This window comes from Bradyrhizobium sp. Gha, assembly GCF_900113735.1.
Lineage (GTDB): Bacteria > Pseudomonadota > Alphaproteobacteria > Rhizobiales > Xanthobacteraceae > Bradyrhizobium.
On sequence record NZ_FOQM01000007.1, the window covers coordinates 111,952 to 224,264 of the forward strand.

Annotated in this window: 110 protein-coding genes, 1 tRNA gene and 2 pseudogenes (2 of these 113 only partly in view); 49 read left to right on the forward strand and 64 right to left on the reverse strand. The window is 62.7% G+C overall.

Annotated features, from left to right (window positions below; all coding sequences use genetic code 11):
• Positions 1-143: the 3' portion of a hypothetical protein gene (locus BM222_RS12345; RefSeq protein ID WP_092228524.1), read on the forward strand. The gene continues 70 nt to the left of window position 1, outside the view; only the last 143 of its 213 coding nucleotides appear in the window; its start codon lies off the left edge, out of view; it ends in the stop codon at positions 141-143.
• A gap of 42 nt (positions 144-185) precedes the next feature.
• Here BM222_RS12345 and BM222_RS39960 read toward each other — a convergent pair whose 3' ends face one another.
• Together BM222_RS39960 and BM222_RS12355 are read right to left on the reverse strand one after the other, a co-directional pair.
• On the reverse strand, positions 186-1,310 hold the full coding sequence (locus tag BM222_RS39960) for a hypothetical protein (protein WP_143105943.1): 1,125 nt from the start codon (positions 1,308-1,310) through the stop codon (positions 186-188).
• 487 nt (positions 1,311-1,797) lie between these two features.
• Positions 1,798-2,400 carry a hypothetical protein gene (locus tag BM222_RS12355; protein WP_092228526.1) on the reverse strand — a complete coding sequence of 201 codons (603 nt, stop codon included), beginning with the start codon at positions 2,398-2,400 and terminating at the stop codon, positions 1,798-1,800.
• Between the two features lie 351 nt (positions 2,401-2,751).
• Between BM222_RS12355 and BM222_RS12360 the strand changes: the two genes are divergently transcribed.
• A complete protein-coding gene (locus BM222_RS12360; protein ID WP_092228527.1) occupies positions 2,752-3,807 on the forward strand; it encodes a protein NO VEIN domain-containing protein in 1,056 nt (351 codons plus the stop codon).
• Between the two features lie 244 nt (positions 3,808-4,051).
• Here the strand turns inward: BM222_RS12360 and BM222_RS12370 are convergent, their stop codons facing one another.
• Positions 4,052-4,384, reverse strand: a complete 333-nt coding sequence (locus BM222_RS12370) for a P27 family phage terminase small subunit (RefSeq protein ID WP_092228529.1) — start codon at positions 4,382-4,384, stop codon at positions 4,052-4,054.
• A 174-nt stretch (positions 4,385-4,558) separates the two neighbouring features.
• Between BM222_RS12370 and BM222_RS12375 the strand changes: the two genes are divergently transcribed.
• The gene (locus tag BM222_RS12375) at positions 4,559-4,975 is read left to right on the forward strand and encodes a P-loop NTPase family protein (RefSeq protein ID WP_092228530.1); all 417 of its coding nucleotides are present in this window, start codon (positions 4,559-4,561) and stop codon (positions 4,973-4,975) included.
• Positions 4,976-6,216: 1,241 nt separating this feature from the next.
• Here BM222_RS12375 and BM222_RS12380 read toward each other — a convergent pair.
• The 7 genes from BM222_RS12380 to BM222_RS12415 form a co-directional block, all read right to left on the reverse strand.
• Positions 6,217-7,446, reverse strand: coding sequence for an AAA family ATPase (locus tag BM222_RS12380; protein WP_092228531.1), 1,230 nt, complete (start codon positions 7,444-7,446; stop codon positions 6,217-6,219).
• Positions 7,443-8,075: a hypothetical protein gene (locus BM222_RS12385; protein WP_092228532.1), complete on the reverse strand. Its 633-nt coding sequence runs from the start codon at positions 8,073-8,075 to the stop codon at positions 7,443-7,445. Before BM222_RS12385 ends, BM222_RS12380 begins: the two co-directional genes overlap by 4 nt.
• Positions 8,075-8,395, reverse strand: a complete 321-nt coding sequence (locus BM222_RS12390) for a hypothetical protein (RefSeq protein ID WP_092228533.1) — start codon at positions 8,393-8,395, stop codon at positions 8,075-8,077. The genes BM222_RS12385 and BM222_RS12390 overlap by 1 nt, the downstream gene beginning before the upstream one ends.
• Positions 8,396-8,455: 60 nt before the next feature.
• Positions 8,456-8,977, reverse strand: coding sequence for an HK97 family phage prohead protease (locus BM222_RS12395; RefSeq protein ID WP_092228534.1), 522 nt, complete (start codon positions 8,975-8,977; stop codon positions 8,456-8,458).
• 173 nt (positions 8,978-9,150) lie between these two features.
• The gene (locus BM222_RS12405; protein ID WP_143105944.1) at positions 9,151-9,708 is read right to left on the reverse strand and encodes a hypothetical protein; all 558 of its coding nucleotides are present in this window, start codon (positions 9,706-9,708) and stop codon (positions 9,151-9,153) included.
• 23 nt (positions 9,709-9,731) lie between these two features.
• Positions 9,732-10,286 (reverse strand): hypothetical protein, encoded by a 555-nt coding sequence (locus BM222_RS12410; protein ID WP_143105945.1) that lies wholly within the window; start codon positions 10,284-10,286, stop codon positions 9,732-9,734.
• A 326-nt stretch (positions 10,287-10,612) separates the two neighbouring features.
• Positions 10,613-11,143 (reverse strand): hypothetical protein, encoded by a 531-nt coding sequence (locus BM222_RS12415; protein ID WP_092228538.1) that lies wholly within the window; start codon positions 11,141-11,143, stop codon positions 10,613-10,615.
• 728 nt (positions 11,144-11,871) lie between these two features.
• Between BM222_RS12415 and BM222_RS12425 the strand changes: the two genes are divergently transcribed.
• The gene (locus BM222_RS12425) at positions 11,872-12,225 is read left to right on the forward strand and encodes a hypothetical protein (protein WP_244547099.1); all 354 of its coding nucleotides are present in this window, start codon (positions 11,872-11,874) and stop codon (positions 12,223-12,225) included.
• Between the two features lie 481 nt (positions 12,226-12,706).
• On the opposite strand, the gene BM222_RS12435 is transcribed toward BM222_RS12425, so the two are convergent.
• From BM222_RS12435 to BM222_RS12480, 10 genes are all read right to left on the reverse strand, one after another.
• Positions 12,707-13,534 (reverse strand): enoyl-CoA hydratase, encoded by an 828-nt coding sequence (locus BM222_RS12435; protein WP_092228540.1) that lies wholly within the window; start codon positions 13,532-13,534, stop codon positions 12,707-12,709.
• 85 nt (positions 13,535-13,619) lie between these two features.
• The gene (locus BM222_RS12440) at positions 13,620-15,443 is read right to left on the reverse strand and encodes an AMP-binding protein (protein WP_092228541.1); all 1,824 of its coding nucleotides are present in this window, start codon (positions 15,441-15,443) and stop codon (positions 13,620-13,622) included.
• 95 nt (positions 15,444-15,538) lie between these two features.
• The gene (locus BM222_RS12445) at positions 15,539-16,708 is read right to left on the reverse strand and encodes an iron-containing alcohol dehydrogenase (protein ID WP_092228644.1); all 1,170 of its coding nucleotides are present in this window, start codon (positions 16,706-16,708) and stop codon (positions 15,539-15,541) included.
• A 58-nt stretch (positions 16,709-16,766) separates the two neighbouring features.
• Positions 16,767-17,972, reverse strand: a complete 1,206-nt coding sequence (locus BM222_RS12450) for an ABC transporter substrate-binding protein (protein ID WP_244547100.1) — start codon at positions 17,970-17,972, stop codon at positions 16,767-16,769.
• Positions 17,973-18,079: 107 nt separating this feature from the next.
• Positions 18,080-19,087 (reverse strand): NAD(P)H-dependent flavin oxidoreductase, encoded by a 1,008-nt coding sequence (locus BM222_RS12455; RefSeq protein WP_092228543.1) that lies wholly within the window; start codon positions 19,085-19,087, stop codon positions 18,080-18,082.
• Positions 19,088-19,108: 21 nt separating this feature from the next.
• Positions 19,109-20,296, reverse strand: a complete 1,188-nt coding sequence (locus BM222_RS12460; protein WP_092228544.1) for an acetyl-CoA C-acyltransferase — start codon at positions 20,294-20,296, stop codon at positions 19,109-19,111.
• A gap of 15 nt (positions 20,297-20,311) precedes the next feature.
• Positions 20,312-21,442 (reverse strand): acyl-CoA dehydrogenase family protein, encoded by a 1,131-nt coding sequence (locus BM222_RS12465; RefSeq protein WP_092228545.1) that lies wholly within the window; start codon positions 21,440-21,442, stop codon positions 20,312-20,314.
• A gap of 23 nt (positions 21,443-21,465) precedes the next feature.
• A complete protein-coding gene (locus BM222_RS12470) occupies positions 21,466-22,647 on the reverse strand; it encodes an acyl-CoA dehydrogenase family protein (RefSeq protein WP_092228546.1) in 1,182 nt (393 codons plus the stop codon).
• A gap of 12 nt (positions 22,648-22,659) precedes the next feature.
• On the reverse strand, positions 22,660-23,397 hold the full coding sequence (locus BM222_RS12475) for an SDR family oxidoreductase (protein WP_092228547.1): 738 nt from the start codon (positions 23,395-23,397) through the stop codon (positions 22,660-22,662).
• A 162-nt stretch (positions 23,398-23,559) separates the two neighbouring features.
• Positions 23,560-24,198: a 2-hydroxychromene-2-carboxylate isomerase gene (locus tag BM222_RS12480; protein WP_092228548.1), complete on the reverse strand. Its 639-nt coding sequence runs from the start codon at positions 24,196-24,198 to the stop codon at positions 23,560-23,562.
• Between the two features lie 205 nt (positions 24,199-24,403).
• Between BM222_RS12480 and BM222_RS12485 the strand changes: the two genes are divergently transcribed.
• Entirely contained in the window at positions 24,404-24,895 is a 492-nt protein-coding gene (locus BM222_RS12485) for a winged helix-turn-helix transcriptional regulator (RefSeq protein ID WP_092228549.1), read from the forward strand.
• Positions 24,896-25,171: 276 nt separating this feature from the next.
• Complete coding sequence (locus tag BM222_RS12490; protein ID WP_244547101.1) at positions 25,172-25,927, forward strand: dienelactone hydrolase family protein; 756 nt, start codon at positions 25,172-25,174, stop codon at positions 25,925-25,927.
• 10 nt (positions 25,928-25,937) lie between these two features.
• Here the strand turns inward: BM222_RS12490 and BM222_RS12495 are convergent, their stop codons facing one another.
• The 3 genes from BM222_RS12495 to BM222_RS41010 form a co-directional block, all read right to left on the reverse strand.
• The gene (locus BM222_RS12495) at positions 25,938-26,657 is read right to left on the reverse strand and encodes a class I SAM-dependent methyltransferase (protein WP_092228550.1); all 720 of its coding nucleotides are present in this window, start codon (positions 26,655-26,657) and stop codon (positions 25,938-25,940) included.
• Positions 26,658-26,817: 160 nt separating this feature from the next.
• Positions 26,818-28,512 (reverse strand): methyl-accepting chemotaxis protein, encoded by a 1,695-nt coding sequence (locus BM222_RS12500; protein WP_092228646.1) that lies wholly within the window; start codon positions 28,510-28,512, stop codon positions 26,818-26,820.
• Between the two features lie 201 nt (positions 28,513-28,713).
• On the reverse strand, positions 28,714-28,881 hold the full coding sequence (locus BM222_RS41010; RefSeq protein ID WP_177243170.1) for a hypothetical protein: 168 nt from the start codon (positions 28,879-28,881) through the stop codon (positions 28,714-28,716).
• A gap of 107 nt (positions 28,882-28,988) precedes the next feature.
• Here BM222_RS41010 and BM222_RS12505 point away from each other — a divergent pair, with 107 nt between their 5' ends.
• Both BM222_RS12505 and BM222_RS12510 read left to right on the forward strand, forming a co-directional pair.
• Positions 28,989-29,366 carry a hypothetical protein gene (locus tag BM222_RS12505; protein ID WP_092228551.1) on the forward strand — a complete coding sequence of 126 codons (378 nt, stop codon included), beginning with the start codon at positions 28,989-28,991 and terminating at the stop codon, positions 29,364-29,366.
• 349 nt (positions 29,367-29,715) lie between these two features.
• Positions 29,716-29,970, forward strand: a complete 255-nt coding sequence (locus BM222_RS12510; RefSeq protein ID WP_092228552.1) for a hypothetical protein — start codon at positions 29,716-29,718, stop codon at positions 29,968-29,970.
• On the opposite strand, the gene BM222_RS12515 is transcribed toward BM222_RS12510, so the two are convergent.
• The 4 genes from BM222_RS12515 to BM222_RS12530 form a co-directional block, all read right to left on the reverse strand.
• Positions 29,960-30,217 (reverse strand): DUF6719 family protein, encoded by a 258-nt coding sequence (locus BM222_RS12515; RefSeq protein WP_092228553.1) that lies wholly within the window; start codon positions 30,215-30,217, stop codon positions 29,960-29,962. The two genes, BM222_RS12510 and BM222_RS12515, sit on opposite strands and share 11 nt — an antisense overlap.
• 241 nt (positions 30,218-30,458) lie before the next feature.
• Complete coding sequence (locus tag BM222_RS12520; RefSeq protein ID WP_177243171.1) at positions 30,459-31,166, reverse strand: outer membrane protein; 708 nt, start codon at positions 31,164-31,166, stop codon at positions 30,459-30,461.
• A gap of 285 nt (positions 31,167-31,451) precedes the next feature.
• The gene (locus tag BM222_RS12525; RefSeq protein ID WP_244547102.1) at positions 31,452-31,871 is read right to left on the reverse strand and encodes a hypothetical protein; all 420 of its coding nucleotides are present in this window, start codon (positions 31,869-31,871) and stop codon (positions 31,452-31,454) included.
• 209 nt (positions 31,872-32,080) lie between these two features.
• The gene (locus tag BM222_RS12530; RefSeq protein ID WP_092228554.1) at positions 32,081-32,455 is read right to left on the reverse strand and encodes a His-rich protein BRANT; all 375 of its coding nucleotides are present in this window, start codon (positions 32,453-32,455) and stop codon (positions 32,081-32,083) included.
• 249 nt (positions 32,456-32,704) lie between these two features.
• Here BM222_RS12530 and BM222_RS12535 point away from each other — a divergent pair, with 249 nt between their 5' ends.
• Positions 32,705-33,247 carry a tetratricopeptide repeat protein gene (locus BM222_RS12535; protein WP_092228555.1) on the forward strand — a complete coding sequence of 181 codons (543 nt, stop codon included), beginning with the start codon at positions 32,705-32,707 and terminating at the stop codon, positions 33,245-33,247.
• 116 nt (positions 33,248-33,363) lie between these two features.
• Here the strand turns inward: BM222_RS12535 and BM222_RS12540 are convergent, their stop codons facing one another.
• Positions 33,364-34,917, reverse strand: coding sequence for a S10 family peptidase (locus BM222_RS12540; protein ID WP_092228556.1), 1,554 nt, complete (start codon positions 34,915-34,917; stop codon positions 33,364-33,366).
• A 255-nt stretch (positions 34,918-35,172) separates the two neighbouring features.
• Here BM222_RS12540 and BM222_RS12545 point away from each other — a divergent pair, with 255 nt between their 5' ends.
• The 3 genes from BM222_RS12545 (at position 35,173) to BM222_RS12555 (ending at position 37,206) form a co-directional block, all read left to right on the forward strand.
• Positions 35,173-35,952, forward strand: coding sequence for an NAD kinase (locus tag BM222_RS12545; RefSeq protein WP_092228557.1), 780 nt, complete (start codon positions 35,173-35,175; stop codon positions 35,950-35,952).
• A gap of 99 nt (positions 35,953-36,051) precedes the next feature.
• Positions 36,052-36,597, forward strand: a complete 546-nt coding sequence (locus tag BM222_RS12550; protein WP_008133731.1) for a response regulator — start codon at positions 36,052-36,054, stop codon at positions 36,595-36,597.
• A 30-nt stretch (positions 36,598-36,627) separates the two neighbouring features.
• The gene (locus tag BM222_RS12555; RefSeq protein ID WP_092228558.1) at positions 36,628-37,206 is read left to right on the forward strand and encodes an Hpt domain-containing protein; all 579 of its coding nucleotides are present in this window, start codon (positions 36,628-36,630) and stop codon (positions 37,204-37,206) included.
• A gap of 123 nt (positions 37,207-37,329) precedes the next feature.
• Here the strand turns inward: BM222_RS12555 and BM222_RS12560 are convergent, their stop codons facing one another.
• The 4 genes from BM222_RS12560 to folE form a co-directional block, all read right to left on the reverse strand.
• On the reverse strand, positions 37,330-38,505 hold the full coding sequence (locus BM222_RS12560) for a DUF2336 domain-containing protein (RefSeq protein WP_092228559.1): 1,176 nt from the start codon (positions 38,503-38,505) through the stop codon (positions 37,330-37,332).
• Positions 38,506-38,661: 156 nt separating this feature from the next.
• A complete protein-coding gene (locus BM222_RS12565; protein ID WP_177243172.1) occupies positions 38,662-39,678 on the reverse strand; it encodes a transglycosylase SLT domain-containing protein in 1,017 nt (338 codons plus the stop codon).
• A 139-nt stretch (positions 39,679-39,817) separates the two neighbouring features.
• Positions 39,818-40,240: a phosphoribosyl-AMP cyclohydrolase gene (hisI, locus tag BM222_RS12570; RefSeq protein ID WP_092228561.1), complete on the reverse strand. Its 423-nt coding sequence runs from the start codon at positions 40,238-40,240 to the stop codon at positions 39,818-39,820.
• Between the two features lie 27 nt (positions 40,241-40,267).
• Entirely contained in the window at positions 40,268-40,960 is a 693-nt protein-coding gene (gene folE, locus BM222_RS12575; RefSeq protein ID WP_092228562.1) for a GTP cyclohydrolase I FolE, read from the reverse strand.
• A 246-nt stretch (positions 40,961-41,206) separates the two neighbouring features.
• On the opposite strand from folE, the gene BM222_RS12580 reads away from it, so the two are divergent.
• Positions 41,207-41,662 carry an iron-sulfur cluster assembly scaffold protein gene (locus BM222_RS12580; protein ID WP_092228563.1) on the forward strand — a complete coding sequence of 152 codons (456 nt, stop codon included), beginning with the start codon at positions 41,207-41,209 and terminating at the stop codon, positions 41,660-41,662.
• A gap of 16 nt (positions 41,663-41,678) precedes the next feature.
• Here the strand turns inward: BM222_RS12580 and BM222_RS12585 are convergent, their stop codons facing one another.
• Positions 41,679-42,569: a COG3904 family protein gene (locus BM222_RS12585; RefSeq protein ID WP_244547103.1), complete on the reverse strand. Its 891-nt coding sequence runs from the start codon at positions 42,567-42,569 to the stop codon at positions 41,679-41,681.
• A 241-nt stretch (positions 42,570-42,810) separates the two neighbouring features.
• Here BM222_RS12585 and yidD point away from each other — a divergent pair, with 241 nt between their 5' ends.
• Together yidD and BM222_RS12595 are read left to right on the forward strand one after the other, a co-directional pair.
• Positions 42,811-43,149: a membrane protein insertion efficiency factor YidD gene (gene yidD / locus BM222_RS12590; protein WP_092228564.1), complete on the forward strand. Its 339-nt coding sequence runs from the start codon at positions 42,811-42,813 to the stop codon at positions 43,147-43,149.
• 91 nt (positions 43,150-43,240) lie between these two features.
• Positions 43,241-43,453, forward strand: coding sequence for a hypothetical protein (locus BM222_RS12595; RefSeq protein ID WP_092228565.1), 213 nt, complete (start codon positions 43,241-43,243; stop codon positions 43,451-43,453).
• Here the strand turns inward: BM222_RS12595 and BM222_RS12600 are convergent, their stop codons facing one another.
• Together BM222_RS12600 and BM222_RS12605 are read right to left on the reverse strand one after the other, a co-directional pair.
• Entirely contained in the window at positions 43,454-44,668 is a 1,215-nt protein-coding gene (locus tag BM222_RS12600) for a hypothetical protein (RefSeq protein ID WP_092228566.1), read from the reverse strand.
• 2 nt (positions 44,669-44,670) lie between these two features.
• Complete coding sequence (locus BM222_RS12605; protein WP_092228567.1) at positions 44,671-46,035, reverse strand: APC family permease; 1,365 nt, start codon at positions 46,033-46,035, stop codon at positions 44,671-44,673.
• Positions 46,036-46,398: 363 nt separating this feature from the next.
• Between BM222_RS12605 and BM222_RS12610 the strand changes: the two genes are divergently transcribed.
• Positions 46,399-47,706, forward strand: coding sequence for an alpha/beta hydrolase (locus BM222_RS12610; protein WP_244547105.1), 1,308 nt, complete (start codon positions 46,399-46,401; stop codon positions 47,704-47,706).
• A 68-nt stretch (positions 47,707-47,774) separates the two neighbouring features.
• Here the strand turns inward: BM222_RS12610 and BM222_RS12615 are convergent, their stop codons facing one another.
• Both BM222_RS12615 and BM222_RS12620 read right to left on the reverse strand, forming a co-directional pair.
• Positions 47,775-48,179 carry a hypothetical protein gene (locus BM222_RS12615; protein WP_092228568.1) on the reverse strand — a complete coding sequence of 135 codons (405 nt, stop codon included), beginning with the start codon at positions 48,177-48,179 and terminating at the stop codon, positions 47,775-47,777.
• A gap of 90 nt (positions 48,180-48,269) precedes the next feature.
• Positions 48,270-49,442 (reverse strand): MFS transporter, encoded by a 1,173-nt coding sequence (locus tag BM222_RS12620; RefSeq protein WP_092228569.1) that lies wholly within the window; start codon positions 49,440-49,442, stop codon positions 48,270-48,272.
• Between the two features lie 186 nt (positions 49,443-49,628).
• Between BM222_RS12620 and thrS the strand changes: the two genes are divergently transcribed.
• The 3 genes from thrS to BM222_RS12635 all read left to right on the forward strand — a co-directional run bounded on the left by thrS (position 49,629) and on the right by BM222_RS12635 (position 53,660).
• Positions 49,629-51,671, forward strand: coding sequence for a threonine--tRNA ligase (thrS, locus tag BM222_RS12625; RefSeq protein ID WP_177243174.1), 2,043 nt, complete (start codon positions 49,629-49,631; stop codon positions 51,669-51,671).
• A gap of 93 nt (positions 51,672-51,764) precedes the next feature.
• A complete protein-coding gene (locus BM222_RS12630) occupies positions 51,765-52,328 on the forward strand; it encodes a nitroreductase family protein (RefSeq protein WP_177243175.1) in 564 nt (187 codons plus the stop codon).
• A 63-nt stretch (positions 52,329-52,391) separates the two neighbouring features.
• Positions 52,392-53,660, forward strand: a complete 1,269-nt coding sequence (locus BM222_RS12635) for a serine hydrolase domain-containing protein (RefSeq protein WP_092228571.1) — start codon at positions 52,392-52,394, stop codon at positions 53,658-53,660.
• On the opposite strand, the gene BM222_RS12640 is transcribed toward BM222_RS12635, so the two are convergent.
• The 3 genes from BM222_RS12640 to BM222_RS12650 all read right to left on the reverse strand — a co-directional run bounded on the left by BM222_RS12640 (position 53,646) and on the right by BM222_RS12650 (position 58,062).
• Positions 53,646-56,108 (reverse strand): putative bifunctional diguanylate cyclase/phosphodiesterase, encoded by a 2,463-nt coding sequence (locus tag BM222_RS12640; RefSeq protein WP_177243176.1) that lies wholly within the window; start codon positions 56,106-56,108, stop codon positions 53,646-53,648. The genes BM222_RS12635 and BM222_RS12640 overlap by 15 nt on opposite strands.
• A 284-nt stretch (positions 56,109-56,392) precedes the next feature.
• Positions 56,393-56,587, reverse strand: a complete 195-nt coding sequence (locus BM222_RS12645) for a hypothetical protein (protein WP_092228573.1) — start codon at positions 56,585-56,587, stop codon at positions 56,393-56,395.
• A gap of 404 nt (positions 56,588-56,991) precedes the next feature.
• A complete protein-coding gene (locus BM222_RS12650) occupies positions 56,992-58,062 on the reverse strand; it encodes an RgsD C-terminal domain-containing protein (RefSeq protein WP_092228574.1) in 1,071 nt (356 codons plus the stop codon).
• A 234-nt stretch (positions 58,063-58,296) separates the two neighbouring features.
• On the opposite strand from BM222_RS12650, the gene BM222_RS12655 reads away from it, so the two are divergent.
• Positions 58,297-59,328 carry a patatin-like phospholipase family protein gene (locus tag BM222_RS12655; RefSeq protein ID WP_092228575.1) on the forward strand — a complete coding sequence of 344 codons (1,032 nt, stop codon included), beginning with the start codon at positions 58,297-58,299 and terminating at the stop codon, positions 59,326-59,328.
• Positions 59,329-59,335: 7 nt separating this feature from the next.
• Here BM222_RS12655 and BM222_RS12660 read toward each other — a convergent pair whose 3' ends face one another.
• Both BM222_RS12660 and BM222_RS12665 read right to left on the reverse strand, forming a co-directional pair.
• Entirely contained in the window at positions 59,336-59,764 is a 429-nt protein-coding gene (locus tag BM222_RS12660) for a CBS domain-containing protein (protein WP_092228576.1), read from the reverse strand.
• Between the two features lie 189 nt (positions 59,765-59,953).
• Complete coding sequence (locus BM222_RS12665) at positions 59,954-60,763, reverse strand: rhomboid family intramembrane serine protease (RefSeq protein WP_244547106.1); 810 nt, start codon at positions 60,761-60,763, stop codon at positions 59,954-59,956.
• A gap of 451 nt (positions 60,764-61,214) precedes the next feature.
• On the opposite strand from BM222_RS12665, the gene BM222_RS12670 reads away from it, so the two are divergent.
• The gene (locus BM222_RS12670) at positions 61,215-61,769 is read left to right on the forward strand and encodes a PAS domain-containing protein (RefSeq protein WP_092228577.1); all 555 of its coding nucleotides are present in this window, start codon (positions 61,215-61,217) and stop codon (positions 61,767-61,769) included.
• 221 nt (positions 61,770-61,990) lie between these two features.
• Positions 61,991-62,782, forward strand: a complete 792-nt coding sequence (locus BM222_RS12675) for a Crp/Fnr family transcriptional regulator (protein WP_092228578.1) — start codon at positions 61,991-61,993, stop codon at positions 62,780-62,782.
• A 271-nt stretch (positions 62,783-63,053) separates the two neighbouring features.
• Here the strand turns inward: BM222_RS12675 and BM222_RS12685 are convergent, their stop codons facing one another.
• Together BM222_RS12685 and BM222_RS12690 are read right to left on the reverse strand one after the other, a co-directional pair.
• Positions 63,054-63,539 (reverse strand): phasin, encoded by a 486-nt coding sequence (locus BM222_RS12685; protein WP_092228580.1) that lies wholly within the window; start codon positions 63,537-63,539, stop codon positions 63,054-63,056.
• A 355-nt stretch (positions 63,540-63,894) separates the two neighbouring features.
• Entirely contained in the window at positions 63,895-64,284 is a 390-nt protein-coding gene (locus BM222_RS12690) for a COG4315 family predicted lipoprotein (RefSeq protein ID WP_092228581.1), read from the reverse strand.
• Positions 64,285-64,427: 143 nt separating this feature from the next.
• On the opposite strand from BM222_RS12690, the gene BM222_RS12695 reads away from it, so the two are divergent.
• Positions 64,428-64,943: a GNAT family N-acetyltransferase gene (locus BM222_RS12695; RefSeq protein ID WP_092228582.1), complete on the forward strand. Its 516-nt coding sequence runs from the start codon at positions 64,428-64,430 to the stop codon at positions 64,941-64,943.
• On the opposite strand, the gene BM222_RS12700 is transcribed toward BM222_RS12695, so the two are convergent.
• Both BM222_RS12700 and BM222_RS12705 read right to left on the reverse strand, forming a co-directional pair.
• A complete protein-coding gene (locus BM222_RS12700) occupies positions 64,918-66,657 on the reverse strand; it encodes a serine hydrolase (protein WP_092228583.1) in 1,740 nt (579 codons plus the stop codon). The two genes, BM222_RS12695 and BM222_RS12700, sit on opposite strands and share 26 nt — an antisense overlap.
• A gap of 100 nt (positions 66,658-66,757) precedes the next feature.
• The gene (locus tag BM222_RS12705; RefSeq protein WP_092228584.1) at positions 66,758-68,782 is read right to left on the reverse strand and encodes a DEAD/DEAH box helicase; all 2,025 of its coding nucleotides are present in this window, start codon (positions 68,780-68,782) and stop codon (positions 66,758-66,760) included.
• Between the two features lie 100 nt (positions 68,783-68,882).
• Between BM222_RS12705 and BM222_RS12710 the strand changes: the two genes are divergently transcribed.
• Together BM222_RS12710 and BM222_RS12715 are read left to right on the forward strand one after the other, a co-directional pair.
• Entirely contained in the window at positions 68,883-69,608 is a 726-nt protein-coding gene (locus BM222_RS12710) for a hypothetical protein (protein WP_244547107.1), read from the forward strand.
• Between the two features lie 71 nt (positions 69,609-69,679).
• On the forward strand, positions 69,680-70,033 hold the full coding sequence (locus BM222_RS12715; RefSeq protein WP_092228586.1) for a cupin domain-containing protein: 354 nt from the start codon (positions 69,680-69,682) through the stop codon (positions 70,031-70,033).
• An 11-nt stretch (positions 70,034-70,044) separates the two neighbouring features.
• On the opposite strand, the gene BM222_RS12720 is transcribed toward BM222_RS12715, so the two are convergent.
• From BM222_RS12720 to BM222_RS12730, 3 genes are all read right to left on the reverse strand, one after another.
• Entirely contained in the window at positions 70,045-70,557 is a 513-nt protein-coding gene (locus tag BM222_RS12720) for a hypothetical protein (protein ID WP_092228587.1), read from the reverse strand.
• Positions 70,558-70,665: 108 nt separating this feature from the next.
• Positions 70,666-71,088, reverse strand: coding sequence for a VOC family protein (locus tag BM222_RS12725; protein WP_092228588.1), 423 nt, complete (start codon positions 71,086-71,088; stop codon positions 70,666-70,668).
• Between the two features lie 76 nt (positions 71,089-71,164).
• The gene (locus BM222_RS12730) at positions 71,165-72,316 is read right to left on the reverse strand and encodes a zinc-binding dehydrogenase (RefSeq protein ID WP_092228589.1); all 1,152 of its coding nucleotides are present in this window, start codon (positions 72,314-72,316) and stop codon (positions 71,165-71,167) included.
• A 153-nt stretch (positions 72,317-72,469) separates the two neighbouring features.
• Between BM222_RS12730 and BM222_RS12735 the strand changes: the two are divergent.
• The 3 genes and pseudogenes from BM222_RS12735 to BM222_RS12745 all read left to right on the forward strand — a co-directional run.
• Positions 72,470-73,687: pseudogene (locus BM222_RS12735) on the forward strand (MFS transporter); the annotation flags it as partial.
• A gap of 148 nt (positions 73,688-73,835) precedes the next feature.
• The gene (locus BM222_RS12740; protein WP_027536189.1) at positions 73,836-74,447 is read left to right on the forward strand and encodes a PilZ domain-containing protein; all 612 of its coding nucleotides are present in this window, start codon (positions 73,836-73,838) and stop codon (positions 74,445-74,447) included.
• Between the two features lie 330 nt (positions 74,448-74,777).
• Complete coding sequence (locus tag BM222_RS12745) at positions 74,778-75,404, forward strand: transglutaminase-like cysteine peptidase (RefSeq protein WP_177243177.1); 627 nt, start codon at positions 74,778-74,780, stop codon at positions 75,402-75,404.
• Positions 75,405-75,522: 118 nt separating this feature from the next.
• Here the strand turns inward: BM222_RS12745 and BM222_RS12750 are convergent, their stop codons facing one another.
• Positions 75,523-76,230: a GntR family transcriptional regulator gene (locus BM222_RS12750; RefSeq protein WP_092228592.1), complete on the reverse strand. Its 708-nt coding sequence runs from the start codon at positions 76,228-76,230 to the stop codon at positions 75,523-75,525.
• 268 nt (positions 76,231-76,498) lie between these two features.
• Between BM222_RS12750 and BM222_RS12755 the strand changes: the two genes are divergently transcribed.
• The 6 genes from BM222_RS12755 (at position 76,499) to BM222_RS12780 (ending at position 82,201) form a co-directional block, all read left to right on the forward strand.
• Positions 76,499-77,485: an ABC transporter ATP-binding protein gene (locus BM222_RS12755; RefSeq protein WP_092228593.1), complete on the forward strand. Its 987-nt coding sequence runs from the start codon at positions 76,499-76,501 to the stop codon at positions 77,483-77,485.
• 43 nt (positions 77,486-77,528) lie between these two features.
• Complete coding sequence (locus BM222_RS12760; protein WP_092228594.1) at positions 77,529-78,818, forward strand: ABC transporter substrate-binding protein; 1,290 nt, start codon at positions 77,529-77,531, stop codon at positions 78,816-78,818.
• Entirely contained in the window at positions 78,818-79,777 is a 960-nt protein-coding gene (locus BM222_RS12765; RefSeq protein WP_092228595.1) for an ABC transporter permease, read from the forward strand. The genes BM222_RS12760 and BM222_RS12765 overlap by 1 nt, the downstream gene beginning before the upstream one ends.
• A gap of 3 nt (positions 79,778-79,780) precedes the next feature.
• The gene (locus BM222_RS12770; protein ID WP_092228596.1) at positions 79,781-80,659 is read left to right on the forward strand and encodes an ABC transporter permease; all 879 of its coding nucleotides are present in this window, start codon (positions 79,781-79,783) and stop codon (positions 80,657-80,659) included.
• A 5-nt stretch (positions 80,660-80,664) separates the two neighbouring features.
• Positions 80,665-81,396 (forward strand): aspartate/glutamate racemase family protein, encoded by a 732-nt coding sequence (locus BM222_RS12775; RefSeq protein WP_092228597.1) that lies wholly within the window; start codon positions 80,665-80,667, stop codon positions 81,394-81,396.
• 310 nt (positions 81,397-81,706) lie between these two features.
• Positions 81,707-82,201 carry a hypothetical protein gene (locus BM222_RS12780; RefSeq protein WP_092228598.1) on the forward strand — a complete coding sequence of 165 codons (495 nt, stop codon included), beginning with the start codon at positions 81,707-81,709 and terminating at the stop codon, positions 82,199-82,201.
• A gap of 198 nt (positions 82,202-82,399) precedes the next feature.
• Here the strand turns inward: BM222_RS12780 and BM222_RS12785 are convergent, their stop codons facing one another.
• The 4 genes from BM222_RS12785 to BM222_RS12795 form a co-directional block, all read right to left on the reverse strand.
• Positions 82,400-82,762 carry a hypothetical protein gene (locus BM222_RS12785; protein ID WP_092228599.1) on the reverse strand — a complete coding sequence of 121 codons (363 nt, stop codon included), beginning with the start codon at positions 82,760-82,762 and terminating at the stop codon, positions 82,400-82,402.
• A gap of 86 nt (positions 82,763-82,848) precedes the next feature.
• The gene (locus BM222_RS41015) at positions 82,849-82,986 is read right to left on the reverse strand and encodes a hypothetical protein (RefSeq protein WP_177243165.1); all 138 of its coding nucleotides are present in this window, start codon (positions 82,984-82,986) and stop codon (positions 82,849-82,851) included.
• Between the two features lie 4 nt (positions 82,987-82,990).
• Positions 82,991-83,521 carry a gamma carbonic anhydrase family protein gene (locus BM222_RS12790; RefSeq protein ID WP_092228600.1) on the reverse strand — a complete coding sequence of 177 codons (531 nt, stop codon included), beginning with the start codon at positions 83,519-83,521 and terminating at the stop codon, positions 82,991-82,993.
• An 85-nt stretch (positions 83,522-83,606) separates the two neighbouring features.
• On the reverse strand, positions 83,607-83,936 hold the full coding sequence (locus BM222_RS12795) for a DUF6949 family protein (RefSeq protein ID WP_092228601.1): 330 nt from the start codon (positions 83,934-83,936) through the stop codon (positions 83,607-83,609).
• A gap of 220 nt (positions 83,937-84,156) precedes the next feature.
• On the opposite strand from BM222_RS12795, the gene BM222_RS12800 reads away from it, so the two are divergent.
• Entirely contained in the window at positions 84,157-84,876 is a 720-nt protein-coding gene (locus BM222_RS12800) for a hypothetical protein (protein ID WP_092228602.1), read from the forward strand.
• Positions 84,877-84,995: 119 nt separating this feature from the next.
• Here the strand turns inward: BM222_RS12800 and BM222_RS12805 are convergent, their stop codons facing one another.
• From BM222_RS12805 to cysE, 3 genes are all read right to left on the reverse strand, one after another.
• Positions 84,996-86,018, reverse strand: a complete 1,023-nt coding sequence (locus tag BM222_RS12805) for an FAD-dependent monooxygenase (protein WP_244547109.1) — start codon at positions 86,016-86,018, stop codon at positions 84,996-84,998.
• Between the two features lie 295 nt (positions 86,019-86,313).
• Complete coding sequence (locus BM222_RS12810; RefSeq protein WP_007602550.1) at positions 86,314-86,532, reverse strand: DUF3126 family protein; 219 nt, start codon at positions 86,530-86,532, stop codon at positions 86,314-86,316.
• Positions 86,533-86,656: 124 nt separating this feature from the next.
• Entirely contained in the window at positions 86,657-87,481 is an 825-nt protein-coding gene (cysE, locus tag BM222_RS12815) for a serine O-acetyltransferase (protein ID WP_092228603.1), read from the reverse strand.
• Positions 87,482-87,757: 276 nt separating this feature from the next.
• Here cysE and BM222_RS12820 point away from each other — a divergent pair, with 276 nt between their 5' ends.
• A complete protein-coding gene (locus tag BM222_RS12820) occupies positions 87,758-89,131 on the forward strand; it encodes a hypothetical protein (protein ID WP_177243178.1) in 1,374 nt (457 codons plus the stop codon).
• On the opposite strand, the gene BM222_RS12825 is transcribed toward BM222_RS12820, so the two are convergent.
• Positions 89,117-89,872 (reverse strand): alpha/beta fold hydrolase, encoded by a 756-nt coding sequence (locus BM222_RS12825; protein ID WP_177243179.1) that lies wholly within the window; start codon positions 89,870-89,872, stop codon positions 89,117-89,119. The genes BM222_RS12820 and BM222_RS12825 overlap by 15 nt on opposite strands.
• Positions 89,873-89,907: 35 nt before the next feature.
• The gene (locus BM222_RS12830; RefSeq protein WP_092228605.1) at positions 89,908-91,044 is read right to left on the reverse strand and encodes a hypothetical protein; all 1,137 of its coding nucleotides are present in this window, start codon (positions 91,042-91,044) and stop codon (positions 89,908-89,910) included.
• A 318-nt stretch (positions 91,045-91,362) separates the two neighbouring features.
• On the opposite strand from BM222_RS12830, the gene BM222_RS12835 reads away from it, so the two are divergent.
• Together BM222_RS12835 and BM222_RS12840 are read left to right on the forward strand one after the other, a co-directional pair.
• Positions 91,363-91,608 carry a zinc-finger domain-containing protein gene (locus BM222_RS12835; protein WP_008562814.1) on the forward strand — a complete coding sequence of 82 codons (246 nt, stop codon included), beginning with the start codon at positions 91,363-91,365 and terminating at the stop codon, positions 91,606-91,608.
• Positions 91,609-91,627: 19 nt separating this feature from the next.
• Positions 91,628-92,830 (forward strand): FAD-dependent monooxygenase, encoded by a 1,203-nt coding sequence (locus BM222_RS12840; RefSeq protein WP_092228606.1) that lies wholly within the window; start codon positions 91,628-91,630, stop codon positions 92,828-92,830.
• Here the strand turns inward: BM222_RS12840 and BM222_RS12845 are convergent.
• On the reverse strand, positions 92,827-93,237 hold the full coding sequence (locus BM222_RS12845) for a twin-arginine translocation pathway signal (RefSeq protein ID WP_092228607.1): 411 nt from the start codon (positions 93,235-93,237) through the stop codon (positions 92,827-92,829). The two genes, BM222_RS12840 and BM222_RS12845, sit on opposite strands and share 4 nt — an antisense overlap.
• A 169-nt stretch (positions 93,238-93,406) precedes the next feature.
• On the opposite strand from BM222_RS12845, the gene BM222_RS12850 reads away from it, so the two are divergent.
• Positions 93,407-93,495: transfer RNA gene (locus tag BM222_RS12850), tRNA-Leu, on the forward strand.
• An 8-nt stretch (positions 93,496-93,503) separates the two neighbouring features.
• On the opposite strand, the gene BM222_RS12855 is transcribed toward BM222_RS12850, so the two are convergent.
• Positions 93,504-94,814 carry a hypothetical protein gene (locus BM222_RS12855; protein WP_244547110.1) on the reverse strand — a complete coding sequence of 437 codons (1,311 nt, stop codon included), beginning with the start codon at positions 94,812-94,814 and terminating at the stop codon, positions 93,504-93,506.
• 353 nt (positions 94,815-95,167) lie between these two features.
• Between BM222_RS12855 and BM222_RS12860 the strand changes: the two genes are divergently transcribed.
• Positions 95,168-96,658: a hypothetical protein gene (locus BM222_RS12860; protein WP_092228609.1), complete on the forward strand. Its 1,491-nt coding sequence runs from the start codon at positions 95,168-95,170 to the stop codon at positions 96,656-96,658.
• A gap of 145 nt (positions 96,659-96,803) precedes the next feature.
• A complete protein-coding gene (locus tag BM222_RS12865; RefSeq protein WP_092228610.1) occupies positions 96,804-98,054 on the forward strand; it encodes a multidrug effflux MFS transporter in 1,251 nt (416 codons plus the stop codon).
• Positions 98,055-98,260: 206 nt separating this feature from the next.
• Here BM222_RS12865 and BM222_RS12870 read toward each other — a convergent pair whose 3' ends face one another.
• Together BM222_RS12870 and BM222_RS12875 are read right to left on the reverse strand one after the other, a co-directional pair.
• Positions 98,261-99,847: a glycosyltransferase family 39 protein gene (locus BM222_RS12870; protein WP_177243183.1), complete on the reverse strand. Its 1,587-nt coding sequence runs from the start codon at positions 99,845-99,847 to the stop codon at positions 98,261-98,263.
• A gap of 271 nt (positions 99,848-100,118) precedes the next feature.
• Entirely contained in the window at positions 100,119-101,729 is a 1,611-nt protein-coding gene (locus BM222_RS12875) for an ABC transporter substrate-binding protein (RefSeq protein WP_092228612.1), read from the reverse strand.
• A gap of 267 nt (positions 101,730-101,996) precedes the next feature.
• Here BM222_RS12875 and BM222_RS12880 point away from each other — a divergent pair, with 267 nt between their 5' ends.
• From BM222_RS12880 to BM222_RS12915, 8 genes are all read left to right on the forward strand, one after another.
• Positions 101,997-103,127 (forward strand): M20/M25/M40 family metallo-hydrolase, encoded by a 1,131-nt coding sequence (locus tag BM222_RS12880; protein ID WP_092228613.1) that lies wholly within the window; start codon positions 101,997-101,999, stop codon positions 103,125-103,127.
• Positions 103,128-103,256: 129 nt separating this feature from the next.
• Entirely contained in the window at positions 103,257-104,198 is a 942-nt protein-coding gene (locus tag BM222_RS12885) for an ABC transporter permease (protein WP_177243180.1), read from the forward strand.
• A 19-nt stretch (positions 104,199-104,217) separates the two neighbouring features.
• Positions 104,218-105,105 carry an ABC transporter permease gene (locus BM222_RS12890; RefSeq protein WP_092228614.1) on the forward strand — a complete coding sequence of 296 codons (888 nt, stop codon included), beginning with the start codon at positions 104,218-104,220 and terminating at the stop codon, positions 105,103-105,105.
• Positions 105,106-105,211: 106 nt separating this feature from the next.
• A complete protein-coding gene (locus tag BM222_RS12895; protein ID WP_092228615.1) occupies positions 105,212-106,864 on the forward strand; it encodes an ABC transporter ATP-binding protein in 1,653 nt (550 codons plus the stop codon).
• Positions 106,865-107,072: 208 nt separating this feature from the next.
• Positions 107,073-108,578, forward strand: coding sequence for a M81 family metallopeptidase (locus BM222_RS12900; protein WP_092228616.1), 1,506 nt, complete (start codon positions 107,073-107,075; stop codon positions 108,576-108,578).
• A 13-nt stretch (positions 108,579-108,591) separates the two neighbouring features.
• Complete coding sequence (locus BM222_RS12905; RefSeq protein WP_092228617.1) at positions 108,592-109,755, forward strand: M20 aminoacylase family protein; 1,164 nt, start codon at positions 108,592-108,594, stop codon at positions 109,753-109,755.
• Between the two features lie 2 nt (positions 109,756-109,757).
• Complete coding sequence (locus BM222_RS12910) at positions 109,758-111,191, forward strand: amidase (protein ID WP_092228618.1); 1,434 nt, start codon at positions 109,758-109,760, stop codon at positions 111,189-111,191.
• Positions 111,192-111,318: 127 nt separating this feature from the next.
• On the forward strand, positions 111,319-112,176 hold the full coding sequence (locus tag BM222_RS12915; RefSeq protein ID WP_349509853.1) for an enoyl-CoA hydratase-related protein: 858 nt from the start codon (positions 111,319-111,321) through the stop codon (positions 112,174-112,176).
• Here the strand turns inward: BM222_RS12915 and BM222_RS12920 are convergent.
• Positions 112,106-112,313, reverse strand: a pseudogene (locus BM222_RS12920) (NADPH:quinone oxidoreductase family protein) (its annotated part continues 698 nt past the right edge of the window); the annotation flags it as partial. The gene BM222_RS12915 and the pseudogene BM222_RS12920 overlap by 71 nt on opposite strands.

A 112,313-nucleotide genomic window follows, 5' to 3' on the forward strand; every position in this document is an offset into this window, starting at 1 on the left:
CGTGCGGCGGCGAACTTCGCGAAGCTGTCAAAGCGCTCATCGTCGCCAACGAATTCCTTGAGCGGCGGCTAGAAGAGCTTGCTTCGCCCGGCTACGCGCGCGTTCGCGTGCTGCCGCGTGATCGAAAAGATTGGTACGATTGAATGCTTGTACGCGTCGGCGGGTTAGTGTGGGCACCGCGTCCATCATTCCACAGAATGGGATGTGCAGGAGCCGCTAGGGGTTGGACAATCAACCCACTTCGGTGGCCACTCTCGTTGAACTTGAAGTCTGCCACCGCTGTCCACCAGTACGCGACAATGAGCCACGTAAGGCAACGTATCAAGCCCTGTCGCCCGCAGCTTCAGTTGCGTGCTCTCTCCGACGTCAAACAGCGGGTGAGGTTCGGGAATAGCAAGCGTCGCGAACGAGTCTGAACAGTCGTAGGACGCCTTGTCGCGCGCTTCTCCGTATTCAACCAACGGTATGAAAACGTGATCGCCGGGCGCCAATGTGACGTTGGCCCTCAAAATGATTGGGAACTTAAGCCCGGAGGCGACCTCTGAGGATTCCAGAATGACCTTACAATTCGTAAGCCCTTTTGGGCCAATATTTTCTAGCTTCAGATTCAGCTGTCGGCGCAATTGATGAAGACCATTTGCTTCGAAACCCAAATAGCCGTCGCTAGCTCCGAACGTTATCATGAGTGACGAGATTGCCCTTGGACCGGCCGATCCAAGAGGCGGCCAATACCGTTCGATCGCCGCACGGCTGGTCATCAATTCTAAGTAGGTTTCATCACTGCCAGAACGGACCGATGATTCCGTTTCTGGCGAGCCCCTTAGTAGGCTGAACCAATCCATTCGATGCTTGAACCAAAATTCACCGGGAATTGGTTCGTGAACACCGTGAGCAGCCTTCTTACCCCAGATCGGAATCTCGCCATCAGCAGCTGCTTGCAGTAACTCATCGTACTCACGGCTTCCGCTCACGTTGGACGAACTGGCAGCAGCAACGAAACTTTCCCCCCACCTGCGAAAGCAGATATAGCCGACCGCTTCGCCGAGACCAACATCGCGCACGACGGTTGGACCTGCCTTCGCTGCAGCTTCAAGCGAGCTGACCCTGTCTCTCTCTCGACGCCAAACGCTATAAGAAGCCGCCCAGATGCAGACGAAAGCGGTTATCGCGAGAAGCACCTTGCCCGTCGTATTCTCTATCCAAAGCGCTGCGATTGCAGCCGGCACGCTGAGCGGTCCGCTCATCCGGGAGAACCATTCGGACCAGATTGCGCGAAAGAACTCTAGGAGGTTGGAAATTGACTTTGACATCTAATATCCCGAGACAGATTTTTGCGAGCCGACAACAACCTCTACCCCGCAAGAGACTTAGCGTAGTAATCAAACAGCTGCGTGCATCCGAGTTTGTTTTCAATATGGATATTGTCGCGTGTCACGCTCCGGACACCTGGCTCCGGCTCGACCGTGCCATATGCAGCGTCGAGTTCGTCAACGACGTGATTCTTATCGGCGTCTGACATACCGTAAGCTGTGCCATAAATTTGCACGGCCCTTTTTTGCGGCCTTCTATGCGATCGAAAAAGCAACTTCATGTTTTGCTTATGGTAGGCAAATCCGAGAAACACTACGCCTTCAGCGTCATTAATGGCTCGATCTATTCTATCTAGCGTAACGGTCTCTTCCACCTGCTCCGTGTATGTCTTGATGCCTTTGCCAAGCGTAAAATAATCTAGCCGCCCGTACGTCTGGCCACCAAAAGGTACACGGCCTAAAGGGCCGACAGACCCATAGGGGTGAATTATTTCTGCTTGCTGAACGATCGGCTAGCTTCTTGGCTCCCAATGCCATATAGAAGTTGCAGCGCGTAGGTCATAAAGTGCTCGACGCACCGATCGTAGTTGAAAACGATAAAAGACACGTCTTCAAACACCCTCGCGACATCTGACACCTTTCTGTCGGGGCCAAGGACCTGCATGAACTTCACGAGCCAAGTCGAATGAAGTCTTTCGAGGTTCAGACTTTTGTTGCCCGATTGATCGACAAAGATATGGCTGTGTCGTTCCGCAAACAGAATGGATCGCACAATCGCCGCCTTGCCTACCGCGATTACTGCAGGGCTCATTTCGTGAATATTCAAGAAGTCATCTATCGAACTCGATAGCAGCACTCCTCTCTGTATCAAACGGAACGCCGAAAGATAATCTAGGTCTCTGCGATCCGCGCGCTCGAAAAAGCTTAACGCAAGATCATCATCAGATGTCCCAGCCTTGACCAGCTGCCCATGGTCAATCGCCACTTTTGTCCGCAGTGAGATATCCTGAGCTAGACCGCGCCCCACGGGAAGATTAATTTCGTGCCCAGCGCCAGCGCCAACAATAAAAAGGGTCTTGCGGTTGAACATAACTAACGCCCCAATCTCAAATCGCACTAATCTAGGACCGGAATTGGTGTAGCGCCAGACTGAGAAGCGAAGCTGTCCCCCACCATTTTGAGAAAAGGCGGCCGGCCAAACCGGCTTCGTCGGCGCCGCGTGCGTCGATGGTGACGTTGACCGGAGCATTTCACAGAGCAGTTAGGCACAACCGTCAAGCCTCCGGGAAATTTACCAACTCTGGCCCCGTCTCACCGACGATTGACCTGGAGATGTTAAGCTCTCTGGGTAATCTTAAACGGCGCAAGGTCGACAATCGACGTTGGCAGACAGACCGCGCCCACGCGCGTCATCACGGCGATTTTGTAGGAAGAGATATCGATGGCTCAAGACGGTCCCGCACGATCCCTAAACAAGCTGACAAGCCCAACGGCAGTGAAAGCAGCCATCGCCGAGTGCGATCAGTTGGGACGCGATTCTTTTCTTCGTTTGTACGGCTTCAAGCCAGCGCGAGAATATGCCCTTCATTTCTCGGATGGCGTTTATGATTCAAAGGCAATAGCTGCGGTCGCCTTCGGATATCAGTTTGGAACTGAGCCGCTTGCCTGGGATGAATGTAGTGGCGGAAAGGTCAAGGGGAATGCGGCTTGGGCTTTAGATCGATTAGGCTTTCGCGTCACCGGCGTTAAGCACGTAGGGTGGTGGATCGAAGAAGCGGAGGCCGCAGTTGACGCCTATCTTGAGATGCTTGCGATGCACCAAGCCGGGTTGCCCTTCAAGAAGAAAGACTATCACAGCAAATTGCACTCGCAGGCACCTGCTCGCACCGCCAAGGCTTACGAATGGAAACTACAAAACGTAAGCGCAGTGCTTCAAGCGATGGGCAGGGAATGGTTGCCCGGATACGCTCCGGCGCCGGGCTTCCAAACTCTTCTGCGGTACGTCTTGGAAGATCGCATTGGTCGAGACTTCGACAGTTCGGAAGCAGCGGCGATTCGTGCCGTGCCTCCAAGCAAGCCCCGGCTCATCAAAATCGACTGGGCGCTAAGAGATGCCGAAAATCGCGAACTCGGCAAGGGGGGCGAACGCTACGTGTTCGAGCAACAACGCCAGGCGCTGAAGGATGGCAGACGACCTGATTTGGCCGCGAAGGTGAAATGGGAGGCCAGTGAAGCGGATGGGCAGGGGTACGACATCTCCTCGTTCGATCTTGACGGAAAACCTATCCACATCGAAGTCAAGACGACAGCGCGTGGCGAGGCGACGCCTTTCTTCGTGTCGAGCAATGAAGTTCGGGTGTCATCTCGACTAGGCGACTCGTATCGGCTCTATCGGGTGTACAATTTCCCAGATTCGCCTGAGATTGCCGTCTATCGGGGAGCGCTTGAGAGCTGTCTCGTACTGAATCCGGCATCCTATCGCGCGCAGCGAAAATGAAATCGGTCGCCTCTTGCCCAGCACGACACTTGGCATCCGGTTAGGACACGTCCGCTAGTCGCGGCCGCAACATGCCCCGTTGCCAGGACATAGCGACCTTATCGCCGTGCTCATTCCACAAGGCTTCAAGTTCGTCATCGTGCTTGAACGCAAAGAACCCGCACGGTTCACCGCGAAGCCAAGCCTGGGCGGATAGCGACAGCGCCTGCCGCTTGTTCAACGCTCTTTTCCGGGGCGCCATCTATCACCGCCGATTAGCAGGCAACGCAGGCGGGCGGCCAGAAGCAGCTTCACCGATATCCAAGCCGAGTTCTCGGAACAGGCGGGCCATACCAATCCGGCTATCCCGCTCAATCGCAACGGCCGGGTGCGCTCGCGGGCTACCGAAGCGGTCCTGATACGTCATACCTTCCTTTGCAATAACTTTCCGGGCGTCTTCGGCACGGTCGTAGGCTTCGCACGCCTTAGTAAGAAGAATGATGTGGTGGGGCTCAAATTCATATTCCGCAACGGCGCCGGTGAAGAAGGCGGCGGCGTCTTTGCTAAGGTGCTTTGGTGGTTTGTACTGTGTAGTCACTACTTCCCTTTCTAAAAATTTGATTTGAACGGGGTCACCGTCCGTAAAACATCGGCCATGGGCCGGTTACAGCCTCTCGTTTGGCAGGGAATCGACCGCCCTACCCCATCCGGCCATTGCGTTGCCTGAGCGGCAGCCGTAGCGTCAGGGATCATCCATTGGACCCGAACGACTATGGCTCTCACCGTCATCTGCGTGACTGGACCCACCAACACCGGCAAGACAAGCACCATCCGCGAACTCACGGCCAAGCCCCTCGGATACAAGAAAGCCAAGGGCGAAGTTCGAGGTGTATTTCAGATGCCCAGACGAGGTTATGCCGTCGGCGTGAACAGTGGTGGCGACAACGTCCGTGGTGTGATGCGCGGTCTGGAATTTCTCGATGGCTACGATGGCCTCAGGGTTATTATTGTCGCGAGCCACACAGGCGAGAGTGATACTTTTCAGGCGGTGGAGCGCTTTGCGAAAAGCAAACGCGCTGCCTTTCATACCATCGAGACGGAAAAGCTCGACACTGCCCGCGAATGCAACGCCGCGATCAGAGCGAACGTCAGAAAGATCAAGCGTCTTATGCCCAAGCGGGGTCGTTAGCCGCCAAGGCTCTCTTCCCGCCGACTAACGGCACGTGCATCCGGGCCATTGCTTTGCCCGAGCGGCAGCCATAGCGTTCTCCCTTTCGCGGAGGGTTCTCGATGGATCAGCACCGGACCGCATTGATATTGTTTGGGCTCGCGTTGGTAGCCGTGATCGGGATGGCATCTGCGATCACGTTGGAGCGCGTCAACAATCGTACAGCCAACAATGAAGTACCTCCCGGAACGGTCGGACTTGCGAGACCCCATCAACCGCTTGATCGGGCTCCCGGTGACCCGCTACCGACCGTGGGCGGGCCAACAGGAGCGATTAGGCAGCACCGCTGACCGAAACAATGACAGTCCTTCAAACGCATCACAGTCCATCTTTCCAAATAGGTACTGATAGATTGTCGAGCCACGCGGGAGCAGGCAAAAGACCCGGTCAGAAAGAAAGAAGCCGCTCCAGTTTCCTTGGGCGGCTTCCACTCGCGGCGACTTTTTAACGCCGGATAAAACGAGACCTAGGAAGTTGAAGCCTCCTTTTTGGCGCGGCTTCTCCTTGGTCTATGTTTTCAGCTCCACAACTCAGTTGGAATTTGACGTCCCAACCGGTTGCTTGCTCGTAAGATACATTCAGGTTGATCGTTGGCTCCAACGACAGAAGTATCAGGAGAAATGTGCCCACTGTCAGCCAATTGGCTCGCGGTGAGCGCTGCGCCACCCTGATCCGAACCGCCGGCGGTTGCCGGCGCTCGGTCTTCATGCTCGTTAGTCCCTAGTCTCCATCACAAACGTACATTGCACGTCGACTTCGGACATCATCTGCCCTTTCATGCATAGCCACTCTACGCGGCCATCCCATGAGTTATGGAGCGCAGGCTCGTAACGCAAGCAACTGGGCAGACGGAATTCACGCCAAATTGGGCCGCGAGGGAATCTCGAAGGCTACCCAATGTGATATCCTAGCGAACCTTTGGGTTCACATTGTCTTGAGCGTCGGTGGCGTCCTTGTCTAAAGACGGCGCGCTGCGGTGCGTCCTTCTATAACTGCCCCAGCAAACACCGGCCGTTCGCCCACACCGCTGTACGACCTCGCCAGCCCGTTGTAAGGCCATGACCACCGCCCTGCGGCGCCTATTCTTTCTCAAGAATCCCCCACAGCGTGACATCCGTGACAGGGTATATACCCCTGTCACGTCACGTCACGCTAAGATGGGCCGTGATATCCGTGACATGTCACGCGTGACATCGAAAATGTCACGGCAGCCAGACCCGGTCCCCCATCGCGCCCACATGGCTTGCCTCTATCAGCCTGCCAGAGGCCCGGTGAAAGCGCTGCCTAAGCGTCTCATTGTCCACACTAGGCTCCTTGGCTAGGACGTCCGCGTAGAACCTGTTACGCCAAGCGTCGCGCGGTACGGTCGGGACACCGTCCGGGTAGCCTAGGTCGATAGGCCCCGGCTCGCCGCGATCTTCCTCCAGGACGGCGCGTAAAGACTCGAATGCCTTGGCGGTATTTCCCCTCAGGTTGAGCCCATCATCCGTTGATGCCGTGAGGCTGGCCGGCGTAACCTTCGTCGGCACGACTACAGGCGCCGTAGTCTCGTTTCCGTCCGGATCAACGCCCAGCGACACAGACTCAAGCCGGAAGGCGGTAATGGTGCCCTCCTCGCCGTCGTTAGCGCCGGTACACTCCAAGACGAACGACTTGCTTTCGCCCTTGCCTGAAGCTGTGACGCCAAACGACACGTCAATAGCGCCGTCAAGGTCAATGGCACCTTTGCCCCGATCCCCTTCCCAACCGGAATGGTGAACTGCGGCGACGTGAGCACCGGTTGCCCGGTGTAGTTCGTCGACTGACTGCACGTATTTTTGCATGTCTTTGGAAGCGTTCTGGTCGCCTGCACCAAAGGTCCGCGTGACCGTGTCGACAATGATAAGAGCGCATTCGTGGCCGCACTTGGCCTCAAGCGTTTTGATCGCCCCTCCTAGCGACTTCGCGTCAATCAGTCCCCCTGTCAGGTCCAGCTTGCCACCAACCACAACGAAAGGGATTCCAGCGAATTCATACTTCTTCCGCCACGCAGCAACGCGCCGTTCTGTCAGGCTCTTGCGTTCAGCCGCGAAGAAGACAACTAAGCCTTGCTTGACCTTCCGTCCGTGCCAATCCTGGCCCGCCGCAATGTGGCAACCGATATCGCAGAGCAGAACGCTCTTGGCGGTACCCGGCTTCGCAACGAACAGTGAGAATTCACCGGCACCGAGGAAGTCTTTTACAACCCATTCTTTCGCAATGGACTCGTTCACGTCGTCGAACCATGTAACGTCGAAGCGCTCTTTCAGGTCTGCTTTGACCTGTGCAGGCAACTGCAACGGCCGATTATCGTTGGCCGGATTTGGCATCTTCACGTGCCGAACGATAGCCTCAGCCGTCTCGCGCGCGAACTCTTCCCCTTTCGGGAAGATCTTATCGAGGGTAAGGCTCAACGGTAGACCTCCGCAACAAGCTTACACATTGCCTGCCAACGAGCGGCCTGCTCGAAGTAGCGGCGAATGGATTCCGGCGTATCGTCTATCCAGAACCGCGACAGCCCTTCATCGTCACCGAAGCCCCAATCCCACGCTTCCAAGGCGGTATGGATATCGTTGCATTCGATCCGCTGAACAGCGGCGAGTTCTTTCAATGCCGCCCGGCTAATTGGCGCGATGTGGCAAACCCCCGTGCAGCCGGACTGCAGCCAATCGAGTGGATGCGCGTGAAGACGAACCGTCGACCGATTGATGTTGTCCCGGCCAAGCCATGAGGCGCGGCACGACACCGTTTCAAATGACCCGTCGTCGCCGATCAGGAGCAAGTCGACGAATTGGCCAGCCTCAATAATCGGAACGGCGAGCGCTGAACGCTTTGGCCCGATGTGCTCGGCAGGATAGATTTTGAAGTTGTAGCGAACACCGTTCCAAACGTACCCGTAATTAATCAACGCAGCTTGACCAGTGCGCTCCGGATCAATCTCGCGTTCTTCAAGCCACGTTCTAACACCGACTTCATGACTAACATTTTCAAGAAACCGCCGCTCAACGTCCGCAGGTATTGGCAGCGTGTCGTCAATACTCATCAGGCGGCGGCTTTCACGTGCTGCAGGTACGATACAAGCGTGTTCACGAAATCATCGAACGTCCGGATTGTTCGCTGATATCCAACGCGGCGAACGACCGTCCTCAAAGTTGTGTGCCAATACTCGTCCGCCCACGAGAAGTGAGGCAGCAGCTTTGCGACTTGCTCTTCGGTCATGCAATCGGCATCAGCAGAAAATCGCGTCAGCAATTCGACAGCCAGCGCGTTGCGCGGGTCTTCAGGAAATTTGGACTGCAATGATGCGCGCCACGGAATGGCATGATTCAGCGCGTAATTAACGGACTTCTTAAGTTCAAGCATATTCTCTTTCTAAAATGAAATTGGCGGCGCCGACCGAGGGGCGCCGCAAGTTGGTGGAATTCACGCGCGCACGGCGGCAGCCAATTCGGCCAGGGCGCGACTGAACGCATCGTCTGCGCATTTGAAGCTTGTAATGCGCGCTTGCGGGTTCGATCCCTGTGAAACAAGCGACACTTCTTTCAAGTGGATGCCAGTTAAGTGCCGCTTCGCTGCCGAGCTACGAGGCGGAATGATGAATTTGGTCGGGATGTAGCCGATGCTCAAATCTGTCGCTGCGCCTGACTTGATCAATTCGTACACATCGCGGGCCATACTGCTTCCAACCGCGAGCTTGCCGGAACAGTGCAAGCCATGCGAGTCCTCATACATAGAATGCCAGACTCCTATCGGAAATGCGTCGAGGGTAGATGAACCCATGTTATGTTGAATCATCATCTTCGGCATGGTGCCATCTCGCCTATGCTGCGCGAGGCTATCCTTGAATGCCCCCGGCTCTATGACATCCCTATGAGAGTCGATGTTACCGAAGACGGCGCCATATCCGTGAATCGTGCCATCCTCGTTCATATCGATGCTACCCATCCATCATACTCCTGAGCGCGGATGTGAACCTATCGCAAGCGCGCTCGTACTCTTTCTCACCATCGAGCCTCACAATTTTTCGCTCGCGAATGGCATACCCACCGGGTGGCAATTCCGAAAAATCAAATCTCGCAACTCCGTCCGCGACTGACCACTCTTTATAGTCGTTCATATTAGACGCCCTCCGGGAGCTTAATATATCCGAGAGACGCTGCCTGCCGAAGGAACGACATCATGTCGCTGCCCTTATCGAATGGAGAGTCTTTGAACACGCGGTCAATCTCAAGTCTGCAGGGCGGCCAGAAACCGTAATTGAGCCCAGCAAGCTTTGCTGCCGTTTGCTCAATCCGCCTAAACGCGGGAATCGCTTGAGCAACGCACTGAGCTACGATCTTTTCATCAGCTTCAATGGCCGGCTGTACTTCCTTGCGGACACGGTCCTGTTCCTTCTTCGATGCTTCGGCAAATTTCTCCTTTTGAACTTCATACGCCTCAACTGCGCTGAAATACGCAGTCTGCGCTTCCGCAACAAAGGATTCATGTGACCTTCGCGGGCCCACGTTTTCGTTGCTAGTGATATCCGCTTTGCGTTTCGCGATGTAGGACTCATAATATCCCGGCGACGACACGTTGCGCAGCGCCGTCTGAGCTGCGTCTATGGCTTCCTTAGATTGGATAAATGCGCGATGTTCGTTCACAAACTTCGCAGACGGTGCAGGAAAAGATGTCATTCAAATAAACCCCAGTATGTAGATTAAGCTGCACGGGCCTCTCGTTCGGCCCAATGGTCGCTGTTCATGAACGCAGCTAGTTCGAACAGCACTTTGCCGGAAATGCGCTTCGTTGTTGAAACGCCGTCTTCCAGCGATTTTGCGGCCTTCACGCCGAAGACCTCTTCACTCGGAGGTCGGCCCGGACATTCGCGAACAATAGAGACGCGCGGCGTCTCTAGATCGACGACGACATACGCGTGGTAGCTGCCAATTGCCGCCTGCAGGCGCTGTTCGATCATTCGCGGATCGAAGCTATCCAACATCACCGCAATCGCGTCACCCGCGCGAAGGCCGTCAGGTCCACGAAGATCGTAATAAAGGCGGGCCGCTTTTGCGGCGTTGTGTTGCGGAACGTCGGCAACGCTGCCGAAGAGCAGCAGGGCTGCATGAGTGGTGTCGACCTCTGCCGGGCTTGAGCCCTCGCATTTTGGAATGAGGCCATCTTCCCGCTCAGTGCGGTAGACGGCGTTCACCGTCGAAGCGCGGATGCCGGTGATTCCGGGGAACGCTCTCAATAATTCAGGTGCCGTGGGCACGGCGATATTCTCCAATGTTGATGGTGGGTTGTGCGCGGCGCAATCCGCCGTGCGTTAGTCATAGAAAAACACGCAATCGACAAAATGCGGAGGTTGCGTGCGGAAAGGGGAGTGACAGCGCCTGCGGTTAGGCGCTGCACTCGACCCAGCGCGGTGACCGTCGAAACGAGCGATCTTGCGCATATAGGCGGCACCTAACGGCACCGCCCTTTCACGATTTCAAAGAGCCTTATGGAAGAGCCGAAGCCCCTAGTCCATGATTACATTATGCGCACAGAAATCCGGGGATGTTTGCGGTTCTGTAGGAGGGTACAGGTCCGCAGAATTCATTCGCCGCGCACAGACCGCTCAATGTCGCGGAAAACGTCCCGGAATGTGTCGTAGGTGAAGCCGTATTCTGCCGCCGCGACATGCTTTGCCATGGCTTCTGTCATCGGCTTATCAGCGGCGATCTTGGCGACTGTGACACCATTCTCTTGCAACAGCCATTGACGGGGTCGCCGTTCAGCCTTCCATGACGAACCCGGCTTCTGCAGTCGCTCAACGATATCAGAGACCAAAGTGCGACTTGCAATCGAGCCGGTTAGTTCCCGGACTCTTTCGAATGCGTCGACCTTGTCTTTGACCGTTTGAGCAAGGTCGACGTGGCGGCGGTCGCGTCGAACCAGCTTCAATCGCCAGACCGAATCGCCTGCCGGATCGAGTAGATCGGCAAGAGTGTCTAAGAGAAGACGTCCCGCCGTGTCCTTCCTCAGGTATTCAAGCAATGCCGGAGGAATGTCGCGCTCCTCTAACCCCTTGGTCTCGGCCGGGCCCGTCATGATTTGAATGATGTCGTTTTCTTTGCCGAGGTTCATTGTGCATCCCAAGCATAGGGCGACCCGCCCTATTCCTTCCCCTCTAGAAACACTTACGCCCCCGACGCTGAAGCGAACGGAGGCGATCTATGATGCCGCACGCTTTGCGCGGCGCTGATTACAGTTCGACTTGATAGCACAGAAAGGCTCGAATTTCCATTGTAATTAGAAATTACGATCCTGTGCGAACGTCCCGATCTATAGCCGATTTCGCCGGATTTTTGTAGGTGGCTCTAGAAATTCTCTTACGCGTTGACTGCAGTATTCATAGCTGAAATTCGGTCGAAAATCTAGGTGACCCTAGAAATTCTGCGAGCGAGAAGGCCGCCAAAGTAGACGGCCTCCTCATTTTCAAGATCAGTAACGCGGCCGATGTGTCCCGTACGTGCCATTGTTCGGGTTGAAGTTACCCGACGTGCCGTAGTTGTCACGCTGCGTACTGTTCGGGTTCGTCGCGGTATAGGGTTGCACGTACGTGCCGTTGCTTCGCGTGTACCCTGACACGCCATGGCTGTTGGGGTTCGATCCTGTGCCAACGTACTGCGCGTTAGCAGCCGACGCCGAGACGACGAGAGCGGCTGCAATAATCCACTTGCCCACTTTATTCCTCCAATTAGGATTTTGGTTCACGCGCAGGACAAAATCATGTGCCATGGCCAAGGGGTATTGGCAAATGTATGGAGACGACGGCGAACTTCGGTGCACTCCAGTCCCGCGTAGCGCCGAGAATGAACAAACGCTATGGTCGCGACATGAAGCGTAGCCATGCCCAGAAAGAGCTAATTGACTGCCACGACTGCGGAGCCCCGGTTTCGTTTTCGGCCGCTGCCTGCCCAACGTGCGGCTCGCGCGAGCCTACAGGGCCTTACGTTCAAAGCCGAGCCGAGCGGCTGCGCCATCGCGCCGAAGAGAAGAATGACCACACGTTACTGGCCATGACGGTCCTCTGTCTCGGGATTGGGTTCTCTTACGGCAGCCTCATGGTCGGACCTTGGGGCGCGGTTGGGTATGGCCTGATTGGAGTGATTATTGGTGTCCCGGCCGGGTTCATCATGAATGTCAGTCGGCGGCTGTTCGGTTAGCCTCGCCTCCCGCTGCGACCCTCAAGAGGGCCGCCCGGTTCATCCGACCAGACCCCAAAGCTGACAATTCCGCTTTGTTCTTGTCGGCTATAGTGTTCAATCCCCTCAGCCGGCACCAGTATTTACAATGACTTATACCGAAAATGTAGCCCGCCTTTTTCCGTTAGGAGGGATCCGACGCACCTTGGGGATACAAGGGGCTGGATGCCGGAATGAAGTTCTTTGATCGCGGCTCGTATCGTCGGTCGCGATCCTGCTCGAACAGAACGATGAATGGGCCGTCCAGAGCGCCCGTTACATGACGCTGGACACCATCGCGCCGTTGAGCGATTCATCGCTGTCATCTGTTTTCTTTTGCATATGCAGTTGGCGTGATGCGCGCGAGGGCGGGAGCCGTCTTGGACGCAGCCAGAACCTCGGCGGGGACCGACACCTCACAGCTTGCCTCAGAGATGATCGTCTTGCCGGCGCGCTCCGAAACCTAACGCCCAGCGAATACCGGTTTGCGCTTTTCGATGAAGGCCCGCACCGCCTGCTTGTGGTCGGCCGTGCGTGACGACCGGACCATATTCGCGGCTTCTTGATCCATTGAGTCCAGGAAATCCGAGTGCACAGCGTGATCAAGGTTGTCCTTGATGTGGGCCAGCGCGATCGATGGCCCTTCCGCCAGCGACGTCGCGAGCGCAAACGCCGCCTTGCGCAATTCGGAATCGGGCACCACCCGGTTGACGAGACCCAGCGTCTCGCAACGACGCGCGTCGATCCGTTCGGACAGGAACAGCAGCTCCCGCGCCCGCGATGTTCCGACCAGCCGGGTCAGCAACCAGGCGATCCCGTAATCCCCGGTCAGCCCGATCCGGGCGTATCCAGTGGTCATGATCGCGGATTCGGCGGCAATACGGATATCGCAGGCAAGCGCAAGCGCCATCCCGGCGCCGGCCGCGGGTCCCGTGAGCGCTGCGATCGTCGGCTTCCTGACCGCCACGAGCGCGCCGGTCAAGGTGCGCTGCTTGGTCCGCAGATCGGCGACGCGCTCTTCGAACGGCGTTTCGGCGTTACTAGAATTGCCGCCCATTCCTTTGACATCGCCGCCGGCGCAAAAAGCTGTGCCCGCGCCCGTGATCAGCAGCGCGCCGACTCTCGGATCATCGCCGCATTGTTTGATCATCCGCCGTAATGCCGGCGTGAGATGATCAGAGAGCGCGTTGCGTGCCTCGGGGCGATTGAGCGTGATGAGCGCGACCCGATCGCGGATTTCGCATAACAATTCGCTGGTTCCCGTGTCGATTTCGGCCCGACTTTCTGTCATCTCTACCACTCCCGTCTTATCTCGCCGAAGTCGCAATCTCCCACGTCGAGGCCATCGACCGTGCATGGACTGTGTCATGCAATTCCTAAATGACGATCACCTGACCGCACGGCTCGGACGAATAGATCAGCTCCATCTGCGCCGCCCGATTGATCAGGACTGCGCGTTGGTTGACGTATGCCTTGTCGGTGATCTCGCCCGCCGCCAGCGAGGGCGGCTCTGCAAGAAGCGTGAGGGCGCATACGCGCTCGCTGCTTCCGACACTGGCATTGTAAAGCCGCAAGCACTGCTGGAGAAACGCGATCACTCCGGGATCACAGTTAAGATCGCCATCGGCGTTGGCCGCGTACTTCCTGGCCATGACGGGGTTCAACCAACCCAGCACAGCGCAAGAGTGGCGATTTTCGCCTGCGATGACGACATCCTGCAAGACACCGTGGGTAGCCGCCAGCGCCGCTGCCCGCAGATTGCCGACCGCCACCCATGTCCCGTTTGAGAGCTTGAAATTTTCGGAAACCCGACCGGTGAAGCGCAGGCCACGGCTCGGGTTGGCAGGATCGATGAACGACACGGTATCGCCGACCCGATAGAAACCTTCTTCGTCAAAGGCCGCCGACGTCAGATCGGGCCGGCCAAGATAGCCCGGCGTCACATTCGGGCCGCGTACGCGGGCTTCGTAAGTGTCGCCGACAGGGATGAGCTTCAATTCCACACCGGGAGCCGGCAGCCCCAATTCCCCCGGCGTGTCCGTCGCCCAGTGGGTGGTGCTGATCGTTGGAGCCGTTTCAGTGGTACCGTAGCCTGACATCACAGGAATTCGCCTGCCTGCTGCTTCCGCCAACTGATACAGCTTGTCCAGCGTGGTCCGTGATATCGCAGCACCCGCGTAACTCATCCGATCGAGCCGTCGGAAAAAATTCGTTCGCAGGTCTTGATCGGTTTCCAGCGCCTCGCACAATAGAGTGTATCCAGCCGGAACATTGAACATGGCTGTCGGCGATACGTCTTTCAGATTGGCAATCGTCCTGTGAAACAATTGCGGGACCGGGCGCCCCTCATCGATATAGAGCGTGCCGCCATGCTTCAAAATACCTTGCAGGATGACGTTGCTTCCCATGGTGTGATGCCACGGCAGCCATTCGACCTGCACCGGTGCTTCGCGAGGCGATACCAGCAACGCTCCCATCTGCAGCGAACTCGCCATCATCTTGTGGGTGTTGATCACGCCCTTGGGAAGTCCGGTCGACCCCGAGGTGAACAGGATTTTAGCGGCCGCCTCCTTGTCGATCGAATGAAATGCCTGCTCGAACTCTGCGCCCGGACGCGTCGAAAAAAGCGACTGAACCGATACAGATTCATCCCTCTGGTCCGCCGCAATCCATGTCGCGGACGCGAGCTCCGGAATTTTGCGTACGCCCGCGTAGGTCTCGCTGTCCTGCACAAAAACGAACGAGGGCCGCAGCAGCGTTGCGATGTCCTGCAAGCGAGCCAGGCCGCCCGGCATGAGCGAATAGTTCGGTGATATCGGAGCTGCGACGACACCGACCGACATTGCCGCAAACATGACGAGGGCATGCTCGATCGAATTGCCGGAGAGTATTGCAAGCTTGTCGCCCCGCTTGGCTCCCAGATTGATCATCGCCTGCCCGACCGATTGCACTCTTTGCCATAGCTCGGCGTAGGAAATCTTTTGCCACTCGCCGTCGCGTCCGCGCTGGGCTAGAAACACCCGTTGCGGGGCCTTCTCCGCCCACTCCGGAATAAAGTCCAGGATCGACCATTGAGGAGACTCGAACTCGATCGGCGACCGCAGGACGAGCGTCCCGTCGGACCGCGTCTCAACCCCGACCTCTCGGGGCGCGAAGAGGGGACCTTCTACAAGGGCAGATGGAAATTGATGACGAGTCATGCGGCCGATGCTCCTGTCTGATGATTTTTATCCTGCGCCTTCGTCTGCAAAACGGGGATGCGCGCGCCGTCTGGCTCCGCCAGAGGCAACGGCCTCTAAGCGGCCAGTTGAAGAATCTCGACGATGTCTTCCGGCCCCTTGATGGCTCTCGGGTTTGCTCGGGTGAATACCGACAGCATCGCATTGCGCCCGATCAGCTCAAACCTCTCTCCGGTCACACCGACTTCGGAAAGATGGCCAGGCAGTCCCAATCGACCGATAAACTGGGCGAAAACGTCGCCCGCCTCGGTCTCGGGTGCGTGCCAGGCCTCGGCGATTTTTCTCTGGGCCTTGTCCGTTACCGGTTGGTTGTATCGCAGCACGCTCGGCATCATAACCGCAGTACATAGATAGTGCGGGACATCGCAGGTGCCGCCCAGCACGTGTCCGATCGCGTGGCTGGCACCCATTGGAACGTGACACTGCAATCCAAAGGCGGACATCCAGGAACCAAGCTGGCAGAACTGCCGTGCCTCCAAATCATCTGGATTTTCCTTCGTGGCCAGCAGGCCGTCGTACAGATACTGCAAACCTCGCAGACATACGCTTTCCACCAGGGGATTGCCCTTCGGCGAGCAAACCGCTTCGATCCCATGATCCATTGCGCGGGTGCCTGATCCCAGCCACAGGGTCTGCGGGGTATGCCGCGTGATTTCCGGATCCAGGATGATCGATAGCGGCATCATCAAGGGATGGCTAAATATCTGCTTCAGCTTCCTGCGCGTATCCGTAACGAGCGTTCCGGAGTTGTACTCTCCACCTGACAGGGTGCTCGGGATCGCGATCATCCTCACCTTCGGAGCGCGAAATGGACCCGGTCGCGGCCCCTCCGGCGTTGAAACCAATTCGAATCCGTCGAGGCCGGATTCCTCCTCAATGTTGTGTTCAAGGCACATCAGGACGATCTTGGCGGCATCGACCACGGATCCGCCACCTACGGCAACGATCAGATCCGCCTTCGCCTCTGCGGCTTTGGCCGTTGCCGCAACCGCCGACGCACGCGTCGTATGTTGTGGGACGCCGTCGAAGGTATCGGCATATCTGCTGCCGAGCGCCTTGCGGATCTTCTCGATCTCATCGGTCTGAGTGTTCAGTGTTCTGCTGACGATCAGGAACACGCGTTTTGCACCAAGCCGCTCCGCTTCCTCGCGTAATGCTTGCCCAGCCGGCTTTCCGAAGATCACCTGGTCCATTCGCGGATATTGATGAAGGCCAATATTGGTCATGCTGTTCTCCATAGCGGGCACAGTTGCAAGGCCGGACGGCCGCTCGACGGCTCACGCTTCATTCGGAACTGGCGTCCAAAACTTCGCCGAACGGTTCCCAGCGGCTGCCATTCCAGCGCTGTAATTGCATCTGGCCCCAGATCATGTTGCTCGAATCGCTGGTATTCACCTCGATTCCGGGAAATGCCGTCGGGAGCACGAGATGGCTGAGCGATTTGGCCTGCTTGACGATGTTCTTTCGCGAAAGGTCATCGCCACACTGTCGAAGTATCCCTTCCAGAATCATGCCCTGCATGTAGCCGGTCAGATAGCTGGTGTTCTCGAAATCAGCGCCCTGCAGATACTTGGCAAAGAACGCCTTGAACGCCCGCACACCCTCGTCGTCGTTCCACCTCGCGTCCGTTGGATCCTTGTTAATGGTGCCGACGATGACGCCAGTGGAATTCTCCAGTCCTGCCGGCTTCAACGTGCCGCCGATCGATCCCGACGGAAAATTGATGATGATGTTGGCCTTCCAGCCGATCTCGGCCGCCTTGCGGATTGCCTGCGCGGCAAATTTCGGTGTGCCGGCAATGAACAGCGCCTCGGCGCCTGAGCTTTTGAGATTGACGACCTGGGAATCCACGGTCGGCTCGGTAACCTCATACGCTGCCGTGACAACACGCTTTTCGTAATCTCCCTTCAAGAACGATTTGAAGGCGTTGACGTAGTCCTTGCCGAGATCGTCGTTCTGGAAAAGGATCGCATATTTTGCGCCGGGCAACGCCTTGTCGAGGTACTTGGCGTAAATTCTTCCCTCCGTCTGGTAGCTGACCAGACCGGTCGTCGTCAGCGGATATTCGGCGATGTCGGTGAATTTGCTGGAACCACTGACGATCGCGATCGAAAGAACGCCTTTGGCCTTGAGATATTTTGCCGTCGCTGAATTCCCGGGAGTGCCGAGCTGGCTGAAGATGAATGATACTTCGTCACTTTCGACCAGCTTGCGGGCGTGCTCGACCGCTTTCGGCGGGCTGTAGGCGTCGTCCATCGCGATGTAATTGATCCTGCGGCCATTGATACCGCCGCGGTCATTGATCGACTGCACATAGGCCATGACACCCTTGCCGACCAGGCCGATCGAGGACGCGGGACCGCTGAATGGGAATATCCCGCCGATCTTGATTTCGGTTGGAGTCACGCCGGGTTCGTCGGCAGCCAGAGCGGACGTCGCGATCAGTGACGTGACCATACACGCGGCTAAGAAGCCGACTTTGATACTCATGTCTCTCTCCCTTTGCGCCGGTTCGAGCCGTGCGCTTTGCTTGTCAGGCTAATTGTTTCGAATAATCGGGTAGTCGCCGTTCGACGAAACGCCGCGAACGGCTTACTTCATGCGACCTTCATCGCCTTCGGCGGCTCCACGCCATCGAGGAAGCCGGTCAGCCGCTGGCAAATGATTTGCTCAGCCTCGACCATGATGCGATCGATCAATTCCTTCACGGTCGGGATGTCGTGGATCAGTCCGACCACCATGCCGCAGCTCCACGCCCCCGCATCCATCTGGCCGTCGACCATGACCTTCGGGTAAACGCCGGCCACCTGATCGAGGATGTCGTCGATCTTAAGGCTTGCGCCCTTTTCGCGCTCGATCTCCAGCAACTCGTCGACGCCCTTATTCCTGAGCACGCGCTCAGTGTTACGCAATGCGCGCATCACAAGAACGGTGTCGAGCTCGGTTGCCTTGACCAGCGCCTGCTTAACATTGTCATGGACCGGGGCTTCCTTGGTGGCGACGAAGCGCGTGCCCATGTTCATGCCGGAGGCGCCCATCGCAAGGGCGCCGACGAGGCTGCGTCCATCCGCCATGCCGCCAGAGGCGACGAACGGGATCTTCAGCTCATCCGCCGCCCGCGGCAGCAGGATCATGTTCGGGATGTCGTCTTCGCCGGGATGACCGCCGCACTCGAATCCGTCCACGCTGACGGCATCGCAACCGATCTTCTCCGCTTTGAGCGAATGCCGCACCGAGGTGCATTTGTGGATCACTTTGATACCGGCCGCCTTTAGCGCCGGCATATAGGCTTCCGGGCTGCGGCCCGCGGTCTCGACCGCCTTGATGCCGCCCTCGCGGATAGCGGCGATATATTCCGGATAAGGCGGATCCGACAATGTCGGCAGGAACGTCAGGTTCACGCCGAACGGCTTGTCGGTCATGTCGCGGCAGCGCGCTATTTCCTTCGCCAGCAATTCCGGCGTCCGCTGGGTCAGGCCGGTGATGATGCCGAGGCCACCGGCATTCGACACCGCGGCCGCGAGCTCGGCAAAGCCGACATAGTGCATGCCGCCCTGGATGATCGGATGCTGGATGCCGAACAGTTCAGTGATCGCTGTCTTCACGAAGATCTCCTGCTTTTCCGATCAGTGGATGATTTCAAACAAGCCGGCCGCACCCATGCCGCCGCCGATGCACATGGTCACCACGCCGTATTTCGCCTTGCGCCGCCGTCCCTCGAGCAGGAGGTGGCCGGTGAGGCGCGCGCCGGTCATGCCGTAGGGATGGCCGATCGCGATCGAGCCGCCGTTGACGTTCAACCTGGCGGGATCGATGCCGAGCTTGTCGCGGCAATAGATCACCTGCACCGCATAAGCCTCGTTGAGCTCCCAGAGATCGATGTCGTCGATCTTCAGATTGTGACGCTGCAACAGCCGTGGGATCGCGGCCACCGGGCCGACGCCCATCTCGTCCGGCTCGACGCCGGCGGCGACGAAGCCGCGGAAGATGCCGAGCGGCTTGAGGCCCTTCTTCGCCGCGATCTTGTCGCTCATGATGACGCAGGCCGAAGCGCCGTCAGACAGCTGGCTGGCATTGCCTGCACTGATGGTCTTGCCCTCGAACACCGGCTTGATCTTGGCGAGGCCGTCCGCCGTGGTGTCGGGACGCGGGCCTTCGTCCTTTGCCAAGGTCACCTGCTGGTAGGAGACCTGCTTGGTGTCCTTGTCGAGCACGGCCATCTTGGTCGTGATCGGGATGATCTCGTCGTTGAAGCGGCCGCCTTGCACGGCGGCGCCGACCCGACGCTGGCATTCGAGACTGTATTCGTCCTGCTTGTCCCGGCCGATCTTGTAGCGCTCGGCGACGATTTCGGCTGTCTCCAGCATCGACATGTACATCTCCGGCTTCATCGCCATCAGCTCTTCATCGACGGCGTGGAACCTGTTCATGTGGTCGTTCTGGACGAGGCTGATCGACTCGATGCCGCCGCCGATCGCGATCTCGACGCCGTCGAGCATCACCGAGCGCGCGGCAACGGCGATCGCCTGCAGGCCCGAGGCGCACTGGCGATCGATCGTCGTGCCGGCAACCGTCACCGGCAGGCCGGCACGGATCGCGCCCTTGCGCGCGACGTTCATCACCATGGTGCCTTGCTGCATCGCGCAGCCCATCACCACGTCCTCGACCTCGCCCGGCGCGATGCCGGCGCGCTTCACGGCCTCGGCCATCACGTGACCCGCCAGCGTCGGCCCGTCGGTGTTGTTGAGCGCGCCGCGATAGGCCTTGCCCACGCCGGTACGGGCGGTGGAAACGATCACTGCATCAGGTGTCATGTTTGCCTCTCTGGATCAGGCGGCCGCGCCGAGCTGCGCGTAGCGCAGCACGTGGTAGGCGGGATCGCCGAACTGGATGTTGATCGCGGAAATCCGCTTGAAGTAGTGACCGACATTGAGCTCGTCGGTCATGCCCATGCCGCCGTGGATCTGCACGGCCTGATCGGCGACGAACTTGCCCGCATAGCCGATCTTTGACTTGGCGCCTGAGGCGAGCCGCGAGATACCCGCCTCGCCTGCGCCGAGGCTGAGATTGAGATGCTGCATCAGGGACAGCGCCTCCTGATGCGCGATAAACATGTCGACCATCCGGTGTTGCAGCACCTGGAACGCGCCGATGGTCACGCCGAACTGCTTGCGCGTCTTGGAATAGTCCAGCGTTGCGTCGTTCAGCTCGCCGATCGCTCCGACCATCTCGGCGCAAAGCGCGCCGATCGCGCGGTCGCGGCAGGCTTCCAGCGCAGCGACGCCCTCGCCCTCCCCGCCAAGCAGCTCGCCGCGGACATTGTTCAGGCTGATCTCGGCGGCCCGGCGGCCGTCGATGGTCCTGAAGCTCTGGAGATGCAGATTGGCCGCGTGGCGGTCGACCACGAACAGGCTGACGCCGCTGCGGTCATGGCGATGTCCAGAGGTTCGGGCGGAGACGATCAGGCGGTTCGCCCAGGGCGCGCCGATCACCGCAGCTTTCTCGCCGCTGAGGACGTAGTCCTGCCCTTCGCGGCGAGCCGCAGTGGTGACATCAGCCGGATCGAAGCGCGATCCCTTCTCGGTCGTGGCCAACGCCCAGATGCTCGTTCCGTCGGCGATACCAGGGATCAGCACCTGCTTCTGCGCCTCCGATCCCAGCCGCTCGATCAAGCCGCCGGCGAGCACGATCGTCTCGACGAACGGTTCGACCACGAGATGGCGGCCGAACTCGTGCATGATGATCATGGTCGACAGCTCGCCGCCGCCGAGGCCACCGACGCTCTCCGAGAACGGTGCAGCGAGCAGACCGAGCTCGGCAAACTCCTGCCATTGCTGGCGGCTCCAGCCCTCCTCGCTGGCGACGATCTTGCGCCGCGCGTCGAAATCATAGCGATCGCGCAGCAGGCGCCGGACGCTGGACCGCAGCAATTCCTGCTCTTCCGTGAACTGGATGTCCATCCGATCCTCTCCTGGCTTAGCCGTCAGAGTCCGAGCACCGCTTTGGCGATGATGTTGCGCTGGATCTCGTTCGAGCCGCCGTAGATCGAGAGCTTGCGCGAATTGAGATATTTCTCCGACGCGGTGTGGCCGTAATCCGGTCCCGGCACGAAATGGTTGGCGCTGCCCGGGTGCTCGCGGATGGCGAGGCCGTAATTGCCGATCGCGCGATGGGTCAGCGCGGTGATGTCCTGGAAGATCTCGGTGCCGCGGATCTTGAACAGCGAAGCCGCCGGTCCGGGATCGATTCCGCGAGCCATTTGCGCGACGACGCGCAGCTCCGTTGCTTCCAGTGCCAACACGTCGAGCTCAACGCGGGCAATTTCTCTGATGAATTCGAGGTGCGCCGGGTCGTCTTGCGGGATCTCCGCCTCGACGATCGCTTTCAGCTTCGCGATGTAGCGCGTCGAGCGACCGATGCCGGCCATGCTGGTGCGCTCATTGCCGAGCAGGAACTTGGCGTAGGTCCAGCCCCTGTTCTCTTCGCCGATCAGGTTTTCGACGGGCACCCGGACGTTCTCGAGGAAGACGTCGTTGACCTCATGCGAGCCGTCGATGGTGATGATCGGACGCACGGTGACGCCAGGCGACTTCATGTCGATCAGCAGAAACGAAATGCCGGATTGTGGCTTCGAGGCCGGATCGGTCCGCACCAGGCAGAAGATCCAGTCGGCGTGCTGGGCCAGCGTGGTCCAGGTCTTGTGACCGTTGACGATGTAGTGGTCGCCGTCGCGCAAGGCCTTGGTGCGGACGGTAGCGAGGTCCGAGCCAGAGCCGGGTTCGGAATAGCCCTGGCACCACCAGTCCTCGCCCGAGAGGATGCGCGGCAGAAATTTCTTCTTCTGGGCCTCGTTGCCAAAGGTGTAGATCACCGGGCCGACCATGGTGACGCTGAATGCCAAAGGCGGCATCGTGCCGGCGCGGCTGGTCTCCTGCTCGAAGATGAAGCGGCGGGTGATGGACCAGCCGGGCCCGCCATATTCCTTCGGCCAGAGCGGCGCGACCCAGCCCTTCTTGTGCAGGATGCGATGCCAGAGCAGCATCTGCTCCTTGGAGAGATCGGTCTCCGGATTAGGAACCCGCATTTCGGCCGGATAGTTGTCCTTGATGAAAGCGCGGACTTCGTCGCGAAACGCCGCGTCTTCGGGAGATAGCGCGAGCTCCATTGGACTCCCCTCTTACCACTTCTCGCCGAACGGACGGATCTCGAGCTCGAACGTCCAGGCGCTCTTGGGCTGCTGATAGAGCTGCCAATACGACGTCGCCACCGAGGCGGGTGGCATCAGAAAGTCCGGATTGTCCAATGCATTGGGGCCGAGCGCTTCGAGCCGGCGCTGCCGTACCCATTCAGTATCGACGCCCGAGTCGATGATAAGATGGGCGACATGGATGTTCTTCGGCCCGAGTTCACGGGCCATCGCCTGCGCAACCGCTCGCAACCCGAACTTGGCGCTGGCAAAAGCGGCATAGCCGGAACCGCCGCGCAAGCTCGCAGTCGCGCCCGTGAAGAAGATGTTGCCCTCACCACGCGGCAGCATCAGCCGCGCCGCCTCGCGTCCGGCAAGGAAGCCGGAATAGCAGGCCATTTCCCAGACCTTTCTGAACACGCGTTCAGTGGTCTCCAGGATCGGGAAATTGACGTTGGCACCGATGTTGAAGATGCAGACCTCAAGCGGAGCGTGCTTGTCCGCGTCGTTCAGGAAGGAGATGATCTCATCCTCCTTGCGCGCGTCGAGCGAGCGGGCGTGAATCTCGCCGCCGGCAGCTTCAATGTCCTTGACGAGCGGCGCGAGCTTGTCGCCGTTGCGACGGCCTGCAAACACCGTGAAGCCTTCAGCGGCGAATTTCTTGGCGATCTCGCCGCCAATGAAGTCACCGGCGCCGATCACCGCAACCGTCCTGTTTCTCTTCTGCATGTGACTTCTCCTGCCTTTGAAGTTGAAGCGATCTCGCCCGGCCTCAATTTCGGAGCGATTCCGCCAGCTTGTGGGTTGTCGCAGTCTGATGCCAGTTCGCCGATGACACCTCCCGTTGACAGGCCCTTTACGGGCTCAGTTCTTTCTCGCGGCTACGCACCGTCAGGCGCTCTTTTGCTGTTGCGCGGCTGATTGCGCGAGGATTTCGCCCTCGACGTCGCGCAGGCTGTCCTTGCCAAAATAGATCTCGTTGCCGACGAAGAACGTTGGAGAACCGAAGGTGCCGCGGGCCACGGCGTTGCTGGTATTCTCGATCAGCTTTTTCTTGACGTCGTCCTGCTGAGCGCGCGCCGCGATGCGATCGATATCCAGCCCGGATGACAGGAACGCATCGCGAAACACCTGCGTGTCGTCCATCTTCTTGGGCTCGACCCACATGTGATGATATGCCGCGCGGAAATAGGGCTCGAACACCCCCTCGAATTCGGCCGCCACGGCGCCGCGCATGAGCGCGAGCGTATTCACGGGGAAGAACGGGTTCATCCTGAATTTAGTGATGTTGTGGCGCCGCAGGAAACGCTCGGTCTCGAGCGCATTGTATTCCGGCTTGTTCTTGATCCCCCGCAGCGACTCCGCCGGCGACATGTTCCCGGTCGCCTTGTAGACGCCGCCAAGCAGCACCGGCACGTAATCGAACTTGACTCCCGTTCGCCGCTCGATCGCGGGCAGCACGAGCTCGGCCAGGTAGGCGTTAGGGCTCCCGAAATCGAAATGAAACTCGACCTTGAGCGGAGCTGCCATGGAAACGCCCTTCCCTTTAAAGGCGGCGATTGCCGCTCGCCCGATTTATCGTGCGACGAGTCCTAAAGTTCTATTTTAGAACTGTCAATATGATAATCATCATTCAATCGCATCGGGCCTGCTGGGAATGCGGCATCCTATTGAAATTTAGTGAGTTCTGTTTTAGAATTTATTTTCGGAAGCCGTAGATTCGTTGGAGTCGCTGATGAAATGGGATGCCCTCGAAGAGGAGCCGTGCTCGCTGGCGCGCACTGTGGCGGTCATCGGCGACCGCTGGAGCCTGCTTATCCTGCGCCAATGCTTTCTTCGGGTCCGCAGATTTGACGAATTCCAGTCATCACTGGGCGTGACCAGACACCTGCTCGCCGACCGGCTTAAGAAGCTCGTTCGCTTCGGCGTGCTCCGCAAATCGCCCTATCAGGAAGCGCCGAAGCGCTACGAATATATCCTGACGCAGAGGGGTCTCGACCTATATCCGATCATCATGTCAATCGTGCACTGGGGCAACGTCCATATGGTCGATTCGCGTGGGCGTCCGTTGCTGCACGAACACAAGAGCTGCCACAAAATGTTCGACCCAGTCATGATCTGCTCAGAATGTGGCGAGCCACTGACGGCGAAGGCAGTCCGCGTGCATCAAGGTCCCGGAGCGCGACAATCGTCCCCGATGCACGCGAAGGATCCGGAAAAGCATTGACGCATCTCGCAAGAGCAAGGCTGGTCGTGTGCCGAGCCACGGTATCTGGCATATGCTTCGCGAGTCAGACGAGCCAGCGTCCAGGCGATCGAAACGTCCGAGAGTTCGAAACCGCATTTCTTGCCCATCGCGACAAGTTTGTCGTTGAAACATAGACTCACATTGAACGCCCAGCAATGTAAGCTCGCTTTAAAGAGCGAGCTCCGGGAAATGTCGCAAGGGCAATATAGACGCGAAGCAGTCACATCGGACAACGTTTCTCCTGCGAGCCCGCAGATGATCAGCCGACGCGCGGCTCTGGCCGCTTTCGCAGCACTGCTGTCCCCAGTCCCCGCACGCGGCGCGCCGGCCGAGCAGTTCGAGGTCACAAGCGGCCAGGACAGCTTGCTGGTGTCGCGCTATGCAGCGACCGCCGAGGGAAAGCGTCCCGCCGTGATCGCGCTGCACGGCGCCCGCGGCATCGAGATCAGGCCCCGCGCCTATGAGCGATATGCAGATGCACTGACGGCAAAGGGCATCGATACCTATTTTCTCCGCTACATGACGGCGGACGACATGGCCGCATTGACGTCCACCTCGCATAAGATCCGCGAAGCCTATGAGACGACGCGGTACGACGGATGGGCCGATACGGTCGCTGCGACAGTGACGACCGTCCTCGGTCGGTCCGATTGTTCGGGGCGCGTCGGCCTGCTCGGCTTTTCGCTGGGCAGCTACGTCGCCGCCGCGGCCGCCGCGCGCGACACGCGCACCGCCGCACTCGCCGTGCTGTATGGCGGGATGCCCAAGGCCATGGCCGCCAAGGTCAAGCACTTGCCGCCGCTGATCGCGCTGCACGGCGAAGCCGACAAGAACGTCCCGATCGAGCAAGGTCGGCAGCTGGTCGCGATCGGCAAGTCCGTCGGCGCCGAGACCGAATTCGTACCCTACCCCGGCAAGGCCCACGGCTTTGACTTCTCCGAGACCGATCCGATGGCTCAGGATGCGATCGGTCGTGTCACGCGGTTCTTCCAGGCCAAACTCGCTGCCTGAATCGATCGGCTCAAGCCGGCTTCTGCCACTCCATGATGTGGAAATACGGCACGCGGCGATGACTGGCGATCCTCGCGGGATCGCCTGCCGTGGGCTGTGGTTCAACGAACAGGCGCAACTGGAGGCCCTGATCGAGCAGCAGGGTCATATAGGTGCTGAGTGGACGGTGCCAGTTCTGGACACGGATGCCGCTCCAGCTGACCCAGATCGGCCGCTCGTCCATGTAGTGATCGATCGAAAAACGTGCGACGCCTTCGCCGTCGCGCGTCCAGCCGTCGGGCTGGCCTGCGGTGTTGAAGCTCGTCAGGTTGACGATCAGCAATGTGCCGCCAGGCCGCAGCGCCGCCGCCATCTTCGCGATCGCAGCCGCGAGGTCGGGCATGTCGATCAGGCTGAGATAGCTGACGACGAGATCGAAATTCCCATCGACCTCCATCGTCTCGGCACGGCCGAGCCGGTAATCGCCATCGGGGTCGAGCTCTTTGGCGCGCGCGAGCAGCGCATCGGTCGGATCGATACCGGTGGTGCGGATGCCTGCGCGCTGCATGATCCGGCAAAAGCGGCCCTCGCCGCAGCCGACGTCCAACGCACGGCGGAAGCCGCGTCCTTCGATGCGCGCCCGCATCGGCGCATCAAGCACGCACCGGCGGCCATAGTCACCATCCTCACCCTGCTCGACGATCCAGGCGGCCGCAGAGGCGCTCCAGCCGTCGCCGACATCCTCGCTCATTGCACCACCCTCGGGAAAGGAGTTGGCCGCTCGCATCGCGGGACGGCTACTGACCACAGATTGGATCAGAGTACAACATGAGGTAGCAGCGCTGCTGCCGCAACAGAATCTGCGGCGTGCCGGCGGCACGAGGCCGCCGGACTTTGGACATCGAGCGGGCTCAGGCCGCGCGCACGGTCCGCAGGAATTTGCCGACTTCGTCCTTCAGCCGGGTGCTGTCGGTCGCCAGCATCTTCGCGGTCGAGAGCACCTGCGAGGACGCCGAGCCGGTCTCGGCCGCGCCGCGCTGGACGTCCGTGATGTTGGTCGAGACCTGCTGGGTGCCGTGCGCGGCCTGCTGCACGTTGCGCGAGATTTCCTGGGTTGCGGCGCCCTGCTCCTCGACGGCTGCGGCAATGGTCGAGGACACCTCCGACAGCCGCTCGATGGTGGCGGAGATGTCGCGGATCGCCGTCACCGATTCCTGGGTGGCGTTCTGGATGCCGGAGATCTGCTGGCTGATCTCGCCGGTCGCTTTCGCGGTCTGCTCGGCCAGCGTCTTCACCTCGGAGGCGACGACGGCAAAACCGCGGCCGGCCTCACCGGCGCGCGCCGCCTCGATGGTGGCATTCAGAGCGAGCAGATTGGTTTGGCCCGCAATGGTGTTGATCAGCTCGACAACGTCGCCGATCCGCGTCGCCGCGATCGAGAGCTCGCTGACGCGGTCGGTGGTGGCGCGGGCCTGGTTGACGGCTTCGCTCGCCATCCGCGCGGATTCCTGCACCTGCCGGCTGATCTCGTTGACCGAAGACGACAATTCCTCCGTGGCGGTCGCAACCGACTGGACGTTGCTGGTGGCCTCGCCCGAGGCGACCACGACGACGGAGGTCAGCTCCTGGGCGCGGTGCGCGGTGCTGGCCAGCGTTGAGGACGACGCCTCGAGCTCGGTGGAGGCAGATCCGACAGTATCGATGATCTCGCCGACCGCGCGCTCGAAGCCATCGGCGAGGTTGACCATGTCGCGGCGGCGCTGCTCGGCGGCCTGCCTCTCGGCTTCCACCTGCGCGGCCTTGAGCCGCTCGACCTCGATCGCGTTGGTCTTGAACACCTCGACCGTCTTGGCCATCTCGCCGATCTCGTCGCGGCGGTCTTTCTCGGGCACTTCGGTCTTCAGATCATTGCGCGCCAGGCCCTCCATCGCGAGCTTGAGCCGGGCGATCGGCCGGGACATCGCCACGAGACCGATGAAGAGCGCGATTGCGATGCCGATGATCAGGCCGCCGGCGCTGACGCTCAATACGGTCCAGATCGCGGATTTGGCCTCGCCCTCGATGGCTTCCTTGCGCTGGGTCACGGCTTTGGCCGTGTGCGTGAACTTGGCAACGCGTTCAAGGGCCGCATCGATCAGCGGGTCACACTCCTTGTGAGCACGATCAGCCGCCTTGACATTGTCGTCCGGGGTACGCGCGGCCGCGCCGGCCTGGAGCACCGGATCGCAGCCCGCAAAGACGGCCTTCAACTGCTCGCCGACGCTCCTCGTTTCGGCCGCGCGCGCCGGCTCGTCCTGCTCCGCAGCGGTCAGATATTGGCCGATTTCATCGCGGTTCTGGTCCGCGATTCTGAGGCGATTGGCGTTGCCAGCCTCGGTCGTCTCGGTGAACACGGCATAGAGCGCGGCGTGATAGGTCTCGATACGGCGCTGGGCGCGTATGAGGTTGAGGGAAGCAGACTGCATCGCTGTGACTTCGCTGAAGCCGTCGACCGTCGCCGACAGCTCGCGAATGGCAAAGGCGGCAACCGCAAGCAGGGAAATGCCCATCACCGTCACGATCAGCCCAACTTTCAATACGATCTTCAAGTTATTCAAAATGCTCATCGCAGCCGCCTTCAAACGCTTGGTTCCAGCAGTGGAACTCCCACTGCCCGCATTGGAACCGAAGAAAATTAACATTTGATAGAAAATGTCGTGAATGCCATTAGGGGAAAATACCCAGTCAGGCACGTCAGTAAGGCTGGCGTAAGCTTGAGCCTACTTACAAGGCGTTCTGCGATCCGCAAACGGCCATTCGCGCCCGCACTAGCGATCCCGGGAGACCTCGTGGCCGTCATCGGTCCGGGCTTGAGCGCGCACCAGATCCTCGACGAAGGCGATCACCCGCGCCCGCTTCTCCGGCGGGAGTGACAGAAAGGCGCGCACGAGCCGCAGGCCCTGCGCTTCGTTTGACGGGTCGGCCGTGGAGTCCATCGGTCCAATGTCAGACGTCCGGGAAAAATATGCAACCCCCCTGGCTCGCACCGTGCTTGATTCGCGGCCTCGGCTTTGGTGGAATAGCGCCAACAGGGTGGTGGATCATGAAGTGGATCAGGGAGCGCGACGCACTGATCGCGCAAACACTGGCCTTCGTGCAATCGGTGTCCGGCAAGAAGGACGATCTCCGTCAGCGGAATAACGCTCCGGCTACGCCGGTCCTGGCGGCGAAGTTCGTCTCCGCCGAGCCGGCGACCGCCGCGGTCGAGCCGCAGGAGGCCGAAGCGGCGCCGCAGCCCTTTCCTGTACCTCCGCCCCGGCGCGGCGACGATTTCCGCAGCGAGATGCAGGCACGTATCGCCAGCTTCAGACAGCATCAGGAGCGCTTCGAGCGCGAGCGTGAGGAATATTGTGCGGCGACCCTAAGCAGGCTCCGCGCCGCGATCAGTGACCCTTCCCTCCGTCCGGAAGCCGACAAGTGAGGCTGCCGCCTCGCGGCCCCAAAGACCTTGGAGCCGACACCTTCGTGCCAAGACCTTACAGCCAAGACCAAACCAGCCAGAGATTAGCCGCGCAGGCGCTGAATAGTCCCAGCGTCAGTGGCAGGAGCATGTGCCCGCAGCAGGTTTTCAGGTCGGTCGTCATGGCCGGAAACATCCGCTGATTCCGCCAAATGAGTCCCTAAGTTTCTTTTTCTTGGGATTCAGGACTCGTTAAGGACTCAGGGCCCGGCTGAAACTGAACCGCATCACCGGCCTCATCACGGCCCCGTGATCGAACCGGAACCGCTCGACCGGTGAAGCCGTTAACGCGCTTTCCGGAGCAGAAAGCATGCCCTACGCCCTGTTCTGCAACGACAGCCAGATCAGCAAAGCTTATCCGGATGAAGCCGACGTCTGGAAGCTCGCGCAACGGAGCGGCCTGGTCGTGGACATCGGCACCGACGATGAGCGGCCCGGTCCGCGAAGGGTGCTCGACAACGACTACGAGATCAAATCCTGCCGGGCCGCCCAAGGCGAGGACCCCGCCCAGAACAAGGCGGACGCCGACCGGGAATCCGGGATGGAGCTTCTGCTCAATTCGTAAGGTCTGGCAGAGGCGCGATGGCCAGAGAGGCCTGCTCACCCGCCATCGCGACACAGGCCTTGCGGCGGTGCAGCCCGCGGATCGCCCCGGTCACCTTCAGTACCTTGCCGGGCGGACAGGAGGCGTCCTTCACGAAGGCGACCTCGTAAGGTGCCAACATCAGCGGCTCGGATTTGAGGATTGTTTGGGCAGAACACGGCACGGCGATCAAGCATGAGACCACCACCAGCGACGCCAACATACGCATGTCCGTTGTCCCACCAGCCCGGCAATTCAGTAATAACGCTTTCCAGAGCGCGAGTTCCGTAAGCCGCAAAAATTATTTTTGCTTTACTCGATCCCCATGACACGCCTGAGAAAGCGCGCGCCGGACTGTTCGCCTGCAAATGACGCGCCAGATGGTTCACGCAATCCAAACAACTCGGCCAAACGAAAGGCCGGCGGGAAGCCGGCCTTTCTCAAATCGTTGTCGTGCTCGTCCGGTCGGCTCAGTAATGAGAGGCCGCGGGACCGCCCCAGCCGAAACGGTAGTTCACACCGACCTTGACGGTATGCTCGTCGTCCCGACCGCGGACGCCGACGATGTCGGCCGGACCCGACGTGAAGGTGGTGTTGCCGAAATTATAATACTGGTATTCGGCTTTGGCCGACCAGTTCGGCGCGAACATGTATTCGAGGCCGGCGCCGACGGTGTAGCCGTCCTTGTTGTTGCCCGTGGCGGTGAAGGTCTGCGGCACGCCGGCGATATTGACGCCGAGGCCGCCATTGCGCCAGGCGTAGCCGCCCTTGGCGTAGAGCAGCGTCGGACCCCAGGTGTAGCCGATGCGGCCGGTCACCGAGCCGAGCTGGTCGGTGTTGGAGGTCACCTGCGTGCCCAGCGGGAACGTGACACCGTTGTTGTTGGTCGGCAGCCAGGAATACTGGGCCTCGATACCCAAGACCCAATTGGGCGCGAATTGATAGTCGAAGCCGCCCTGCACGCCGCCCATGAACCGGGCGTCGCTGGATCGGAAGGTGGTGTCGCCGGCGAAGGCGCCGCCGACATGACCGCCGATGTAGAAGCCGGTCCAGTTGTAGATCACCTGCGGCGGCGTGTAGGCCGGAGCCTTGGTGTAGGTGCGCGGCTGCATGTCGGCTGCGGCCGCCGGTCCGGCCAGCGCGAGCAGAGCTGCTGCACCGAGCAAAATCGCTTTCATGGCTATCCCCGTTCTTTCATTTACGACACTCGGGAAACAACGTGGCGTGAATTGGGTTGCTTCGCGGCAATGCCGGAACGTTGATCGTTCGTGACTGTGACAGAGCGGCAACATCGCGATTTTGTTCCGTCACGACCGCACCACAGACCAAATTTTCGTCCGCACGGGTCTTGCCGCCACAATCTGTCGCGAAGCAAAAGCAGCTCGTTCAAAGCTCGCCAAAACGTGATGCAGCGGCTCCGGCGGCTGATCTCCTAGCACCACCAGGTGAAGGTGGGCTTTGCGCTATCGCGTCATCTTTTCCAGTTCCGGAAAGGGTGCGTAAACCGCACCGGCGCAGAGCTCGCTGGCGTGCTCGATGACGCGATCGGCCCGGCCATTGACGTAGATGATGGCGCGCTCGCGCATCGTCTTGTAGCTGCCGTCGGTCTCCCGCGGCGTGAAGTGCAGGCAACTGACATAGAACTGCCGGCCACCGACTTCCCGCAGCACCGGATCGGCCATGCTGGCGTCGCGCACACCGACGGGGTTGTTGACATAGCTGCGCATCAGGGCCAGCGCATCGCCACGAAAATTGTCGGGAAACGGCTGAGGCCCTCCGGCCTGGGTGCCCTCCATCAGGGACGGTCGGTCGCCATCACTGCCACAGGCGGTGAGCGCCAAAGGCAGCACCAGGATCGCCGCGCGTTTCGCCAATCGCCCCAAGGAATCAAACTCTCCTGCCACCCGCTTCGGAAGATGTTCTAGCCCCAAGGTTGCGCAAAGGGAATTCGCTTCCACCAGCTTGCAGACAGCGCACCGGCCCGCCGCCAGCACCTCGCGCTTTCGCGCCAGGCATGACGAACGGGCCGGGCCTGAACTCCACGGGAGACGACGGGGCAATGCCAGGGATGCCGTCTCGCCAGGATCAGAGGTTAGCTGCGCTTCTCGGTGGTCACCGGCTTGGTGAGACCCGACTGCGTCTTCAGCGACTTCTTGGCTGACAGATGCTTGTGGTGATGGCGATGCGTCCGCACCATCTTGTGCTCGTCGGGCGTGACCGCGGCGTTCGCATTCATCGCCTTGGTCTTGGTATCGACCTTGGCATCAGCCTTCACATCGGCCTTTGCACCCGATTTGATGTCGGCGGTCTTCGCGTCGGGCTTGACGGCACTGGTCGAGATCTTGCTCTGCGTCTGGTCCGCCTTGATCACCGGCGCTGTCGTCGTGGTCTTGCCGGCTTCAGCGGCGAAGGCCGGGGCTGCGATGACGGAAGCTGCGAGCAAGGCTGCGGAAATGGTCTTCAACATGGTGGTCTCCTCTTGGGAAGATCTTGAGGCGGCGCCCTCTCGCCAACTCTTCGATCATGGAGGAGAGCCTAGATGGCGCGCGCTGAACCCGTTCTGAAGCGCATGGCCAGCTTCCGTTCATCTGGATGACAAGTTTGTCATCTTTGCCCGGAATTCGGCCGGGGGCGGCCGGGAATGTTTTTGCCGGCCGGGTGTTCCGGTCTTTGGGCAATCGTGTAGGATCGCCACGTTCCATACGGGAGAACTTTTATGCGCAAACTCTCAACGCTTCTTGTGCCGGGACTTGTCGCCATGAGCTTGGCGGCCGGGCCGGCTCTGACCAGCGCCTATGCGGCGGGGAGTGACGAGCCCTCCTCGCCACCGAAGTCGGACACCTCGACCAAGAAGGGCAAGAAGAAGAGCTCCTCCGTCAGCGATCCCAAATTCCTGGCGGCCTATCGCACCGCCTACACCACGATCTACGACAAGCATGACTATACGGATGCGATCGGCCAGCTGAAGCAGCTCAACCGCGACGACGTCGCTGACGTTGCCAACCTGATCGGCTACTCGTATCGCAAGCTCGGCGACTACCAGTCGTCGAAGATCTATTACGAGATCGCGCTGAAGGACGATCCGAACCACGTTCGCACCTGGCAGTATTACGGCCTCTGGCAGCTCGAGCAGGGCAACCGCGAGCAGGCGCAGTACCATCTGAACAAGATCGCCTCGCTCGCTGGCATCGACAGCTCCGAGTATCGCTCGCTCGCCGCTGCGCTCGACAAGCCGACCGGCGCGACGCTGGTCTACTGAGACAATCGGACTTGCACGGCGCCAACGGGCACGACCTTAACGGTTGTGCCCGTTCTGCCTTCCCGGCTAGCCTTGCCCCGAGATGGCGCGCCGCCATCCATCACGCAGGAAACGCCCTACTCCCTGATCAACGCCTCGACCTCGCTGCGAAACGCCTGCCGCGAGCCGTTGCGCGAATAGAACATGTGACCGCCGGGATAGACGACGAACTTCACGCGCGACGTCGCGAACGCCGGCAGTTGATCGAGCGCTCGCTGGGTGCCGAAATAGGGCGTGGCGAGATCAAATAGCCCGTGAGCGACCAGCACGTTCAGCTTCGCATCGGTCGCGAGGATCTGGCGCAGCTCCGACAGCGATTGCGGCGGGTTGATGCCGCCGCCGAAATCCCAGTTGTGCTCGACGGAGCCGTTGAGAACCTCATAGGAGCCATCGGGCCGCCAGTTGAGTTTTCTCGTCAGAACGTCGACCGCCGCGCTCGTCAGCGGCGCCTGCAACGCATCGCCCGAGGGATCGCCGAACCGCGAGCTACTCGAATCCGGATAGGGATCGAGACCGCGCACCGAAGCATCGTAGCGTCCGGTTACCATGCCATTCTTGCGGTCGAGCTCGCGGCGGAATTCGCCGACGTCGAAGCGGCCGGCGAGCCTGCGGCTCACCGCCTTATCGATGCCGGTGAGCTCGGCGACCCTGTCGGCCAGGCGATTGGTCGCATCCCTGTCCGCCTCGCCCTTGACGAGATCGGCTAAAAATTCGCCGCGCGCATAAGCCTCCACATCGGCGAGATCCGCGCGCTTGACCGGTCCCTTGGCTTCGCGCGCCACCGCCACATAGCTCGGCAATGTCGCGACATATTGCAGGAGGCTCGTCCCCGTGAACTCGCGGAAGTCAAGCAATGGCGACACCAGGATCAATCCCCTGACGCCGACGCCGTGCTGAAGCTGCAGCTGGCGCACGACCTTTGGCCCGCGAATGCCGCCATAGCTCTCGCCAGCAACGTATTTTGGCGAGGTCAGCCGGTTGTGCTTCTCGAGCCAGCGGCGGATCACGAGCGCTATTGAATTGACGTCACCGTCGACCGAATAGAACCGTTTTCGCGCATCCTCGCCGCTCGCCAGGACGCGGCTGTAACCGGTGCCGACGGGATCGATGAAAACGAGGTCGGTGAAGTCGAGCCAGGTCTCCGCGTTCGGCTTCACCTCAGGCGAGGCCGATGGCGCCAGCCCCTCGCCATCCAGCGGCAGCCGCCACGGCCCGACAGCGCCGAACTGAAGCCACGCCGACGAGGCGCCGGGCCCGCCGTTGAACAGGAACGTCACCGGGCGCGTGCCGCGATCGGCGCAGTCGAGTTCGTAAGACGTGGTGGCGATGTCGGCCAGCGGATCGCCCTTGTCGTCGAACACGCGGATTGAGCCAGCGGTCGCAGCGAAGTTGAGCGTTCGACCGGGCAGATTGAGGGTCTGCTTGGTCGTCGAATCCGCGGGCAGACGACGATCGGAAGCCGAAACCTGCGTCGCATTCTGTGCGTTGCCGGCGCGCCCGCCCTTTTGTCCAGCGGGCGCCGCCGCCTCGCTGCGCGACTGCGGCGGATCGTCGGCGCGCGCTGGGCCTGCGAGCGCGAAAAGCGACAGCGCCAGCACCAGTCTCGTCCGGCGCAGCAAAGACAACCTCATGACCATGCCTGTTCTCCCCTGCCCTGCTCGCGGCGCGTCTGTCGCCGATTTAGCCGCCGATTACGACGGTTTGGGGGATCGAGGGCCCTGGATGGGCGCCCCCCGCCCATTGGCCCGGCTTTTGTCCGCAACCACGGCGCCTCCACGACATCAGCGATTGCTTTGTCGGGCCGTGATCCTCGACAATGCAGGCCAAGGTCGTATAGACGACCTCGGTGGAATTTTCTCGAGCCTGCGAACACCTGCCTGGGAGCCATGACCAAGCCATCGCGATACGACCGGATCGCCTTCGTCGCCAGCCCGGGCAGCGAAGCACAGGCCGCCTTCGGCCAGCTCACCGAGCAATATGGCAATTGCGCGCCGAACGAAGCCGACGTCGTGGTGGCGCTCGGCGGCGACGGGTTGATGCTGCAGACGCTGCACCAGCACATGCATACGGGAAAGCCGATCTACGGCATGCACCGCGGCACGGTCGGCTTCCTCATGAACGAATACTCGACGGTCGACTTGCGCGCCCGGCTGGAAGCTGCGCAGGAATCCGAGATCAATCCGCTGCTGATGCGCGCGACCGACGTCGAAGATCGTGTTCACCTGTATCATGCCATCAACGAGGTCGCGCTGTTCCGGCAGACCTACCAGGCGGCGCGCCTGCGTATCCTGATCGACGAGCGCGAACGCATGGCTGAGCTGATCGCCGACGGCATCATGGTGGCGACGCCGGCCGGCTCGACAGCCTACAATCTGTCTGCGCAGGGCCCGATCTTGCCGATCAACGCCGCATTGCTGGCGCTGACGCCGATCAGCGCTTTCCGCCCCCGCCGCTGGCGCGGCGCGCTGCTGCCCAACACGGCCTACGTCGTGATCGAGGTGCTGGAAGGGGACAAGCGCCCGGTCGCCGCGGTCGCCGACCACGACGAGGTGCGCGATGTCCGCCGCGTCGAGGTGCTTGCCGACCGGACGATTTCGATGCGGATGCTGTTCGATCCAGGCCACAGCCTGGAAGAGCGTATCCTCCGCGAGCAATTCGGCGCCTGAACCGCCCAGCCGGCACCCTGCCGGGGGCCCGGTCGCAACGCTTCGTTAACCCTCGGCGCGATATGGTTAACGAAGGTTGACCGCTTTGGCCCGGGCGTCATGTTTCGCATCGACTTCAACAAGCTGCGCTTTCTCGTCTGCGACGACAATCCGCACATGCGCCGCATCCTGCGGACGCTGCTGCATTCGTTCGGCGCGCGCGAGGTCTACGAAGCCGAGGACGGCGCCACCGCGCTGGAAATGTACAGCCATTACGTGCCCGACATCGTCATTACCGACTGGGCAATGCCGATCTTCGACGGGCTCGAACTCGCACAGATGATCCGGCAGCCGGAATCCAAGGGCAACCCCTACGCACCGATCATCATGCTGACGGGTCACTCCGAGAAGCGCCGCGTCACCGTCGCGCGCGATGCCGGCGTCACCGAATTCCTGGCCAAGCCGATCTCGGCCAAGGGCCTCTATCAACGTATCCTCAACGTGGTCGCCAGTCCCCGGCCCTTCATCAAGACCAAGACCTATTTCGGCCCGGACCGGCGCCGCAACACCAACTCGGCCTATATGGGCCCGGAGCGCCGCGTCGGCGAAAAGCACGAGGTGCTCCAGCAGCCTTCTCTGCTCGACAAGGCCCGCTCTTCCATCTAGCGCAACGTCTCCTACGACGAGGCAGGCATCATGGCGAAGAACAGCGCGAAAGACATCGACGTCAAGGCCTTCGCCACGCACCATGTCATCACGCAACCCAACCCGCTGCGTAAAGTTTTGCGTCGGGTCGAAGAGAAAGACATGGACGATCCGGTCGGCCGCGCCGAGCAGGCGCTGGCGGGCCTTGCCGGCGAGTTCAAGGACTGGATGGCGACCGAGGTCAATCGGCTCTCGGCAGCCTATGTCGCCATCCGCAACGACGGGTTCACCAAGGCACGGCGCGACGAGTTGTTTCACGCGGCGCACGACATCAAGGGCGACGCCGCCACGTTCGGCTTTCCGGCTGCGGCGGGTGTGGCCGAAAGCCTGTGCCGGGTCATCGAGCACGCGCCTGATATCGAGAAGGTGCCGGCCGAGCTGTTCACGCACCACGTCAACGCGATCCTCGCCATCGTGCACGAGAACACCAGGCTCGACAGCATCAGCGTCTCCGCCGAGCTCAGCCGTCGCCTGCGCAAGGTCGCCGACGATTACCTCGCCGACGTCAACCGCGACCGTCCCGAGCACCTCGAAATAATCATGGCGCCGAGCATCGTGCCGGCGGAGTAGCTAACTCCGCTCTTTCCTCTCGTCATTGCGAGCGCAGCGAAGCAATCCAGAATCCCCCCGCGGGAACCAGTCTGGATTGGTTCGCTGCGCTCGCAATGACGGAATTTGTGGTTTCAGCTCGAGCTACGCCGCGATCAGATCGTCATACAAGGGATCGATGGCATCATCCGCGACCAGCTCGTCGCAGAACAGCCTCGCCTCTTCACGCGCGGACTCCGTTGCGAAGCGGCGCAGCAGGACCATCAGCGGCTCGGTCGCGCCGCGATCGGTCTCGCAATGGGTGAGCACGCGCTCGACCATGCGCCGGCGCAGCCGGACCGCCGTATCGTCGCTGTCGGCAAAGCCCTGCTCGTGACAGGCATCGAGCGCCACCTGGAATGCTGCGAACGTCGTCTCGGGTAATCCGGCGCGGCGAAGCAGCGCGTGCAGGCTGTTGCCGCCGCGGTCGTGCAGCAGCGCGGAGACCCGCGCCAGCGGCAGCTGGGCGAGTTCGGCGAGCGCGGCGTCAAACAGGTCGAGATTGCTCGACAGCAAGGCGCGCAGGATCAAGCCTGCGGTGAGCTGGCCGGTGATACGCAGATGCTTGACGAGGTCCTGCATATCGTCGCCGCGTGAGCGCGCCGCGATATTGATGGTGGAGCGGTCGCGCGCCTCTGATGTCATGCGCTCGGCACGGTCGGCGCTCAGCCAGTTCCGCGCCACGACGAACTGCGCCAGCGTCTGGGAGAGCTTTGCCACCAGCGCAGCACGCGTGGCGGCCGGAATGTCGTCCAGCACCAGCATTGCCTCGCGGATGGCCGCGAGATGGCCATGGCGCTCGACGATGCGATTCCAGGAGAACGGTGCGAGCTCGGCGTTGGGATTTTCGATCAGCTCCAGCGCGGCGGCCGCGCAGCCGACTTCGGCGATGGCGGCGCAGACCGAGACCGGCAACGCGATGCGCCGGGCGACCGCACATTGCACGTCGTCGTTACCGGTCGCGACGATGTCGACGAGATCGGCATCGATCAGCAGCGGCGAGTGTTCGAGTACGGGCAGCGCCACGGTCGGCTGGTCCGCCGACAACGCCCGCACGATCGACGCCGGCGCATCGGCGCTGCGCGCAAAGGCCTCGGCCATCGCCTGCCGCACCAGCGGCGAGGGATCGTCGAGCAGCATCAGCAGCGCCCCTTCGGCGGCGACGCGATCGTCGGGGGAAAGGTCAGAGATCAGCCAGGCCCGGGCCAATGCCCGTGTTGCCTCCGCCCGCTCACCGGCTGGCGCGGTCCTGATCCAATGGATGAACTGCCGAACAATCATGGTGCTTCCGGCTTACGCAACGAAAAACGAAGCGGTGACGGCTTGTCACCTGCAACACAAAATAAACTACGACGCTTAACAAAGCGTTCACCATAACTGGCTGGTTTTATTGATGATTTATTAAGGGCTGGAAGCTGCCGAACGGCGCGGTACGCGCTAGCTCGAGAACGTGCCGCTGCGATCGCTGAAGAGATCGAGCGGTTGCGGCGGGCGCACGTCGGGCGTCGCCGAGGCAACGGATATGAGCGAGGCGTTGTTGCCCCACAGTTTCTGCACCGTCGTCGAGACCGGCTGGGTCGCATCGCCGGGCTGATAGATCGAGCGGAATGCGGGTGCCGTCGGCGTATTGTCTGCGACCGTTGCCGAGGATGTCGCGCCCACCGGCGCGACGCCGCGTGCATCCGGCAAGGCCTGGAGATAGGCGGCGCTATCGACCATCGGCGCGGTGGGCTGCACGCCGTTGGCGGCGGCGACCTGCGTCGTCGACGGCGTATCGCCGTACATCGCCATGGCGCTGCGCGTGGCCTTGGCATTGGCCGCGCTGGCGTAGCGCGCATTCAGCACCGAATAGACTTCGGAGACGCTGCGTGCGCGGCCATCCCTGGCGTAGAAGATCGACCGGTTGGATGATGCGGCGTTGGGAAACAGCCGCGCACCGACGGCCTGCGGATTGTCCTCCGCGTTGGCGATCAGTTTCGCCGCGCCGCCGACGCCCATGAAATGCGCCATGTAGAGTTCGCTGTCGGACGGCCTGCGGCCGAGCAGACCGGTGAGCTTGAAGCTGTTGGACTGCGTCAGCGCCGCCGCCATGCTGGATGCGGCCTCGGGATCATCACGCAGCTTCATGATCGATCGCTTCATGAACGGATCGTCGACGGTGTAACCACCTGACGACGTCCTGGTGATCGCGTCGGAATAGTTGCCATAACCGAGCCGGGTGCCCGCCTCTTTCACCGTGCCCAGCCAGGTCTGGTCGATGAACTGAAAAAGGCCGTGGGCCGACGAGGTGGTGGCGCCGGCCGAGGGATCGAAATCCGATTCCATCTTGGCGGTGGTCAGCATGTATTCGAAGCTGACGCCGGTCTGGCTCGCGGCCTGCTTGATCGCGCCGGCAACACGCCGCGCACCTTCGGTTGCGGCCGTCTGCGAGGCAGTGGAATTGTCGACCGACATGATGGCGTGACCGGCCCGCGCGGCGTATGAGCGGCGCCGGCAATTCGGACGCCTGATGGTCCCACCGTGGGACAGTTATGGTTAATGCGGGGTTAATTCGGCGACCGCCGTCATTCCGGGGGCTTGCCGCAGCTGCGAGCTATTTCTTGTAGACCGCGTTCGGATCGAACAGCCTGCCAGCATCGACGAAGACGAGCTTCGACCCGCCGCCCTCGGCCTCGACCTTGCGATAGAAACAGGACCGACGGCCGGTGTGGCAGGCCGCGCCGATCTGCTCGACGCGAATCCAGACGGCGTCCTGGTCGCAATCGGTGCGTATCTCGACCACGCGCTGGGTCTGACCCGAGGTCTCACCTTTTCGCCACAAGGCGTTGCGCGAGCGGCTGAAGTACCAGGCTTCGCCGGTTGCAATGGTGTTACGGAGCGCCTCGTCGTTCATGTGGGCGACCATGAGCACGTCACCGGTGACGATGTCGGTCGCCACACAGGTCACGAGGCCGCTGGCATCGAACTTTGGAAGGAAGGTGAGACCTTCCTCGATCTCATGAGAGTGGGCGGACACGACAAATCTCGCCGGTTATTCGCGAGGTCAGCGCGTCAGGCCTCGCACCATGGACAGGAAACGGGCCTGCTCCGCGGGATTGTCGCGGAACATGCCGGTGTAGCGGCTGGTGAAGGTCGAGGCGCCATGCTTGGCGACGCCGCGTACCGACATGCAGGTATGCTCGGCCTCGATCAGGACGGCAACGCCGCGGGGCTTCAGGATCTCGTCGATCGCGGCGGCGATCTGCGCCGTCAGATGCTCCTGGGTCTGGAGTCGGCGGGCGAAGATGTCGGTCAGGCGCGCCAGCTTCGACAGACCGACAACACGTTCGACCGGCGTGTAGGCAATGTGCGCCTTGCCGTAGAACGGCATCATGTGATGCTCGCATTGCGACGTGAATTCGATGTCGCGGACCAGCACGAAGTCATCATAGCCGGCGGTCTCGCCGAAGGTGCGATCGAGCACCTCGGCCGGGCACTGGTGGTAGCCCTGATAGAGCTCGTCGAAAGCCTCGACCACGCGGCGCGGCGTATCGAGCAGGCCCTCCCGCCCGGTGTTCTCGCCGATATAAGCGAGCAGCGTCTTCACGGCGGCTTCCGCCTCGGCACGCGCGGGGCGCGGCTGGTCGGCGCGGACGGCGGCCGCGAGGAACTCGGACGGATCAAGCTCGGGCGGGCGGCTCTCGGGCTGCCGGTCGGAGGGCTTGCCGGGGCGGATGGATTTGATTGCAGCGTCCATGTCTACTCCGTTCGACGGCCTTACGGCCGGAGTGTCACCGGCAGACGGGGCGGACAACCGCCGGGCGCCTGAAGAGAACAGTTATTTGGCGAAAGGGGGGTCCCCTGGCAAGGACGCCGGCAGCGCAGATCTGGATCACCCACCGACGCACCGCCGGACTGTTTTTCCGCCAGTTCCGACCCTATATAAGACCCTGGACGGCCCCCGCCAAGGCCGATCCGACAGGTAAGTGTTGGGCGCCGTCACATGCTGAACGACATCTATAACAAGCGGATCATTGAGCTGGCCGGTAATATTCCGCGCCTCGGACGGCTGGCGAACGCCGATGCCACCGCCACCGCCCACTCCAAACTGTGCGGTTCAACGGTGAAGATCGACCTCAAAATGGATGGCGACACCGTCACCGATTTCGCACACGACGTAAAGGCCTGCGCGCTCGGCCAGGCCTCTTCATCCATCATGGCAAGTCATGTGGTCGGCTCGACTGCGAGCGAACTCCGTGAGTTACGCGAAACCGTTCGCAAGATGCTGAAGGAGAATGGTGCGCCTCCTCAAGGCAAATGGGAAGACATCAAGTTCCTCGAGCCGGTCCGCGACTACAAGGCGCGCCACGCCTCGACGCTCCTGACCTTCGATGCCGTGGTGGATGCGATCGGTCAGATCGAGGCCAAGGCGAAGCAGCCGGCCCCTGCCCAGGACTAAAGCGAGGCTGAAGCTCTTACTTCTGCGGCGCCGCCGCTGGTGCCGCCACGCCACCGGTCGGGACCATGGCTTCCGCCGTTTGGGTGGACTTTGCGGGCTGCGGCTCCCCGCCGAACCTCGCCTGCGTCTTCGGCGCAAGCTCGGCAATCGCAGGCGTTGTGACGTCCACATGCGGCAACACGTCGGTCACGAGGTTCGTCGTCACGAGATTGGTCAGCTTCAACTCGGCAGTGTCGAGCTCGTGCAGATCCTCCCACGGCGGCACGTTGAGCGCCAGCGACAGCAGGTCTCCCGCTCCGCCCATGTCGAAGGTGTATTTGGCGAGCCGGCCGATATCGCGTTCCACGATCATCAAATCCTGCGCGCTGTAGCTCGCTGCCTTGGCGTCGTCGGCGCGGTCACCCATCCAGATCTGATGGACGCGGACATGGGCCGCATCAGGCACATAGCGCTTCTTGCCGGCCAGCAGCAGGAACACGCACATGGATTCGCAATAGGCTTCCGAGGCGACGGCGGGGCGGACGCCCGGCCCACTCTTCTGCGTGATGCCGACTGTGGTGAGAAGGCCGAGATTGCGGAAGCGCCGGCCGAGCGTGATCGCGTCGTTGACGGAACCGCCGCTGGAGTCGAGGACAACCGTCGCGCCGCCGAGCTGGCGTCCGCGGGCAAAGTCGTCGAAATCCTTCGGCGTATCTGCGGTGATGATGCCGACCGCGCTAACCCAGCCCCGGCAATTGGGCTCGCAGGCAACCCAGCCAAACTTCATCGGCAGCTTGCGCTCTTCGAGCGTGGCGCCCGCGCTGGCCGAGGAACCGAAGGTCGCGGCGGCGCTTGCCAACACGACACCACAGGCGGCGGTTCCAACCAGCAACCAGCCCCGAAGATTGAGCGACTTCAGAAGTTTCAAAATGATCCCTTCCCCAAGCCCATTGGCGCGACTATCCCCGCTTCGCACTCGATGAGTCGATCATACAGTCGTATGTTTTCATGACTGTCCTAAAAAGGGTATCCGGGGGAATACAGCTCGTCCACAGAGTCTTGCTGCACTGCTCCCAAAAAGCATGCAAAATATGGCGCAGAAACAACAGCTTGCTGTTCCCTGCGCCGGAACCGTGCAACACCTCGCACAGAATGTCGGCAGAGCGCCCATGAAGCACTCAACCTGCGAGCAATGTTCCGCTCCTCTGGTCGGAGCACTGCGACTGCCGCGCAGATTCGGTCGCGCGTTGATCTGGCTCTACCGGCACACGCTGTCGCCGCTGGTCGGCTACAACTGCCGCCATCTGCCAACGTGCTCCGTGTACGGCGATGAGGCGATCGAACGGTTCGGACTATGGGCGGGTGGCTGGATGACGCTCGCGCGCCTGTTGCGCTGTAATCCGTTCGGCACCTCGGGCATCGACAACGTGCCACTCGCCGCACCGCAAAGCGCGCGCTGGTACCTTCCGTGGCGTTATGGGCGCTGGCGCGGCGTCAATGCCGTCTAACGTTGCTGCAGTGCTTTGCGCATCGCTGCCCCGAGCGGAACAGGAACTACCACCTCGCATTGTTGTGATGCTCCCACGGGAGGAAACAACAATGCGCTGGAAAATCAGCCCTCATTTTCACTTCAGGCCTGGTTCACATCCCAGTTTTAATCCAAGGGACCACGATCCCAGGACGGTCGACATGCTCGCGATCATCGCGCTGCTGGTCCTCGTCGTCGGCTCTGGATGGTATCTGGCCTCAAGCCTTGCCACGCCGCCAAGCACGACAGCGTTCATCGTGCCGAGCCAGAGCGTGCACTGGTAGCTAGCGGAACCAGAAGAAACGTCCCGGCGGCGGCGGGATCGGCTCGGGCGGACGCGGTCGCCTGGGCCGCGCCGGCTTCGGCGCCGGTTCAGTTGACGAGGCCGTCTCCGCAGCAGGTGCAGCCTCATTCCCCGCAATTTTCACCGACAGCAGCAGATTCGACTCGTGCATTCGCCAGCGATAACCGACGCCGAAATCGATCGGCTGGGCGCCCACGAACAGTTCGGCATAACGCTCCTGATAGCGGCCGGGGAATTCGTTGATCGGCCCCAGATAGCGGCCGAACGGGAAGAAACGCCATTGCCGCGGATTGTAATTGGCGAGCGGAATGCCGGAATCGTCCTGGATGATGGTCGCGCTGTTGGCGAGCAGCCAGTCGCGGGCAACGCTGAAATTGCCCGCGTGCAGGAGATACGACGCGCTCTTGAGCAGGCTGTTGCCGGGCCCGAGCGTCTCGCAGAATTTCAGGAAGCCGGCGGCACGCGCGCCGGAATTGGAAAGATCGGTCGAGAAATAATACAGCGTTCGCGCCTCGCCGTCGGGACCTGCGAAGGTGATGCGGACGCCCCGCGTGGCGTTCGGCCCCGGATTGTCGTTACCGGTATGCACCCCGCCCTTGTCATCGAGCGCAACCATCTCGACATTGCGGATCGTTTTGCCGGAGCGCGCCAGGAAGACGTAGAGGATCGGCAAGGTGCCGTTGACCTGGTTGCTGTGCAGGTCGACCTTCATCTGCTTGGTGATGAAGAAGGAGAAACTCAGGATCGAGCCGAGCGAACGCTCGACGTTGTAGAGCGCGGCGTCAACCGAGCCGCGCGACAGCTTCGTCGGATCGGGTACCGCGCCAACCGGCTCCAGCGCACCGAGCACATAGGTACTGGCCTTGGAGTAGAAGGCGTTGGCGTAAAGGAAATCCGGGCCGCTGAAAAAATAGAACATGGTCGGCCGCGGGGCGGCGAGATTGACGTCCGACCAGCTCCGGATCTTCGATAGCTGCCGCTGCTCGAGCTGGGCGAAGGCGCCGTCGAAGAATTTTGCGTGATGCTGCCAGGACGGATCCCTGGTGAGCGCCACCAGCGGCGAGTCCGCCGAAGGCTGCATGCCTGCGAGGAAGCGCGCGGTATCGTCGAAAGTAACCTCCGCCGCGCGCACGGACGAGATGGCCGCAGCCACAAGGGCGAGACCGACGGCCGCAATTCTCATGTGTCGAAGCATGTCTATTCGCGCTGGCCTGACGTGGCAGCGGCGACCGGCCGCCTGCGGAAAACAGCATAAATCAACAGGCCCGCGAGCATGACGAGCATCCCCGACAGCGACTGCACGGGCCGTTCGGTCAACAGGTAGTACATCATGGACGCGGTCACGAGCAGGAAAATGAGCGGTGTGAACGGGTATCCCCAGGCGCGATACGGCCTTGGCAAATCGGGATCGGTGATGCGCAGCTTGATGACACCCGCCACCGTGAAGAACGAGCAGAACAGCAGGGCGAACTGGATGAAGTCGAGCACCGCCTCGAAGCTGCGCGTGAACAGCAGGAGATTGGCGACCGCGAGCTGAAACAGGATGGCGTAAGCCGGCGCGCCGCTCACCGACCGCTTCGAGAACACGCGCAGTGCCGGGATGTCCTCGCCCATCGTCATCATCACGCGCGGGCCGATCCACATCATCGCGCTGATCGAGGAAATCAGCCCGACACAGATCATCGCACCGACGATCCGACCACCGAGAGGTCCGAAGATGGTGCTGCCGGCCACGCTCGCGACGTCGAGCTGGCCGGCCAGCGCGCTGATCGGCGTCGCGTAGAGGAAGACCGCGTTGAGCGCGACATACAGCACCAGCACGATCAGCGTGCCCGCGAGCAACGCACGCGGCAGGCTCTGCTGCGGCGTATTCATTTCGCCGATGATGTAGGTCGCGGCATTCCAGCCCGAGAACGAGTACATCACGAAGACGAGCCCGATCGCGAACGGCGCACTCACGATATGGGCGAGATCGCCCGCCTGCGGCGCAAACGAGATCGGCTGCGGCGTACCGATGACGAAGCCGGCAACGAGGAAAGCGACGATCAGCACGACCTTGAGGATGGTCGAGATCAACTGAAAGGTCGAAGAGTGCCTGACGCCGGTCAACTGCACGATCGAGACCAGCCACACCACGCCGATCGCGAGCGGGATCGGCGGCAGACCTGGCATGACGGACTTGGCGTATTCGCCGAAGGCCATGGCGGCCAACGCCACCGGTGCCGCAAAGCCCACCGTCGCCGAGACCCATCCGGCGAGAAAGCCGAAGGCGGGATGATAGGCGCGGCCGAGGAAGTTGTATTCTCCGCTCGAACGGGGAAACATCGCGCCCAACTCGCTGTAGGAAAAAACGCCGCACAGCGCGACAATGCCGCCGACGGTCCACAACGCCAGGATCGAGAAGCCCGAGGGAATGTCCTTGACCTGAAAGCCGAGGCTCGTGAAGACGCCGACACCGATCATGTCGGCAACGACGATCGCGGTCGCGACCAGAACGGAAACCCCGGAGCCGCCTCCCAGCCGCCCGGTCCAGGGCACGGTTCCCACATCTGATGCCGTCATCGGGGTCCTTAAGCCTCAGGCGTCGCGCCTCGTGGAGGCATCGTGCAGATCGGTCCAGTCAATTCAAGCAGGGTTAACAAGGGTTAAATGAGGCGATCAAGATAGGTAATTAGTTACCTTCGGCGCCACTTTCAGGACAATAGATCCTTGTCTTCAGCGGAGATGTGTCCGGCCTTCCCACAATCGCGACACGATTGCGTGGTCTTTTGACCGTTCCGGATGTGGGGAAGTTTCTCCGGACACTTAACGTTGCCTAAACGCCAGTCGGTTCAATTGTCTTGATGATCGCCGATGGTTCGTGACTTGGGTCATGCTTGGGGTCATGGGTGGATGGTCGGGGCCGTTCCGAAATTGAAAGCAGACATGCGTGCTGACCGGACCAGGACGTCCGGCGTGCGCCGTCGTGCACTTCGGATCGCCCTGATCTCAGGCTTGGTGCCGTCGTCGCTCACGCTGGTTCAATGTGGCCAGTCGCCCAATCCAGCTGCGCTGGCGGCGAGCTCGCAAGCCAATGTCCAGGTGGTTGCGAAGACGAGTCCGCAAGTCTCCGACCGACACGTCGCAAGCGGCGACACGTTCGACGATCGCTTTCCTGCTCCGCAGTTCGGGGAGCGATTCCCTTCGGCGAGCGAGAGCTTCCTGCAACGGCAGATGTCGGACTTCTCCCCCAAGCGCGCCGTGCAGCAGCAGCCCCCGCAACAGGCGCCTTACAAGGTCGCCTCGCTCGCGCCGCAGGTCCCTTACCAGCGTCCGCCGCGCCAGGACCTCACAACGCTTGTCAGCATGAAATCGTCGGCCTTCCCCTATTTCGGCAATAACCCCGCCTCCGACACGCCCTTCCTCAACATCTCCAAGGGGGACCGCCGCGGGCACCGCAGCTATTCCGGGCCCGTCTTCTGGCAGGACGAGACCTACAACGACAGCCGCGTGCTGGTGCACGTCCCCGAACATTTCGATGTGCGCAAGCCTGGCGTGATCGTGGTGTTCTTCCACGGCAATGGCGCGACGCTCGAGCGCGACGTGCGCGACCGGCAGCTTGTGCCGCAGCAGATCACCGCGTCAGGGGCCAATGCCGTGCTGCTCGCACCGCAGATGGCCGTCGATGCCGCCGATTCCAGCGCCGGAAAGTTCTGGCAGCCTGGCGGCCTCAAGCGCTTCATGGACGAATCGGCCGATCACCTCGCGCAGCTGACCGGCGATCCCAACAGCGCGCGCGCCTTCGCCACCATGCCGATCGTGATCGTGGGCTACAGCGGCGGCTTCCTGCCGACCGCATGGAGCCTCGAGGTCGGCGGCATCAGCGATCGCGTCCGCGGCGTCGTGCTGCTCGATGCGGTCTACGGCGAAATGGACAAGTTCGCATCCTGGATCGAGAGCCACCGCTCGGACTTCTTCGTCAGCTCCTATACCCACTACACCGCGCGGCGCGACCACGAGCTCATGAGCACGCTCAGGCAGAAGGGCATCAGCGTTTCCGAGGACATGGATGGACCGCTGCGCCCCGGCAGCGTCGTGTTCGTCGAGACCGGCGACGGCATCACCCACCGTGACTACGTCAATCGCGCCTGGACGCAATATCCGCTCAAGGACGTGCTGGTGAAGATGTCGGCAACGCCGGCACTCGCAGTGACGCGCGTCGCAGCCGCCGCATCACCGACATCGAGCCGCTAGCTGAGCGCCAACGACCGGGCACCCAGCTCTCGCTTTCATCTCTCGGCGGTTTCAGCTTTTGGGCAGTTTCAGTTTTTGGGCAGTTTCGGAATGCTCTCGGCAAAACCGTTGAAGCAGGCCAGCCGCTCGTCCTCTTCCTTGAGGAAGCGGCAGTCGGAAACACCCTTGGCCTTCGGCGGCTTGGGCTTCGGCGTCGGCGGAAGCACCGCGTCGTAGCAATTGAGACGGTCCTTTGTGCCGTCGTCGGTATCTAGGCAGGCCTGGAGGCGCAGCGCGATCGACTGCGGCTTGCCTTTTGGCGCAGCGACAGCCGGTTTGGCTGCTGCTTCCTTGGTGCCGGCCTTGGTCCCCGCCTTGGTCCCTTTGGGCTTGACCTGCACCAGCGGCTTGTCCCCCACCATCGGTGGCGTGTCGGTTTGCGCAAACGCGGAGGCTGAATAGAGCACCGCGGCAACCGCCAGAATCATCCTCATTTCAGTCAACTCTCTTTGGTCCCCGTGTCTGGCCTTCTAGCGCTCTCTCGCGCGGTTTGCCAAGCGTCTTGCGTTCGGGAAACACGGCCATTAGCCCGGGGCGACAGCCGCCGGCCGGGGGCGGCTCACAACCACCAGGACCACGGCCAGCACGACGAAGCCGACGGCTACAAAGCCCGTGCTATGCAGCAGTTCGCGGGCAAACAGCGCCCCTCCGACCGCGGAGCCGATGGCCTGGCCGATGTAGAGGACGGAGGTATTGAGCGCGACGGTTGCCGGCGCGAGCGGCGGTGCTGCCGCGACCAGCCGCACCTGCTGCATCGAATTGGTCGAGGCAAAGCCCAGCCCCCACATGGCCACCGCAATCGCCATTAACGCGAGTGTGCCCGCGCTGAGCGCCCAACCGGTAATGCCCGCCAATAATAGGCCCGTGAACAGCAACGAGGTCCGGTACGGGCCCCATGTGTCGACGATACGGGTTGCGACGACAACGCCGAGGAAACCGCAAACACCGTAGATCGCGAACACCATGCCGATCGCGTCCGGGCTTGCGCCGGTCAGCTTGTTGAGCAGCGGGCCCATGAAGGTGAACACCACGAACTGGCCGGACATCTGCAGCATCGTGATTGCGAGCAGCAGCATGATCGTCTTGTTGCGGCCGACCTCGCTCCAGGTCTTCAGATCGACCGGCGTGCCCTTCAAGCCGGCCGGCAGGCGCACCAGCAGCCACAGGAAGCTGATGCAACCGAGCGCGCCGATCCCGCCATAGGCGGCGCGCCAACCGTAACGACTGGCGATGAAGGTGATCAGCGGGAGGCCCACCGCGGCCGCCAGCGACCACCCAAGGAAGATATAGGCGATCGTGCTGCCCCGGCGCTCCGCCGGCACGATCAGCGCGGCAGTGCCCGCGGCCTGCGGCGTGTACAGCGCGCCGACAGCGAGCATCACCAGCCGGATGACGAGCAGGCTTGCATAGCCGGGCGCAAAGGCCGAGGCGAGGTTGCCTGACGCGAGCACCGCCAGCGTGGCCGTGAGCAGGATCCGCCGCTCGATGCGGCTGGTCAGCCACGCCGTCAGCGGCGAGCCGATGCACAGCGTGATCGCGCCGAAGGTGATGAGCAGCCCGGCTGCGTGGATGCTGATCCCAAGCCCCGCCGACATCTCCGGCAGCATTCCCGCCGGCGCCAGCACCGAGCAGCCGGTGACGAGATTGCCAAGCATCAGGGCGGTTGCGGTAAAGCGGCCGGCGCGAGGATTTTCCATGCAACTGCATGTAGAGCAGGCCCGCCGCCAGTTAAAGGGCGCGACGCGAAATAGTTGGAGCATTGCCTGCGCTTTTGCGCGCCACTTTCTTGGAAATGCCGGATTGCGCAGGCCGAATCGCCTGATATATCGCTCGTTCCCGCTTACCTGCGCTCGTTCGCAGGAGTGAGCCTCAGGAGAAAAGCAATGTCCGACCAGCCCAAATCCGAATCCGGCTTCCAATATTCCCTCAGCAATCTGAAGCCCGTGACCCCCGCCGCCAAAGTCACCCTCACCTTCCCCGACGGCGCCCAGCGCCAATATGACCAGAACATCACCGGTCTCGAGATCGCCAAGGGCATATCGCCCTCCCTCGCCAAGCGCACCGTCGCGATGGCGCTGGACGGTGTGCTCACCGACCTCAACGATCCCATCGAAGCCGATGCGAAGATCAGGCTGATCACCCGCGACGAGCCGGAAGCGCTCGAGCTGATCCGCCACGACTGCGCGCACGTGCTCGCCGAGGCCGTGCAATCGCTGTGGCCCGGCACGCAAGTGACCATCGGCCCGGTGATCGAGAACGGCTTCTATTACGACTTCTTCCGCAACGAGCCGTTCACGCCGGACGACTTTGCCGCCATCGAGAAAAAGATGCGCGAGATCATCGCGCGCGACAGACCCTTCACGAAAGAGGTCTGGGATCGCGAAAAGACCAAGCAGGTCTTCCGCGACAAGGGCGAGGCCTTCAAGGTCGAGCTGGTCGACGCCATTCCCGGCAACGAGCCTATCAAGATCTACTACCAGGGCGACTGGTTCGATCTCTGCCGCGGGCCGCACATGACCTCGACCGGCAAGGTCGGCAACGCGTTCAAGCTGATGAAGGTGGCCGGTGCCTATTGGCGCGGCGACAGCAACAACCCGATGCTGACCCGCATCTACGGCACGGCCTTCGCCAAGCAGGAGGACCTCGACGCTTACCTCAAGCAGATCGAGGAAGCCGAGAAGCGCGACCATCGCAAGCTCGGACGCGAGCTCGACCTCTTCCACTTCCAGGAGGAAGGTCCGGGAGTCGTGTTCTGGCATCCCAAGGGCTGGACCATTTTCCAGCAGCTGATCGCCTATATGCGCCGCCGCCTGACCGGCGATTACAGCGAGGTCAACGCGCCGCAGATCCTCGACAAGTCTCTGTGGGAGACCTCGGGCCATTGGGGCTGGTATCGCGAAAACATGTTCGCAGCGCAGTCGGCCGGCGACGAAGCCGAGGACAAGCGCTGGTTTGCGCTCAAGCCAATGAACTGCCCCGGCCACGTCCAGATCTTCAAGCACGGCCTGAAGAGCTACCGCGACCTGCCCTTGCGTCTCGCCGAGTTCGGCGTTGTGCATCGCTACGAGCCGTCCGGTGCCATGCACGGCCTGATGCGCGTGCGCGGCTTCACCCAGGACGACGCGCATATCTTCTGCACCGAAGACCAGCTCGCGGACGAGTGCCTGAAGATCAACGAACTGATCCTGTCGACCTATTCCGATTTCGGCTTCACCGGCGAACTCACGGTCAAGCTCTCGACCCGGCCGGAAAAGCGCGTCGGCACCGATGCGATGTGGGATCACGCCGAGCGCGTGATGGCAACCGTGCTGCGCGAGATCCAGGCGCAGAACAACCACATCAAGACCGAGATCAACCCCGGCGAAGGCGCGTTCTACGGGCCGAAGTTCGAATACGTGTTGCGCGACGCCATCGGCCGCGACTGGCAATGCGGCACCACGCAGGTCGACTTCAACCTGCCGGAGCGGTTTGGTGCGTTCTACATCGACCATGACGGCGGCAAGAAGCCGCCTGTCATGGTGCATCGTGCGATCTGCGGCTCGATGGAGCGCTATATCGGCATCCTGATCGAGCACTATGCCGGCAACTTCCCGCTCTGGCTCTCGCCGGTGCAGGCGGTGGTCACCACCATCACTTCGGAAGGCGACGAATACGCCAAGGTGGTGCTGGAGCAGGCGCGGCGCGCCGGGCTTCGGGTCGAGATCGACCTGCGCAACGAAAAGATCAACTACAAGGTCCGCGAGCACTCGCTGGCCAAGATCCCTGCGCTGCTCGTGGTCGGCAAGAAGGAGGCCGAGACGCATTCGGTCTCCGTCCGCCGGCTCGGCAGCGACGGGCAAAAGGTGATGACGACCGGGGAAGCGATCGCCGCCCTGGTCGACGAGGCGACCCCGCCTGACGTCCGGCGCGCGCGCGGCGCGGTCTGATCGCTGAAATCGCTCTAAACTCGCTTTCGGTCGCGGGCGTGCATGCTTATCTCGGCATGGCACGCCCGACGACCAGCCGAAGAGGACATCGCAGTGACCGACGCCATTGAACTCCTGAAGACCCGCCGCTCGGTCAAGCCGCGCGAGATGACCGGACCCGGCCCGTCGCCGGCCGAGCTCGAAACCATTCTCACCATCGGCGCGCGCGTGCCCGACCACGGCAAGCTCGCGCCCTGGCGGTTCATCATTTTCGAGGGCGACGCACGCCAACGCGCCGGCGAGGTGATCGCCAAGGTCTTTGCCCGCAAGAATCCCGGCGCGCCCGCGGCCGATATCGAGACCGAGCGCAAGCGCCTTTGCGATGCGCCGCTGGTGATCGGCATCGTCTCCTTCACCAAGCCGCATCCGAAGGTGCCGGCGTGGGAGCAGGAGATGTCGGCGGGCGCCAGCGCCATGAACATCGTCACGGCCGCAACCGCGCTCGGCTACGGTGCCTGTTGGCTGAGCGGCTGGTTCTCGTTCGACCGCGACGTGCTTGATGGCCTTGGCCTCAAGGCCGATGAAAAGCTCGCGGGCCTCGTGCATATCGGCAAGCCGACCAGGCCGAGCGAGGATCGTCCGCGACCTGTCCTTTCCGAAATCGTGACGCGCTTTTAACCGAAGTCTTGTTGACGCCTCTGATGTCTTGCGGCTTTGTTCCCGTGCAGGGAGGAAGCCCGGATGAAGCGTCGTGAATTTCTGGTCGGGGCCGCGATGCTGGCGGGCACGATGACGCGGAGCCGCGCGTCCGACATTCCCGCCCCTTCCGCCGACGGGCTGAGGCGCATCACCTCGTTCTTCGAGAACGAGGTCACCACCGGCCGCTTGCCGGGGGCCATCGTCCTGATCCATCAGCACGGCAAGCCTGTCTATTTCAAGCTGTTCGGCGTGCGCGATGTCAGGACGCGGCTGTCGATGACGCCTGACACGATCTTCGCGATCCATTCCATGACCAAGCCGATCACCAGCCTGGCTGCGATGATGCTGATCGACGAGGGCAAGCTCGCGCTGACCGATCCCGTTTCGAAATACATTCCCCTCTTCGCCGGCACGAAGGTCGGAATGGAGATCACCAAGCCCGACGGCTCGCTGACGCTTGACTTGGTGCCGCCGCTCCATCCGGTGACGATCAGGGAATTGATGCGGCACACCTCGGGCATCAGCTACGACTATATCGGCGGCAAATGGGTCGAGCTCGCCTACAAGGCGGCCAACATTTTTCAGGGCCATTTCGACAACAGGGAGTTCGCCGAGCGAATAGCCAGGCTGCCGCTGGCGCGCCAGCCGGGCACGTTGTGGCGCTACGGCCATTCCACCGACGTGCTCGGCAGGGTCATCGAGATCATCACGGGGCAGCCGCTGTACGACGCGCTGAAACAACGCATCTTCGATCCGCTCGGCATGACCAACACCAAATTCGTGCTGTCCACGCCTGACGAATTCGAGCGGATGGCGCGGCCGCTGCCGACCGACCAGATCCTGCTCGATGCCGAGCGCGAGCGTCTCGAACATCCGGAGTGGCAATCCGGTGGTGGCGGCCTGCTCTCGACCATCATCGACTATCAGCGCTTTTCTCAGATGCTGCTCAACGGCGGAGAGCTCCAGGGCAAGCGCTATCTGTTCCCGGCCGCCTTCAAGGACATGACGACGGACCAGATCGGGCCAGACTCCGGCGTCGATCGCGACTATTTCTATTTCCCTGGCGACGGTTTCGGTTATGGCTATGGCCTTGCGGTGCGCACCGATCCCGGCAACGCCAAACCGCCGCCGCCCGGCTCGCTCGGCGAATTGAAGTGGGACTCGGGCAGCGGCACCTATTTCGGCGTCGATCCCAAGCTCGATATGGTCTACGTCCTGATGCAGCAGACCCAGAACGAGCGCGGCCGCATCACGCCGGCGTTCAAGGCGCTGGTCTACGACTGCTTCCCAGAAGAGCTACGCCGCCCGTGAGGAACGCTCGCCGAAATCGGCGAGCAGTCTTGCAATCTCGGCGGCGGGCCTCGCGGCGCTGAACAGGAAGCCCTGCACTTCGTTGCAGCCTTCCGCGCGCAGCCAGTCGAGCTGATCCTCGGTCTCGACCCCCTCCGCGGTCGTGGTGATGTTGAGGCTGCGGCCAAGACCCGAAATCGCACGCACGATCGCGCCGCAATCGGGCCGCCGCGCCAGATCCTTCACGAAGGAGCGGTCGATCTTGATCTTGTCGAACGGGAAACTGCGGAGATAGCTGAGGCTGGAATAGCCGGTGCCGAAATCATCCATGGAGATGGACACGCCGAGTTCGCGCAATTGATGCAGGATCGCGAGATTGGCATCGGTCTCGGCGAGGAAAACCGACTCGGTGATCTCGAGCTCGAGCCGCTTCGGCGAGAGGCCGGATTGCGCCAGCGCCGAGATCACGACGTGAACCAGATTGCGGCTACGGAATTGCGCCGGCGACAGATTGACCGCGACTTTGACGTCGTCAGGCCACTTCACCGCCTCGGCACAGGCTTCGCGCAGCACCCATTCGCCGAGCTGGGTGATCAGGCCGATGTCTTCGGCGACCGGAATGAATTCCGCGGGCGAGATCATTCCCTTCTCGGGATGAGGCCAGCGCAACAGCGACTCGAAGCCGGAGATGCGATCGGATGCGATCGCCACCAGCGGCTGATAGTGCAGTTCGAACTCGCCATTGGCAAAGGCGCGACGGAGATCCAGCTCCATATCGCGGCGCTTTTGCGCCTGCAGATCCATCTCGCGCTCGAAGAAATGGTGCATGCCGCCGCCGTCGGACTTTGCCCGGTACAGTGCCATATCGGCGTTGCGCATCAACTCCTCTGACGTGACGCCGTCGCCCGGCGACAGCGCGATCCCGATGCTGGCGCCGATCACCATCTCCTGGCCGTCGATCTCGTACGGCGTCTTCAGCATGTCGATCAGCAGCGTCGCGCAGGCGCTCGCCTCGTTCGGCGTGACGTCGGCTGCGAGGATTACCGCAAACTCGTCACCGCCAAGGCGGGCAGCGAGATTGGCGCCCCGGACCGCAGTGGTCAGACGTTCGGCGACTTGCTTGAGCAGGAGATCGCCCGCCGGATGCCCGAAGGAGTCGTTGATGGTCTTGAACAGGTCGAGGTCGATATAGAGCACGCCGACGCGTTTTCCGCCGGCCTGGTCGAGCGCTTGCTTGAGGCGGTCCCGGAAATGTTCGCGGTTCGGCAGGTCGGTGAGCCCGTCGTGGTGCGCCATGTAGGCGATCCGCGCCTCGGCCTTACGCCGCTCGGTGATGTCGGCGACCGCAACCAGATAGCCGTCGCGATCGTTGAAGGTGACGCGGCGGCCGAAGGTGAGCACCTCGATCTCGCTGTCGTCGGCGCGCAGGTGCCGCCAGTTGCGCGAGGAGTGGTAGGTCTCCCCGACGCGATCGAGCGCTTCGGCGTGGCTGTCCCACTCGTCCTCGGGCCAGATCTCGTGGAGCTTCATGCCCAGGAAGGCGGCACGGCTATAGCCGTAATGCTGGACCGCGGCGTCGTTGACGCTCAAGAACTCTTTTGTGTCGGCGTCGAACACCCACATTGGCATCGGGTTGCTGTCGAACAGCAGGCGGAACGAGGCGTCGCGCCGCTTCATCGCGGTGACATCGCAGATGGTCAGCGAAATGACGTCGGCGAACGCCGTCGCGCTCATGCGCAAATAGCGGCGATCGTTCTCGATCTCGAGCTGCTCGCCGCGGCCACCTGACACCGCCTTCAGCAGAAACTCCCTGACCTCGGACGTGGCGAGCAAGGTCGTGCCCTGGCCGATCTGACGCCACAACAGGCCACCGCTTGCAACATTCAGCAGCAGCTCGGCGCTCTTGTTGTGATGCACGACCTGGAAATCGGACGGATGACCGCTCGCATCGCGCAGCGTCACCAGTGAGACCACCGCGTCGTCGGTCGCAGAGAAGATCGCATCGAGAAGATTGTATTGGGCGCCGCGCTCATTGACGTAGGCGCCGACCAGCGTGGCGCCCCAGCGTGAGGCGGTCGGCAGCGCCAGCAAATCGTAGGTCCGCACCATGCCATCGCGCACGCAATGGGCGCTGGCCTGGTGGGGCTGTCCATTCTTGAGCGCACTCGCCGCTGCTTCCGACAGCGCGGTGGCGCAATCGGGCGGCAATTCCGTCAGCGGAATGTCCCAGCGTTCCTCGCCGAGCCATTTTTGCACGTAGCGTCCGCTCCGCGACAGTTCGAGCGTGCCGTCGTCCTTGAGTAACGCGATGTGGTCGGCGAGCCGTCCCAGGCTCCCGAGCATGACGTCTTCATAGCGCGGCAGCCGGTCGCCCGGCTTCAATGCGGCACGCCATTTGCGCTGAAGCACCGGGATGTCGTCAAACATTTCGGTGACCGGTTTGCCCGGCATCTTCTTCGCGGCACTCATTGCAGTCCCCAACGCACTTTCCCGCTGCATCAAAAGACCGCCCCGCTTAATGGCATGTAAAAGGGACGCAGGCGCGGGTTCCATGCGGTGTTTATGACAGTTTTAAATCCGCCGATGGTTAGTGCGTCTTAGAGACTATGACAGTGGGTTGAATGCGATGCCCTGGTGTCCCGGACGCGCTGCAACGCGCGAGCGTTGCTGCGCAGCCTCAGGGGCACGAGAGCTGAGCGCCGCAATCCGTCCGTCGGACACAGCGGCCCCGCTTTCGCGAATTGCGGGCGCCGCTAATCCTCGCTGGATGCCGTGAAGCGGTTGCGCAAATAGGCCTGCGACAGCAGGAAGAAGAGCGCGCGCTCGCCGTGATATTTGGCCGAGGGCCGCGTGCGCTCGAAGCCATCGGCAAAGATCTTGCCGGAGTGGTCGCAGACCTGCCACCGCCAACCGAACCGTTTGCGCCTGGTGAGGATCACTTCGAACATGCCGACGCGCTAGGTCCCTGCTCCTTGCCGGTCTCGCAGACCAACAAGGGCTGCGCCGGCGTCCCCCATTGGACAGATGCCCGACATATAACCCAGCAGGAGAGAAAGCGAATGAAATTGATTATCGGAAATACGTAGCTTGCACCGGCAATTGAGCCCGGAATAAGCCGCCGCCACCGGTGTTTCCGTAGCTGGCGCGCAATCTGGTAGCGCTCGCAAAGATCTTCGAAACCGAATCGCAAGACACGAATGGACGTAAGCAAACCTCACCCGCCTGGTTGGCCTTTCGTGCGCTGGATGAGAAGCGCAGCACGATCTTCAGGCGAAGGCTCTCTTCCCGGCCGGTGCGGAACTCGTAATGACCATGTTGATGCAGTGGCGCTGAATTACGCTCTCGCGCGGCGTCAGCGCGCGACGACTTCGACTTCGCCGTCGACGCCGTTGACGACGTTGAAGCCGCGCTCGTAGACCTTGCCCTCGTTCTTGGCGATGGCGCGGTATTCGCCTTCGGAGAGCACGACGCGCGGGAAGGCGCCGATCGATTCCTTGATGACGTCGCCGCCGGGCGTCAGCACCGACCAGGCGGTGTTGGCGAGCGCCTCGCCGCCCTTGTCACTGACGAGCTTGAGCGTGATCACGGCGGCGCGATGGGTGATGGTGACGTCGGTGAGCTTGCCAGCCTGGACACGGATGTCCGAGCGCACCACCGAGTTGGCGTCGCCATAGTTGGAGATGATGTAATAGGTGCCCTCCGGCAGCAGCACGACGTCGCCGGCGGCGACGTTCGGCACCAGCGAGGCGCGCTCGCCGGATTCGAACTGGCTGCCCTTGTAGATCGCGAACGAGATCTGGTTCTGGGGAATGCGGCTGGTGCCGACGCGACCCTCGATACGCAGGCCGCCGGCCGGCAGCACGAAGGATTCGCGGTCGGTCTCGGCCTTGAGGCTCACGGTGCGCACCGCACTGACGAGGCCAAAGGCGACGTGCACCACGTAATTGCCCGGCGGCAACACGATGTTGGGCGTGGCGCTGCGATCCTCGCGGATCAGCTTGAAGGTGCCGTTCTCGTCGGGCCGGTCGGCAAACACCCGCCACACCAGGCCGCTGGTGATCGCAGGCGTGTCCTTGCCGTATTTCGCCATCAATGACAGCACGGCCTGCCCGGGCGCGGCCGCATTGAGCGGCGCGGCCGACGGGACGCCGGTCACCGCGGGCGGCATGCTGGGCGTATTGGGCTGGGTCAGGGTCGGCGGCAGGCTGGCAGGGCCGGCACCTGAACCGGAGGGCGGCGCCAGGCTGACCGCGCCACCGGGATCGGGCACCGAAGCCGGGGGTACCGGCGGCGGACGATCGGAGAAAAGCTGCGCCTGCGCAGTGGTCTGGCCCAGGAGAACGACGCATGCGCATAGGACGAGCGCCGGCAGCAGCCTCCCGCCGCGCCGCCATCGAATGATGCCGTCACCCCCTCGAGTCATGCCACCTGCTTTTCACCGAAAACGCGGCAAATTCAAGCCTCTGAAATCCCCGGGGAATACGGTTCTCTGGAACCGGGTTGACGCCTGCGTGATTACATCAGAGGCAAGCGGCCCTCGCCACACTCCTGCCCCCTGCGTCCCGAACGCTGTAAACCAAGCTTTGCCGTCGTTCTGGTGAAGCGGAAGCGCGGCGCCTACTCTGGAGTGAGGGCGGCCCGGAGTAGGAGAGTTTCGGTGCTGGATATGTTGAGAGGTCGGGGCGTGAAGAGCGTAAATAGCGAGAAGGTCGGCCTTGGCAGCATCCGCCGGCCCGTCCTGGGCCTCGCCCTCGGAGGCGGCGCGGCGCGCGGCTTTGCCCATATCGGTATCATGAGAACGCTGCTGGCCAACGGCATCGTGCCCGACGTCGTGGTCGGCACATCGATCGGGGCTGCGGTCGGCGGCGCCTATGCGGCCGGACGGCTTGATGCGCTGGAAGACTGGGCCCGCAGCCTGCAGGGCGTGCGCAACATCCTCGGCTATCTCGACATTCGCCTCAACGGCTCCGGCCTGATCGGCGGCGCGAAGCTCGCAAGCCGGCTGGAGGAATCGATCGGCCAGACCATGATCGAGGATCTCCCGATGAAATATGCCTCGGTCGCGACCGAAATCCGGACCGGCCACGAGATCTGGCTGACGCACGGCCGCCTGGTCGAGGCGATGCGCGCCTCCTATGCCCTGCCCGGCATCTTCGCGCCTGTGATGATCGGCGACCGCTGGCTGGTCGACGGCGCGCTGGTGAACCCGGTGCCGGTTTCGGCCGCGCGGGCGCTCGGCGCCGAAATCGTCATCGCGGTCAATCTGTCCACCGACATCTTCACGCATTCCACGACGATCTATTCACACGGCGCGATGCCCACCCCGGTCGCAGCCCCAGTCGCCGAGGAAACCCCGGCCAAGCGGCGTTTTCCGCGCATCTTCTCGCCGGAGAAGACCGTCAAGCGCGAGTTCTTCGGCACCGCCGGCCGGCCCGGCATTTCCTCGGTGATGGTGGATGCATTCAACATCATGCAGGACCGCATCACCCGCGCGCGGCTCGCCGGCGATCCGCCGGACCTCCTGATCACGCCTCGGGTCGGCCAGTTCGGCTGGTTCGATTTCCACCGCGCCGAGGAATTGATCGCGCACGGCACCCGCGCCGCGGAACGCGCGCTGGAACAGATCCAAGAGACCATCGACGTGCTGGCGCCGGCGCCCGAAGGCGCCGTGCCGAAAACGGTCGAATAAGATTGGCTCAGGCCGTCTTGATGTAGTCGCGCAGGGCTTCCTGCTCGGACTCGTATTCGCGCACGCGCCATTTGACGATGTCGCCGATCGAAATGAGGCCGACCACTCTGCCGTTCTCGATGACAGGCAGATGGCGGAACTTGCCTGTTGTCATCATCTCCATCAGTTCGGCGACCGTGTCGGTTTCCTTGCAGCTCACGACCTTGCGGGTCATGACCTGAGAGACCGGCTCGTCCAGCACGCCGGCCCCGCGCTCGCCGAGCACGCGCACGATGTCGCGTTCCGAGAGGATACCCTCGAGCCGGCTCTGATTCATCACCAGCACCGCGCCGATCTTCTTCTCGGCGAGCAGCTTGACCGCGGCGGCGAGCTTGGCGTCGGGCTCGACGCTCATGATCTGGTGGCCCTTGGTATTGAGAATTGAACGTACCGTCATTGTCGCCTCCCTGAATCGGATCCCGTCCGCTTTGCGCGGTCCAGACTTGTTCGCGAGTCTTCAACTAACAGTTTGGGCGCCGGCTTCACGTTCAGGCGCTTTGCGAAGCATCCCCTCTACGGGCTTGTCGCTTCGGAACATTCTTCTCGGGAATGATGGATGAATTCGGGCCGCGCCGCAAGCGCCGCTTCAAATACCGTTCGAAATGTCCTGTGATGACGCATCCGCAGCATCATCGCTTCGCACGCGCGGCACGGGATCGAACAGCGCGAACAGCACCAGGCCTGCGAAGAAGCCGCCGATATGCGCTTCCCATGCGACGCCTGCGCTGTCGCCCTCGACGCCGATCGCGCCCACACCGAAGATGATGTTGAGCACGAACCAAACGCCCAGGAAGCCGACGATCCGCTTGTCGCGGAGTGCCTGCAGCAGTGGCAGTGCCGGAACCTTGGCGGCGGTATCGGCATCCGAACGGCTGAACGACAGGAAACTGCCACGCACGAAGGCGAACCGGATCGCCGCCGCCATCGCCCCCGACACCGAGGCCGAGGCACCGATCATCGGCACCACAGCATGCTCGTGGGTGACGAGATGGGCGAGCGCGCCGGCCGCCGCGGTCACCGCCAGGAACACGAAGAAGCGCAGCGCGCCAAAGCGGCGCGCCAGCGCGCTTCCGAACGGCAGCAGCCACAGCACGTTGAAGGCGAGATGGGTGAGATTGGCGTGCAACAGCGAATAGGTGACGAAGGTCCAGACCTTGGCACCGGCGCCGCCCTCGAACTGCAAATTCACCAGCGAGGAATCGTAGCGCTTCGGGATGAACCCGAACACGTCGATGGTCCAGTTCTCCAGCTCCGGCGGCAGCAGCACCCGCAGATGGATCAACGCCAGCAGGAGGACATAGACCGTCAGCGGCCAAGGCAAGGTCAGGATCGGCTCGCGCGGGGCCTCTTCGACGACGACCTCATGGTCCGACGGGAGTTGTGGCGGAGAATCCAAGGCGGTTTCGCTTTCAGGCGCGATCGAGGCGACAGCTTGGAGATAGTCGCCTTTGCCGGCTTTGCGCAAGTGCACAAAAGGAAAAGGCAGGGCCCTGGGAAAGCCCTGCCTGTCCGTGTCGGCCTTCCCGACGCGATGGAGGAACAAGGTGTATCCCACTCCTCCCCGCAGCCGGCGACCAAACTGTTTGACGCCAGTGTACAGGCCTCGCCGAGAACCTGGAAAAAAGCGCGAGGCTTGCGACCGCGATCACCATAGCAGGCACGCAGCCGATGCAAAGTGCATAGTTAATTTAACGTTAACGACGCAAAGGTAGCGCACAGGGCACCGAAAACACGCTCGCGGCATGGACGCTGCAATTCCCCTCCTGCACAACATCAAAGGGATCTCAGGTGCACTGATGCGGGACAGGTTTGTCCCACGAGGTTGCGCCGAGGGGTGAGCGTCAACAATGAAACATCCGTCGAGCCGCGCGTTCTTTGCATATTGGGACAAGAAGCGCGGCAGCGCTCGGGCCCCTGACCGGGCCGATATCGACCCGGCCGCCGTGCGCGAACTGCTGGGCGATATCTTCGTCCTGTCCTGCGACCCGAAAACAGGCTTTCCGTTCCGCGTCGCCGGCACCCGCGTCTGCGCGCTCGCCGGCAGCGATCTCAAGGACCAAGGTTTTGCCGCGCTGTTCGCGAAGGCAAGCCGTCGCGAGATCGAGGAGATCACCACCATCGTCGCCGACGAGACGTTAGGGGCCATCGCCGGCCTCACCGCGGAGCGCGAGGACGGCAGCAAGGCCCATCTCGAGCTGCTGCTGCTGCCCTTCAATGCCCGCCCGCACACGCCGGTGAGCGTAACAGGCGTGCTCGCGCCGTTCGATGACGAATGCGGCGCGCTCGGGCCCTTCACCGTGACGTCCTGGCGCTATCTGCACCAGCCGGAGAAATTGCTGCCGCGCGCGATCCGCAAGCTGCAAATCGCACGCGGGCTGATGGTGTATGAGGGGCTGAGGTAGAGCCAATTTCGCGCCGTGCGCAAATCGTGTGAAACGGCCGCGAGCATCGCCTTCTGAATCAGATGACGATCAAAGACGGTCGCCTGCCGGCTTGCGATCGCACACAGGAACCTTACCTGAAAGGATACGTTTGCTCGTTTGCCGGGCCCTTATCTGCACAGCAACGCGGCTCGTCGGAGACGATGCGCTTCCCAGCCGCTTCCGTCGAGGGATGATCACCCGTGATGGAGCACGCGACCAGAGTTGGTAATCGCCTGTTAGCTGCGTTACCGTCGGCCGACTTCGCTTTGCTTGCACCGCATTTGCGGACGGTACCGCTCGAGCACGACGCAGTCCTGGTTCGATCGGGCGACCGGATCGATCAGCTCTACTTTCCCTGCAGCGGCGCGGTCGCGCTCATCATGGATCTCCCGAACGGGCAGACCGCCGCAACAGCCGTGATCGGCAACGACGGCGCCGTCGGACTCTTGACGGCGCTAGGCCCGCTCCGCTCACCCACGACCGCGGTCGTCCGCGTCGCCGGCACCGCGTTGCAAATCCCGCCCGCGAGATTTCAGACGGCGCTCCAACGCAGTCCCGCCCTCAGAAGTCTGGTTCAGGTTCTCGCCAGGGCGATGATGACACAAGTCCAGCACGTCGCGGCCTGCAATGCGCTGCACTCCGTCGAAGCCCGCCTGGCCCGCTGGCTGCTTCACATTCACGATCGGACGGATGGCGGCGACGTTCTGCCCTTGACGCAAGAGACGCTATCGGAATTGCTCGGCGTCCGGCGCACTACGGTTACGCACGTCGTAGGCGCACTTCGAACGTCGAGGGCCCTGAAATCCAGTCGGCGCGGTCACCTCGAGATCGACAGGCAGCGACTCGAGGTCGTTGCATGCGAGTGCTACAAGGTGATGCACCGCAGGATAGATCGGATCGTTTCGCAGGATGCCTTGAGGCTCCTTCACGCCGCGCCGCCGCCGAACGATTCCATGCCCCCGGACTTCCCGTTCACCAAGGCCGAGTCGTAGACCCAAGCCTCCTTGGCGAACCACTCGTGCGTCGCCGCGCACATCCTGCAATATGTCCGCGAAAAAAACACTGCGCTGCACCTAAACCTTTCGCGATCCATCTCAATGCCGGTCGAAATGACCCTTCCCGTTTCCGGGCACTTGATCATCACCATACCCATCTTGGTTCCTCCAGATTGACATCACCTCACGGCGAGGGTGGCCGCATCGGCTGGACGGCGTCTCTTCTGGCGAAGACGCTCGTCCAGCCGATTCACGCGGCCAGTAGCTCTCAAGCAGTTCTGTGCAAAACCCGGTCGAAGCTCTTCTTGATCGGCTCGGTCGTCTCGATCGCGGCTTTCTGGGCCAAGTCCCAAAGCTCCCGGTTCTGGGCGGAAGCCACTTCAAGGGTCTTGCGGCTGTGGGCGGTGGAAAGGTTCACGAGATCCGCAAATGATCTCGCATCAGCGAGTTCGGAGAGGAGATCCAGCGCGGAGGTGGTCCTGGCGTTGGATATTGCGATGACCTTGGTGCCGTATTCGGCGGCATGCTTGGCATTGGTCGAACAAGCTTCGTAGAGAGCGCCGGTGATTTCCTCGGAAGTTACCTTCATCTGCTCGAAATTTGCCTTGGCCCGCGCCGCGGCCGGCTCGGTGAGATTGCCGAACATCGTCTGGATGTTGAAAAAGGGTACGTCGAATTGGAGCTTTGCGCTTCCGTTGGGCATTCCATTCAGCGGAGCCGAGTTCGTTTCGGCTTTCACATTGGCATCACTCACGGGCTTTCATCCTTTCAAGCGAAACTAGATAATGGATTGAAGACTCCCCGAGACGTCCAGATGCTTGCCGCACCGGGACGCCAGCGCTCCTACTTTCACGTTGGTGGGATGCCGCTGCGGATGCACCGGTGTCGATCCCTGCCTGAGCCAACTATGGCCAAATACTGTGGAAGCTTCGGTTCGCTTTCAGACTCTGCGCTTGATTTTATTGGAATCATGTGACGAAGCGGCGCATGACTGCATTCCGCCTCGTTAAAGTTGCTGCAATCCTATGCGCCAACTTGAGATCAGCGCCGGCGTTCGCGCGGCGGGCATCGCGTGCAATAGCGATGCCCGGGCCCGCATTATCGATCCATCACGGCATCGCAAGATGCCAGGCGCCATTCAGGAACCCATCGCCCGTGATGTCGCCGGGCTTGGCGTCCTTCGCAAACGTATAGAGGGGCTTGCCTTTGTGGGCCCACTGCTTGGAGCCGTCGTCGCGCGTGATGACGGTGTAGCCGTCGCCGGCGGCGTCGCCGGCCTCGGCCTTCAGCGCCGGCCAGTTCGCCGCGCACGGACCGTTGCAAGCCGATTTGCCGTCCATGTCCTTGTCGAAGGTGTAGAGCGACATGCCCTTGGCGTCGGTGAGGACGTTGCCCTTGTCGGTCTTGCCGGTCTTGATCGGCGGTGCCGCGAACGCAGTGGAGGTGATCGCGAGCATTGCTGCGAGCGTCAGCGCGAGGCGGATCGAGGATGTCGTCATGGTGTCTCCTGTCATGCAATTGGTTTGCACGAGGTAGGACTCCGCATCGCGCGCGCTATTCCTGGAAAGTCGGCAAGGATATTTCTGGCTGCGCGCGCAATTGCGGCGGAATAAATTGCACTTGATGATACGGAGCAGCCGAGATGACCGAGCCGCATTGGCGCCACGCGCGCGCCGGAGACCTCGTGGCGATCAGCGCGATCGCGGCGCGGATTCACCCTGAACTCCCCGAGCGTCCCGAAGTGCTCTCGGAGAAGATGCGGCTTTATCCGGACGGTTGCCGCGTGCTCGCAACTGGCGACGAGATCGCAGGCTACGGCCTTGCACATCCCTGGATGCAGCAACACGTTCCGCCGCTCGACAGCTTCCTCATCCGGTTGCCCGAGGCGGCGGACTGTCTCTATGTGCACGACATCGCCGTGCTGCCCGGCTTCCGCGGGGGCCTGGCACGCGCGTATGTCGCAGAGATCGAGGGGCTCGCACGTGCGTCAGAGATCACGACCATTGCGCTGGTCTCGGTCTACGGCACGCGCGCCATGTGGCAGCGTCTCGGCTTCCAGCCCGCCGCAGCGGATGCGGCGCTGCGCGACAAGCTCTCATCATACGGTGCGGGCGCGACCTACATGCTGCGCGCTATTCCGCCACGCGATCGGCGATGAACGTGCCGTTCGGCTGATGAAAGATGATCTGGCCGACAATCGCGCCCTCCCCGCGAAACTCGACGGCAAATCCTTCCAGCTCGACGATACGAAACCGACGACCCTGCTGAGGCTCCAGGCGATAGGCCGGCTGATAGTCCGGCTTCAGGATCAGCCGCCCCTCATTGTCCAGTGTTATCCGATGGCTGATTGAGCCGCTCCTGAAGTGCCCGACACAGCGGGCGCGGAATGCGGGATCGAGGCAGTCGCCGGCGGCGCGACGCTCGAAGACGATGTCCTTCACCATCGGCTCCAGCGGCACCGAGAGGTGCACGATGTTGCCTTCGCGGTCGGTCTGGAACGTGATCGGAAGATTGTCCGGGTGCAGCTTGTCGATGATCTCCGGCGTCACGAAGGTCTCGAAATGCCGGTGCGACAGCGGCGCCCCCATTCCGCGCCACGACCAGTGCAGCACGCCGTCCTGCTCGCGGATCGATATCACACCGTAGGCGGGATGGGCGTAGTCTCCGGCGTAGGCCGACAAGGCGTGCGCCGGCCTGGTGTCCTTGTGACGCGATCTCTCGCGCGCCTCCCTATCGGCCGGGATGTGGGCAATGAATTCGTCGCGCATCTTGCGAAAGCGCGCGAGCCAGTCGACCGGCTCGCGTCCGCGCAGCCGATCGATGATGTACCATGTGAGGATCGGCGGGATTTCGCTCGGGCTGCGGTTGGTCAGCACGGCAACGCCGATGCCGGCATCCGGCACCAGCGTCATCAACGAACCCCACCCGGTCCATCCGCCGCCGTGCGAGATGTGGCGATCCCCACGATAGGTGTTCGCCTGAAAACCCAACCCATAATGCGCATCGCCGAACTCGGAAAATTCCGACTTGCGAATGTGGGCCAGCGGCGCATGCAGCTGCTCGACCAGTGCGGCAGGCAGCAAGCGCTCGCCGGCGAATTCGCCCTTGCCGAGATGCAGCCGCATCCAGTTGGCGAGATCGGCTACCGAAGTATTGATGGCGCCGGCCGCCATGGTGCGGATCGGCAGTCGCAGCGCCGGCAATCGCGTGTCGACGTTGATCATGTAGGCCTTCGCCGGCTCGGATGCCGCTTCGAGCTCGTCCAGCGAGAAGCTGACGTTCATGCCGAGCCTGCTGGTCAGCCGCTCGCGGACGAAGGCATCAAAGCTCTGCCCGCTCAATCGCTCGATCAGGAGCCCAACGGCGTTGTAGCAGAGATTGTTGTATTGCCAGGCCGCCCGAATATCGCGGCTGAGTTCAAGATGGCGCATCAGCGGCAGCATCTCGGCCGGCGAGAGATCTCCCGGCAAATGAAGCCAATCGTGCCGCGGCAGCCCCGACTGATGGCTCAACAGGTCGCGAATGGTGGCGCGTTCGGTCGCGACGGGATCGGAAAGGCGAAACTCCGGCAGGTAGTCGCGGACCGGCTTGGTCCAGTCGAGCACGCCCTCGTGATGGAGCAGCGCGATCGCGGTCGCGGTGAATGATTTCGTGATCGAGCAGATCACGAAATGCGTCTGCGACGTGACCGGCAGATCCGCTTCGATGTCGCGCTGGCCATAGCCGCGTGTGAGCACGACCTCGCCGTCCTGCACGACGGCGAGTGCGGCGCCCGGCACTTTCCACACCGCCATCGCTTCTGCGGCGAGACTGTCGATGTCGGGGATCAGGGACGCGAGCGAAACATCGGGACGATCGGATGACGTATGCATGACACCTTGCAAACCTTGTGAGGTGTGCAGGCTACCGGCTTCAACGTCGAATGGAAACCCGATCGACGGGCCTAAAGTGCGTGCCGCCAGCTGCGGCCGTTCAGCCGCGGTGCTTCTTCTTGCCCTTCTTGCCGGAGGCGCCCGGCCATTCAGTGACCGACGGCGCATGTTTGGCGTCGCCGGATTTGTTGCCGAAGTTCTTGTTCTTCTTCCCGAAGGCCGGCTTGCCGAATTTGCCGCCGTCGTAGGGCTTGGCGTCAGACTTGGCGTTGCTCTTGGCGTGCGGCTTGCCCTGGTGCCTGGCCTCGGGCTTTCCGCGCGGCCTGTCGTGCTGCTTTCGCTCGTTCGCGTTCCAGGGATCGTCGCTGCGGCGGACGACGCGATCGTCGTCACCTTCATCGCGCCGTGGCGCACGCGAGCGCTTCTCCGGCGACGTCTGCTCCTGCGGCGCGCCCGTCATCGCCTCGATGCGGATGCTGTCTTCCTTGTCTGGGCGCTTGACCCTGGCGGCAAAGGACTCCGCGACCCTCTCGGAGATCTCGAACTCGGTGGTGGTGTCCGAGATCTTGATCGCGCCGATGTCGCGCTTGTCGATGCCGCCGCGGCGGCAGATCATCGGCAACAGCCAGCGCGCTTCCGCATTCTTGCGACGCCCGATGGCGGCCCGGAACCAGACGGTCGGCTCCGCCATGACGTGCTTTTTCCCTGATTTGGCGGCAGGCCGCTCAGACCGGTCATCACCACGCGGCTTTCGATCGTCGCGCGGCGTGCGATCGTCACGTGGCGTGCGATCGTCACGTGGCCGGCTGCTGCGCTCGCCCGGATCGATGATGTCTTCGGGCGACGGCAGCCGCGCGCGATAAAGCCGCGCCAGCGCTGCTGCAATATCCTCGGCCGACCGCTCCGCCAGCAAGGCCTTCGCGAGCTCCAGATCGTCCGATGTCGTCTCCTCGGTGAACAGCACGTCCTTCATGCGCTGATGATCGAGCTTGCGGATCTCATCCGCCTGCGGCGCCATGCCCCAGTTCGCCTCGATGCCGGACAGACTCAGCAGCACCTCCGCACGCCGCCGCCGTACCGGCGGCACCAGCAGGACGCTCACACCCTTCCGGCCCGCGCGCCCGGTGCGGCCCGAGCGATGCTGCATCACCTCGGGGTCATTCGGCAGGTCCGCGTGAATGACGAGGTCGAGGCTCGGCAGGTCGATGCCGCGGGCGGCAACGTCGGTCGCGACGCAAATGCGGGCGCGCCCGTCCCGGAGCGACTGGAGCGCCAGGGTCCGCTCGTTCTGCGTCAGCTCGCCGGACAATGCGACCACGGAGAAACCACGCTCCAGCAGCGCGGCCTGCAAATGCCTGACCGCATCCCGCGTATTGCAGAACACCAGCGCGCTCGGGGACTCGTAGAAGCGCAGCACGTTGACGACCGCATGCTCGACATCACCGGGAGCAACCCGGATGGCACGATACTCGATGTCGGCATGACCGCCCTCGTCGCCTGCGACCTCGATGCGAAACGCATCCTGCTGATACTGTTTTGCCAGCGCCACGATGCCGCGTGGAAAGGTCGCGGAGAACAGCAGCGTGCGGCGCGTCTCCGGCGTGGTCTCGAGGATGAACTCCATGTCCTCGCGGAAACCGAGATTGAGCATCTCGTCGGCCTCGTCGAGCACGACGACCTTCAATTCCGAGATGTCGAGGCGGTTGCGCCGAAGATGATCGCATAGGCGGCCGGGCGTGCCGACGACGATGTGGGCGCCAGCGGCCAGCTCGCGCTGCTCGCGGCGCGGGTCCATGCCGCCGACGCAGGAGACGACGCGCGCGTTGGCATGGGCATAGAGCCAGGTGAGCTCGCGCTGAACCTGCAAGGCGAGCTCGCGGGTGGGCGCGACGATCAGGGCCAAAGGTGCTGCGGCCCGTTCGAACGTCGCGGCATCGCCGAGCAGGTCCCTGGCCATCGCCAAACCGTAAGCGACGGTTTTGCCGGAGCCGGTTTGCGCCGACACCAGAAGATCGCGTTCGACAGTATCTTCGCCGAGCACGGCGAGTTGAACGGGGGTCGGAGAATCGTAATTGCGCTCAGCCAGGGCACGGGCGAGCGGCGGGGTCAGGGCCGGAAAGGACACGGGATGAAAACCTTGGTTGGTCCGGGCGCGGAACGGAAAGCCGTGGGCCTGGCGCTGCCCTCGCGGCAGAAGACCCGGTCACACCCATGATGATCTTGATTTGGACGCTCTTTACGCCAGCAGCGGCGAAATCACCATGCCTTTGATGCATGGCATTGGCGACAGGGTGAACAAGCCCGGGATGCTCGGCCGGCACTTTTGGGGGGCTTTGGGCCCGAAAAGGCGGGCATTTGCGGTCATCTCGCCTAAATTGTGCGCGATCAGACGTACCGGGAATGCACCTATGGGCACGTCAGACGAACGGCAGTGCGGCGACTGCACACTTTGTTGCAAAGTGATGGCCATCGAGGCGCTCGCCAAGCCGGTGGGCCGCTGGTGCACACATTGCAAGCCCGGCCGCGGCTGCGCGATCTATGCCGGTCGGCCCGCCGAATGCGAGGCGTTCACCTGCCTCTGGCTCGCTGATGGCCTCCTCGACCAACGCTGGAAGCCGAGCCGCTCCAAGCTGGTCGTGACCACGTCCGAGGACGGCGTCGAAATCCGCTGCGACCCCGGCTCTCCCAATGCCTGGCGTAGGGAGCCCTACGCAGCCGAGATCCGCGCCTGGGCCGAGGAAGGCGAGCGCAACGACATGACCGTTGTCGTGATCATCGGCCAGCGCATGATCCTGGTCACACCGGAGCACGAATTCGATCTCGGCATCATCGGACCGGATGAGCGCATCGTGCGCGAGCTTGACGGAACCAAGGTGGTGGGCGCGACGGTGGTGAGGGCGACTGAGCTTGATGCCACTTCAGATGTCGGCGGAGCCAGATCGACCGGTTGACGGATAGGTGTCTTGCCACAGCGATCATCCGATCGCAGGTTCTGCCTCACGGAAACGCATGGGGATGAAACATGGCCGACAGCATATCGCTCGCCGACAAGTTAGCTACCTTCAGTGATTATTGGTCGCCGCGCACGATCACGACCTTCAACGATTGCGACGTGATGGTGGTGAAGGTGAAGGGCGAATTCACCTGGCACAAGCACGACGATACCGACGATTTCTTTCTCGTTCTCAAGGGCGAGTTGGATATCGAGCTGCGCGACCGCACTGTCACGCTCAGACCGGGCGAGCTCTATGTGGTACCCAAGGGTGTCGAGCATCGCCCGGTGGCGCGCGAGGAGGTTCATCTCATGCTGATCGAGCCGACGGGCACGCCGAATACGGGCGACAAGGCCACGGCCGCAGCGCGCAAGCTCGCATAGCGGGCGCAGCCTTAATCCCTCGACGTCACGAGCCTGCTGAAGCTGCCGGCCAACCGCGCTCTGACCCGCACGAGAGAGTCCTTCGCGGCGCGGCTTAAGGCGCGGATGGCGCGCCAGGCTTCCGTTGCCTCCAGCCACGCCTTCATCTCGGTGAACTTCCCGTAGCACCATGCGAACGCCGGAATTCGCATCAGCTTGTCGCGGGTGAGGTGGAACAGGCGCTCGACCAGCACCAGCTTGAGCAGCTCGCAGCCGATGAACGCCGCCACGCCGCTCAGGAACTGACCCGTTGCGACGAGATAGGCCGCCAGCGGCTTGATCGGCTCCAGAATGATCACGGGCACGGAAAACAGCGCGAGCGACGGATATGGCGGCAGCGATTTGATCCAGGCGCGCAGCCGCTTGAATTCGAAATGCCGGGCAACCCAGCGGGAGATTGGCATCGCCACGGCCATGAACACCGCATCCACCAGGAAGTAGATGGCCGCCAGGATGTAAGTGACCGGTTTCAGGACTTGCTTCACGGTACCTCTCCCGTGACTGAAAGCCGGAACTCGGGCCTAAGTTTCACCCCAGCGTGAATAACTCGGGGATTTTCGACGGAACTTTTGGGGCGTTCGGTCCGGTCCGAATCAGATCTCGGCATAGATTTCCAGAAGATTGCCGTCCGGATCCCGGAAAAACAGCGTCCGATGCCCAAACGGCTGGTTCGTCGGCGGTGACAGCAGCTCGATACCCTGCTGCACGAGCTCGCCGGCGCAGGCATCAACCTCGGCTGGAGAGACCTTGAAGGCCAGTTGCAGTGAGGCACTCCCCACCGGTGTCGGCGCGTCAGCCGCTGTGCGGCTTGGTCTCGCCAAAGCGAGCGTGTTGCTGCCGAGGCCGTACTCGATCCAGTTCGGGGACAGTTCGCGAAGCAACGATAAGGCGAGCACGTCCTCGTAGAAGCGGCGCATTGCGACCATGTCCCGCACGAAGATGACGGTGTAGTCGATCGAGCGGATGGCGCTGAAGGCAGAGCGACGCTTGGGTTCGGATGCTCGTTCGTTTGTCATTGTGGCTTTTATTCCAATCGCCGGCTCGCGGGACCGGCGACCCAGATTACGCTTACGCTCCACCCGGGCTACAGCCCTATTCCACCAATTCCGGCCACGGCACGATGGTCGACTTCACCGTCTTCATCGCCATCGCGTCCTTCACGGCTTGCGAGACGCCCGCTTCCGTGAATGGATAGATCGTCTGCATCGTCAGCCAGGGATATTTGTCGCGGGTGCGGTAGAGCATGTCGACGCCGAGGGGGAGATCATTGCCTGTGAAGCCCCAGGAGCCGAGCACGTTGAGGTCCTTGGTGCAGATGCGGTGCCATGAGGTCTCGATCGAGCCGGCGTCGGTGAACTGGCCCATCTCGACATAGGTGCCCCCATCACGCAGCATCTCGATGCCTTCGGGGCCGGCGGTCGGATGGCCCGAGCAATCCATGACGAGGTCGGCACCGAAGCCGCCGACGATCTCGCGGACACGCGCGATGCGCGCCTCGGGCGATTTGATCTCCTCGATGTTCACCGTCGCTTCCGCGCCGAACTCACGGGCGAGCTTGAGCCGCGGCTCTTCCGGCGCACCGACGCAGATGACCCGCCCTGCTCCCATCTCCTTTGCTGCCGCGACCGCCAGAATGCCGATCGGGCCCGAGCCCTGGATCACCACCGTGTCGGCCCAGGTGAAGCCGCCGGCGCGGGTCGCGCGATTGAAGGCGCGGATGCAGGAGGTCAGCGGCTCGGACAATGCGCCGAGCCGCAGCGACATGTCGTCGGGCAGCTTGTAGATCTTGGTGCCCGGCAGCATGTCGAGATCGACATAGACATATTCGGCCCAGCCGCCCCACATGTGCGGCGCCTTGTCGAAGCCGAGATAGCGGCCGTAATAAACCGGCGTCAGGCATTTGTTGGCTAGTTGCGGATAATGGATGCAGTAGTAGCAGCGCCCGCAGGGCATCAGCGGCGGGATCATCACCTTCGAGCCGACCTTCAGCGGCTTGCTCATGAAATCTTCGCTGAACTCGTCGCCGCATTCGACGATGACACCGCCGATCTCGTGGCCGAGCGTGAACGGCCAGGGCAGCGGCTTCGGCCAATGACCTTTCAGGATATGCAGATCAGTGCCGAAGACGCCGCACGCGCCGATCTTGATCAGCGCACCCTTGCGGCCGACCTTCGGCCACGGCACCGTCTTGATCACGGGCTCCGAGCCTGGTCCGGCGTGGGTGCATACGCGGATTGAATCCATGGCTGTTTCCTCACGGCCCGTCTTGTGTTGAATGATGCGGGCTCCGGCAGAGCGTATGTGAGGTTCGGCCAGATGCCAACCGCGGCAACGAATGCAGGCGCCGCGCGCGCAATCCCGCCAAGGTGAACGTTTGAACCAAATCCCCAAAATCCTGTCGTCGCGTCCGGCTCGTTCGCGGCGATGAGGTCCGTGCCCTACCGGCTGCAGTTCATCGCTTACGTGCTGGCGATGATGGCGGACAATATCGAGCATGTGATCAGCCATTGGGTGGTGTTCCAGAAATTCCACTCGCCGACGCCGGGGGGCTTTGCGGTGCTGTCGCACTGGCTGCCGTTCCTGCTGTTCTCGGTCGCGGTCGGCGGGCTGGCCGACCGCTTCGATCCGCGCCGCATCATCCAGTGCGGCATGCTGCTGTTCATCCTGGCATCAAGCGGATGGGGCTTCTTCTTCATCACCGACACCGTCCAGATGTGGCACGCGATGCTGCTGCTGGTGATCCACGGCTGTGCCGGCGTGCTGTGGCAGACGCCGAACCAGCTGCTGCTCTACGACCTCGTCGGCCCCGCAGACCTTCCGAGCGCGGTGCGGCTGAATGCGATGGCGCGTTATCTCGGCATCCTGGTCGGACCTGCGGGCGGCGGAATCATCATCCTGACACTCGGCACCTCGCACGGCATCATCTTCAACACGCTGTTCTATCTGCCGATGCTGCTGTGGCTGTTCTGGGCGCCGGTGCGCGACGGCAGCATCGCTGTCAGACGGTTCGCAATGCGCGGCTTTGCCGACATCCTGCTGACCATCCGCGCCATCGGCACGCAGCCGGTGCTGACGGCGATGACATGGCTTGCCGGACTCACCTCCTTCACGATCGGCAATGCCTATCATGCCCAGATGCCGGGCTTTGCCGGCGATCTCGGCCATGGTGATCCCGGCGTGTCCTACAGCGTGCTGCTGGCAGCCGACGCCGCCGGCGCGCTGCTTGCAGGCATTGCGCTGGAATCCTGGGGACGCCTCAAGGGCACGCCGCGTACCGCGATCCTGCTCGCGACGTTCTGGAGTCTGGCCCTGCTCGGCTTCGCGGCGGTGCGGATCTATCCGGTCGCGATCGTGCTGCTGTTCTGTGCCGGATTTTTCGAGCTGTCGTTCAACACCATGGCGCAGGCGCTGGTGCAGCTGAATGCGCCTTCTGACATCCGCGGCCGCGTCGTCGGGCTCTACAATATGGCCGGGCTCGGCATGCGGGCCTTCAGCGGCATCACCGTCGGCGTGTTTGGCGCGGCGATCGGCATTCACTGGTCGCTGGGACTCTCGGCCGCCGCGCTGCTGGGGTTGCTGTGCCTGCTTTACGGGCGGGCGACCGGCAAGGCCTAGAGCGCAGCCCGATACCGTCCGCCTCCTGATGCGGCATTTTCAACGCAACGTCGCTCGGTATTCGCCGCGCCAGATCATAACGCGGCATTAACCCTATGCAGCTTAGGGTGGTGTCGGACTCCGCCAGGCGGGGGGTCGGGTTGTGAAAATGGCGTTGGCGAACAAAAAATTTCTTCCAGCCGCAGAGGAACGTCGGCGTTTCCAGCGGGTGAAGGTGCACCTGCTCGGCCGTTACATGCTGCCGGATCGCCGGGAATTCCCCTGTCAGGTGATCAACATGTCACCCGGCGGGCTCGCGCTGCTGGCGCCCGGCATCGGCAATGTCGGTGATCGCGTCGTCGCCTATCTCGACCATATCGGCCGGGTCGAGGGCAAGATCACAAGGATCATCGACAACGGCTTCGCCATGACGGTGGGCGCGACGCCGCGCAAGCGCGACAAGCTCGCGGCCCAGCTGACCTGGCTTGCCAACCGCGACATCCTCAATTTGCCGGAAGACCGCCGCCACGACCGCATCGTGCCGCGCAACCCGATCGCGGTTCTGACGCTCGAGGACGGTACCAAGATGACCTGCCGCATCATCGACCTGTCGCTGTCGGGCGCGGCCATTGCCGCGGAGAACCGCCCGCCACTCAAATCGACCGTATTGCTCGGCCGGGTCCAGGGGCGCGTGGTCCGAAACCTCGAAGACGGCTTCGCACTCGAGTTCCTGCATTCGCAGCCGATCGAGACTCTCGAAGAGAGCGTTACCGCGCGGTAAAGCGAAAGCGCAGCAAAACCCCGGCTTTTCCAGCCTCAAAGGCGGCCTCCGCGATACGGAAGCCGCCTTTTTCGCATCTCGACGCGACATCACGCGGGTTAACGTGCAACCTCCTCGGGGTAGAAACATCAGTTCCGCCAGCGTTCCCCCCGTTAACTGCTACAATTTGAATCAATTGCAGTCGTTTCAAAATTTAGTTGAATTCGCTTCAAGTATAGATCGAACTTGCCCCGACTTTTACTTGCATTCGTCTCGACTTGACTTGGCTGACTTAGCGGCAACTCAAAAGCTCCGTGCGAGATGTGGTCCCAACAAGAAACGGGGGCCGCAATGTTGGACTTCAGGGGACAGGGGAAGGCACTGGCAGTTGTTGCCATGCTGTTCGGGATCAGCGCGACAGCGCAGGCCGGCGAAGGCCGTCTGCTCTACGCGAGCCTCGGCGACACTACGCGTGCGCCGATCGGCTGGGTCGAGTTTTGTGCCGAGAATGCCGCCGAATGTCAGGGCGGGCCGACGCAGCCGCGCGACATCGTGATGTCGCAGACCGCGTGGCGCGACCTGACCAAGGTCAATCGCTGGGTCAACGAGACGATCAAGCCTTTGACCGACCAGGACCACTGGGGCGTCGTGGAGAAATGGTCGCTGCCGTCAGACGGTTACGGCGACTGCGAAGACTACGTGTTGTTGAAGCGCAAGATGCTGATGGATGCCGGTTGGCCACGTGAGGCCCTGCTCATCACCGTCGTCCGAGACAAGAAGGGCGAAGGACATGCGGTGCTGACGGTGAAGACCGACAAGGGCGAGTTCGTTCTCGACAATCAGAACGAAAACGTCGTTGCCTGGACGGAGACCGGCTACCGCTTCGTCAAGCGCCAGTCGCAGGCCGATCCCAACGTCTGGGTCTCGCTCGGCGATACCAGGCCGGCGGTCTCCACCGCCAGCGCAAGAGATCAGTAGTTAAGAGAGAAACGAGTTACGCGGCCCGGTCACATCCCCACCCCTCCCCGTCCCAGACCGGTTCGCGCGCGGCCAGCCATCCCCCAATGGCTGGCCGCAACCATTTTGGGGGACTGCGTCACGCGCCGAGCACGTCCGCGAGCCGCAGCTCGTCCTCAGCGGGATCTTTCAGGAACAGCTCGGCCTCGATCTCATTCAGGTGCGACAGCATCTGCGCGCGCGCGGTCTCTCCGTCGCGCTTGCGGATCGCGGTGACGATCCCGGCATGATGATCGGTGCCGCAAGCCGGCGTGTCGTGGCGGCGATAGAGCAGGATGATCAGCGACGAGCGCGCGATCAGCTCCTTCAGGAAACCGAGATATATGCTGTGGCCGCTCATCTCGGCGATTAGTCGATGAAAATCGCCGGACAGCCGGACCGAGGCACGCGCATCGCCGCGCGCCTCGGCCTCGCGCTCATCGCTCAGGTGTTGCTGCAGGCGATCGATCCACGTCGGCGACACTGCGTCGACGGCGTGGTCGACGATGGTAGGCTCGATCAGGCGGCGCGCCTCGAACACCTCGCGCGCATCAGCCGGTGTCGGGCGCGCGACGAAGGCGCCGCGGTTCTTCTCGATGCTGACGATGCCCTCATGCGCGAGCTGCTGCAGCGCAGTGCGAACCAGCGTGCGGCTTGCGCCATAGATCTCGCCGATCTCGTCCTCGCCGAGCTTGGTGCCTGGCAACAGGCGGTGCTCGAGGATCGCCGCGGTCACGCCCTCCCTGATCCGGATAACGCGATCGCTCACGTCGGGCGCGTCGGATTTCGGGCGGGATTTGGCGGCCATTAGTTCGAAGTCTGGGTTCGAGGACTCGATTGGCGATGGTCAGTCTCGGATCGTAAACGACGAGCTGTATCCAATCACAGGCGAAACTTTATACAATCTTCGCCCATTTCGTGTGCACACCCCGCTCACCCTCTGCGCCGCACAAATGTGCCGGAGTTCGGTCTAACGATCTGACTCCGCTGCACAGTTTTCAAATTTGGCAATTTCGGCGCTGTTGGCACGGACCTTGCGGAGAGAGGCAGAACATCGCCTCTCTCGCGGACATGCCATGGCCACTCCCGCCGCTCTCGAACTGGTTGCCGTCACCAAGCGCTATGACACCACGGTGGCGGTCGACAACGTCAATCTGAAGATCCCCGCCGGCACGTATTGCTGTCTGCTCGGCCCGTCCGGCTGCGGCAAAACCTCGACGCTGCGCATGATTGCCGGCCATGAGGCGGTCAGCGAGGGCGACATCATCCTGGGCCCGCAGAACGTAACCGATTTGGCGCCCGCCAGGCGCGGCACGGCGATGATGTTCCAATCCTACGCGCTGTTTCCGCATCTGAGCGTGCTCGACAATGTTGCTTTTGCCCTGAAAATGCGTGGCATCGACCGCGCCACCAGGCACAAGCGCGCCGGCGAGCTTTTGGAGCTGGTGGCGATGAGCCCCTACGCGGGTCGCCTGCCCGCCCAGCTCTCCGGCGGCCAGCAGCAGCGCGTCGCACTCGCGCGTGCACTGATCACCGAGCCGCAGATCCTCCTGCTCGACGAGCCGCTGTCCGCGCTCGATCCATTCCTGCGCGTCAAGATGCGCGGCGAGCTCAAACGGCTGCAGCGCGAGCTCGGCATCAGCTTCATCCAGGTCACCCACGGCCAAGAGGAGGCGATGGCGCTCGCCGACCACATCGTGGTGATGAATCAGGGCAAGATCGAGCAGCAGGGCACGGCCCGCGACATCTTCCATCATCCCCGCACCGAATTCGTGGCGCGCTTCATCGGCGGTCACAACGTCCTCAGCGACGCCGGAAAACTCATCGCCGTGCGCGCCGATCAGCTCGGCATCAAGCCGGTCACTGACGGCGCGTTCGGCGCGCCGGCGCTGCTGACCCAGACCGAGTACCAGGGCTCTTATGTCGCCGTCTCGCTCACGCTCGAGGACGGCACCGCCCTGTTCTCCCACGTTCCCGAAGCCACCTTCGACGTCCATCCGTTCCGGCCGGGCGATCGCGTGCTGGCCACCTGGGATCCCGCCAAGGCGCAACGTCTGCAATAGCGCCGTCATCACAGAAAATGCGCAACACAGAGGAGTGACTGGAATGACAAAGACCACCAAGACATCGGGCGTCAGCCGCCGCACGCTGCTCAAGGGCACCGCGGGTCTCGCGGGCCTCGCCGCCGGCTCCGGCGCCATCACCGGCTTCCCCTACGTGATGTCGGCCGAGCCGAAGGTGCTGCGCTATCTCGGCACCGCCGTGAACGAGGGCGACGACATCTCCAAGCAGTGCCTGAAGGACACCGGCATCAAGATCGAATACATCACCGCGACCACCGACGACGTCACCAAGCGCGTGATGACCCAGCCGAACTCCTTCGACGTGCTGGACACCGAATATTTCTCGCTGAAGAAGATCGTTCCGTCGGGCAACATCCTTGCCCTCGACGCCAAGAAGATCAAGGAATTCGACAACATCACGCCTGTCTTCACCAAGGGCGAGACGCCCGGCGGCAAGAAGATCGGCGGCCAGGGCACAGCGCCCTGGAAAGTGCTCTATCTCGAGGGCAAGGATTCCAAGAAATTCGCGACGTCCCCGACCGAGTACGTCACGCTGATCCCGACCGTGTACAACGCCGACACGCTTGGCATCCGTCCCGACATCATCAAGCGCCCGATCAACTCCTGGGCTGAGCTGCTCAACCCCGAGTTCAAGGGCAAGGCCTCGATCCTCAACATCCCCTCGATCGGCATTATGGATGCCGCGATGGTCGTGGAAGCCGCCGGCAAGTACAAATATGCCGACAAGGGCAACATGACCAAGGAAGAGATCGATCTCACCATGAAGGTGATGACCGAGGCGAAGAAGGCCGGACAGTTCCGCGCGTTCTGGAAGGACTTCAACGAAAGCGTCAACCTAATGGCTTCAGGTGAGACCGTCATCCAGTCGATGTGGTCGCCGGCGGTGACGAAGGTGCGTTCGATGGGCATCGCCTGCACCTTCCAGCCGCTGAAGGAAGGTTACCGCTCTTGGGCATCGGGCTTCTGCGTCTCCAAGGGCGTGTCCGGTCCGAAGCTCGACTGGGCCTACGAGTTCGTCAACTGGTTCTTGTCAGGCTATGCCGGCGCCTATCTCAATCGCCAAGGCTACTACTCGGCCGTGCTCTCGACCGCAAAGGCCAACATGGAGCCCTACGAGTGGGCCTACTGGATGGAGGGCAAGCCCGCCGAGAAGGACATCAAGGCGCCCGACGGCTCGCTGCTGGAGAAGGCAGGCTCCGTGCGCGACGGCGGCTCCTACGAGGACCGCATGGGCGCGGTCGCGTGCTGGAACGCCGTGATGGACGAGAACGACTACATGGTCCGCAAGTGGAACGAGTTCATCGCCGCGTGATGGATACGTCGGAGGACATCCTGCAACAAGCGCCCCCGGACATTGTCCGGGGGACCGACACGAGGCGCGCGGCGAAATCCGCGCGCCTGCCGCCCTCCTTCGTCTCCTGGCTACAGGCCGGGCCGATGATGCTGGTGTTTGTCGCCTTCTTCCTGATCCCGCTCGTCTTCGTCGTCATTGTCTCCTTCTGGGACTACAACGAATACCAATTGCTGCCGGCGCTCTCGGGCCGGGGCTACACCGACACGTTCGAAGGCTGCATCGCCCAGCTCCCCGATCTCTGCACCATCGCAAAAACCTATCTGAAGACGCTGAAGCTGTGCTTCCTGGTCTGGGCCATCACGCTCTTCATCGGCTTCTGGGTCGCCTATTTCCTCGCCTTCCACGTCAAATCCAAGACCTGGCAGATGGGGCTCTCGCTGCTCTGCACGATCCCGTTCTGGACCTCCAACGTGATCCGCATGATCGCGTGGATCCCGCTGCTCGGGCGCAACGGTCTGGTGAATTCCGGACTGATGAAGACGGGCCTCATCAACCAGCCGCTGGAGTGGCTGCTGTTCTCCGAATTCTCCGTGGTGCTGGCGCTAGTGCACCTCTTCACCTTCTTCATGGTCGTGCCGATCTTCAATTCGATGATCCGCATCGACAAGTCGCTGATCGAAGCGGCCTATGACGCCGGCGCCACCGGCTTCCAGACGTTGGTCAACGTCATCGTTCCCCTGGCGAAGCCCGGAATCGTGATCGGCTCGATCTTCGTCATCACCATCGTGATGGGCGACTTCATCACTATCGGCGTGATGGGCGGCCAGCAGATCGCGGCGGCCGGCAAGATCATCGAGACGCGAGTGAACGCGCTGCAATTCCCGGCCGCAGCCGCCAACGCCGTGATCCTGCTCGTGATCACGTTCCTGATCATCACCATGATGTCGCGCATCGTCGACATCAAGAAGGAGCTCTAGGCGATGAAGGAAGGACGCCCGCGCAGCTTCTATATTCTCGCGATTTTCTTCGCAGCCTACGTGCTGTTTCTTTATGGCCCGATGATTGCGATCTACGTGTTGTCGTTCCAGGGGCCGCAAGGTGGCCTCACCTTCCCGATGAACGGCGTGTCGACCTATTGGCTGACGAAGCTGTTCCAGGGCACCGGCATCATCGATCTCGGCGCGTCCTTCCGCCGCTCGCTGTTGCTTGGCGTCATCGTGATGGCTGTCACGGTCGTGCTGTCGGTTGCCGCCGGCATGGCCTTCCGCAGGAAGTTCAGGGCGCAGAGCATTCTGTTCTATTCGGCGATTGCGAGCCTGATCGTGCCCTCGATCATCACCTCGCTCGGGATCTCGCTTGAATTCCGTATCATCGACGATTTGATCAAGGCGCATTGGAACGAGAATTTCGAGACATCGATGGGCCTGCTGACCTCCGGTCTCGGTGCGCATCTGACCTGGACGCTGCCGTTCGGCCTGCTGATCATGTTCGCGATCTTCAACCGCTTCGATCCCCGGCTCGAGGAGGCCGCACGCGATCTGGGCGCGACCCCGTGGCAAACGTTCCGCCATGTCGTGCTGCCGATCATCCTGCCGTCGGTGATCGGTATCGGTCTGTTCGGCTTCACGCTGTCCTGGGACGAACTCGCGCGCTCCAGCCAGGCGATCGGTGCGGTCAATACATTGCCGCTCGATCTCCAGGGCCTCACCACGACGGTGACGAACCCTGACATCTATGCGCTCGGCACGATCATCTCCGCGGTCTCCTTCGCTGTGATCGCGCTTGCGCTCGGCACCATCCGCATGCTCAACAAGCGCCAGGCGGCCAAGGGCTCGGACGCGGGCAAAGGGCTGGTCTGATCGCGATGCGACTTCACGTCATCAATCCCAACACCACGGCGTCGATGACGGCGAAAATTTCCGCGGCGGCGCGCGCGATCGCGCTGCCCGATACCGTGATCGACGCGCGCCAGCCGGTGATGGGACCGGTCTCGATCGAGGGATTCTACGACGAGGCCTTCGCCGTCCCGGGCATGCTCGGCTGCATCCGTGAGGCCGACCGCGACGGCGCGAATGCGCACATCATCGCCTGCTTCGACGACACCGGCTTGGATGCCGCACGCGCGGTGGCACAAGCGCCTGTCATTGGCATCGGCGAAGCGGGGTTCCACATCGCGAGCCTGATCGCGGCGCGCTTTGCCGTGATCACCACGCTTGGTGTGTCCATCGTGCCGATCGAACATAACCTTCGGAAATATGGCCTTGCCGAGCGTTGCGCGCGCGTCCGCGCCGCCGAGGTCCCTGTGCTCGCGCTCGAAGAGCGCAACTCAGACGCCCTTGGAAAGATCTCCGCGGAGATCACCGCCGCGATCCGAAGCGATCGTGCTGAAGCCATCGTGCTCGGCTGCGCCGGCATGGCCGATCTTGCCGCCGAACTCGCCGACACGCACGGCCTGCCCGTGGTCGACGGCGTCGCGGCTGCGGTGACGCTGGCCGAGGGACTGGTGCGGCTCGGGTTGAAGACCTCGCGGCTCGGTCCGTACGCGGCGCCGAGGCCGAAGCCCTATGCCGGTCCATTTGCGCCATTCCAGCCCTAGCCTGGTCACGCCGGCGGTCCGTCAGGCGAAGACCGCCGGTGACCGGCACCGGCCTGTTCCCTGCTCGTCTTTGCCACCGACATCATGGAGCGTACGACCTGGTAGAGCAACTGGTCCACGTTTTTCGCTTCGGCCGGTGACTTCGGCCCGCAGGAGCCGTCCCTTTGGTTCTTCGCGTTTTTTCCGCGATGGCCACCTTTTCGTCCCATTTGTTGCTGAACTGTAACGCTTTCGGGACGTCCCGGCCGCCTTGTTTCTCGTCCTGCCGCTCTTCGCCACTCACCAAGTTTCAATTTGGGTTTTGTCAGCGATGATCGATCTCGCAGAGGACACACCGACCAATCCATTCGTGCGCCTCGGCGCCCAGCCGATCGCGTTGGGGGCTGCCGCGCTGCTGCTGCTGATCGCCGGGGTCACCTCGATCGCGATCTGGCGGGCTTATACCGGCGCTGCACCCGAAACCGACCGGGTGGTCGCCTCTCGGCAGCTTCAGGTGCGGGCGGCGCAAGCCTCCGAGCAACTCGTCGAGAAGACCAAGGGGCTGGAGGCTACCCAGCAGGAATCGATCGACCAACTCCAGGTCGTGCAGGACCAGCTTTTGACCATGAAGCGGCTGCTCGCCTCCCAACAGGCCGACACCAAGCGCCTGTCAGAACAGGTCGCCAATCTGAACGAAGCCATCGATGGCTTGCGGCAATCCTTTGCCAGTGTTCGCGCCAACGAGGCTGACGCGCCCGCAGTTACCCCGAGGAAACCGACGCGCCACCGCCTCCATGCCAGCGCCCGCAAACGCGCAAGCGGCTGATTGGATCCCGGGCGACCGGCTTTTATTTTGTCAGATGTGAAATGGTTCACATTCGCCCGTATGATTCCGCGCGATGCTTGCGTATACCGGATGGCGTGAGCCGATTTCAATATCCGGGGCTGGCAAGGTCGTTGACGGTATACTGCGTCAACGGCCTTGTTTTTTGGCTCGGTATTCTGGTGGCTCGGCCGGCCGGCTTTATTCACATACCTGAACGCGGCGAACGCGCCAGCCCCACTGCGTCATGACCCGCTGCCGCACAAGGTAGCACTGCGAGCCATAGCCGCCATCGTCATATCCTGCGCCGTAATAATAGCCGTAGTACGGGTAGCCGTAGCCATAGGCGCCGTAAAGGCCGGCGCCCGCGATGCCGGCACCAATGGCGACACCGGGCCAGAAACCGCCGCCATGCCAGCCGTGGCCCCAGCCGCCGCCACCCCAATGGCCACCACCACCCCAATGGCCGCCGCCACCGAAACCAGCCCGCGCCTGCGCCGCCTCGGGCGCTGCGAGGCCGACTGCCGCGACGGCCAGCGCGGCCATGATCATCTTGCGCAGCATCAAGTCACCTTCGCGTGGACACCGCTCCACACTTGAAAACAGGTGCAAGCTAAACTCACTCTGGAATTGATGATAGGCGCGCCGGCTCACTTCCGCGCGAGCGTCAGCAGGTTGATCGCTGCGGCGAGCTGCCACGTCTTGGCCTGGTACTTGTCGTTGAACTGGTCGCGCTCGGTCGCCACGTCGCGCTGCTTGGTGATGTCGACGTGGCGGAACCCGGGCATGGCCTCAGCCGATCCGCTTGAGGCCCTTTTTGAAGCGCGGGCCGTTGGCGACGTAAAACCTCGCCGCACTTCCCATCTTCTGCACCTGGGCCTCGTCGAGTGTGCGGATCACGCGCGCGGGCGAGCCGATGATCAGCGAACGTTCGGAAAATTCCTTGCCCTCGGTGATCACGGAGCCGGCGCCGACGATGCTGTTGCGGCCGATCTTCGCGCCGTTCATCACGATCGAGCCCATCCCGATCAGCGCGCCCTCCTCGATGGTGCAGCCATGCAGGATGACGTTGTGACCGACGGTGCAGTTCCTGCCGACGACCAGGGGAAAGCCGAGATCGGTGTGGCAAGTCGAGCCGTCCTGCACATTGGCGCCCTCGCCGATCTCGATCCACTCATTGTCGCCGCGCAGCACCGCACCGAACCAGACGCTCGCACCCGGCTTCAAGCGCACGCGGCCGATCACGGTCGCAGTTTCCGCGATGAAATAATCGCCGTCAGAGGGAAGATCGGGCGCCTGCCCGTCGAGCTCGTAGATCGCCATGGAGGACTCCTGTCGCGTCAACCCCAGCCATAGCGAAACGACGGCGCGGAGGCAAAGGTCGCCACAGCGGGCAACCCTGCAAACGTCAGCCCAGGACGCCGGTGGCGCGCAGCGTCATCAGGAAGAAGGTGCCGCTCATCATGCTCCAGAAGCCGGCGATGACGGTCGCCATCATCACGAATTCGAAGCGGCGGCTTTCCAGCCGCATGCCCCGCAGCGTGTTGCGCATGATGATGAAGGGTGCGGCAAACACCAGGAAGGGCACCGCTGCAAATGTCCGGGGGGCGACGCCCTCCTGCAACAGCCCGAAGCCTGCGGGACGCTGCGACATCGCCTGGTATCCATTGGCGAGCGCGCCCGCGAGCGCGAAGCCGATGCAGATCGCGAACAAGGTGTTGAGAGCTTCAGGTGTCATCGGAACAGTCCGCCCATACGCAACGCGAGGAGCCTTCCTGTGACATCTAGTGCCGGTTAACGCTACATTATCCTTAAGCGAAGGTTAACGGCGCCCCCGCCCAACGCAGAGCCCCCGTTGTTCCCGGCAGGCTCGGCACGTTCCGCGAAATCGCCGCCACGTGCCATATTCGCCGGTGATTCGTCGGCCAGCGGCCGACCCGGCCCATTTGCGTGACGTCATGACGGTGTTTTCGGCAACCTCCCCTCGCTCTCCCAAAGCAAGCGCACGAACGCGCCCACGGGCGCATCTCGTCCCGCTTGCGCTCACTGGCGTGTTCGCGGCGGGTGCGGTCGCGCTGGTCGCCTATCTGCTGTGGCCGACCTGGAGCCCGGGCGGCGCCGATGTGCCGGACAAGCTGCCCGTCAGCGTCGGCGGGACGCTGTTCAACCTGCCGATCTCCGCGATCCGGATGAAGATCCAGCGGCACTCCGGACCGCAGGAGCGCATCGATCTCGACTTCCTCTATCCCTCGCTCGACGCGCCGAGCGGCCCCACGCATGTGACCGCCGATACCGTCGACACGGCCATGCAGCCGATCGACCGCATCTTCCTCTCGATCGCGGCACATCACGATGCGCTTTCGCCCGAGCAACGCACCGCGACCATCTATCCGCACTATCTCGACCAGTCCGTGACGACACCTGCCGATGGATTGACGATGCGTCCGTTCCGCAGCGACACGCCCTATGGCAGCGAGGATCTCTATTCCGCGACCAGCCCCGCGCTGACTGCGCGCTGCACGCGCGATGCGGCCACACCCGGCATGTGCCTGTCGGAGCGCCGCGTCGACGGCGCCGACCTCACCTTCCGCTTTCCACGCAGCTGGCTGTCGCAATGGCGCGACGTCGCGAACGCCATGGACAAGCTGACGGTGCAGTTGCGCGGGCCGAAGGCGTAAGCACTGCCTCGATAACAAAAAGTCGAAAACAACCCCATGCACCGTAGCCGCGGCCGGCGGCGGTTCGTATTTACCGAATTATGACTTGACCCGTCGGGCAAAACAGGGGCACGATGGCATCATCGCATGATCCCCAGGCCCTCGCGCGATTCAGTCGCTCCCTCGCCGCGCTCGTCCCAGCGATAGTCCGGCAGATCCAGCCTGTCCGCGATGTCGCGGCCGACCACAAGTCTTGCCGCACCGGGCAATGAGAACGCCCTGACGACCTGGTTTCGAAACCACAGGCCGCGCGACGTCCTCGGCGCGAAGGCAGTGGCAAAGCGCTTCGCTCCGCGCTGCTTCCTCGCGATATAGCTCCGCAATCGGGTCTCGTAGGCGCTGAATGCTTCGCAGTAGCTGCCGCCAGCGCGTGCGAGCTCACCCGCAAGCACGTAGGCGGAGATCATGGCGAGCGCCGAGCCCTGTCCGGCGACCAGCGACACGCAAAAGGCCGCATCGCCAATCAGGGCAACGCGTCCTCGCGACCAGCTGTCCATCTCGATCTGGCTGACACGATCGAAATACAATTCGTTCGCACGATCCAGTTCGCCGGCGGCCGCCGGCCACTCCCATCGCGCGCCGCGATATAGGTCATGCAGCTTCGCCTTCTGCTCGGCAAGCGTGCCGGGCCATCGATCGGTGTCACCGGTGAAAATGAAAACGAACAGCGTTCGATCATCACGCAGGGTAAAGCGTCCGATCATGCGGCCCGGCTTGGCGTACATGAGGTACGTGTTCTCGTCGCGCCTGTCGTAACCGTCGGTCTCGAATGCGGCGACACCGTAGCCGAGATGCCGTTCGAAAGCCTGTTGCGGCCCGAAGGCAAGACGCCGCACCTGTGAATGCAGGCCGTCGGCGCCGACCACGAGATCGAAGTGGCGCTCTCCACCACGCCGCAAGCGAACCCCGACCCTGTCGGCCCGCTCCTCGAGCGCAACGATCTCGTCGCCGAAGAGGACCTCGATGGACTCGGCAGATGTCTCGTACAGCAAGCGCGACAGATCGCTTCGCGCCAGCGTGACGTAACGTCCGCCCGTGAGCTCGTCGAACACGCGTGTGCCGAAGCCGGCAATGCGCCCGCCTTCGTCGTCGACGATGCGCATCTCGCGCACATGATAGCCGGCGCCGGCAGCAGCCCCATGCGCTCGGCGATGTCGTAACCCAGGCCCCAGAAATCGATGACGTAGCCGCCGCGACGAAGCGCGGGCGCACGCTCGACCAGTGTCGGCACGTAGCCGGCACGGTGCAGCCAATAGGCCAGTGTCGGCCCCGCGATCCCCGCCCCGGAGATCAGCACGGATTTCATGAAGGGAATATGGGATGGGCGGCGACCGATTGCACCGCCCCGTCAATCACCAGATGATGACTGCGGAGTTCCGCGTCACGTCACCGGCCGGGCTATTCCTGATCGACCAGATCGTCTTCCAGGATCGCCATCTGAAACTGGAACGAGCGATCATCGTCCTCGTCGTCGACGAACAAAACGCCGATGAACTCCTCGCCGATATAGACCTCGGCGGAATCGTCCTTCTTCGGCCGCGGCACGACGCGGATCTTGGGATTGCCGAATACGCGCTTCAGATACGCATCTAACTTTCTGACTTCTTTGACGTCCACGGCAAGTCTCCGATCAAAATTGGTCGGCGGGTTTTAGGACGAGACGCGACGAACCGCCAGCATGAATTGCCAAAGAATTTGGGGGACGAAAAGGCCGGAGAATCCGGCCCTCGAGCTCACGAATTCAAAGACCCATCGCGTTGATCATCTGATCCATGGTGCGCGACGGCTCGGCACAGCCGGCCTCGCCGACGATCTTGGCCGGCACGCCGGCGACCGTGACGTTGTGCGGCACCGGCTTCACCACGACCGAGCCGGCCGCGATGCGCGCGCAATGGCCGATCTCGATGTTGCCGAGGATCTTTGCGCCGGCGCCGATCAACACGCCATGACGAATCTTGGGATGGCGGTCCTCGTTCTCCTTGCCGGTGCCGCCGAGCGTGACGCCATGCAGGATCGAGACGTCGTCCTCGATCACAGCGGTCTCGCCGCAGACGAAGCCGGTGGCGTGGTCGAGGAAGATGCCGCGGCCGATGCGCGCGGCCGGATTGATGTCGGTCTGGAACACCGCCGACGCGCGGCTCTGCAGGTAATACGCGAAATCCTTGCGGCCCTTCAGGTAGAGCCAGTGCGCCAGGCGATGGGTCTGGAGCGCGTGAAAGCCCTTGAAATAAAGCAAGGGGTCGATGAAGCGCGAGGTGGCGGGATCGCGGTCGTAGACGGCGACGAGATCGGCGCGGAAGGCGTTGCCCAAATCGGGATCGTCGCGCAGGGCTTCGTCGAAGGTCTGCCGCACCAGATCGCCCGACAGCGCGGAGTGATCGAGCCGGTCGGCGACGCGATGGACCACCGAATCTTCCAGGCGGCTGTGATGCAGCACGGTCGAGTAGATGAAGGTCGCAAGCTCGGGCTCGCGGTGGACGATGTCCTCGGCCTCGCCGCGGATCCGATCCCAGATCGGATCGAGCGTTGCGAGCTTTCCTCCCGGATTGACCTGATGCACTGCCATGGAATCTGCTCTTTCGAATTGGCTCGTTGGGCTGGCCTTATAGCATAGTCTAGGCGACAAAGTCCTGACGGGCTTGCCTGAGAGTGAACAGCGCCTTGCCCCGCAGAAGCATGCCAACGCCTTGAAACACAAAGGTTTCCCAGAACGCCCCCGAGCGGCGAGGTCGGCTCAAAGTGGTCAGAGTTTCGGCAAATTCAAGCCGGGCGGCGTCAAACTATTGGTGAATTTCGCCTCAACCACTATTGCGGGCATGTTCGGCACGAGGACGGAGCAATCTTGAGCATCACCACTGATCAATTGCGCGCGCGCGCCGCGGGTACCTTTTGGCTGCGGTTGGCGGCGGTGGCTCTGCCCCTCGTCATGATCGCACCGGCGTTCTGGAATGGTTATCCGCTGCTGCAGTGGGATACCGGGGGCTATCTGGCGCGCTGGTACGAGGGTTATCTCGTCCCCAGCCGCTCCACGGTGTTCGGGCTTTATCTGCATTATGGCGAGAATTTCGGCTTCTGGATCAACCTCGCGGTGCAGTCGCTGGCGACGCTGTGGCTGCTGCAGCTGACGCTGCGCGTGCTCTCGATGATGCAGACGTTCCGCTTCGTCGCGATCAGCTTGTTGCTGATCCTGTCGACGGCCCTGCCCTGGCTCGCCAGCATGCTGCTCACCGACATCTTCGCGGGTCTCTCGATCCTATCGCTGTTCCTGCTCGTGATCGGCGGACCGCGGACATCGGTGCTCGAAAAGATCTCGCTGTTCGTCTTCACCGCCTTTGCCGCCGCAACCCACAGCGCCACGCTCGGCGTGCTGCTCGGGCTCTGCGTTGCCGGCTGGATGGCGCGGCCGTTGCTGGGACGCCGTGTCCCGATCGCCGGGCTGGCCTGCGCGAGCCTGACCATCATAGCCGGCAGTCTGATGCTGCTGTCGGCCAACCACGCTCTATCGGGCAAATGGGCCTGGACACCCGGCGGCTACGGCGTCGCCTTCGGCCGCATGATGCAGGACGGCATCGTGGCGCGTTTCCTCGATGACCATTGCCCGCGCGAAGACTTCAAGCTTTGTCCCTACCGCCATGAATTGCCGGCGACGGCCGACGAATTCCTGTGGGGCAACAGCATGTTCAACACGCTCGGCCGCTTCGACGGGCTCAACGACGAGATGGGCACCATCGTCGTGCGATCGCTCGCCGATTATCCGGTCTGGCAGGCCGGTGCGGCGCTGCGGGCGACGGGCCAGCAATTGCTCCACGTGGCGACCGGCGAAGGCGCCAGCGTCTGGATCCCGCACACCTATGGCATCATCGAACGCTACATCCCGGCGCAGGTCGCACCGATGCGCGCGGCGCGCCAGCAGCATTGGGGCCTCAATTTCGACTACGTCAACTGGCTGCACGTTCCGGTCGCGCTGGTCTCGATGCTGGGACTGCTCGTGCTGCTCGGACATGCGCTCGCCCATCGCAGGCTCGACGACCTGTCGCTCCTCGCGGCGACCGTGACGCTGGCGCTGCTGGGCAATGCCTTCATCTGCGGCGTGATCTCGGGCCCGCACGACCGCTATGGCGCACGGATGGTGTGGGTCGCGACCTTCGTGGTGCTGATGGCGCTGTTTCGATCGATCGGCGGTGAACCAGCGGACGACGAGTCAGCCGCGGCGTGAGAGGAAGTCGAGCACGCCTGATTTGTAGACCTTGTCGCCGACCGCGCGCATGTGATCGCGGCCCGGAATATCGAGCACTTCCGACCCGGGGATGATCGCGCCGAGCGCGCTGGCCGAACCCGCAACATCGTCGGTCGAGCCGACCGCGATCAGCACCGGCACGTCGATGCGTGCGGCCTCGTCGCGGGTCATGAGATCGCGGGTGCCGCGCAGGCAGGCGGCGAGCGCCTTGCGGTCCGAACGGGTTTGGTCTGCAAACGCACGAAAGGTGCGGCCGACGGGATCGCTGACGTCCTCGAGCGAGGGCGCCTCCAGCGCCTTCGCGACGTTCTCGCCAGGCCCCGTGCCCTCGATCAGGCCGCCGATGCCGATGCCGCCGAGAATCGCCGAGCGCAGACGCTGCGGCTCATTGAGGCCGAGCCAGGCCGTCATCCGCCCGCCCATCGAATAGCCCATGATGTCGGCCTGCGGGATGGCGAGATGATCCATCAACGCCAGCACGTCGGCGGCCATGGTGGGGATCGAGTATTGCGCGGGATCGTAGAGTTTTGCGCTCTCGCCATGGCCGCGATTATCCAGTGCAATGACGCGGCGGCCGTTCTTGCGCAGCTCCGAGACCCAGGTCGGATAGACCCAGTTCACGTTCTTGCTCGAGGCAAAGCCGTGCACCAGGATGATCGGATCGCCCTCGCCTTCATCGAGATAGGCAATTTCAACGTCGCCGTTGTGAAAGCTCGGCATCAGCAGTTCCGGATTGTTGGGGGGAAGAGTTGATCTTAGGCCGTCGCGGCCGCGCTGGCCAGAGCGGCCTCGGCCGCAGCCTGGGCCCGGCGGAGCCGCCGCGCCCGTCTGCGATCGCACCAGGCCTGGGTCAGGCGCTCGGTGGTCGCCTTGATCGAGGACAGCAGGCCGAACAGCGTCAGGGCAGCGCCGAACAGCCACAGCGCGAGATCGAACGCCCCGCCGACGAGCAGCAGCGCACTGCGGCCGAGCACTTTCATGATCGCACGTGTCTTGCCGCCTTGCGCTTCCGCAAGCCGCGCCGCGCGCGAAACATCCTTCGGCCCTTCCGCGATCCGCAGCGTATCCATTGCGCCGCGCGCACCGGTCTTCTCGGCGACGCGCGTGACATCCTTGCCGAGCCGGACCAGCGCGCCGGCTTTCTCGACGCGGAACGCGGCCTTGATCGCGCTCATGGTCTCGCCCGGCCGCAGCACCGAACCGGAGGCGACCGCGTTCTGCAGCATCGGCGTGTCGACCACCTCGCGCGCGGAGCGGCCGGCCCATGCGGCGAGACCTTCGCCGAGCCGTCCGACCTTGCGGGCATCCTTCACCAGCGTCAGCCCGGCGCGAACAGGCGCCGCGCCGCCGGCCGACACGTAGGTCACGGCCGTCACCGCGAGGCCAGCGGTGGCGAGGCCAAGCACCAGGCGGTCGGTGTCCTCGCCCATGGCGAGATGCTTGCCCTCGCGCACGACGTCCCTGATATCGCCGATCACGAAGAGATCGCCGGCCACCGTCCCGGACAGGCTCGCGACGTCGTCGGCATTGCCGGTGACGAGCCCGGTGGCAAAGCGCCTGGCGAAATGCGCGGAGGAATTTTCGACTTTGACCGCATCGGCGACCCGGCTCAGAAGATCGTCGGGCAGCGCGATGTTGCGGTCCCGTGCGAGCGCGACGAAGCTGTCGGCGAGATCGGCGTCACCTTCGTGAAGCGCCGCCTCGATATTGTCCTGAACCAGGCGGTCGTTGTTTGCGAGGGCCGCATCGAGCTTGAGCTCGGACAGGGCGGGCGGATCATCCTGGGCGGCGAGAACAGCGCCGGCCTGGCGGGCATGCGGCACTACCTGCGCGAGTACAAGGCTGCATGCAGCGATCCCCGTCAATGCGGAGCTGATTCGCAGCCACTTCATGCTGAAAGCCTGGACATTCGCTGGATCACTCGCGCGGGATCTTTGCGCCCGCTGGTGGTCTTTCGTCACGATTTCGCGTGTCCACAGACATAGTATGCCAAAATTGCGACACAACGTCCCCGACGAAAGAAGGGCTTCTCTGAGGCGACAAGATTGTGTCGAATTTGCATGAGCAAATGAGCATGGGGCAATTGCGAACCTTTCGGTTCCACCGGGCTAGCAATCACCTGCACCCATCAGTATGGTCCGCGGCGTCGATAATATGCCGCGTCACCGCTGATTGTGTCTGCCGCCATTGCCACTCCAGGATGAACTACGATGTCCGACCATGTCGTCCCGCACTTCCATAACGATGCCGGTGTCCCCGTCATCGAGATCGGCTCGCAAGAGTTCATGTGCGTCGGCGCCAACCCTCCGTTCGATCATCCGCATGTGTTCCTGGACCTCGGCAACGACAACGAGATCATCTGCCCGTACTGCTCGACGCTGTACCGCTTCGCCGCCGACCTGAAGCCGGGCGAAGCCCGCCCGCCCGAATGCGTCTTGAAGGACAAGGTGGCCTGACCGTTCGCTTCGGTCAGGGGTGGCCCTCCCGCGAACGATCGTCATTGCCGGCGCCGGTATCGGAGGACTGACGGCTGCGCTTGCACTGGCGGAGCGCGGTTTCCGCATCGTCGTGCTGGAAAAGGCCGAGCGGCTCGAGGACATCGGCGCCGGCCTGCAACTCTCTCCCAATGCCAGCCGCGTGCTGGTCGAGCTCGGCCTGACGGAGCGGCTGAAGCTGCGTGCGGTCGTCCCCGAGGCGGTCTCGATCATGAGTGCGCGCACCGGCGGCGAAGTGCTGCGGATGCCGCTCGGCGAGGCCGCCGCGGCGCGCGCCGGCGCTCCCTATTGGGTTGTGCATCGGGCCGACCTGCAATCGGCGCTGTCAGGCGCGGTCGCAGACCATCCCGATATCGATTTGAAATTGGGGGCCACATTCGAAGATGTCGCGCCCCACGCCAAGGGACTGACGGTGGTCCATCGCAGCGGGACCATCCGCCGCAGCGATCTCGCCAGCGCGCTGATCGGCGCCGATGGCATCTGGTCCACGGTCCGCCAGCATCTGTTTCCCGAGGTGCAGCCGCGCTTCTCCGGGCTGATCGCCTGGCGCGGCACGCTCGATGCCACGCAGCTGCCGAAGGAGTTTACGGCGCGTCGGGTGCAGCTCTGGATGGGCTCGAACGCCCATCTCGTCGCCTATCCGATCGCGGGCGGCCGGCAGCTCAACGTGGTGGCGGTGCTGCCGGGGACCTGGAACAGGCCGGGCTGGAGCGCGGCAGGCGATGCCTCGGAGGTGATGGAGGCCTTCGCCGCACCGCGCTGGCCGCCGACAGCGCGGATGATGCTGGCCGCCGTCGACAGCTGGCGCAAATGGGCGCTGTTCGGCGTGCCCGACGGCTGCCCGTGGAGCAAGGGCCCGGTCGCGCTGCTCGGCGACGCCGTGCATGCGATGCTGCCGTTCGCGGCCCAAGGCGCGGGCATGGCGATCGAGGATGCAGCGGTACTGGCTCAGCATCTGAGCCTCGAGGACGCGCAGGATGCCGCCGGTGTCACGGCGGCGCTGAAGCGATTTGGGCAGGCGCGTCAGGCGCGTGTCAGGAAGGTGCAGCGCACCGCGCGGCAACAGGGCCGCATCTATCATCTGGGCGGCCCGTTCGCGATCGCGCGCGATCTTGCGATCCGAGCGCTTGGCCCAGACCGCATGCTGGCGCGGCAGGACTGGATCTACGGCTGGCGCCCCTAGCGTTTCGGAGCGGGCTTGATGTCCGGCCGCTGCGGCGTCGCGGCGGCAGGCGTTGCATCAGGCGGCGTCTCCCGGCATCTGTTGCGGCGCCAGGCGTCCTCGGCCATTTGCGCCGAACCGCGCACGGCGATGTAGTCGTTGCGATAGGCGAGCTCGGACACCACGGCGCCGCCGGTACCGGTCTCGGCCTTGTCCATCAGTCTCTGCAATTCCACGGTACGCGACGCGAGCCCCTTGCGCTCCGCCTCGAGCTGCTTGCAGTCGTACAATTCGTATCTGGCGGGATCGGCAAAGGCCGGAGCGATCGTCTCGCTCACGCCGGCACAGCCGGACAGTGCGAAGCCGGCCGCGACCAGCGCGGCAACCGCGCAAGCGAGGCGCAGGGACAAGGAAAGCGAAGCAGGCATGGGCAGAAAAATAGTCCCCGTGAATTGAGAATGCCTAAAGCAGGGCCAGATGTCCGGATTGAGGCTTTGCCTTGTGCCGCCGGCTCGCTTAAGGAAGACACACCTCCGGCGCAACGCGTCGATTCCAGACCGTCGGACGGGACTTAAGTGTTTGATCTCGTTGGATCAAGCGGGCATGGCGGAATTGGTAGACGCAAGGGACTTAAAATCCCTCGGTGCGCAAGCGCTGTGCCGGTTCGACCCCGGCTGCCCGCACCAACGACTCGTCAGGATTGCGCGCCTTCCGTCTCGAGGCGCTTCGGGTCGGCGCGGAAATCCAGCAACAGGATCCAGTAGCCAAGGAGGGCAATGATGAGCAGGATGAAGCTGCCCTCGAATGCCATTCCCAAGAGCGAGATCACGGCCGGAAAGGCGAGGCCGACGACGAGAAATGCGGCGAGTGCCAGGGCCGGAAGATCGACGACGAGTATCGCTGCGTAAAGCGCGAGCTCGAAATAGGCATATTCCTTCAGGCGCGGCGAGCAAAGATAAAGCGCAAACATCGCGAGCACGGTGATACGCATGGCCGTGCGGGGATGATCGATCAGCCCGCGATCCAGTCGCGCCAGCAGCGATCCGCCTTGCCGCGCCGGTGGGCCGTCGACCAGGCGCAGGACGGACGCGACGAAGGGGACAAGCACGAGAGCGGATGCAAACAGCGCGTAGAGCGCGAATGCCGCTGCCTTGCCGCCGCCAAGGCCGGCATGATCCATGAGGTCCCGCGCAAGCAGCAACAAGGATGGATTGATCTCGAAGAGATCGACCACGTGCTGGTCGGGAATCCGTCCCGCCATTGCAAGCTGCCAGCTCGCGAACAGATCGGGGTACAGCTGACGCGAAATGAGGATCGGTAATGCGAAACCGAAAGCGGCCACCGCGACCAACGCAAGCTTCGGACCACGCCGCAGCGGCAGGAAATAGAGCGCGGCCAACACGGGCAAGAACACCAGCTTGAACGAGGTCACGAGACCGAGCAACGCAGCGCCGGCGAGCCGCACGCGATAGCTCGGATCCCGCGTCGCTCCGGCAGCACAGGGACGAAGCAAAAGCTGCAACGCGATCGCCGTAAGCAGGCCACTCAGAATCGCGAAATTTCCCGTCGCTTGCACCCATTCGTAACCGATGAATGCGCCGAGCGCGCAGAGCACCCTGAGTGCAACATCCCGCGCGCTCAGACGCGTCCGGCCAACAGTCTGACCAAGACCTGGCAAGAGCCACGCGCAGAGCGCGGCAAGCGCAAGAAACAGGCTCCTGTAGTGAGCGACGAAAAAGCCGCCCGCGCAGAGCGGACGGAAAACGTCCAGCGTCACCGGCAGGTAGGGATAGGACAGCTTGGTGCCCTTCAGATTCTTGACGAAGTACGGATCCAGCCCGTCGACATGCGCATCGACCGCCGCGCAATTGACGCGAATATCCCAGCCGTATTTGACATCCAGCGCAGCGTCGCCGGCGAGATTGGCGAACACCAGGAACGCGACCAGGCCGACGAGACAGGCAAGCCAAGTCTTCCGCCATGCCGTCTTCTCGGATGACCGCATCCATCGTGTGGGACTGGTGATATCGGACACTTTTGATGCTTGCCTTAATGGCCTGATTCCGCCGACGCCCCGGGTGGCGCCCCTCCGGGCACAATGGCCGGGATCAATTGCGGATTCATCTCACCGACGTGCGGTCCTGCGCCTATGGTGAATCGACCGTTGCCAACCTGCGAGGCCCAGCGGAAATCATGAACCAATGACCGTTGTTTCCGCCGTGGAACCGCGTTGCCGCAGCTTCGGTTTACACAACTTTAGATTATTGCACTCTACAGCGTAACGAGTCTGCTTCCGGACGAGCAGGCCCAAAAGCATCGCAGACCTTTGACTGTCCGTTTCCACCGTAAGGGACTGAGATGGATGCGCGCGCGAGCTGGAGCAGCTCCAGGCCAGACGGCAGCTCCGGCACAATCCCGTCCAGGCCAACCTTCGGAACCTATGCGTTCCTGATCACCTTTGCCTGTGCCTTTTACCTGTCCAATGCACCGCTCCTGCTTGGTCATTATGACCTGGGATGGCACCTCGCCGCCGGAGACTTGATCCGAGCACATGCGGCCATTCCCTTCCAGGATCCCTGGTCGTTCACCCTCGGCGACAAGCAGTGGTTCAATCTCTCCTGGCTTTGGGACGTGATCGCCAGCCGCCTGGTGCAATCCACCGGCCTGACGGGTCTTGTTCTGCTTGTGGTGGCGTGCGGCGGAATGATCGTCGGATGTCTTGCATCCGCCTGCCTGGGCCGCGGAGCTTCTGCGATCTCGGTTTGCATCGCCGTCTTCGCTGCGGGCCTGCTCTATCCCGCTTATGAGGCGGCCCCCAACATCTATCTCGCCGCTTCGCCCAACGTCGCGACGATGCTGTTCTGCGTGGTCTTCTACAGGGTGTGCCTCGCGGGAACCAAATGGCTGCTGTTGCTGCCCGCGATGATGGTGCTTTGGGTGAATTTGCACGGCGGCTTCCTGATCGGATTCCTCGTCATCGGCGTGTTCTGCGGCACCGCTGTGCTTCAGCAGGATTGGCCGCGCTGCAAGGGATATGGCCTTGCGGGACTAGGCTGCGCGGCCGCAGTGCTCGTCAATCCGCTGGGCTGGCGCATCCATGACGGCGTGACGGCGACGATGGGCCACTTCGTGCAGGCCAACATCGGCGAATGGCTGCCCTACTCCCACAACGTTGAAATGCCCGGAAGCATCCCGGGCATGATCTACATGGCAACATTTGTAGCGCTCGAGGTGTATCGCGGGCGGCAGACTCCCATTCCCTTGCAGTCGAGGCTGCTCGCCTGGCTCTTCCTCCTGCTGGGGTTCTATCAATTCAGATACATGTCCTTCTTCTTCCTGTTTTCTGCACTCCCGCTGGCCCTCCACATCGATCAGTTGCTTCCAGGAAGCCCGCCAGCGCGCGAGATTCAGAAATCACTGCTGATTGCGGGCCTGACCGGGGCGCTGGCGCTGCCGATGATCTTCCTGCATGTGGCGCCGGAGCTCGAACTTCCGCAAATGGTCTCGGAACAGGATGCCGACTACCTCAAGGCGCACCTCCCTCATGCGCGACTCCTGAACCACTGGAACGCTGGCGGGCTGCTGATCTATTACACCCGCGGCGCGGTGCCCCTGTTCGTCGACGGTCGGGCGGCGACGGCCTATCCCGACGATCTGCTGCGTGACTATTTCAAGCTGGTTCGAGAAGACATCGACGAGACGGCCTGGGACACCATCATCGACAAATATCGGATCGACGCGGTGCTCTGGGTGAAGGATCACAAGCAGCTGCGCCAGTTCCTGGTGGAAAGACGGGGCTGGCGCGAAGACTATGCGGGCCAGTATGAGAGCGTTTACGTCAAGCCGTAGCTGGGCTGAGCTCAACCGCTTCCATCGGCTATGTCTTCACCATTTGTTGTCCGTCCGGAGCCCCGCCGGACAGCCATCCCAAAACATGGGTTGTGCGATGCAGCACGGGCTTTAGATATGCCCTCTGAAATCAGAGGTGAGCTGCTTGTCCGACGTCAATGCCGACGATTGGGTGTCCGCCGGACACCGCCCCATGGGTTTTCCCGAATTCGTCATCGTGATCGCGTCCATCATGGCGCTGAATCCGCTTGCGATGGACATGATGCTGCCGGCGCTGCCCAATATCGGGGCGGCCTTCGACATTCCCAATGCCAACCATCTCCAGCTCGTGCTGTCGACCTTCCTGATCGGCTTCGGCGCGGGGCAGTTCGTCATGGGCCCGCTGTCGGACCGGTTCGGGCGACGGCCGGTGCTGCTCGGCGGCATGGCAGTCTACGTGGTCGCAAGCGTGCTGGCGGTCGCGGCGCCCTCGTTCGAGACCCTGCTGCTCGCCCGTGCGCTGCAGGGCCTGGGCACCTCGGCAACGCGCGTGATCGCGACCTCGATCGTGCGCGACTGCTATGCCGGACGTCGCATGGCAAGCGTGATGTCGCTTGCGATGATGGTGTTCATTGCCGTGCCTGTGATCGCGCCCTCGTTCGGACAGGCGGTGCTGCTGGTCACGCCATGGCGCGGCATCTTCCTCGTGCTGATGCTCTACGGCTTGCTCGCACTGGCATGGAGCGTGCTGCGGCTGCCTGAAACCCTTCCCCCACGGGAACGCCGGTCGCTCGCGCCCGCCGACGTGCTCTCGGCCTTCCGGCAGACCGTCACCCACCGCCAGACCATCGGCTATGCAACCGCGGCCGGCTGCGTCATCGGCGCGCTGTTCGCCTACGTCTTCTCGGCGCAGCAGGTGTTCACCGGCATCTATCATCTCGGTCACTATTTCCCGCTCGCCTTTGCCGCGATCGCGGCTGGCACCGCGCTTGCCGGCTTCATCAATGCAAAGCTGGTCGGGCGGCTCGGCATGCGCGTGATCTCGCATGGCGCGCTGACGCTCTACACTCTGGTCGCGGCCGCAATGCTGCTGACTGAAATCCTCGGCATCTTGCCGTTGTCCCTGTTCATGGTGCTGTCGGCCCTGATGATGTTCTCGTTCGGCATGATGGTCGCCAATTTCACTGCGCTCGCGATGGAGCCGCAGGGTCACATCGCCGGCACCGCCTCCTCGCTCTACGGTTCGATCACCACGCTGATCGGCATCGTGGTCGGAACGGCGATCGGCCAGAGCTTCGACGGCACGCTGCTGCCGTTCTCGGTCGGCTTCTTCCTATCGACGCTTGCCGCGGTCGCGATCGTGCTGGTGGTGGAGAAGGGGCGGCTGTTCAAGCCGCAGCACCGCCCCATCGTGTGAGGAACTTCGTGCGCCGATCGATGTTGTCCTGCAGCAATTCGAGAGGCGGCTTCACATGGAATTGGAACAGCGCGACGAACGTCACGAGTCGAACCCGCAGCGCACCGAACCTGTGGCGAGGCGCGCCGAACAAGCGGCGGTCAACCCGCCTTTTGCGAGCGAAGGTCTCGAGCGGGTCCGCGACAGCCATTGCTGAGAGACAGGCTCTAATTAAGGCTGCGCTTGCTGGCACTGAGGTCCTGCGCGGCACTCTCGGGTGATGCGTCGGGCGGCACCATCAGCACAATGACATTACGCTTCACCCCGGACCGGCCCCAAAGTGAGGCCTGTACGGTAAATTCGCGCCTGACAGAATTGCCGGCGCGTGAGGACACGGAGTCCATCCAGCGGCTGCAATCGTCCTGGCCCTCGAAACAGAGTGCGGCCCAACCGCGACCGAGCGTGGCCTTGCGCGGCAGTCCCCAATCATATTGATGCGCGAACGGCCGTGCATAATGCGGATGATCCGGACTGTAGAAGGCCGTGGCGAAAGCAAGTGAATCGTCGCCGCTGACCGCACTGAGGGGCTCGCCCGTCAGTTCGTGCCATTGCCGGGTGAGCTCGCTTGCGGCTTGCGCGTAAAAATTCCGCCCCTCCTCGTAACCGTGGATATTGCGATAGACGGCGTGGATGGGTGCTGCGACCAGGACCGCGACGAGCGCGACGCCTGCCGCAATGACCGTGACGTTGACCGTGTAGAAGCGCTCCACCTGAAAGCGGGCGCCGCAAACGATCAGCACGACGAACAGGAACAATCCCTGCAAGGCCCACAGCGAGGGCAGATCCGTGCCCATCGCAAGCGATGTCAGGATCGGCAGGATGATGGTTCCGATGGCGACATAGAACAGAAGCCAAAGGCCCGGGCTCATCGCGGCGAAGTCAGCCGGAAGCTGTCTGAGCCGCGAGCCCGCGATGAACACCCAGATGACGGCGGCGACGCTGATGGCCGCAATGAGGCCCAGCAGAAAGTTCTTCACGTCGCCGAGCGAGCTCACGGTATCGCCATTGGCATGGGCCAGCGCGTAGCTGAAGGTCGACGCGCCGGTGGTCGCGAGCCAATAGATGTGCGGCGACAGCACCGCAAGCCCAGTTGCGGCCGAAATCCAGGGTGAGGCCGAGCTGAAATAGGCGCGACGCGCCGGATGCGCGAGCGCGGCGAATCCAAAGCTCGCCACCAGGAAGACCGAATAGTATTTTCCGACCATGGCGAGCGCCGCGGTGCATCCGGCCGCAATCGCCCATCCCGCATGGCGAGTCTCGAAGGCGCGCAGGAAGCACCACGTGGCAAGCGGCCAGACCGCGAGCAGCACGGTGTTGGCATTGAATCGCTGGGCGTGGAACTGATAGACCGGCGTCAGCATCAGAAGCAGCAGCACCAGGATGCGCTTGTGCCCGGTGACGAATTGCCGCGCCACGCAATCGACGAAGAACAGCGCGAGCCCCGCATTGACCATCGCCATGAGCTGCAGCGAGAAATCGCTGAGCGGGAACAGGAAGGTCCAGCTTGCTGCGGCCCAGCCCATCAAAGGCGGATGCTTGTGATAGCCGAAGGCGAAATTGCGTCCCAGCGTCCAGGCCTCGAGCGTATCAGGGTGCAGGCCGCCGCCGGCATAGGCGACGGCGAGATACAGAGTCCAAACCGCAACGAAGCTCGCAATCAGAAGCGGCACGGCCCAGCCCGCCTCCACGCCGTCGAGCCAGCGCAGCAGCGGACGGCGCCAGCGGGCCGGCGCGCGGTCCGACCGCTCGGCCATCGCCTGGAATGCGAAATCGACTGGCAACTGCTTCAAATCGACGGGAGGAAAGTCATGTCCGGGGCATACCATCTATTTCAGATCAGAAACAATTAGCAATGATTGGAAACTGGAAGCGTTAAAGGCCGCGCCTCGTTTGACGAGACAGCGGCAAAAGAAAACGGCGCCGCTGATCACAGCGGCGCCGCGGATATCAGAGAGGAAAGGTGCAGACGCACCGTTCCGTCGTCCGACTTTCCTTAGTTCCGACTTTCCTTAGTTCCGACTTGCCTTACTCCGATTTCTCGATGTTCCAGAAGATCGGGGTCGCCGGGCCGTCGAGCACGCCGGTGAGCGACTTCCGCCACGCGCTCGGCGCCAGGTACTGCCCGAGCGGGATGTAGATCACCTGGTCGTAGGCTTCCTTCTGGATGTCGGTCGCGATCTTCTTCTGATCGTCGAGCGAGGCCGCGCGGACGAAGTCGTTCTTGAGTTTCTCGATCTTGGCGTCTTCCGCCCAGCCGAACCAGCCGCCCTTCTTGCCCTGGCCGCCGATCGAGAGATTCGCGATCGGGTTGGACACGTCGGCGCTGACCCAGTTAGTGAAGAACATGTTCCAGCCGCCCTCCTTCGGCGGCTTCTGGCTGGCTCTGCGGCTCACCACCGTCTGCCAGTCGGTCGCCTGCGCGTCGACCTTGAAGCCGGCCTCGCGGAGCAGCTGCACCGCGACCGTCGGCTGCGCCTTCAGCGTCACGACGTCGCCGGGCACCATGACGACAACGGGCGTGCCGTCATAGCCGGACTCGGCGAGCAGCTTCTTGGCTTCCGCCATGCCGTTGCCCTTGACCAGCGATTCGGAGCCGACCTCGGTCGCGAACGGCGTGTCGCAGATGAAGAAGGCGCCGCAGATCTTGTAGTACTTGGGATTGCCGACGAGCGCGTCGAGCACGTCCTTCTGGTTCATGGCCAGAAGGGCGGCGCGGCGGATCTTCTGGTTATCGAACGGCGGATAGAGGAAGTTCATGCGGCCGAGCGTCTGGTAACCGAACTTGTTCAGCGTCTCGACCTTGAGGTCGGGATTGCCCTCGAGCACCGGCAAGAGATCCCACGGCGGCACTTCCATGAAGTCGATGTCGCCGGATTGCAGCGCGTTCACCGCAGTCTGCGAGTCCGGCATGGTGATCCACTCGACCCGGTCTACCTTCACGAGCTTGCCGCCGGCAGTCCAGCTCGCCGGCTCCTTGCGCGGCACGTAGTCGGTGTTCTTTTCATAGACCGCCTTCACGCCGGGCTGGAATTCACCCTGCACGAACTTGAACGGGCCCGAGCCGATCTGTTCGGGGATCTGCTTGTCCGGCGGCGTCTCGGCGAGGCGCTTCGGCATCATGAAAGCCACGCGCGAAGAGGGTTTTCCAATGGACTCCAGCACGAGACCGTAGGGCTCCTTCAGCTTCAGCGTGATGGTCTTGGCGTCGGTCGCCTCGATGCTCGCAGTGAACTGCATCATCTGCTGGCCCATGCCGTCGACCGCGGCCCAGCGCTTCAGCGAGGCGACGCAATCCTCGGCCGTCACCGGCGTGCCGTCATGCCACTTCAGGCCGTCGCGCAGCGTGAACGTATAGGTGAGCTTGTCGTCGGAGATCTTCCAGTCCGCCATCTGCGGCTGGATCTTGAAGTTCGAATCCGTCGCGATCAGCGTGTCATACACCATGTAGCCATGATCACGCGTGATGTAGGCGGTGGTGAAGATCGGATCGATGATGCGCAAATCCGAATGCATCACCGCGGTGATGGTTTGGCCTGCCGCGAACACCGGCGATGCCATCGCCGTTGCGAGCGCGACCACCGACAGTGCAAGGGTGGAGGCGAACGCGCGACGCCCCCGGCGCATCAAGCTCAACATAGAAAGTTTCTCCTGACGTGAAACTGTTCAAAGGCAGGTTAATGATTGAGCATCAGGTTCGTTCTTTGGGCGAACCAACCTCATGCAATGCCTTTATCTTTCCGAGACTTGCAGACAGTCTTGAGCGCGTCAATCCGGTTTCAGTGCAAGCCCCGGCGTCGCACGCACGGGCTCCACAAGGATCGGTTTGGCTCTACAACTCTCCCCGCTTGTCCTGCCGACGCTGATGCAATGCGCATTCCATCTTCAAGCCTGAGAGACATTCAGATGAATCCAGCCGATCTTCCCTTCGATTCCGAGGCCATGCTCCAAGGCCTGCGCAAGTGGGTGGAATGCGAGAGCCCGACATGGGACGCCGGTGCCGTTAACCGCATGCTCGATATCGCGGCGCGGGACATGGCGATCATGGGTGCGACCATCGAGCGCATCGCCGGCCGTCAGGGCTTTGGCGGCGTCATCCGCGCGCGTTTCCCGCATCCCAGACAAGGCGAGCCGGGCATCCTGATCGCCGGCCACATGGATACCGTGCACCCGGTCGGCACGATCGAGAAGCTGAAATGGCGGCGCGAAGGCAACAAGTGTTACGGCCCCGGCATCTACGACATGAAAGGCGGCAACTATCTCGCGCTCGAAGCGATCCGGCAACTTGCGCGGGCGTCTTTCACCACGCCCCTGCCGATCACCATCCTGTTCACGCCGGACGAGGAAGTCGGCACGCCCTCGACACGCGACATCATCGAGGCGGAAGCGGCGCGCAACAAATATGTGCTGGTGCCCGAGCCTGGCCGCGCCGACAACGGCGTCACCACCGGACGTTACGCCATCGCGCGATTCAATTTGGAGGCGACGGGACGGCCGAGTCACGCGGGCGCAACGCTGTCGGCCGGACGCTCGGCCATCCGCGAAATGGCGCGGCAAATCCTCGCGATCGACGCGATGACCACGGAGGACTGCACCTTCTCCGTCGGAATCGTGCATGGCGGCCAATGGGTCAACTGCGTTGCCACGACAGCCACCGGCGAAGCGCTGTCGATGGCGAAGCGCCAGGCCGATCTCGACCGTGGCGTGGAGCGCATGCTGGCACTATCGGGCACCGCGAATGACATCACGTTCAGCGTGACGCGCGGGGTGACGCGGCCGGTGTGGGAACCGGATGCCGGCACGATGGCGCTGTATGAAAAGGCGCGCGGCGTCGCCAAATCTCTCGGCGCGGAATTACCGCATGCGAGCTCCGGTGGCGGCTCAGACGGCAATTTCACCGGCGCGATGGGCATCCCGACGCTCGACGGCCTCGGCGTGCGCGGAGGCAATGCCCACACGCTGGAAGAGTATATCGAGGTCGAGAGTCTCGTTGAGCGTGGCCGGCTGATGGCGGGGCTGCTCGCGACGCTGGAGTGACGGCAAGCCGGGCATGACGAGCATACGGAGTTCCGGCTGGATGGCACGGGAATTGCTGAAATGTTAGGTTGGTGGCAGAACGGACAACGCCCGCTGCCGACGATTTGACTCTCATCTGACGGATCCAGCTTGCTCGGATATCTCATTCGCCGAATCTTCGCCGCGGTGCCCGTGATGGGCGTCGTCGCGCTGTTTGTGTTCCTGCTGCTGCGGCTGACGCCGGGCGATCCCGCCGCGATCCTCGCCGGCGACAACGCGACGCCGGAACGGCTCGAGCGCATCCGCACCTCGCTCGGCCTCAACGAGCCCCTGATCGTGCAGTTCATCACCTGGGTGAACAAGCTGCTGCATGGCGATCTCGGAACGTCGCTGATCTCCAACCTGCCGGTCATGAAGATGATTGGCCAGCGCGTCGAGCCGTCGATCTCGATCGCGCTCTCGACCATCATCCTCGCGGTCATCGTGGCCGTGCCCTTGGGCGTCATCGCGGCCTGGAAGCACGGCACCTGGATCGACCGCTTCGTGATGGGACTTTCCGTGCTCGGCTTCTCGGTGCCGGTGTTCGTGGTCGGCTATGTCCTGATCGAGGTGTTTGCGATCGATCTGCGCTGGGTGCCGGTGCAGGGCTTCAAGAGCCTCTCGGCCGGCTTCGGCCCGTTCTTCGAGCGCATCATCCTGCCGACCTGTGCGCTCTCCTTCATCTACATCGCGCTGATCGCGCGCATGACCCGCGCGGCGATGCTCGACGTGCTCGGCGAAGACTACGTGCGGACGGCGCGCGCCAAAGGCATCAACGAGGTCGCGGTGATGATGCGGCACGCGCTGCGCAATGCCGCCGTGCCCGTGATCACCGTGATCGGCACCGGCTTTGCGCTGCTGATCTCCGGCGTCGTCGTCACCGAAAGCGTGTTCAACATCCCCGGCATCGGCCGTCTCACCGTGGATGCGGTGCTGGCGCGGGACTATCCGGTGATCCAGGCGATGATCCTCTTGACCTCGCTGATTTACGTCGTCGTCAATCTGCTGATCGACGTCGCCTACACGCTGCTCGATCCCCGGATCAGGTACTGAGGCTAGGGACAACAACAAAATGACCGTCGACAGCCTCCCCCAGTCCTCCATCCCGATCACGTCGCCGCTGCGGCCCCGCTTCGGCTTTCTCACCTCGACGCCGATCATCGCGGCGGCCACGATCCTGCTCGCGCTGATCGTGCTGATCTCGATCCTGGCGCCGCTGATCGCGCCGTACGATCCGATTCAGCTCGCGCCGTCGCAGCGGCTCAAGCCGGCCTCGGCGCAGTTCCTGCTCGGCACCGACGCCTATGGCCGAGACCTGTTGTCGCGGGTCATCTATGGCGGCCGCATCTCGCTGCTGATCGGCATCGGCTCGGCGGTTCTGTCGGTCGTCATTGGGCTCGCGATCGGCCTCGTCTCGGGCTTCTTCAAGCTGATCGATTCCGTGATGATGCGCGTCATGGACGGCCTGATGGCGATGCCGAGCATTCTGCTCGCGATCGCCGTGGTGTCGCTGTCGGGCGCCAGCATCTGGACCGTGCTGGTCGCGATCACCATTCCTGAAATCCCGCGCGTGGCGCGCCTGGTGCGCTCGGTGGTGCTGTCCGCGCGCGAAGAGCCTTACGTCGAAGCCGCAATCTCTGTCGGCTCCAGCCTGCCGAAAATCATGTGGCGGCACCTGATGCCAAACACGATCGCGCCGATGATCGTCCAGGGCACCTATGTCTGCGCGTCGGCGATCCTCACCGAGGCGATCCTGTCCTTCCTCGGCGCCGGCATCTCGCCGGAGACGCCCACCTGGGGCAACATCATGGCCGAGGGCCGCCAGTATTTTCAACTCAAGCCGACGCTGATCTTCTGGCCGGGCCTTTTGCTCTCAATCGCCATCCTCAGCATCAACCTGATCGGCGACGCCGCTCGCGATGCCCTCGATCCCCGCATGAAGCAGCGGGAGGGCAAATGAAACCCTTTACTCCGTCATTCCGGGGCGGTGCGGAGCACCGAACCCGGAATCTCGAGGTTCCGGGTTCGCGCTTCCGCGCGCCCCGGAACGACGTTGGAGATCTCGCATGACCAAAGACGTCGTTCTCGACATTCACAACCTCGTCGTCGCCGTCGGCAAGAAGCCGGGCGCGCCAAAGATCATCGACGGCATCTCGATCCAGGCGCGCGAAGGCGAGACGCTGTGCCTCGTCGGCGAAAGCGGTTCGGGCAAATCGGTGACTTCGCTGACTACGATGGGCTTGCTGCCGAAGGGCACACTGGTTCCATCAGGCGGCAGCGTCAAGCTCGTCGGCGAGGAAATCCTCACCGCGACCGATCGCCGCCTACGCCAGCTGCGCGCAACCAGGATGGCGATGATCTTCCAGGAGCCGATGACTGCGCTCAATCCGGTGGTGCCGGTCGGCCGCCAGATCGACGAGGTCCTGCGCGCCCACACCAAGCTCGACGGCAAGGCACGGAAGAAGCGCATCCTCGACATGATGGAGCAGGTGCACCTGCCCCAGGTCGAGCGCATCTTCGCCTCCTACCCGCACCGCCTCTCCGGCGGCCAGCGCCAGCGCATCATGATCGCGATGGCCCTGGTGCTGGAGCCGAAGCTCTTGATCGCGGATGAGCCAACCACCGCGCTCGACGTCACCACGCAGAAGCAGATCCTGTCCCTGATCCGCGAGCTCCAGCGCGATCATGGCACGGCCGTGCTGTTCATCACCCACGACATGGGCGTGGTGGCGGAAATCGCCGACCGCGTCGCGGTGATGCGACAGGGCCGGCTGGTCGAAACCGGTCCGCTCGAGACCGTGTTGCGCAATCCCACGATGGAATACACCCGCAACCTGCTCGCCTCGGTGCCGAGCCTGGTGCCGCGGCCACCGCGCCAGGAGAGCAAGGAGCCTGTGGTGCTCGAGGCCAACGACCTCAGCAAGATCTACAAGGAGCGCGCGTTCTTCGGCCAGGGACGCGAGGTCATTGCCGCCGACAGGGTGACGCTGACGCTGCGCAAGGGTCGCACGCTCGGCATCGTCGGCGAGAGCGGCTCGGGCAAGTCCACCGTCGCGCGCTGCATCGTCCGTCTGATCGATCCGACCTCCGGCGGCGTCCGCCTCGCCGGTCGCGAGATCGCCGACATCTCGCGTCGTCTGCTGCAGCCGCACCGGCAGAAGATCCAGATCGTGTTCCAGGATCCCTACCGTTCGCTCAACCCGCGCATCACCGTCGGCGACAGCATCGCGGAAGGCCCGATCAATTACGGCACCTCGCCCGCTGCTGCGATGAAGCGGGCGCGCGAGTTGCTCGAGCTCGTCGGCCTGCCGGCCGATGCCGTGTCGCGCTATCCGCACCAGTTCTCCGGCGGCCAGCGCCAGCGCATCGCCATTGCGCGCGCGCTCGCTCTCGACCCGGACGTGCTGGTCGCGGACGAAGCGGTCTCCGCGCTCGATGTCTCCGTGCAAGCGCAGGTGCTGGATCTGCTCGACGAGATCCAGAAGCGGCTCGGCATCGCCATCCTGTTCATCACCCACGATCTGCGCGTCGCCGCACAAATCTGCGACGAGGTGGTGGTGATGCAGCACGGCCGCGTCGTCGAACAGGGACCGGCCGCCGAGGTGCTGACGCATCCGCAGCAGGCCTACACCAAAGCGCTGCTGGATGCGGCACCGGGGCGCAACTGGGACTTTGCGAATTTCCGGCCGGTGTCGGAGGGTATGGGAGCGAGCGCGTAAATCCCTCCCCTCGTCATTGCGAGCAGCGAAGCAATCCAGAATCCCTCCGCCGAAAGACTCTGGACTGCTTCGCTGCGCTCGCAACGAGGTGTACGCGGCAAGCATTCCGAAAACGGCTTGAGGCCATGCGCGGCGCGACTGTCTGGCTTGCTTGCTCTTGCCGCAAAGGCGGGTAACGTCGCGCCACCATTTGACCGGACCAGCATTGATGACACGTATCGCCGTCGGCGGCTTCCTGCACGAGACCAACACCTTCGCTCCGACGAAGGCGACCTTCGCGGACTTCCAGCATGGCGGCGGCTGGCCGGCGATGACCGTAGGACCCGACGTGCTGAAGGTGATGCGGCGCATCAATGTCGGCCTCGCCGGTTTCGTCGACAGCGCCGAAGCAAACGGCTGGGAACTCATTCCGACCATTGCCTGCGGTGCAAGTCCGTCCGCGCACGTCACCAAAGACGCCTTCGAGCGCATCGTGAAGGTGATGGTGGACGGCATCAAAGCAGCCGGCCCGATCGACGCTGTTTATCTCGATCTGCACGGCGCCATGGTGACCGAGCATCTCGACGACGGCGAAGGCGAGATTTTGGCGCGGGTACGCCGCGTCATCGGCAAGAACATTCCGCTGGTCGCGAGCCTCGACCTGCACGCCAACGTCACCCCGGCGATGATGGAGCATGCCGATGCGCTGATCGCCTACCGCACCTATCCGCATGTCGACATGGCCGAGACCGGCCGCGCCTCGGCAAGGCACCTCGCGCTGCTCCCGAAGACGACGGAACGCTTCGCAAAATCGTTCCGGCAGTTGCCATTCCTGATCGCGATCAGCTGGCAATGCACCAATGACTTCCCTGCCAAGGGCATCTACGAAAAATTGGCAGCGCTGGAGAGCGATACGGTTCCGACGTTGTCCTTCGCGCCGGGCTTTCCCGCCGCCGATTTCCGCGACTGCGGACCGAGCGTGTTCGCCTATGGCAAGACGCAGGACGACGCCGACCGCGCCGCTGATGCGCTCGTCAAGCTGATCGAAAGCCACGAGGACGATTTCGACGGCAAGATCTGGACTCCCGACGACGGCGTGCGCCACGCCATGGAACTTGCGAAGAGCGCGAGCAAGCCGATCATCATCGCCGACACCCAGGACAATCCCGGTGCAGGCGGCGATTCCGACACCACGGGCATGCTGCGCGCGCTGGTGCGCAACGGGGCGAGCGCGGCGACCGGCGCGATCTACGATCCCGTCTCGGCCAAGGCCGCGCATGCGGCGGGTGTCGGCGCTACAATCACACTCTCACTCGGCGGCAAATCAGGCATTCCCGGTGACGAGCCCTACACCGAGAGCTTCGTCGTCGAACAACTCTCCGATGGCCGTTTCATTGCCCCCGGGCCCTATTTTGGCGGCCGCGAGATGGAGATGGGCCCGTCAGCGTGCCTGCGCATCGGCGACGTCCGCGTGGTCGTGAGTTCTCACAAGGCCCAGCTCGCCGACCAGGCGATGTATCGCTATGTCGGGATCGAGCCGACGAAAGAAAAAATTCTGGTCAACAAGAGCTCGGTGCACTTCCGCGCCGATTTCGAGCCGATCGCGGAGAAGCTGATGATCTGCGCCGCGCCGGGTGCGATGCCGGCCGATACCGCGTCACTGCCCTGGACGCGCCTGCGTCCCGGCATCCGCATCAAGCCGAACGGCCCCGTTTTCACGCCCCCTTCACGCTAACCGGACAGGACACATGCCCACCATCGACCGCATCGACGGCTACGCCGACGAACTCACCGCCATCAGGCGCGACCTGCACGCCCATCCCGAGATCGGCTTCGAGGAGGTCCGCACGTCAGGCATCGTCGCCGAGAAGCTGACGAGCTGGGGCATCGAGGTGCATCGCGGTCTCGGCGGCACCGGCGTGATAGGCGTTATCAAGGGAAAGGGTTCCGGTAGCAAGCGCATCGGCCTGCGCGCCGACATGGACGCGCTGCCGATGGAGGAGAACACCAATCTGAAATGGAGTTCGAAGATCCCCGGCCGCTTCCACGGCTGCGGCCATGACGGCCACACCACCATGCTGCTCGGCACTGCACGTTACCTCGCCGAGACCCGGAACTTCGACGGCACCGTGCACCTGATCTTCCAACCGGCCGAGGAAGGCCTCGGCGGCGCCCGCGCCATGATCAAGGACGGCCTGTTCGAGAAGTTTCCGTGCGACGAGCTTTACGGCTTGCATAACGCGCCTGACTTGAATCACGGCGAGATCGCCATCCTGCCGGGCCCGGCCATGGCCAGCGCCGACTTCTTCGACCTCCGCATCACCGGTTATGGCGCACATGGCGCGATGCCCGAGCGCTCCAAGGACGCTGTGATCATCGCAACCACGCTGGCGCAGGCGATCCAGACCATCGTCAGCCGCAACGTCGAGCCGCTGCAGGCAGCCGTGGTGTCGATCACCCAGATCCATGCGGGCTCCGCCTACAACGTCATCCCCGGCGACGCGCATCTGTGCGGCACCATCCGCACCTTCTCGAAGGACGTCCGCACCCTCGTCAGCGAACGCATCCGCACCATCTGCGCCGGCATCGCCAGCGCCTACAATTGCGTGATCGACGTCGACATCCGCGACACCTTCAACGTGCTGGTCAATCAGGTCGAGCAGTCCAAGGTCGTCGAGGAGGTCGCGCGCACCGTCGTCGATCCCGCCAAGGTGATTACCCGCACCCAGCCGAAGATGGGCAGCGAGGATTTCGCCGACATGCTGGAGACCATTCCCGGCGCCTATTTCTGGGTCGGACATGACGGCTCGGTGCCCGTGCACAATCCCGGCTTCGTGCTCGACGACAAGATCCTGCCGATCGGCGCCAGCATGTTCGCCCGGATCATCGAAACGCGCATGCCGGTGGGTTAGCAATGCAGAAACCGAGCGTCGAAGATGCAGTCACCTCGCTGCACGATCTCTCCGCGGTCGATCTGATCGCGGGCTATCGGGCAAAACAGTTCTCGCCGAGCGAGGTGCTGGAGGATTTGCTCGCGCATGTCGCGGCGTGGGAGCCGCATCTGAAGGCGCTCTACGCGTTCGATCCTGACGGCGCGCGCGAGGTCGCCAAGGCCTCGACCGCGCGCTGGTCCGGCGGCGAGCCTTGCGGCCCGCTCGACGGCGTGCCGGTCACGGTAAAGGACAATATCGCGACCAAGGGCGTGCCGGTGCCGCTGGGCGCTGCGAGCGTCAAGCTCGTGCCCGCCGAGAAGGACGCACCGCCCGCGGCCCGGCTGCGTGAGGCAGGGGCGATCATCTTCGCCAAGACCACCATGCCCGATTACGGCATGCTGTCCTCGGGTCTCTCCTCGTTCCATGCGCTCGCGCGCAATCCGTGGGATCTGTCCAAGAACCCCGGCGGCTCCAGCGCCGGTGCAGGCGCAGCTGGGGCGGCCGGCTATGGTCCCCTGCATCTCGGCACGGACATTGGCGGCTCAGTGCGCCTGCCCGCGGCTTGGTGCGGCCTCGTCGGCCTGAAGCCGAGCTTCGGCCGCGTGCCGATCGACCCCACCTATGTCGGCCGCGTCGCCGGCCCCATGACCCGTACGGTCGATGATTGCGCGCTGATGATGAGCGTGATCGCGAAGCCTGACCGGCGCGATGGCATGAGCCTTCCCGCAGAACCGCTCAACTGGAAGGGGTTGGAAAAATCTCCACGCAAATTGCGGATCGGCCTGATGCTCGACGCCGGCGTCGGCCTGCCGGCGGAAAGGCCGGTCCGCGAGGTCGCGGTGAAAGCCGCGAAGGCGTTCGAATCCGCAGGCAGCGTCGTCACCGAAGTCGACGGCATCCTCACGCGCGAGATGCTCGACGGCCTCGACAATTTCTGGCGCGCGCGGATGTGGGACGATCTGACGAAGCTGACGCCGGCCGAACAGGCCAAGGTGCTGCCTTATATTTACAGGTGGGGCGCATCGGGCGCGAAGCTGTCGGGCGTCGAGGTGATCCGCGGCTTCAACCAGACCATGGCGATCCGCGCGGCTGCGTCAAAGCTGTTCTGCGAGCTCGATTACGTGATCTCGCCGACCGCCCCGAATGTGAATTATGCGGCGGAATGGGCGTCGCCCACCAACGATCCGATGAGGCCGTTCGAGCACATCTGCTATACCGTCCCGTGGAATATGTCGGAGAACCCCGCCATCTCCCTCAATGGCGGCTTCGATGCCACGGGTTTTCCGATCGGCGTCCAGATCGTCGGCCGCCGTTTCGATGATATCGGCGTGCTCGGCATGGCCAAGGCGTTCGAGGGCCTGCGCGGCGCGCAGCGGCCTTGGCCGAAGCCGCCGGCGCATCAGGCGACCATCTAGCGCCTCCGCACAATTCGTCATGCGCGGGCTCGACCCGCGCATCCAGCGTCTTCAGAAAAAGAGGATTGCCGGGTCAAGCCCGGCAATGACAGAATTGATTCAAGAATGACAGGGAAGGAAACCACCCATGGCGTATCAGACGATCAAATACGAGGTCGCCGAGCAGATCCTCACCATCACGCTGAACCGGCCCGACAAGCTCAACGCCTTCAATGCGCAGATGCAGGCCGAATTGATCGACGCGTTCGACGCCGCCGACAAGGACGACAATGTCCGCGCCATCATCGTCACAGGCGCAGGGCGCGGGTTTTGCGCAGGTGCGGATCTTTCCTCGGGCGCCGACACGTTCGATCGCGACGCGCGGCGCGGGCCCATCAAGCGTTTCGCCGACGGCAAGGTCGACTACAGCGATCCGCAGGTGCGCGACGGCGGGGGCCAGGTCACCTTGCGGATCTTCAAATGCCTCAAGCCCGTCATCGCCGCGGTGAACGGCCCCGCCGTCGGCATCGGCGTCACCATGCAGCTTGCGATGGACATCCGCATCGCGTCGGATGCCGCGCGCTTCGGCTTCGTGTTCTCCCAGCGCGGCATCGTGCCGGAGGCGGCCTCGAGCTGGTTCCTGCCGCGCATCGTCGGCATCTCGCAGGCACTGGAATGGTGCTATTCGGGCCGCGTCTTCCCGGCGCAGGAGGCCCTCGCCGGCCGGCTCGTCAGCAAGGTCGTCGCGCCCGATGATCTCTTGCCGACCGCGCGCGCCCTCGCCAAGGAGTTTGCGACCAAGACCGCGCCGGTGTCGGTAGATGCACTTCGCGCATCTGCAGGGCTAACCCACCCTACAGTTCTTAGTCCATCACCAACGCCACGCGCCCGATCGCCTTGCGGTCGAGCAACAGCCGCATCGCCTTGGCGCAATCTTGCAGCGGCAGCCGGTGCGAGATGTTCGGCCGCAGCTTGCCTTCCTCCGCCCATTGCAGCAGCGCCTTGAGGCGCACTTCGCCAAGCGCGGGATTTCTCCGCACGGCTTCGCCGGCGCGCACGCCGAGCACGCTGGCGCCTTTGATCAACAGCAGGTTGGTCTTGGCGGAGCCGATGCCGCCGGTGAAACCGATCACCAGCAGCCTT

What these genes read in the sequence shown, in the direction of transcription:
- BM222_RS39960 (WP_143105943.1), bottom strand. Translation starts at nt 1,310, where the DNA reads ATGTCAAAGTCAATTTCCAACCTCCTAGAGTTCTTTCGCGCAATCTGG.
- BM222_RS12355 (WP_092228526.1), bottom strand. Translation starts at nt 2,400, where the DNA reads ATGTTCAACCGCAAGACCCTTTTTATTGTTGGCGCTGGCGCTGGGCAC.
- BM222_RS12360 (WP_092228527.1), top strand. Translation starts at nt 2,752, where the DNA reads ATGGCTCAAGACGGTCCCGCACGATCCCTAAACAAGCTGACAAGCCCA.
- BM222_RS12375 (WP_092228530.1), top strand. Translation starts at nt 4,559, where the DNA reads ATGGCTCTCACCGTCATCTGCGTGACTGGACCCACCAACACCGGCAAG.
- BM222_RS12385 (WP_092228532.1), bottom strand. Translation starts at nt 8,075, where the DNA reads ATGAGTATTGACGACACGCTGCCAATACCTGCGGACGTTGAGCGGCGG.
- BM222_RS12390 (WP_092228533.1), bottom strand. Translation starts at nt 8,395, where the DNA reads ATGCTTGAACTTAAGAAGTCCGTTAATTACGCGCTGAATCATGCCATT.
- BM222_RS12395 (WP_092228534.1), bottom strand. Translation starts at nt 8,977, where the DNA reads ATGGGTAGCATCGATATGAACGAGGATGGCACGATTCACGGATATGGC.
- BM222_RS12405 (WP_143105944.1), bottom strand. Translation starts at nt 9,708, where the DNA reads ATGACATCTTTTCCTGCACCGTCTGCGAAGTTTGTGAACGAACATCGC.
- BM222_RS12415 (WP_092228538.1), bottom strand. Translation starts at nt 11,143, where the DNA reads ATGAACCTCGGCAAAGAAAACGACATCATTCAAATCATGACGGGCCCG.
- BM222_RS12425 (WP_244547099.1), top strand. Translation starts at nt 11,872, where the DNA reads ATGAACAAACGCTATGGTCGCGACATGAAGCGTAGCCATGCCCAGAAA.
- BM222_RS12435 (WP_092228540.1), bottom strand. Translation starts at nt 13,534, where the DNA reads ATGACAGAAAGTCGGGCCGAAATCGACACGGGAACCAGCGAATTGTTA.
- BM222_RS12440 (WP_092228541.1), bottom strand. Translation starts at nt 15,443, where the DNA reads ATGACTCGTCATCAATTTCCATCTGCCCTTGTAGAAGGTCCCCTCTTC.
- BM222_RS12445 (WP_092228644.1), bottom strand. Translation starts at nt 16,708, where the DNA reads ATGACCAATATTGGCCTTCATCAATATCCGCGAATGGACCAGGTGATC.
- BM222_RS12450 (WP_244547100.1), bottom strand. Translation starts at nt 17,972, where the DNA reads ATGAGTATCAAAGTCGGCTTCTTAGCCGCGTGTATGGTCACGTCACTG.
- BM222_RS12460 (WP_092228544.1), bottom strand. Translation starts at nt 20,296, where the DNA reads ATGACACCTGATGCAGTGATCGTTTCCACCGCCCGTACCGGCGTGGGC.
- BM222_RS12465 (WP_092228545.1), bottom strand. Translation starts at nt 21,442, where the DNA reads ATGGACATCCAGTTCACGGAAGAGCAGGAATTGCTGCGGTCCAGCGTC.
- BM222_RS12470 (WP_092228546.1), bottom strand. Translation starts at nt 22,647, where the DNA reads ATGGAGCTCGCGCTATCTCCCGAAGACGCGGCGTTTCGCGACGAAGTC.
- BM222_RS12475 (WP_092228547.1), bottom strand. Translation starts at nt 23,397, where the DNA reads ATGCAGAAGAGAAACAGGACGGTTGCGGTGATCGGCGCCGGTGACTTC.
- BM222_RS12480 (WP_092228548.1), bottom strand. Translation starts at nt 24,198, where the DNA reads ATGGCAGCTCCGCTCAAGGTCGAGTTTCATTTCGATTTCGGGAGCCCT.
- BM222_RS12485 (WP_092228549.1), top strand. Translation starts at nt 24,404, where the DNA reads ATGAAATGGGATGCCCTCGAAGAGGAGCCGTGCTCGCTGGCGCGCACT.
- BM222_RS12490 (WP_244547101.1), top strand. Translation starts at nt 25,172, where the DNA reads ATGATCAGCCGACGCGCGGCTCTGGCCGCTTTCGCAGCACTGCTGTCC.
- BM222_RS12495 (WP_092228550.1), bottom strand. Translation starts at nt 26,657, where the DNA reads ATGAGCGAGGATGTCGGCGACGGCTGGAGCGCCTCTGCGGCCGCCTGG.
- BM222_RS12500 (WP_092228646.1), bottom strand. Translation starts at nt 28,512, where the DNA reads ATGAGCATTTTGAATAACTTGAAGATCGTATTGAAAGTTGGGCTGATC.
- BM222_RS41010 (WP_177243170.1), bottom strand. Translation starts at nt 28,881, where the DNA reads ATGGACTCCACGGCCGACCCGTCAAACGAAGCGCAGGGCCTGCGGCTC.
- BM222_RS12505 (WP_092228551.1), top strand. Translation starts at nt 28,989, where the DNA reads ATGAAGTGGATCAGGGAGCGCGACGCACTGATCGCGCAAACACTGGCC.
- BM222_RS12510 (WP_092228552.1), top strand. Translation starts at nt 29,716, where the DNA reads ATGCCCTACGCCCTGTTCTGCAACGACAGCCAGATCAGCAAAGCTTAT.
- BM222_RS12515 (WP_092228553.1), bottom strand. Translation starts at nt 30,217, where the DNA reads ATGCGTATGTTGGCGTCGCTGGTGGTGGTCTCATGCTTGATCGCCGTG.
- BM222_RS12520 (WP_177243171.1), bottom strand. Translation starts at nt 31,166, where the DNA reads ATGAAAGCGATTTTGCTCGGTGCAGCAGCTCTGCTCGCGCTGGCCGGA.
- BM222_RS12530 (WP_092228554.1), bottom strand. Translation starts at nt 32,455, where the DNA reads ATGTTGAAGACCATTTCCGCAGCCTTGCTCGCAGCTTCCGTCATCGCA.
- BM222_RS12535 (WP_092228555.1), top strand. Translation starts at nt 32,705, where the DNA reads ATGCGCAAACTCTCAACGCTTCTTGTGCCGGGACTTGTCGCCATGAGC.
- BM222_RS12540 (WP_092228556.1), bottom strand. Translation starts at nt 34,917, where the DNA reads ATGAGGTTGTCTTTGCTGCGCCGGACGAGACTGGTGCTGGCGCTGTCG.
- BM222_RS12545 (WP_092228557.1), top strand. Translation starts at nt 35,173, where the DNA reads ATGACCAAGCCATCGCGATACGACCGGATCGCCTTCGTCGCCAGCCCG.
- BM222_RS12550 (WP_008133731.1), top strand. Translation starts at nt 36,052, where the DNA reads ATGTTTCGCATCGACTTCAACAAGCTGCGCTTTCTCGTCTGCGACGAC.
- BM222_RS12555 (WP_092228558.1), top strand. Translation starts at nt 36,628, where the DNA reads ATGGCGAAGAACAGCGCGAAAGACATCGACGTCAAGGCCTTCGCCACG.
- BM222_RS12560 (WP_092228559.1), bottom strand. Translation starts at nt 38,505, where the DNA reads ATGATTGTTCGGCAGTTCATCCATTGGATCAGGACCGCGCCAGCCGGT.
- BM222_RS12565 (WP_177243172.1), bottom strand. Translation starts at nt 39,678, where the DNA reads ATGTCGGTCGACAATTCCACTGCCTCGCAGACGGCCGCAACCGAAGGT.
- folE (WP_092228562.1), bottom strand. Translation starts at nt 40,960, where the DNA reads ATGGACGCTGCAATCAAATCCATCCGCCCCGGCAAGCCCTCCGACCGG.
- BM222_RS12580 (WP_092228563.1), top strand. Translation starts at nt 41,207, where the DNA reads ATGCTGAACGACATCTATAACAAGCGGATCATTGAGCTGGCCGGTAAT.
- yidD (WP_092228564.1), top strand. Translation starts at nt 42,811, where the DNA reads ATGAAGCACTCAACCTGCGAGCAATGTTCCGCTCCTCTGGTCGGAGCA.
- BM222_RS12595 (WP_092228565.1), top strand. Translation starts at nt 43,241, where the DNA reads ATGCGCTGGAAAATCAGCCCTCATTTTCACTTCAGGCCTGGTTCACAT.
- BM222_RS12600 (WP_092228566.1), bottom strand. Translation starts at nt 44,668, where the DNA reads ATGCTTCGACACATGAGAATTGCGGCCGTCGGTCTCGCCCTTGTGGCT.
- BM222_RS12605 (WP_092228567.1), bottom strand. Translation starts at nt 46,035, where the DNA reads ATGACGGCATCAGATGTGGGAACCGTGCCCTGGACCGGGCGGCTGGGA.
- BM222_RS12610 (WP_244547105.1), top strand. Translation starts at nt 46,399, where the DNA reads ATGCGTGCTGACCGGACCAGGACGTCCGGCGTGCGCCGTCGTGCACTT.
- BM222_RS12615 (WP_092228568.1), bottom strand. Translation starts at nt 48,179, where the DNA reads ATGAGGATGATTCTGGCGGTTGCCGCGGTGCTCTATTCAGCCTCCGCG.
- BM222_RS12620 (WP_092228569.1), bottom strand. Translation starts at nt 49,442, where the DNA reads ATGGAAAATCCTCGCGCCGGCCGCTTTACCGCAACCGCCCTGATGCTT.
- thrS (WP_177243174.1), top strand. Translation starts at nt 49,629, where the DNA reads ATGTCCGACCAGCCCAAATCCGAATCCGGCTTCCAATATTCCCTCAGC.
- BM222_RS12635 (WP_092228571.1), top strand. Translation starts at nt 52,392, where the DNA reads ATGAAGCGTCGTGAATTTCTGGTCGGGGCCGCGATGCTGGCGGGCACG.
- BM222_RS12640 (WP_177243176.1), bottom strand. Translation starts at nt 56,108, where the DNA reads ATGAGTGCCGCGAAGAAGATGCCGGGCAAACCGGTCACCGAAATGTTT.
- BM222_RS12645 (WP_092228573.1), bottom strand. Translation starts at nt 56,587, where the DNA reads ATGTTCGAAGTGATCCTCACCAGGCGCAAACGGTTCGGTTGGCGGTGG.
- BM222_RS12650 (WP_092228574.1), bottom strand. Translation starts at nt 58,062, where the DNA reads ATGACTCGAGGGGGTGACGGCATCATTCGATGGCGGCGCGGCGGGAGG.
- BM222_RS12660 (WP_092228576.1), bottom strand. Translation starts at nt 59,764, where the DNA reads ATGACGGTACGTTCAATTCTCAATACCAAGGGCCACCAGATCATGAGC.
- BM222_RS12670 (WP_092228577.1), top strand. Translation starts at nt 61,215, where the DNA reads ATGAAACATCCGTCGAGCCGCGCGTTCTTTGCATATTGGGACAAGAAG.
- BM222_RS12690 (WP_092228581.1), bottom strand. Translation starts at nt 64,284, where the DNA reads ATGACGACATCCTCGATCCGCCTCGCGCTGACGCTCGCAGCAATGCTC.
- BM222_RS12695 (WP_092228582.1), top strand. Translation starts at nt 64,428, where the DNA reads ATGACCGAGCCGCATTGGCGCCACGCGCGCGCCGGAGACCTCGTGGCG.
- BM222_RS12700 (WP_092228583.1), bottom strand. Translation starts at nt 66,657, where the DNA reads ATGCATACGTCATCCGATCGTCCCGATGTTTCGCTCGCGTCCCTGATC.
- BM222_RS12715 (WP_092228586.1), top strand. Translation starts at nt 69,680, where the DNA reads ATGGCCGACAGCATATCGCTCGCCGACAAGTTAGCTACCTTCAGTGAT.
- BM222_RS12725 (WP_092228588.1), bottom strand. Translation starts at nt 71,088, where the DNA reads ATGACAAACGAACGAGCATCCGAACCCAAGCGTCGCTCTGCCTTCAGC.
- BM222_RS12730 (WP_092228589.1), bottom strand. Translation starts at nt 72,316, where the DNA reads ATGGATTCAATCCGCGTATGCACCCACGCCGGACCAGGCTCGGAGCCC.
- BM222_RS12740 (WP_027536189.1), top strand. Translation starts at nt 73,836, where the DNA reads ATGGCGTTGGCGAACAAAAAATTTCTTCCAGCCGCAGAGGAACGTCGG.
- BM222_RS12745 (WP_177243177.1), top strand. Translation starts at nt 74,778, where the DNA reads ATGTTGGACTTCAGGGGACAGGGGAAGGCACTGGCAGTTGTTGCCATG.
- BM222_RS12750 (WP_092228592.1), bottom strand. Translation starts at nt 76,230, where the DNA reads ATGGCCGCCAAATCCCGCCCGAAATCCGACGCGCCCGACGTGAGCGAT.
- BM222_RS12755 (WP_092228593.1), top strand. Translation starts at nt 76,499, where the DNA reads ATGGCCACTCCCGCCGCTCTCGAACTGGTTGCCGTCACCAAGCGCTAT.
- BM222_RS12760 (WP_092228594.1), top strand. Translation starts at nt 77,529, where the DNA reads ATGACAAAGACCACCAAGACATCGGGCGTCAGCCGCCGCACGCTGCTC.
- BM222_RS12765 (WP_092228595.1), top strand. Translation starts at nt 78,818, where the DNA reads ATGGATACGTCGGAGGACATCCTGCAACAAGCGCCCCCGGACATTGTC.
- BM222_RS12770 (WP_092228596.1), top strand. Translation starts at nt 79,781, where the DNA reads ATGAAGGAAGGACGCCCGCGCAGCTTCTATATTCTCGCGATTTTCTTC.
- BM222_RS12775 (WP_092228597.1), top strand. Translation starts at nt 80,665, where the DNA reads ATGCGACTTCACGTCATCAATCCCAACACCACGGCGTCGATGACGGCG.
- BM222_RS12780 (WP_092228598.1), top strand. Translation starts at nt 81,707, where the DNA reads ATGATCGATCTCGCAGAGGACACACCGACCAATCCATTCGTGCGCCTC.
- BM222_RS12785 (WP_092228599.1), bottom strand. Translation starts at nt 82,762, where the DNA reads ATGCTGCGCAAGATGATCATGGCCGCGCTGGCCGTCGCGGCAGTCGGC.
- BM222_RS41015 (WP_177243165.1), bottom strand. Translation starts at nt 82,986, where the DNA reads ATGCCCGGGTTCCGCCACGTCGACATCACCAAGCAGCGCGACGTGGCG.
- BM222_RS12790 (WP_092228600.1), bottom strand. Translation starts at nt 83,521, where the DNA reads ATGGCGATCTACGAGCTCGACGGGCAGGCGCCCGATCTTCCCTCTGAC.
- BM222_RS12795 (WP_092228601.1), bottom strand. Translation starts at nt 83,936, where the DNA reads ATGACACCTGAAGCTCTCAACACCTTGTTCGCGATCTGCATCGGCTTC.
- BM222_RS12800 (WP_092228602.1), top strand. Translation starts at nt 84,157, where the DNA reads ATGACGGTGTTTTCGGCAACCTCCCCTCGCTCTCCCAAAGCAAGCGCA.
- BM222_RS12805 (WP_244547109.1), bottom strand. Translation starts at nt 86,018, where the DNA reads ATGCGCATCGTCGACGACGAAGGCGGGCGCATTGCCGGCTTCGGCACA.
- cysE (WP_092228603.1), bottom strand. Translation starts at nt 87,481, where the DNA reads ATGGCAGTGCATCAGGTCAATCCGGGAGGAAAGCTCGCAACGCTCGAT.
- BM222_RS12825 (WP_177243179.1), bottom strand. Translation starts at nt 89,872, where the DNA reads ATGCCGAGCTTTCACAACGGCGACGTTGAAATTGCCTATCTCGATGAA.
- BM222_RS12830 (WP_092228605.1), bottom strand. Translation starts at nt 91,044, where the DNA reads ATGAAGTGGCTGCGAATCAGCTCCGCATTGACGGGGATCGCTGCATGC.
- BM222_RS12835 (WP_008562814.1), top strand. Translation starts at nt 91,363, where the DNA reads ATGTCCGACCATGTCGTCCCGCACTTCCATAACGATGCCGGTGTCCCC.
- BM222_RS12845 (WP_092228607.1), bottom strand. Translation starts at nt 93,237, where the DNA reads ATGCCTGCTTCGCTTTCCTTGTCCCTGCGCCTCGCTTGCGCGGTTGCC.
- BM222_RS12855 (WP_244547110.1), bottom strand. Translation starts at nt 94,814, where the DNA reads ATGCGGTCATCCGAGAAGACGGCATGGCGGAAGACTTGGCTTGCCTGT.
- BM222_RS12860 (WP_092228609.1), top strand. Translation starts at nt 95,168, where the DNA reads ATGGATGCGCGCGCGAGCTGGAGCAGCTCCAGGCCAGACGGCAGCTCC.
- BM222_RS12870 (WP_177243183.1), bottom strand. Translation starts at nt 99,847, where the DNA reads ATGGCCGAGCGGTCGGACCGCGCGCCGGCCCGCTGGCGCCGTCCGCTG.
- BM222_RS12875 (WP_092228612.1), bottom strand. Translation starts at nt 101,729, where the DNA reads ATGTTGAGCTTGATGCGCCGGGGGCGTCGCGCGTTCGCCTCCACCCTT.
- BM222_RS12880 (WP_092228613.1), top strand. Translation starts at nt 101,997, where the DNA reads ATGAATCCAGCCGATCTTCCCTTCGATTCCGAGGCCATGCTCCAAGGC.
- BM222_RS12890 (WP_092228614.1), top strand. Translation starts at nt 104,218, where the DNA reads ATGACCGTCGACAGCCTCCCCCAGTCCTCCATCCCGATCACGTCGCCG.
- BM222_RS12895 (WP_092228615.1), top strand. Translation starts at nt 105,212, where the DNA reads ATGACCAAAGACGTCGTTCTCGACATTCACAACCTCGTCGTCGCCGTC.
- BM222_RS12900 (WP_092228616.1), top strand. Translation starts at nt 107,073, where the DNA reads ATGACACGTATCGCCGTCGGCGGCTTCCTGCACGAGACCAACACCTTC.
- BM222_RS12905 (WP_092228617.1), top strand. Translation starts at nt 108,592, where the DNA reads ATGCCCACCATCGACCGCATCGACGGCTACGCCGACGAACTCACCGCC.
- BM222_RS12910 (WP_092228618.1), top strand. Translation starts at nt 109,758, where the DNA reads ATGCAGAAACCGAGCGTCGAAGATGCAGTCACCTCGCTGCACGATCTC.
- BM222_RS12915 (WP_349509853.1), top strand. Translation starts at nt 111,319, where the DNA reads ATGGCGTATCAGACGATCAAATACGAGGTCGCCGAGCAGATCCTCACC.